Source organism: Aestuariibaculum suncheonense, assembly GCF_014596935.1.
GTDB lineage: Bacteria > Bacteroidota > Bacteroidia > Flavobacteriales > Flavobacteriaceae > Aestuariibaculum > Aestuariibaculum suncheonense.
Genome location: NZ_JACVXC010000003.1, coordinates 288,357 through 403,699, shown reverse-complemented (window position 1 = coordinate 403,699; position 115,343 = coordinate 288,357). Strand labels below are relative to the sequence as shown.

Genomic DNA, 115,343 nt, shown 5'->3' with positions numbered 1-115,343 from the left:
ATAGGAGCAGAGTACAGGGTACTGGTAATTACCGGATTGATGCGTACGCCGTATTTAAAGAAAAAATCAGTTAGATTTAAATCTCTGGTTACGGCAAAGTTTCGTCCGGTATCGTTGTACAAACTGTCTTTTTCCATTATTACAGCATCAACCATCCAAAGACTTTTTCCACCATTCATGGTGTATTGGTCTAAAACCAGTTTTTCCTGTTCAGAGAAGGCTTCGGTTGGTTTTGCGGCTATAACTAGATCAAAATCCTTTAATTTTTCAAGTGATTTTTGCGGATTGTTAGAAACGCTATCTAAAGTAAAGGGCGCAATAAAATAATATTCACCAAGCTTTTTAATGAAATCGGCAATGTATTTATCATCTAATTCGTTGTTGCCTTTTAAAACGGCAATTTTTTGTTGTTTTGGTGTTACCAGTTTTTTAAATCCATCAGCAAAAGCGTATTCTAAATGCTGAACGGAGTTGGTAACCAACTCTTGTTGTGAAGCTCCAATTTTGTTTTTTATTAACGGAATAATTACCGTTTGCTCGTTGTAACTCGCTAATGCCCATGGAAAAATAATAGCTTGAGAGGTTTTGCCGCTTTCCTGGACACTTAACTGCATGGGGGTTAATCCCCTTGCTGTTAACTGCTGAATGTTTCGTTCACGTGTCGATTCGTCTTCCAATGGATTGATAAAATTGAAAACGATATTACTGTTTTCAGCTGCGAATTCTTCTAATAATTGTTTGGTTTCATTTTGAAGTCTTCTAAATTCCGAAGGGAAATCATCACCTTTTAAAAAGACATCGACAATAATAGGAGATTCGACATCTTTTAAAATATCAATAGCCGCGTCGCTTAGGGTATAACGGCTGTCTTCGGTTAAATCGAAACGTTCAAAAACCTTGCTGCTTATAACATTTACCAGCACTAAGGCCAGGGCAAAAATGGCTGTATGTTTAATGTTTTTATTCAAACTTTTTCTCTAATTGATATTGTTTTGCGCTTATAACTTTATTGTCTTTAAAAATAAGTTCTAAACATTCTTGATTCATATTAAAAGCACCTGGTTTAAAGCCTAAGTTATAATTCCATATTTCAGGTGAATTGGCCTTGATGCTGTCATCCCAACCAAACCATTCGCTTTTTCCTAAAAGTAATTCTACGTCTTCTTTAGTCTTGCCTATAAATAAGTTGTTCTTAACAATTTCGTTACTCATTTCATAGCGTAAAGCAGGGGAACTTTCCCATGCTTTGGCATTAAAATGTTTTTCGTGATGATAACTTGTAAAAATATTTATAAGTGGATAAAATACATAAAAATAGACTATAGGCGTTAAACCTAAAGCAATTAAAAAACTTAGCCATTTACGTCTGTCTATAGTGTTGGTAAATAACCAAAGCAAAGCAAAGACAATAATTAAAAAGATAACGAACAGGGGCGTTAAAATCATTTTTGTTCCTGATTAATAGTTAATTTGGTTAGCATTAAAAATAATGCAGTTATGCTCAAAAAATAAATAATATCTCGGGTATCTAAAACACCCCGACTCATGCTTTTGTAATGCGAACTCATCCCTAGTTGATCGATAATGTCACTCGCCATAAAATCGGCTACACCTTCAAAACCAATGTAGAATAGGAAACATAAAAACACAGCCAAAATAAAAGCAACAATTTGATTGCTGGATAGGGTAGACGTAAAGATACCTATAGCTGTGTAGGCAGCAACTAAAAACAGCAGACCAAAGTACGAACCTAAAGTACTCCCTATATCTAAATTACCAACAGGATTTCCTAACTCATAAACGGTGTAAACATATAAAAATGTAGGAATTAGAGCAATTATAATTAAAACGAAGGCGCCGAAATACTTACCTAAAACAATATTGAGATGCGAAATAGGTTTCGTTAATAAAAGCTCGAGTGTACCTTGTTTTTTCTCGTCTGAAAAGCTTCGCATCGTTACTGCTGGAATTAAGAAAATTAAAATCCATGGCGCTAGTAGGAAGAATGATGACAGGTCGGCAAAACCGTAATCCAGAATATTGAATTCACCTTTAAAAAGCCACAAAAACAAACTATTTAATAATAAGAATATAGCGATAACCAAATAGCCGATTGGCGAAGCAAAAAATGAGTTTATTTCTTTTTTTAAAATGGCGAGCATTTATATGTATTATAAGTTAAACAAGTGTTTTTTTACAAAGTTAAAATTACTAAGAAAAGCTTCAGAACATAGTTAAGTAACCTCCATTTTTACAATTCTTATTAACATTTATAACTGGATATTTGGGAGTATTGATTCTGAGATAAAATTGATACTTACGGTATCCATTAGTGAGAGCCCCATTAAAGTAGAGGCACTACCCACCGTAGCACTATTACTCTTATAAACGGCAATTTCTAAAAAGTTTCCGGAATTAAAAACGACCATACCGCGACCTTCATCATGACGTTTTTCTTCAGGCACATCAAAATTAACAATATCGCTGTATTTCAAATATATTTTTTTGAACTTATGATTACGTGCCGAAATCTCAAAGGCACGACCTTTCTGTATAGTTTCAAAAAAGCTGCGTTTAATATTGGTTACCACGTTTCCGTAATTATCAATGTAAATCACGCTACCAATAATCTGGGTTTTATCGTCGTTGACATAGGGAATCACATTTCTAATCGGTTTGATTTTTGAAATGGTTTTTCCAATTACTTCTAAAGTGCCGCCACGGGCAATATGGCAGGCTACTTTTACAAAAACGTCTAATACAGGGAAGCTCGATTGTATTTTGTCGTGAATATTGATTTCAACAATTTTTTCCGGCGTAATTTCAGAGCAAATCATACTCATAATGCCATTGTTGGCACAAATAAAATAGTGATCGTCCAGCTTTAAAGCGATGTGTTTGTTTTCCTTGTTTATTTCAGAATCGATACCAATAATATGAATCGATCCTTTCGGAAAACTGCTGTAGGCATTTTGTATAATATACGCTGCTTCTAAAATATTAAAAGGCGATACACTGTGTGAGATATCAACAATTCTAACATCGGGTAATTCGGTATAGATAGCTCCTTTTGTCGCGCCAGCAAAGTAATCTTTCTCTCCAAAATCGGTTGTTAATGTAATAATCGCCATCGGCAAAATTGTTGATATGTTTTTAGTGTTATCTGACCCAAATTTATGTATTTTTGAGTTGAAACAGAGTTCCACAAAACTAATAAATCATTTGGTCTGATTAAATATTATTTTAACTTTATCTCTGTAGTAACCTAAAAATAAACCGACGCTTTTGAACGAAATTATTATCGAACTTGAAGAGATTTCTCCAAAAGAATTTTTTGGAGCACAAAACACCAATATCGAACTTCTAAAAAAGTATTTTCCAAAGCTTAAAATAGTAGCGCGAGGAAATAAAGTAAAAGCCTTTGGCGATGAAGAATTACTGGAAGAATTCGATCACCGAATCAATATGCTACTAAAGCATTTTGCTAAATACAATAAAATAGACGAAAACACGATTGAACGCGTATTAACCAGCCAAAGTAGTGATGATTACAATACATCAGAACAAAGCGGTGAGGTTATTGTGCACGGGGTGGGAGGTAAACTCATTCGAGCGCAAACAGCTAACCAACGCAAATTAGTAGAAAGTATGCGTGAAAACGATATGGTGTTTGCTATCGGGCCAGCAGGAACCGGTAAAACGTATACTGGCGTGGCACTTGCAGTTCAGGCGTTAAAAAACAAAGAGGTTAAACGAATCATATTAACCCGTCCGGCAGTAGAAGCGGGAGAAAATCTAGGGTTTTTACCGGGGGATTTAAAAGAAAAATTAGATCCCTATATGCAACCGTTGTACGACGCCTTACGCGATATGATTCCAGCCGAAAAACTGGCGCTTTACATAGAAAACGGCACGATTCAAATTGCGCCATTGGCTTTTATGCGTGGTCGTACATTGGATAATGCCTTTGTAATTCTTGATGAGGGGCAAAATACTACACACGCGCAAATGAAAATGTTCTTAACGCGTATGGGGAAAAATGCCAAGTTCTTATTAACCGGCGATCCGGGACAAATCGATTTACCACGACGCACCATTTCAGGATTAAAAGAAGCCTTGTTAATCTTAAAGAATGTAGAAGGTGTAGGCATGATTTTTCTGGACGATAAAGACGTTATTCGTCACCGTTTGGTTAAGAAAGTTATTGAAGCTTATAAAAGTATCGAAAACAGAGAATAATTTTTTAGAAGCTGTAACCTGCTCTCGGCAGTCGCTCATAGCCTTGTTTCACTCAGGTTTAGCAAGGTTAAAAGAGCTTCAACAAATGCCTCAATCAAAGCTAAACTTAATTTAGGAATGATTTAATCATTTTTAAGCAGTGATAATCGATTAAATGCCGAACAATTTGGTAAATTTGCAGCATCAAAAATCAGATATTAAATAAAAACGAATTCGTGGCAAATACAGATAACACCATAATTGACACAAACTTTAATTTTCCTGGACAAAAAAATGTATACAAAGGTAAAGTTAGAGAAGTATATAACATAAACGATGAGCAATTAGTGATGATTGCTACCGATAGACTTTCGGCATTCGACGTGGTTATGCCAAAAGGTATTCCGTACAAAGGGCAAATTCTAAATCAAATTGCCACCAAAATGATGGCTGCAACTGAAGATTTAGTGCCTAACTGGTTGACAGCAACCCCTGATCCTAACGTAGCTGTTGGTCATTTATGTGAGCCGTTTAAAGTAGAAATGGTCATTAGAGGCTATATGTCAGGTCACGCAGCTCGTGAGTACAAAGCAGGTAAACGTTTACTTTGTGGTGTACCAATGCCAGAAGGCATGAAGGAAAATGATAGGTTTCCTGAGCCAATTATTACTCCTGCGACAAAAGCAGAAATGGGAGATCATGATGAAGATATCTCTCGTGAGGATATTTTAAAGCGTGGGATTGTTAGTGAAGCAGATTATTTGGTTTTAGAAGATTACACTCGTAAACTATTTAAACGTGGGACTGAAATTGCTGCAGCACGTGGTTTGATTTTAGTAGATACCAAATACGAATTTGGTAAAACTAAAGATGGTAAAATTGTTTTAATTGATGAAATCCACACACCGGATTCTTCGCGTTACTTTTATGCTGAAGGATATCAGGAGCGTCAGGATAACGGAGAGGCACAAAAGCAGTTGAGCAAAGAGTTTGTTCGTCAATGGTTAATTAGCAATAATTTTCAAGGTTTGGAAGGGCAAACTGTTCCGGAAATGAGTGATGAGTATATTGCCTCTGTAAGTGAACGTTATATTGAGTTATATGAAAACATTACAGGAGAAACCTTTGTTAAGGCTGATGTTAGTAATATTCAGGAGCGTATTGAAAATAATGTATTAAACTATTTGAAATAGTATTTCAATAGCATATAAATAAAAAACGCCCTTTAAATTTAAAGGGCGATTTTTATTTATCATTTCTGTTAGCATTTTTTCTAATTCTACTTAACGATTGTGTGGCAATGCCTAAATAGCTGGCCAAATACTTTTGGGGGATTCGGTTTATTAAACTTGGCGCTTCCTTTTGTATTTTATAGTATCGAGCCTCAGCAGTTTCTGTCATACTCTCAATAAGGCGTTGTTCCATGTAATCCTGAACTTCGTTAAGCATTTTTCTGGTAAATATGCGCCAGGAGTCCATTCTCATTAGTTCGAGATACTGTTCTAGTGTCACGCGCCAAAGAACCGTTTTTTCTAGGGTTTGTAAATTTTCTTTTGACGGAATTTGCTTGATAAAACTCACTCTGGAAGTCATACAGTAGGGTGCAGGAATAAAAAATTTAGTAATTTCCTGATTGTTTCGAGTTTCGAAACAGCGGATTAACCCTTCTTCAACAAAATAAAAATATTCACAAACACCTCCTTCAGAAAGGAGAACTTCATTTTTTTTACACACCACTTTCTTAAATACTGATGCGACAAGTTGCCAATCGTCGTGAGGCATATCTACATAGTGTTCAATAAAAGATTTGAAATTATTCATAGGTTGAATGAGAGGGTGCTACTTCTTTTGGAAAAAAGAATACGTTAGGGTTATTAAGTAAATTTACTTTAATTAAATAATCTATGAAAATAAAAAGTTATTTATTAGATAAATACTGTAAAGGTTATTTTTTAAAAACGCCGCTAATTTTACTAGCCAGGCTATACACGAAATGATTGGTTTTCGCATAGTGAAACGAGATAAGGCACACCACGATAATAAATGTTAAAGCGCCTAAAACGGCTTCGGTTGGTTCTAAGGATTTGTTAAACCAGTGTTTTAAACCATAGCCAGTAAAACTTCCGTAAAGGATAATAAAATGAATGACGTACATCGACAAGGTTTTCTCCCCAATTTTGGCAATGATGGACTGCTTTAAAAAGCGCTCCAAAGTATAAAAAATGCCAAATAAAATAAATACGTTTCCTAATCGGATAAATAAATAATTGTAGTCGGCACTACGTTTAAGCAATTCAATGTTGGTTAAGGCGTGAAGTTTTAATAGGGTCCATGTTGAGTAATACATCAATAAATAGCCGAGAATGAAAAATGAAGCAATAGTAACTATTTTAAAACGGTTTCTGTGAGCGTGTCTGAAAAAAACAGTTGAGATAAACGCCCCAAATGCCGAATAGCCAAACCAGGGTAGTATAGTGAAAACAGAGCCGTTAACTTTAGTCATGTAGTTTGCTATAACCAGTGGAAGATTATCTATCACTAGATTTCTATATAAGGGTTCTGAAATAAAACAAAGACATCCAATAATAGCCAAAATGATTGAAAAGAGATAACTGTACTGTTTAAATAAAACATGTAAGCACACCAAAATAATTAAAGACAAGCCAATACATTGCAGGACATCAATAACAAGGAAATAGGTGTTGAAGTAGCCACTAAACCAACTAATTAAATTAATTCTAAGGCTGTAACCAATTCCTAATAGCAGTAAGCCTCGAAACAATCCTTTTTTAATTCGGGGTTTATCATCGCCTTTTTCATTGGCACGTAACAATAAATAAGTAAAAACCAATCCGGAAATCGTGAAAAACGTAGGTGCCGTAATACCTCTAAAATACGACCAGATGCTATAAGCAGTATTCGTGCTGTCTCTGTAAACAGGATCGAGAAGCGTATCAATAAAATGGCCTTGAAGCATCATTAAAATAGCAAATGCTCTAACAGCATCAATAAAATATAGACGACTAGCTTGCACAGGTATTTTGGATTTGGTTTCGATAAAGATACTTTTTAATAATTAAATAGAAATGGCTGGCAAATGTATTGCAAAATATAATTATTTGTATGTTTTGAGTGGTTTTAATTAGAATAATGAATTTGATTTTATTTATAAATTTAAAATGGACAAATATCAATTGTAGTTTTCAGTGTAAGTATTATATTAGCGAAGTATGATGTTTTGAAAATTATGTAACAGTCATAATTAAATGTTGCGGAATAACCAGCCGAAATCATAAAATATCATTCAAAATAGTTATGAATTATTCATTTTAATTAAAATATAATACCAATTAAACTAAATATAATATCATGTCAAAAAGTAACGCAAAAGCGTATTGGAGAGAGAATTTAAAATACCTCTTCATCCTGTTAGCCATATGGTTTGTAGTCTCCTATGGTGCAGGAATTTTATTTAAAGATGCCTTGAATGAAATACGACTAGGAGGCTTTAAGTTAGGGTTCTGGTTTGCACAGCAAGGATCCATTTATGTCTTTGTTATTCTAATTTTCGTATACGTTCGTCTCATGAATAAACTGGATAAAAAGTATGGTTATGATGGCGAATAGGATTTTATTACTTGCATCTTTAGATGTACAAACATGGACATACATTATTGTCGGATTTACATTTACAATTTATATCGGAATAGCCATTTGGACTCGCGCGGCTTCAACCAAAGATTTTTATGTTGCAGGAGGTGGCGTTTCGCCTTTAGCTAACGGTATGGCTACTGCAGCCGACTGGATGAGTGCGGCATCGTTCATTTCTATGGCCGGAATCATCTCCTTTGCGGGGTACGATGGTGCGGTTTATCTTATGGGATGGACAGGCGGTTATGTGCTTCTCGCATTACTTTTAGCGCCGTATTTACGCAAGTTCGGAAAGTTTACCGTTCCTGATTTTATTGGCGATCGTTATTATTCAAATACGGCGCGTTTTGTTGGTGTTATTTGCGCCCTTTTAGTGTCCTTTACTTATGTTGCCGGGCAAATGCGTGGTGTTGGTCTGGTGTTTTCCAGATTCTTAGAAGTCGATATTAATACAGGGGTAATGATCGGGATGTTTATCGTATTATTCTATGCGGTACTTGGAGGCATGAAAGGCATTACCTATACGCAGGTAGCTCAGTATTGTGTGCTTATTTTTGCGTTTATGGTTCCAGCCATTTTTATTTCTATTCAAATGACTGGTAATCCGATTCCTCAGTTAGGTTTTGGTGATACCTTAGCCGATGGTTCCGGAACCTACTTATTAGATAAATTAGACGGGTTAAGTACCGATCTTGGTTTTGCCGAATATACTGAAGGCTCTAAATCAATGACCGACGTTTTTGCAATTACCTTAGCCTTAATGGTTGGTACGGCTGGTTTACCACATGTCATCGTGCGTTTCTTTACAGTGAAGCGTGTAAGAGATGCTCGTAAATCTGCCGGATTAGCATTATTATTAATCGCAATTTTATATACCACTGCACCAGCAGTATCGGTATTTGCCAGGACGAATTTAATTGAAACGGTTTCAAATAAGCCTTACGATAATATGCCGGAATGGTTTAAAAAATGGGAATTAACAGGGTTAATCACCTTTACTGATAAAAATGAAGATGGAAATATTCAGTATTTAGCAGATAAGGAAAAGAATGAACTGGTTGTCGACAACGACATTATGGTATTAGCAAATCCTGAAATTGCCAGATTACCAAATTGGGTGATTGCTTTAGTAGCCGCCGGTTCATTAGCCGCGGCACTTTCTACAGCTGCTGGATTATTATTGGTTATTTCGGCGTCTGTATCGCACGATTTAATTAAAAAGATGATCAATCCTAATATTTCAGAACAAGGAGAATTAATCGCAGCACGTTTATCGGCTATAGTAGCAGTAGGTATTGCAGCGTATTTCGGAATTCACCCGCCTGGGTTTGTGGCAGCAACGGTAGCTTTGGCTTTTGGTTTGGCGGCAGCGTCATTTTTCCCGGCGATTATTTTAGGAATTTTTTACAAGCGTATGAATAAAGAAGGTGCCATTGCAGGGATGATTGTCGGGATATCTTCTATGATTTTTTATATGCTGAAATTTAAGTTCGGATGGTTTGACGGCGGAACAAAAGACGACTGGTGGTTTGGTATTTCACCAGAAGGTTTTGGTACGGTAGCCATGATTTTAAATTTTGTTGTGTCTATAGTCATTATGAAGTTTACACCGGCTCCACCTGAAGATGTTCAGCAAATTGTAGAGAATATTAGAATTCCAAGCGGAGCAGGAGAAGCCACGCATCATTAATAGAAAATCAGGTAATGTCTGTCTACGGAGAAATGTATTCCGTAGAAAAAACTTAGTTAGGAAAAAGAAAATTTATAATTTAGGAAGCGCTTAAAAAGTTTAGGCGTTGTTCAAAAATTGCAAAATAAAAACATGAGTAATTATCACATAAAACATTTAGAAGAATACTATCAAGTTTATAGAAAATCAATTAGAGAGCCAGAAAATTTCTGGGAAGAAGTCGCCGAAGAACATTTTATGTGGCGCAAAAAATGGGATAAAGTGTTAAGTTGGGATTTTTCAAAGCCGGAAGTTAAATGGTTTGAAGGCGCGCAACTTAATATCACCGAAAACTGTATTGATCGTCATTTAACAACACGTGGGGATAAAACTGCAATTCTTTTTGAACCTAACAGTGCTGATGAGCCGGCCCAACATATCACTTATAAAGATTTATATAAGCGCGTTAACAAGTTTGCCAACGTTTTAAAAGCGCAAGGTATTACCAAAGGCGATCGTGTTTGTATTTATTTACCAATGATTCCTGAATTGGCGGTTTCTGTTCTGGCTTGTGCTAGAATTGGAGCGATTCATTCGGTGGTTTTTGCCGGGTTTTCGTCTTCCGCTTTAGCGACACGTATTAATGATAGTGATTGTAAAATGGTAATTACCAGTGATGGCTCGTATCGTGGCGCGAAATCTATCGATTTAAAGGGGATTGTTGATGATGCTTTAGAAGATTGTCCTGGCGTAGAATCGGTTTTAGTGGCCAAACGCATTCATTCGGAAGTTGTGATGAAAGAAGGACGCGATTTATGGCTGCAACCTCTTTTAGACGAGGCTTCAGAAGACTGTCGAGCAGAAGTTATGAATGCTGAAGATCCATTATTTATTTTGTACACCTCAGGTTCCACTGGAAAACCTAAGGGAATGGTACATACTACAGCGGGTTATATGGTTTATACAGCTTACACGTTTAAAAATGTATTCCAATATCGTGAAGAAGATATTTATTGGTGCACAGCCGATGTGGGTTGGATTACAGGACACAGTTACATTGTTTATGGTCCGCTAGCTAACGGAGCAACATCCGTGATGTTTGAAGGAGTGCCAAGTTTTCCGGATTTCGGACGTTTCTGGGAGATTGTTGAAAAACATAAAGTTACTCAATTCTATACCGCGCCAACAGCCATTCGTGCTTTAGCGAAAGAAGGTGTGGGATATCTGGAAAAATATGATTTATCGTCTGTAAAAGTATTGGGAACCGTTGGGGAACCAATTAATGAAGAAGCGTGGCACTGGTACGATGATAACGTAGGAAAGAAGAAAGCTCCTATAGTAGATACCTGGTGGCAAACGGAAACCGGAGGAATTATGATTACGCCAATACCCTTTGTAACTCCTACCAAGCCCACTTATGCAACATTGCCATTTATTGGAATTCAACCAGCATTAATGGATGAAAATGGACAGGAAATTAAAGGAAATCAGGTGGATGGTCGTTTATGTATAAAATTCCCTTGGCCTAGTATGGCGCGAACCATTTGGGGTGATCATCAACGCTATAAGGATACTTATTTTTCAGCTTATGAAAATAAATATTTTACCGGAGACGGGGCCTTACGTGACGAAGTAGGATATTACAGAATTACAGGTCGTGTGGATGATGTGATTATTGTATCTGGTCATAATTTAGGAACAGCCCCAATTGAGGATGCTATTAATGAGCATCCAGCGGTTTCAGAAAGTGCGATTGTAGGATTCCCGCATGATATTAAGGGAAATGCACTTTATGGTTATGTTACTTTGAAAGAATTTGGGGAGACCAGGGATCATAATAACTTACGTAAAGAGATTAATCAGGTAATTACCGAGCAAATAGGACCGATAGCGAAGCTAGATAAAATTCAGTTTACAGCAGGATTACCGAAAACACGTTCCGGAAAAATTATGCGTCGTATTTTACGTAAAATAGCGAGTAAGGACACGTCTAATTTAGGAGATACGAGTACCTTGCTGAATCCTGAAGTGGTTCAGGATATTATCGATAATGCTTTGTAATTATTGAAGTTATAAAATTAAAAAAAAACATAAGCATTGAATAAATGGGGAAATTTGGAGTTATACTAATTGCAATAATACTTTTTTTAGTAATGAACATTCTTTTTTATAAAGTACTTGCTGGTTATTATAAAAACGAATTTGGTAAAAGAAGATGGAGCTTAGGAGGCTCGAAAACATTTTTCTGGAATGGGTCTATTTTCTTCAGTGCTGGCGTAACATGTTTAATTATGTATATTCTAAAATGGATAAATATTTTGACGTTTTAGTTAATACAGAATAGAGATAAAATAAAAAGCGGATTCAATTAAGTTTGAATCCGCTTTTTTATTCGTTTTGAATTTTTATCGATTTAATAAATAGCCCCAGTTGAGATGTTTTTTCTTATCGAGACGCCCTAAAATCTTTAGAAATACTAAGGCTGTAATAAGTGCATCGCCAGTAGCGGTGTGTCGGTCTACAGTAGGTACATTCAGTTCTTTACACAAATAATCCAAACTGTAGGGTTTGGTTTTGTCTTGATAAATAATGTGAAGCGATCGTTTGTACAACACGCCAGTGTCAATAAATCGGTTTTTTAGCTTTCCGAGGCCATGTCGTTGCAACATTTCGTTAATCATGCCTTTATCAAAACCGGCATGGTGAGCAATTAAAATATCACCTTTTACATAGTTTAGAAATGCTTGAATGGCTTCGATTTCGGAAATCTTATCAATAGAATCTGATTTCATCAACTCATGAATCTCCACTGTTTCGGGATTAAAAATATCTTGTTTTAAATAGAGTTCTAAAGTGTTGTTGACATCGATTCTTTTGCCAACAAATGAAACAGCACCAATTGAAAGGACACGGTCTTCCTTAATATCAAAACCTGTCGTTTCGGTATCGAAAGCAATGAATCTGGTATCGGTAACAGAAGTGTCCTTTTTGTTTTTAAAATGACTAAGATACTCTTCCCAGAAATCCGGGTGATTTTTCTTTGTTTTAAAAAAATTCAGAAATCCCATTACACAAAGTTTTTTAAATCGAATCTAAGAGTTAAGGTTTCCTGAATTTCATTAATTGGTTTAAAACAGCGTCTTAATTTCAATTGTTCTTCTTTGGTTAAAGTCCCTATTTCTATGAATTTTCCCGAATTGTTATGTAGTAAACCTTGTTTGGTTTTAAATTTCGATAAGGCTTTAAACGCATACGAGCAGGATTCGTAAAGTTCTTTATTATTGGGTTCTATTTCAGCTAATTTTTCAAAACGCTCATAGGTACTGTTTACACCTTTAATGCGATTGCTAAGCGTTAGTAATCGGGCAGCGTCAATTAAAGGCATTAAAGCACGACTTTTAATATTGAACAGATCTTTTTGGTCTCCGTTTTTTTCTACTAAAAATTGTTTAAAAAAACCAAGAGGAGAAGGGTTTTTCAAAGCATCTCGACCTAAAAATCTAAAGAATAATTGCGTTTTATCTAAGGTTTCGTAAATAGAATCAGATAGGCGGCTGGTTAAAGATTCGTCTCCATAAACGGGACTAAAATCGAAGAAGATTGACGATAGCAGAATGGCTTTTTCATCAGGGTTTAAAATCCAGTTATTGAATTGTTCTTTCCAATCTGTCAGGGATTTACACCATTCCGGGTTACGGGCCATCATATCGGCTTCGCAGTATTCGAAACCAATTTTGTTTAAGGATTTATTGACGTATTTCGCCAAGTCTAAAAAGTAAGCTTTGGTTTCTTCGTATTTTTCCTTAGGAACATCTTCAAAAATAATTGCGTTATCCTGATCGGTAAATAGTAGTTGTTCTTTTCGTCCCTGACTGCCTAAAGCCATCCAGGCGAATTTCACCGGTGGTTTAGAAGGCATTTTTTTAAGAGCTATTTGAACGGCTCGGAGGGAAACGGCATCGTTAATTTGAGCTATTAACTTTATAATGTGCGATAATGGAATGTTCTGTTCTAAATAACTTTTAATTAAAGTTTCGGCTTTTAGTCGAGCAGCTCGTAAGGCACGAGTGCGCTTAGCACGTTTAATTTCTTTTAAGATTACCGAAGGATTATTTCCTAAAGTTACCAGAACGTCATGATGTGTTAATACACCAATTAATTTAGAGTTTATCGTACCATCTTTAGTAATACATAAGTGACCGATGTTGTGCTTAATCATTTGCAACTGACCGTCGGCAACGGTAATATTCTTTTTACTCGTGATTACCGGCGAACTCATGATGTTGGTGACCTGAGTATCAATAGGAAAACGGCCGGTAGCGATTTTGTTTTTAATATCACTATTGGTAATAATGCCCACGGGGTGGTTGTCTTCATTAACGACAATAATACAACCAATTCGGTGTTTACTCATTGTAATGGCAGCTTCTTTTAAACAAGAGTTTACATTACAGGTTATAGGGTTTTTGGAGTAATTAGCTGTTTGGAAATTGACCATATCCTGCGTCGTGTTCGGTAAGTAATCAACGAAAATTTTACCGGTTTCTTCCGCTGTGTACGGGTCGTAAGTGTTGGTCGCAAAGGCCGTGATTAAAAACTTTTGTACCTGAGCATTGTCATGCGTTACCGATTGAAAAACATCAATCGGTATGGCATAAACAATAGATTCTTCATTAGCAGTTGCTGTAAGCTTATAATTTTCTTTCGCGATAAGAGGTCGTAAGCCAAACACATCACCACCGTCACTAATATTAATGATTTCCTGCGTATTGTTATTTGTGGTGTGAAAAAGTGTAATCGCCCCATTTCGTGTCATATAAAAATGGTCATTAAACGAATCACCTTTTTTAAAAATGGTATCTCCTTTATCTAAATAAACGATAGAAACTTGTCCGGAAATGAGTAATAAATCATCTGCTTTGATGAAATTAAACGGTGGATATTTTTTTATAAAATCGTTAACGCGTTCTGCAATGGAATTTTTCAATGGTTACAAGAAATTTTTCTAGTTAAGTTAGTGTTTTTTAAATGAATGTTTAAATCATTTTGAAGTCTAAAAGTAATTCACCTTCAATAGATGCCTGTAAATGGTCACCTTTTTGAATTTCACCAGTTCCAGCAGCCGGAGTTCCGGTAAAGATTAAATCGCCAGGCTCTAGGGTCATAAATTTTGAAGTAAATGCAATGATATCGTTAAAGTTGTAAATCATTAAACAGGTATTTCCAACTTGCTTTTGTTCACCGTTAATTTTTAAATCAAAATTAATATCGTCAAGTTTTGGGAAGTTAGCGACTGGTTTAAAGTCTGAAATCGGAGCGGCACCGTCAAAGCCTTTACCTAAATCCCAAGGGCCTTTAGTTTCTCGGCAAGCATTAAAAATATCTTTTGCGGTGTAGTCGATACCCACACCAATTTCGGAGATGTAAGACGCCGCATCTTCTAAAGCAATATCTTTTCCTTTTTTACCAATTTTTATAACAAGTTCAACTTCATAGTTAAGTTGATTTGTAAAACTAGGATAAACTACATCGGCGTTGTTTTTTACAAGACTTGATTCTGGTTTTGAGAAAATAATCTGATTTCCTGTTTTAACATCTGCAATTTCTTCAACACGATTCACGTAGTTTTTACCAATGGCTAATATTTTCATATTGATTATTTGTAATATAGGTTTAAGGTGTAAATTTAGTAAAATAAGTGTTGAAAAGCCCTTAATAATATAGCAATAATTCACAAGGCTGAAGCCATTTTAAGCAGTAAAGAAGTAATTTATTATTATGTTTTTGAATGCTTAAAAGATTCGTTAACTTTATGAGACAATAAAAGTTTAGAAAAGATGAAAGTAACAGACCTGCACGACACAGAATATCATACGTATTACAAAACTTATATTGGGTTGATTCCTGATAACAGAACCTTACTGGAAGGTTTTGAAAAAGGATTGGAGGAGGTTGTATCCTTTTTTAAAGGAATTCCTGAAGATAAATTGAATTATGCTTACGCCGAAGACAAGTGGAGTGTTAAAGATGTTTTTCAGCATATAATTGATACGGAGCGCATATTTCAATACCGTTGTTTTTGTATTGCCAGACACGACAAAACCGCATTACCGGGCTATGATGAAAATTATTATGCTTTTCCTGCTCAGGCCAACGCTAAAAGTTTAGACGCTCTAATAGAAGAGTTTACTTCTGTACGATATAGTTTTATTGTGCTGTTAAAATCACTAAGTGCAGCCGATTTACAACAAGAAGGCAATGCGAATAATTCTCCAATTACAGCGCGTGCAGCGGCATTTATTGTTTTAGGGCATGCATTATGGCATATGGAGGTGATTAAAAACCGATATCTTCAATAAATTTTAAGCTCTGGATAACGAATTTCTGCGTCTTATAGAAATAAACACTAATACCGATAAGATACCAAATACCGAAAAGCCAATAAATAAAGGTAACACCGAAGTATTCACGAAGTTTCCAATATAATTAGCGATAGGCACGGCTAAAACCGTTGATATAAAACCATTAATGGCTGCACCAATTCCGGCGATATGTCCTAGAGGTTGCATAGCTAGTGCTCTTAAGTTTCCGAAGAGAAAACCAACAGCAAAAAACTGCATAGCAAAAAATCCAACCAAAATATACACACTTGGATTTTTACCCGACCAAAACAGAATGACATAGAGCAAGGAAATAACAGTGTAAGCTATGGCTGAAGTAAAACCTAAACGAAACATACCAAATTTAACCACCAAACGACTGTTGAAGAATGTAGCTAAACCGATTGAAATGGCTAAACTGGCAAAGATGTAGGGAAATAGTTCGGCAAGATTATATTGGTTTTCAAAAATTTGTTGTGAGGTACTTAAATATACCATAAACGATCCGGTGATGAATCCGGATACAAAAGTGAATGCTACGGCATCTTTTTGTTTAAAAAATTCGATGGCTCCGTTGATAAATAAGTTCAATCGGAATTTAATTCGCTTTTCAGGAGCTAAGGTTTCAGGTTGTCGTTTCCAAAACCAAAACATAATACAGACACCAAAAATCAGGTTGAAGTAAAATATGGATTCCCAATTAAAAAAATAGGTTAAAGCCGTTCCTAAAGTAGGAGCAATAACCGGCACTAAAATAAAGAACATCACAACTATCGACATGATTTTCGCCATATAGTTGCCACTGAAAGAATCACGAATCATTGATAAGGAAATACTTCGAGGAGCGGATAAACCGATTCCCTGTAGCACGCGACCAAAAATCATCATTTCAAAATCTTTGGTAGTTACACATATAATACTGGCTATGATGAATAATGTAAATCCTGCGAATATTATAGGTTTGCGTCCGAAACTATCCGATAAGGGTCCAAAGACAAGTTGTCCGCAACCAATACCCAGAAAAATCATGGTAATAAGTAGTTGGTTTTTGTGTGGGTCTGTGACATTTAACGATGCGCCAATTTCGGGTAAAGCGGGTAGTAAGGCATCAATGGTTAAGGCAACAATAGACATTAGTGAAGCCATTAAAGCGACAAACTCAAATTTAAAAGACTCGTTTTTTTGCATTAAACAAAGGTAATCCTATTAAATAAGTTAAAAATTAATTTAGGTTAAGAAACCTCATTTATATTATTAAATTTGTAATTAAACCTACATTAAAGCATTAATGAATATAGCACCACTACTGAATAGTATTAGTAAATATATAAGTTTAACCGATAAGGAAATTGAGTATTTAGAATCTAAAGTATTTGTTCGAAAGTATTTAAAAGGACAATATATCGTACAGCAAGGCGATGTTTGTAAGTATGAGTGTTATGTGTTGTCTGGATGTACAAAAACATTTTATATTGATAAGGAAGGGCAGGAGCATATTATAATGTTTTCTATTGAAGATTGGTGGACTTCAGATATGGGAAGTTTTATTAGTCAGACGCCGGCCGATTTTAATGTACAGTGTTTAGAAAATTCAGAACTTATTATGATTTCTTATGATGTTGTTGAAGACTTATACCGTGAGATACCTCAGCTGGAGCGTTTTTTTAGAAAAATTGTAGAGCGCGCCTTTGTTGCCTCACAAAAACGAATTGTTAGGAATTTTAGCCTGACAGCAAAAGAACAATACTTATATTTTAGAGAACAATATCCTTTAATTGAGCAGCGTATTCCGCAATATATGATTGCATCTTACCTTGGTATTACCAAAGAATTTCTAAGTAAAATTAAAAGTCAGCTTATTTTAGAACAGTAGTTTTTTATTCAAAACACAAGTGTTTCCAGTGGTTTTAAGAGATGTTAAACTAGTTTAACATCATTTGATAATCTACTTCATTTTTCTTCACGTAGATGTTTCTGAACTTTGTCATGTTCAAAATAAGTAACATATGGAAAGTTGCACGTTAATACAAAAAATAAGTGCTGTGAACGATTTAATTCTACAAGGTAAAGCTATGGAAGCCTTTGAAGAGTTTTATCATGACGATGTTATCATGCAGGAAAATGATAACCCAGAGTACGTAGGGAAAGAATTGAATAGAAAAAGAGAAGAAGAATTTTTTAACGCCATAACAGAATTTAGGTCAGCAAAACCTTTAAAAGTAGCTGTTGGCGAAAATACCACAATGGTTGAATGGCATTTTGATTATACACATAAAGATTGGGGGATTAAAAACTATAATCAAATTGCTGTTCAAGAGTGGAAAGACGGTAAAATAATTAAAGAACGATTCTATTACGGATCATAAATAAATCAAACTTAAATAAAATAAAAAATGAAAAAGACCATTAAAAATTTAGCAGTAGTAGCTTTAGTAGCATTTACATCATTTGCGTTTGCAAACAATGATGTTGAGAAAAAAGCAGTAAAAGTAGAGTCAAGCACAGTAGTGTGGAAAGGGTATAAAGTAACCGGATCTCACGAGGGTACTGTTGCTATTGAATCAGGTTCATTAAGTTTCGATGGCGATAAATTAGTAGGCGGAGAATTCGTAATTGATATGACAACTATTGGTGCTACAGATTTAGAAGGAGAATACAAAGGGAAATTAGACGGACACTTAAAATCTGATGATTTCTTTGGTGTTGAAAAATTCCCAACAGCAAAATTAGTATTCACTAAAGTAAAAGCTAAAGGAAAAAACTCTTACGAAGTAACAGCCGATTTAACGATAAAAGGAAAAACAAATCCTGTGAACTTTGAAATTTCAGTATATGGAAATAAAGCTACAGCAGCTTTAAAAGTAGACAGAACAAAATATGATGTACGCTATGGTTCAACTAGCTTTTTCGACGATTTAAAAGATAAAGCTATTTACGACGAATTTGACTTAGTAACAGATTTACAGTTTTAATTAGACATACAGAGTGACTAATAGCAGAGAAAGGGGCGTTCAGAGATGAACGCCTTTTCTTTTTTATAATTTTTGGAGTAATTAATGTGCTTGCTGTTTGGATATTTCGGTGCCATTCCAACCTTGAGTTTTATTGAAAAGGCTATCTTTGCAGCACAAAACGAAAACAACATGTCTTTTAAAAAATTACTAGAACCTCTTAAAGAAAATTTGGAAACTCAAGGTATTTTAGAACCCAATGACCTTCAGTCTAAAATTTTATCTAAAATAAAGGGAGGTTTGAGTATGATTGTAGTGGCTCCTGTAAATTCAGGAAAAACAACAAGTTTGGTAATTAGTGTGGTTAATAAATTAAAGGCAGCTTTTGAGGATGCACCTCGTGCTTTAATTTTTGTAAAAGACAAGCAATCGGCTTTAGAATTAGAAGCAACATTCAATACTTATTCTAAAGGCACCGATTTGCGAGTGTATTGTGCTTACGAAGAGTACGATCTTGAAAAACAGCGAGAAGATATTTATGTTGGAGTTGATGTGATTATTGGTACACCAAAACGTATTAATAAACTGTTTTATCTGAACAGTATCAACCTGAATAAACTACAAATGTTTATCGTTGAAGATGCCGATTTTGTTTTTAAAACGAATATGGTTTCAGAGATTAACAGAACCCCAGAAAGTATTGGTAAATGTCAGTATTTAGTATTTACAGACCGTTATGATGCCCGTTACGAACGTTGGGAAGAGACGTTTATGTATAACGCTGAAACGGTGGTTGTGAAGAAGTAAGTTTTAAATCTTAAAATGTGAATTATTCTGGTGTGTAATTATGGCGTTTCGGGATAATACAATGCCAATAAATAGGGATATAAATGCTCCTGTCCAAATACCAGGAACAAAGTCAATAAACAGGAAAAAGTCGTAAGCCCCGTGAAATAGAATGGCGAGGCCTAATCCGGCAATGTTTAGTAATATACGGTGTTTAGAAAATTTCGCTTTACCTATATAATATCCCATGAGGATGCCAAATGTTGCATGTGCTGGTACTGCCGTAAAAGCTCGTAACAAAGCTGTTTGTATACCACTATCGAGTACATAAACAATATTCTCGGTAGCCGCAAAACCCATCGAAACCATAACAGCATATACAATACCATCAAAAGGTTCGTTAAAGGCAGCTTTAGTCTGAGCGTAGTATTTTACAATAATGTACTTGCTGTATTCTTCGGTGAAACCCACTACAAAAAAGGCTTTTATAAATTGCTCAAGTATACTCGTTTTGTTTGGTAATGGTAATACAATATCAAAACCGTAATACATTACTGTGGTAATGCATATGCTCAAAATAGCACCCAATAAAAACGAAACAATAAGTAGTTTTGGTGGTTCCTTTTCGTATTTATCTTTGTAATAAATGTAAAGAATAATGATGCAAATGGGAGCTAAAGCCAGTAGGATTAAATTCATGTATTGAAAGTAGTAAGAAGAATTTAATTTACAACTTCTACGATTGTTTCCAATACCACCTCATAATACTTTTTATTTGAAGGTACAAAGTGATTGTCGATGCCAATATAATCTATAAAATATTGAAAATCATTTAACGAAACTAATTTTAGAGCTTCAACCTCTTCCTCCTGTGGAATCAAGGTACTTAAAGACTGTTTTAATTCACAGATGTAGGTGTGGTGAAATTCGTTGTCATTAATATCAGAATCGTAACTTTGAAAGCATTGAAACATGCCGATTTTTTGCAAGTCAGATTCGGTAATTATTAAGCCAATTTCTTCTTTGGTTTCACGTAAAGCCGCTTGTTCAATAGATTCTCCGGCGTCGATATGTCCGGCAACTGAAACATCCCACATTAACGGACAAATACTTTTTTTTGCAGAGCGTTGTGAAAGCAGTATGTCGCCGTTTTTGGTGTAAAACCAGATGTGTACCGTATTGTGAAAATAGCCCTTTTGATGAATCACCGATTTTAATTCAGTCTTACCGGTTGGAATGCCGTTGGCATCAACAATGTCTATATATTCGTCCATAACAAAAAAAAGAAAAAGCCTCGATGAAGAGGCTTTTTAAATTATTTAAAATAGCTGAATGTCTCGCCGTCTTTAATGTTAAGTAAACTTTCGTAAATTAATTTAATCACGTTTTCAACATCATCTCTATGTACCATTTCAACAGTTGTGTGCATGTAACGTAATGGTAATGAAATTAAAGCTGAAGCGACACCACCATTGCTGTAAGCAAAAGCATCGGTATCGGTTCCAGTAGCACGAGATAAAGCACTACGTTGGAATGGAATTTTGTTTGCTTCAGCGGTATCGGTAATTAAATCGCGTAGTTTTTGTTGTACTGCAGGAGCATAAGCGATGACCGGACCGTTACCATATTCTATTTCACCTTGAACTTTCTTTTCAATCATAGGTGTTGTGGTATCGTGAGTTACGTCGGTTACAATAGCTGCATTTGGTTTAATGGTGTGCGCAATCATTTCAGCACCACGTAATCCAATTTCTTCTTGTACAGCATTTACAATATATAATCCGAAAGGTAAGGTTTTATTGTTTTCTTTTAATAAACGAGCTACTTCAGCAATCATAAATCCACCCATACGATTATCTAAAGCACGACAAACAAACTTATCACCATTTAAAATATGGAATTCATCAGGGTAAGTAATCACGCAACCTACATGAACACCTAAAGCTTCAACTTCTTCTTTGGTTTTACAACCACAGTCTATAAAAATATTATCTGGTTTAGGGGCTTCTTCATTTCCTGATTTTCTGGTGTGAATCGCCGGCCATCCAAAAACACCTTTAACAATGCCATTTTTAGTGTGAATATTTACCACTTTACTCGGCGCGATTTGATGATCACTACCACCATTACGGATTACGTAAATTAATCCGTTTTCAGAAATATAGTTTACATACCATGAAATTTCATCGGCATGACCTTCAATAACAACTTTATATTCGGCTTTCGGATTGATAACTCCAACAGCAGTTCCGTAAGTGTCCGTAATGAACTCATCAACATATGGTTTAAGGTAGTCCATCCATAATTTTTGCCCCGTCCATTCGTACCCTGTAGGAGCTGCATTATTTAAATATTTTTCTAAAAAGTCGATTGACTTTTCGTTTAGAATACTCTTCTTCGTCATGTTTAAAAAGTTTTGCACTAAAATAATAATATTATGAGAATTCAAGCGCTATAGAAGGGGAATATATTGATCGTTTTAGAATTATTTTAGCGTTTAAAGCAGATGAAGTCTTCAGGGAAAGAAACCTTCTAAAAAAAATGTTTTCAAAATGTAAATTAGTAATTTTGAAAAGCTAATTGCTCCAATATTGTTTATGAAGAATGTTTTTATATACTTAATTTGCTTGCTGCCTGTCCTTTCATTGGCTCAAATCAATGAATTCGAACAGGATTCTACCAGTATTACCTATCTAATTATTGATGGTGATTCAATCCCTAAGGCATCGGTAGATTTAGAAGAAGTTTATATTTTAAATAAACTGAAATTTGATAATCGCGACGACCGTATCCGGTATTTAATTCTACGTCGGAAAACCCTAAAGGTTTATCCGTATGCAAAAATGGCAGCCGATCGTTTAGATTCCATGAATACCCGATTGGCATCTTTAAAACGCAATCGAGATAAAAACAGATACACCAAACAGGTGCAAAAATATATAGAAGGAGAGTTTTCGGAAAAACTAAAGAAGTTTTCGCGAACTGAAGGACAAATTTTAGTAAAACTCATTCATCGTCAAACCGGAACTACAGCTTTTGATTTGGTAAAGGAATTGCGCAGCGGCTGGCGTGCCTTCTGGTATAATACCACGGCAAGTATGTTCGATATTTCATTAAAACGTGAGTTCAATCCGTTGCTTGTGAAGGAAGATTATTTAATTGAAGACATACTGTTACGAAGCTTCCAAAGCGGCTTATTGGAGCGCCAGGAATCGGCAGTGAAATACAATTTTTACGATTTAACAGATAAATGGATGAATAATAAAACAGCAGAATAAGATGCGTGTTCAAACCCCATTAGAAGAAAAACTAAATGCAACATCTCATGCTATTGGAGCTGTTTTTGGAGCCGTGGGTTTGGTGATGCTCCTCTTGTTTAATACCCATAAAACGCCATACAGTTTGTTTAGTGTGGTGGTTTACGGACTGTCGATTATTGTATTGTTTTCAGCATCCACATTGTATCATGCAGTCAAGCATGAAAAAAACAAACACTATTTTAGAATTGTAGACCATATTGGTATTTACATTCTAATAGCCGGCTCCTACACACCTGTATTATTAATTTCTCTGACTAAAAGTTTGAGCTGGCCTTTATTTTGGGTGGTCTGGGGTATTGCAGCGTTTGGTGTGGTTTTAAAATTGTTTTTTACAGGGCGATTTAGTGTGTTTTCAACTTTACTGTATTTGGTTATGGGCTGGTTGATTGTTTTCGATTTTTCACACCTTAGTAGTGTCATGCAAAGTAATGGTATTTTACTCCTATTTGCTGGCGGATTAGCTTATACTGTTGGAATCATATTCTACGCCATTGAAAAAATTCCTTATAACCATGTCATCTGGCATTTGTTTGTTTTGGCAGGTGCTATTTGCCATTTTTTTATGATTTTCTTTTACGTGATTTAAAATGATAGAAATTATTGAAGCGATTGCAGAGCAGGATTTTCTAATGACAGAAACTTTAGCCGATACTATTTGGCGAGAACATTATATTCCTTTGGTTGGGAAACCGCAAATTGATTATATGCTGGAAAAGTTTCAGTCGGCAAAAGCCATGCAACAACAGGTTGCCGAAGGCATGACGTATTTCAACTTGTTTTATAATCAGAATCCAGTTGGGTATATTGCAATTAAACCGGAAACTGAATGCTTGTTTTTAAGTAAAATTTATGTGCTTAAAGATTGTCGCGGTAAAGGCATTGCTAAAATAGCTATGCAATTTGTAGAAGAGCAGGCCAAAACTTATGGTTTGAAATGCATACGATTAACGGTTAATATCAATAATCATATTGCTATTACAGCCTACGAAAAATTAGGTTTTATAAATTCAGGACCGATTGTAGCCGATATTGGTAATGGTTTTATTATGGACGATTATGAAATGAGAAAGGTTGTGGATTAACCTTCAATTACATCTTTATATTCTTCAAAAAAGGCTTCAAATAAGGTCATTTTTTCATTGAAGAATTCCATGACTTCACGCCAGGTGTTTTTGTTATGAATAGACACTTTTTGTTCCAACGGCACGTAAATTCTTGAAATTTCCTTTTCATTGTCTAAAAAGTATTCCTCATCATAAATAGCATCGGGTAAATAGTCGTCAAGCAAAATCGCTTTTAAGGCTTCTAGTTTTTCCCAGTATTTAATACGGTGTTCTAAATCGTCTTCTAAATCAAGGGCTACTAAAGCTTTTTTATTGTCGAAGTAAAATTTAAAGCTAAAACCTTTTAATTTGGTATGGTATAGAATCCATTTCCTAGGAAACGATTTTCCGAAACTGGTCCAAAATTCTTGTTTTAGTTGTCGCGATTCTTCTTTACTAAACACGTTAAATTTCTGTTTTTTTTAGATTAAATAGGCCACACCAACCCCTAGTATAATGGAGATGAATTTTGATAAATTGAATTTATGTCCGTCTGAACTTTCAAATAAAATTGTGGTTGAAATATGGAAAAATACTCCAATAACTATAGCATTAAATACTTGAGAATAATGCGCTGCAGTTTCCGATGTTGTTGAAATTAAAGTACCCAGCGGGGTCATTAAAGCAAATACTAATAAAAACCCTGCAATCTGCGTTTTTTTGTACTCCGATTGTAATAAAAACATGGTGATGATTGCTGCTACGGGAATTTTATGAATCAAAATACCGTAAACCATATCGTTATGATCGTGAATGGCAAAACCTTCTAAAAAGCTATGTAAACACAAACTGATGAACAACGACCACGGAAATGAGGTGTCCTCTTTATGAATATGCACATGGCCATGTTCGGCCCCTTTTGAGAATAACTCTAAAACTAATTGCAGTAAAATACCTGACACAATATACACGCCAGCCAGCTTAGAATCTAAATGATGGTACACTTCAGGTAGTAATTCAAATAGGGTAAGGGCTAGTAAAAAGGCACCGCTAAAAGAAAGTAGTAACTTTGTGTTAAACGATTTTTGCTTGCTGGTTATTTGAGCTAAAACAAAACCAATGATAACCGCTAAAAAAGGAAATAAAAATTTATTCATTTATGTATTAACGCAGTAGCGTTTATTATTTAAAGATCATGATTAAACGTTCAGACATTTTGGGACTAAATTTACGCAATTTATAATCGCCAAAAACATCCAGTAAAAACACATCGGCTTCTTCGAAAAGAGCTTCAAAGTCGGCAAGTTTAAAAGCTTTTACACGTTCCTGAAAATCGTAATCTTGCCCATCAACAGAAAAACTAATGTCTTTTACAATATGGCCATCTTCAACATAACGTTTTAGGTTAAATGTAATCCCTTCAATAGTTTTTGTTTCTTCAGGAACTAAATTGTCAATAATGAATTCACTATTCATAAAGTCAATCACCCCAAAGCCAAAGTCGTTTAAGTCGGCTTTAATCGCTTTAATGGTGTTTAGATTGTCTTCATCTTTATCGAAATACCCAAAACTGGTAAACAGGTTAAATACGGCATCGAATTTTTTATCGAAAGGCTTACACATGTCATGTACGGCAAAATGAAGACTTTCATTTTCAAACTGCTTGGCAAAGGCAATGCTATTTTCGCTTAAATCGGCTCCGGTAACATCGTACCCTAAGGAGTTTAAATACACCGCGTGACGTCCACGTCCGCAGGCTAAGTCTAAAATTGTGCCGTTTTCCGGAAGGTTTAAATATTCGGTAAGCGTGTCCATAAAATGCTGGGCTTCGCTATCGTTACGGTCTTTATATAAAATATGGTAAAATGGTGTGTCAAACCAAGAAGAAAACCATTTTGTTGCGTCTTTATTCATAGATGTGTTGTAGGTTCCCCGAATAATTTCGGGTCAGGCTTTCCGTTATATCTTTTTAATTCGTTCACTTGCGGTCACTTATTAAAAAGGATGTCACTTCAATCCTTAACCTAAATATATATTATCATTAAATTCACGCAAAATTACGCTATTTTTGCATTCTATTAAAGAAGAATACACAGTAAGTCTGATAAAAAAATGGGAGAAAATTTTGAAATGGTAGCCAAAACCTTGTTTGGTTTTGAGGATTTGTTAGAAAAGGAATTAACGCAGCTAGGTGCACAACATGTAAAAAAGGGTGTGCGAAGTGTCTCGTTTTTAGGCGATAAAGGCTTTATGTATAAGGCAAATCTAGGGTTACGTACAGCTATTAAAATTTTAAAACCCATTAAAAGTTTTACGGTAAACAGCGAGCAGGAGTTATACAATAAAATGTATGCTATGAACTGGAGCGATTACCTAAAACCGACAGGAACACTGGCCATTGATGCCACTATACATTCCGATTTGTTTACACACTCGTTATTCATTGCTCAAAAATCAAAGGATGCTATTGTAGATAAATTCAGAGATACTACGGGACAACGTCCGAATGTGGATTTAAAATTCCCCGATTTAAAAGTGAATGTTCGAATTGATAGAAATCAGTGTACCATTTCGTTAGATTCTTCAGGCGATTCTTTACATAAACGCGGTTATAAATTAGCGACTAATATCGCTCCAATTAATGAGGTTCTAGCAGCAGGACTGATTATGATGTCTGGTTGGGATGGTCAATCGGATTTTATGGATCCGATGTGTGGTAGTGGTACTATGCTTATTGAAGCGGCGATGATTGCCTGTAATATTCCGCCAAACTTAATGCGTAAAGAATTTGCTTTTGAACGTTGGGAAGACTGGGATGTTGATTTATTTGAAAAAATTGAAGCGTCTTTATTAAACAAAACTCGAGATTTTCATTACAATATCATTGGTTATGACAAGGCGCCGAGTGCAGTTAAAAAAGCTCAGGAAAATGTAAAAAATGCGCAGCTTGAAGATTTTATTACGGTAAAACATGAAGATTTCTTTAAAACGCAAAAAGGAGGAGAGAACAAATTGCATATGGTTTTTAACCCACCATACGGAGAGCGTTTAAATATTGATTTACAGGAATTTTATAAAAGTATAGGAGACACCCTTAAACAGAACTACCCAAACACCGACTCGTGGTTTATTACCAGTAATATGGAAGCTTTAAAGCACGTTGGTTTACGTCCGTCTCGTAAAATTCAATTATTTAATGCGAAACTGGATTCGCGCTTAGTGAAATATGAAATTTATGCCGGTAGTAAAAAAGGAAAGTATATGAAGTAAAAAATTGTTACCTACTTAATTCTATAAAAAAAAGCCAGTTATTTATTAAACTGGCTTTTTGCTTTTTTCTATTGAAATTATTCAGGAATTTGCTGACTTAAGCAGTGGAGTGTACCAAAGCCCCAGATAAAATCGGTTGCCGAGATTCCAATAATTTCTCTATCCGGGAAACAATCGGCGATAATATTTAAGGCTATGCGGTCTTTAGAATCATTAAACGTTGGCACTAAAACCGCTTTGTTAATTATTAAGAAGTTGGCATAACTTGCTGGTAAACGAATATCATCGAAATCTAAACGTTTAGGCATTGGTAAGGTAAGAATATTTGGTGTTTTACCATTTTCTAATTTCGATTTCTGAAGACGTTTTAAATTGTCCTGAAGCGGCTTATAATTAGCATCTTCCGGATTATCTTCGACTACGGTTATAATAGTGTTCGCATTTACAAAACGTGCTAAATCATCAACATGACCGTGAGTGTCATCACCTTCAACACCATCACCTAACCAAATCACGTTGTTAACTCCTAAATATTCTTTGAAAATACATTCGTAATCTTGCTTCGTGAAACCTTCATTTCTAACCTGAATACTTGGGTGTAGCAAGCATTCTTCAGTGGTTAAAAGTGTTCCTTTTCCATTTACATCTATAGCACCTCCTTCAACAATAACAGGTTTACCTTTAAAGGTAACTTGTTTAAGGGGTATATTTAAAAACTCAGCTACTTTTTTAGGAACGTGCTTATCTAACTTAAAATTAGAATACTTTGCCCAGCCGTTAAAGTTGAAATTTAAAGCTAGACGTTCAGCACCTTTTTTTACAATAATTGGTCCTGAATCACGCATCCAGCTGCGATTGGTTTTATGCACGATAAACGATACATGAGCCATATTTACATGTGCAAATTCAAGCATAGTAGTAACTTTTTCCTTTAGTTTATCGGAAGCTACAACTACGATAACACCTTCAACAGAAGCTACTTTTTTTATAAACTCAACAAACGCCCATTGAATGGCTTCGTATTTCCCCGGCCAATCGTTTCCGTTATGAGGAAAACATAATAAAACAGCTTGTTGTTGTTCCCATTCAGCAGGGAAAATCCATTGTTCTGTATGCATTAATCGATGACTCTTTTAGTAATATCTCCGTATTTGTCAATACGACGGTCTCTAAGGAAAGGCCAGTTTTGACGTACGTTTTCCTGTAGGCTTAAATCTACTTCAGCCATTAAAATTTCTTCTTGATCTACTGAAGCCTGTGCTAAAATCTCTCCTTGAGGTCCGGCAATAAATGATGATCCCCAGAATTCAATTCCGTTAGTGTCTGGTAAATATTGCTCTAAACCTATACGATTTGCAGCAGCAACATAAACCCCGTTTGCTACGGCATGCCCACGCATAACATTCATCCAGGCCCCTTGTTGGTTTTCTCCAAACTCGGCTTTTTCCTGTGGATGCCAGCCAATTGCTGTTGGGTAGAATAGCACTTCAGCACCTTGCAATGCGGTTAAACGCGCTGCTTCAGGATACCATTGATCCCAACAAATTAATGTACCAATGTTTCCTTTTTTAGTAGGGAAGGACTTGAATCCAATATCACCAGGTGTGAAATAGAATTTTTCATAAAAATGCGGATCGTCTGGGATGTGCATTTTACGGTATAAACCTGCTTCAGAACCATCGGTATCAATAATATAAGCACTATTGTGATAAACACCTGCCATTCTTTTTTCGAAAAATGGCACAATAATAACTACGCCAAGTTCTTTCGCTAAAGCGCTGAATGCATTAAAAGATGTACTGTATAAGGGTTCAGCTAATTCAAAATTAGATACGTCTTCACTCTGGCAAAAGTAGTGGCTACTATAAAGTTCAGGTAAAGAGATAACTTCAGCACCTTGTTTTGCTGCATCTTTTACCCACTGAATACATTTTTTTAAATTGTTTTCAGGTGTGTTATTCAGGTTTAACTGAACAACCGCAATCTTGTAAGTGTTTTTAGGCATTTTAAACTAATAATTTTAAACAAAGATATATAATTTTTAAAAGAGGGGTTTAAATTATTTGTGATGATGATTTTATTGGGGTTTCGGTTTTTTAAGGGGTTGTATTCTAAGGCCGGAAGGTGAACGAAATATTTGTTTTAACCCCAGTTTTTGATTTATTAATGGCGGCATATATAGTTTATCCATGCTATACCCATACTATATCTATGCCTTTAACACGGGTGAACCATACCTTTGACTCATTCCAAAACAAATATGTAGGTTAATTATTTTACTGACATTTGAGGTGGTTATGTTCTTAGTAGAGGGCTTTTTGTTAGCTATTGTTTCATGCCGAGATGGCTTTTGGGATAAAGTTTTAAAATTAGTGTATTAAGCACCCCCTTAAGTTTTTATAAATCGTAAGGGGGTTATACTACGCCTTGTAAAACAAGTGTTATTTCTCTTTTTTATACAGCGGAATACGATAAGAGAGGGTGTAGCTGTACCCAACGCCAATGCCGCTACTGTCATACGTTTTATGGAATCCGGGAATGTAAATATTTTCGAAATTTCCGGGATTGGATTCTGTAACTAAGAATTTAAGTTGTGCATTTAGACCTAAGTACAGGTTTGCTAGTACTTCTACTTTTATTCCTAAAATAATTTCGCTCCAAAAAGCAGTTAAGCCATCGTACGTTCTTAAATCTTGAGATGCGTACTGATTCCAATACTGAGAGGTATTGTAAATGGTGTAGTTGTTTAAATCGTGACTAAAAGAGCTTCCTCCAACACGAAATCCGAAGTAAATCATATTATCCATGTCCAGCCAGTTCTGGTACATGTTATAGTCAATACCTCCTTTAATATATCCTCCTCTTGTACTGACATCTAAATAATCGTTGACGGTATTTTTTTCTTCATAACCCAGTTCTCCTGCAATGTATAACTTACGTTTAATACGGTAATCGGCAATAACTTCAAATCCTTTATAATCGTCGTCGATTGAAGAGCGAATCAATTTTCCTAATTCTCCCCCCAGACGCAAACCATATTTTAATTTAATTTTTACCGAATCGTTAGCAACACTTACTATACTATCGTTTTGTGCATTCGCAGTCGAACAAAACAACAGTATACACGCGAGACTACTAATGATATAAATTGAAATGCGTTGTTGTTTCATCTTCTACAGATTGGTTATCGGTTAGGGGTTGTCTGGCTTTAATCCAGTTATCGCTATCGTCTTCAATAGTTAGTGTTACGTTTTTGAAAATGGTTTTGTATCCACAGGCACGCGACACGTATACTTCTTCACGACTATAGTTTATAGTTATCAAATCGGGATTTCCTTCAACGAAATCATCTGAGGTATCGTCAGGAGTTCCATTATTATTGATAGAAAAATCTTTGTAAACAACAAATTGCGTTGTGTTTTCGTAAGTTTTCAGCGGAAGCGATAGGGTATTGGTTGTTCCTACTGAAATAGCCGGAAGGACCGGGTTACCTTCGTCGTCTATGCCATAATATACCAGCCCGAAAACATTCTTCTTACTTTCCTGATTGTTTACATCGTAAAAATCGATAATTAAATTTGGTGTTGTAGGTGTGCCGTCCGGACAAATATCATCGCGTTCGCAGCTGATATTTACTCCAATTACAAGCGCAATAACGACTAAAGAAATAAATTTTAAGTATTTCATTCTTAATTTTAAATAGGTTTCTGAAATTTGGTTTCAGACTGACAATTTAGGGATTTAAAACTAATTAACGCTTTTCCAATAACACAACATTTTCCACGTGAAATGTTTGCGGAAACATGTCGATAGCCTGTGTTTTAACCACTTTATACATGTCGTTCATTAAGGCTAAATCTCTGGCCTGTGTTGCGCTGTTACAACTTACATAAACCACACGCTTAGGTGCAATATTCAATATTTGCTGAACCACATCTTTATGCATGCCGTCACGAGGCGGATCGGTAATGATGATATCCGGAACACCATGCGTATTGATGAATTGTTGATTGAATACGTTTTTCATATCTCCTACAAAAAACTCACAATTGGTAATATTATTGCGTTCTGCATTTTCTTTGGCGGCTAAAATAGCGTCCGGAACAGCTTCAACACCAATCACTTTTTTAGCTTTTCTAGAAACGAATTGCGCAATGGTTCCGGTTCCAGTGTATAAATCGTAAACCAGTTCGTCGCCGGTTAATCCTGCAAAATCACGGGTGATTTTATAAAGTTCGAAAGCCTGCTCAGAATTGGTCTGGTAGAATGACTTGGCATTAATTTTAAACTTTAGGCCTTCCATTTCTTCAAAAATATGATCTTCACCTTTGTAGCAAATAATCTCCTGATCGTAAATGGTATCGTTGGCTTTTCCGTTAATGACATATTGTAGTGAGGTTACTGTCGGGAATTTTTCAGCAATAAAATCTAATAATAACTCACGTTTTTCTTTATCTTCCTTAAAAAACTGAATCAATACCATAATGTCACCAGTACTTGAAGTACGAATCATCATGGTACGTAAGAATCCGGTTTGGTTACGGGTATTGAAAAACTCCAAGCCGTTTTCAATAGCATAGGTTTTTACTGAATTTCTAATATCGTTGGAAGGATCCTGCTGTAAATGACATTTTTTTACGTCAAGAATTTTATCCCACATTCCCGGAATGTGAAACCCTAAAGCATTTCTGTCGCCCAAGTCCTTATCAGACTGTACTTCTTCAAGTGTTAACCAACGACTATCACTAAAAGAGAATTCCATTTTATTGCGGTAGAAATACTGGTTTACCGAACCTAAAATAGGCGTGACTTCCGGAAGTTCAATGTGTCCTAAACGGGTTAGGTTATTGGTGACTTCTTTTTGTTTGTAATATAACTGGTGCTCGTAGGCCATATCCTGCCACTTACACCCCCCGCAAACACCAAAATGTTCGCAGGCCGGCGTGGTACGTTTATCTGATAATTTGTGAAATACGGTAGCTTTACCCTCGTAATAAGCCTTACGTGCTTTAAAGGTTTGTACATCTACAACATCGCCAGGTACGGCATTAGGTAAAAAAATAACCTTTCCATCTGGTGCTTTAGCAATGGTTTTGCCTTTAGCACCGGCATCTACAACTTCTACGTTTGTAAATATTTGTTTTCTGTTTTTTCTCGACATGCTGCAAAAATAATAATAGCGGGAAATAAAAATTGGTTTATTTTCATTTAGTTTAACAGAAATTTTGGTTTAAAGAGGAATTGAAAGGATTCTTGTTGACAAATTTTTTGAAGCAAGTAATATTTAGTAATTTGCGAGCCCTAGGGATGATTTCTCTCCCACGCTGAATTTTCGATCTCTTCGAAAGGATAAAGGTACAGTAGGAATGGTTATTTTATCAATTTAAACTTTATTAAAATGGCTGTTTTAAAAACATTAACATCACAGCAGGCAATCGATTTAGAAAACAAATATGGCGCTCATAATTATCACCCGTTACCCGTGGTATTAAGCAAAGGGGAAGGGGTTTATGTATGGGATGTAGAAGGTAAACAGTACTACGATTTTTTGTCGGCCTACTCGGCCGTAAACCAGGGGCATTGTCACCCGAAAATCATCAATGCTATGGTTGAGCAAGCCAAAGTCCTGACTTTAACATCCAGAGCGTTTTACAACGATATGTTAGGTAAATACGAAAAGTTTGCATGCGAGTATTTTGGTTTCGACAAGTTGTTACCGATGAATACAGGAGCTGAAGCCGTAGAAACCGCCTTGAAAATCTGCAGAAAATGGGCTTATGAGATTAAAGGCATCGATGAAAATGAAGCAGAAATTATAGTTTGTGAAAATAATTTCCACGGAAGAACCACCACCATTATTTCGTTCTCAAATGACCCTGTGGCTCGTGAAAATTTCGGACCATACACGAAAGGGTTTATTAAAATCGAATACGACAATTTAGATGCTCTGGAAGAAGCATTAAAAAGCAATAAAAATGTAGCCGGATTTTTAGTAGAACCTATTCAAGGGGAAGCAGGTGTTTATGTACCAAGTGAAGGGTATTTAGCAAAGGCAAAGGCATTATGTGAGCAGTATAACGTGTTATTTATTGCCGATGAAGTACAGACGGGAATAGCCCGTACCGGAAAGTTATTGGCTGTCAACCATGAACATGTAAAACCAGATCTTTTAATTTTAGGAAAAGCGTTGAGTGGCGGAGCTTATCCGGTTAGTGCTGTGTTGGCTAATGATCATGTCATGAATGTCATTAAGCCGGGAAATCACGGCAGTACATTTGGTGGAAATCCTGTTGCGGCAGCAGTGGCTATTGCGGCTTTAGAAGTGGTTCAAGAAGAAGGTTTGGCAGAACGGGCAGAGGCACTTGGTCAATTATTCAGAAGTGAATTGAACAAGTATATTGAAACCAGCTCTATTGCTAAGTTAGTAAGGGGAAAAGGTTTGTTAAATGCTATTGTGATTAATGATAGTGAAGATAGCGATACGGCCTGGAATATTTGTTTAGCCTTGCGCGATAATGGTTTGTTAGCCAAACCAACACACGGAAATATTATTCGTTTTGCACCACCTTTGGTAATGACTAAAGAACAACTTTTAGATTGTGTAAACATAATAATTAAAACATTAGAGCAATTTGAAAAGTAGATTACGATAAAAAAAAGCGACCCCTTGGTCGCTTTTTTTATGGAGCTAATTCCGTAAAAGGAAAGATATTGATATTTCTTAATATCCAAAATAAAACCACAATGACAAGAATGATCTTAGTGGTAATGGATTTGTGTAAAATATTTTTATTTACCGCTCTTTGATTCATTTTTAATACCAATATATACAGTTGATATCCCAAAACGATACATAACAAAAATATCAGGTAGTTATGTCTTATGCCTGTTGTGACATTTCCATGTAAAATTTGATGAATACTTCTCTGGCTGCCACAGCCTGGACAAAATAAACTTGTTATTGAATAAAATGGACACTTAGGAAAAAAATTAAATTCCAAAGGGTTGTAAAAAAAATATAGTGATAATAGTCCTGCGACTATTATCACTACAATCATTATGCTTAATATTTTTAATTTGTAGAACATTATCTGTTAGTCATAGCTGCAAACATAGCAACGCCGAAAATCAGAATATAAATAATGACCCCCACAGCGGCAGCAACAATGGATACAATACCCCAGGTTTTAGCGTTTTTAGAAGCTTTTTCAGCTTCATCATATTTCCCGTCTTCATATAGATTATTTACTTTGGTGGAGTACACAATACTTACAATTCCAGTTGGTAAGCAACATAAAATTGTACTAATGATTGCTAATGCCAAATAATTATTTGGTCTTTGAGGTTTATTTTCCATAAATTTAAATTGAGTTATTTTTTTATATCTGTTTGTTATTGCCCCATAAATTCCTGCATGCGTTCCTGTAATAGTTCCTGATTTTGCATGGCTTCCCATCCAAAAGTAGCAATAGCCCATACGATCATTAGTAGATAAAGCACACTTAATACAATGCCTACGATAGCTAATATTTTACCGGTTTTTACATTGGAGTAGCCGGTATATAGCTCAGTGTTTTCTAAGTAAATTTTAGTGGCTTTACTCGCTAAAACGAGTGCAATAACACCAACAATTAAGCCTACAAAACCATAGCAGCAGCATGTAAGTATTGATACAATTCCTAAAACTAAAATGAGGGTTGAATTGGGTAATTTTTGTTGTTCCATTTGATGTTGAATTAGATTGAAAAGGTTTTTATAAAAAAGCTTGTAATAATTATGATTGCATTAATGATCGCCAGAACAAGAATGATTCTATTGGCTGATTTAAAGCTTTTAAACAGATTAAATGCAATCACTAAAAACATAATGAGTAAGGTGTAAATAGCAGGATACATTTTAAATGCGGCAATAAACTCGCCATGAACCAAGAGTGAAAGCGAACGTTGCATGCCGCAACCCATACATTCCATCCCGAATAATTTTTTATTCAGACAGGGTAACATATATTCTTCCAAACCTTGCATTTTGTAAGTATTTCATTCAAATTTATAAAAATAAAGGGTTTGTGAAAGTTATTTCAGTTGGTTTATGAGATTTTTTTTGTTAATCCTTTGATAGTCTTTAAAAAAGGAATTTCTACAGCCATGTATCTTATGGTTAGTTTCATTAAAATGAATTGTGCTCTAAAATTTTAATGTAATTTTGCAGCATATTTGTAATCTTTTTGGGTTATCATTATTGGACAAAACATAAAATTCATATGAAATACATAAATTATATACTGATTGTTTTAGGGGCTATTGTCGCTATTTATTCAAAAGCCGGGGCAGAACAAAATCAGTATGTGTTAATTGCAGGCATTATAATTTTAATGACCGGAGTGTATCGAATTTCTAAAACGATTCCTAGTAAACATAGTGACGAAAATCAGTTCGAAGATAACGACAATTAGAAGTATATGGGATTTCAGGCAGGCGATCAGGTTTTGGTTTTAGATGAGGATATGGCAGGTGTGGTTAAGCAGGTGCAGGGCGATACCATTTCTATTGAGACCGAAGATGGTTTTTTATTAAGTTTTCAGGCTTACGAACTGGTTAAGGCAAAATCGAACAAAGCCATTAAAGAAACCTTATCTGCAATAACCGGTATTGGTCAGGCTATTCAGGAAAAGGAAGCCTCTAAAAAGCGAACCCAACAGCCAAAGAAACGGGCTAAAGATCGTTACGAACCCACTATGGAAGTCGATTTACATATTCATCAACTGGTAAAATCGTCAAAAGGGATGACTAATTACGCTATGTTAACCTTACAGTTAGATACGGCCAGACGTCAGTTGGAATTCGCTATTAATAAACGCATCCAGAAAATCGTATTCATTCACGGTGTTGGTGAAGGGATTTTAAAAACAGAACTGGAATACCTTTTTGGGCGTTACAGTAATGTGAAATTTTACGATGCCAATTATCAGAAATACGGTTTAGGTGCAACCGAAGTTTACATTTACCAAAACACGACTGATTAATTAAATACAGGCGATAAGGTTTCTGTTTTTAAACTGCTGCTAATTTCAGAATCATCCAAAGTTCCAAATTCTAAAACATCATAAGAAATCACGCCTAAATCAATATCGAAAACAGTTAAGGTTACGGTATAGGTTTTGGTGATATTGTGTGCTCTGTACGAGGTTGCCGCAACGGTAGTGCTAACCTCTGGGTTTAGATAATCGGCACCTACATCAGGGTTTGTAATATCGTTTGCCGGATTGTTGTCCTGAGATTCGTTTTCTTCGTCGCGTGTGTTTACACCATCTCCATCATCATCGGCATCTAAATAATCCGGAATACCATCACCATCAGTATCTTGTGCATCATCAAAATTTCCATCACCATTCGGATCCGGATTTTCATCAATAGTTCTGATGTTGTCTCCATCATCATCTAAATCCAAGTAATTAGGAATACCATCGCCATCGGTATCGTCATCTGTTAAATCACCGTTCGCATTAATATCCTCGAGCTCAGCAGGAATACCATCATTATCATCTTCCGTTAAAACGGTTCTAATGGTTACCGAACCACTGGTAGCTTCGTAATCATTAGTGATTTTTACTTCAGAATTCGGGATATCGTTACAGAATAAATCATTTGGTAAGGATGCGTTGCTATACGTTCGGTAGTTAAAAGCATTGGTGGACGATAAGCTAAAGGTTTCTTCGTAAACATTATCATCGCCAATAGCTAAAATTTCACTTAGGCTGCTTAATTCTGAGATTCTTACCGATAAAGATTCAGAAGGATCATTTTTTGTTTTATAAAACACTAAACTACCGGTACCCTCGCATACAGCATATTCGTCATCAAAATCGAATTCTACTGTAATTACATCTCCATCATCACATGCCGAATAGGTTAATAAACTTAGTGTAGTTAAAATAAAAAATATCTTACGCATTCTATTTGGGTTTTAAGGCAAAAATAAACGAATTGTATTTTATAACGTAGCATATTGTCAATAATTTTATTCTGAGTAATTTTGTGATGAAAAATACAATTATGCAACAGGTTTATTTTGATAATGCCGCAACTACGCCAATACGGAGTGAGGTTATAGAGGTGATTTCTCAAGTGATGAAAACGAATTATGGTAACGCGTCATCATCTCATAGTTTTGGTCGTTCCTCAAAAGTACTGATCGAGAAGGCCCGAAAGACTATAGCGGGTTATTTAAATTGTACTGCCGGAGAGATTGTGTTTACTTCAGGTGGTACCGAAGCTGATAATCTGGTGTTAAGATCTGCTGTTCGAGATTTAAATGTGAAGCATATTGTAACCTCTAAAGTTGAACATCATGCGGTTTTGCATACCGTTCAGGCTTTAGATAAAGAATACGGTATTCAGATTAGTTATGTTAATCTTGATGCCAATGGAGATGTGGATTATTTGCATCTGGAGACTTTATTAGATACCGAGGAAAAGACCCTCGTTAGTTTGATGCATGTTAATAATGAAATAGGTAATATTTTAGATATTAAGCAGGTTGCAGATTTATGTAATAAATATGATGCATTATTTCACAGTGATGCTGTGCAGTCTTTAGGGCATTACAAATTAGATTTACAGGAGGTTAAAGTTGATTTTTTAGCAGCGTCTGCGCATAAATTTCAAGGCCCTAAAGGAGTTGGTTTTGTATATGTAAGAAAGGACTCCGGATTGAAACCGTTAATTTTCGGAGGAGAACAGGAGCGCGGTTTGCGAGCCGGAACCGAAAGTGTGCATCATATTGCAGGAATGGAAATGGCTATTAAATTAGCTTATGATAATTTAGAACAAGAGCAAACCTACGTACAACATTTAAAAACGTATTTCATAGAAGCGATAAAAAAGGTCATTCCCGATGTTCAGTTTAACGGGCAATCTGCTAATTCAGAACAAAGTATTTACACCATACTGAATTTACGATTACCGAGTTCTAAAGTAGATGCCTCCATGATGTTGTTTCAGTTAGATTTAAAAGGTATAGCCTGTTCCAGAGGAAGTGCCTGCCAAAGCGGAAGCAGTCAGAAATCGCATGTGCTTTCCGAAATTTTAGACGCTGAAGCCCTTGAGAAACCGTCTCTTCGTTTTTCATTTAGTATTTTTAATACCAAGGCGGAAGTTGATTACGTTGTTGATGTTTTAAAGACCTTTACTGCAAATTAGAACTTCATCGTTGTTCTTACATTGAAAACACGCGGCGTTAAATAATTAGGAATACCGTACTGTCTTTTGGTGTATACGTCACGTACCCAGGTGTTGGTAATTGAGTTTTGCGCATCGAACATGTTGTAAATTTCAAAACCAAAAGACAAGGCCTTGAACGGTTTTTTCCATCCGTGATTGAACCGTTTGTTTGCATCAACTAAAACAAATTGCAAGCCTAAATCGGCACGCTTGTAATCTGGTAAACGGTTTTGATATTTGTAAACATCGGCATAGCTAGGAGAACCTCCGGGTAATCCGGTGTTGTAGACTAAATTTAAATACACCTTTAAATTAGGGACATTGGGCACATAATCCTGAAATAAAGCAGCGAATTTTAAACGCTGATCGGTTGGTCGGGCAATATACCCGCGGTTATCAATGTTTTCCTCGGTTTTTAAATATCCAAAACTAAACCATGATTCGGTTCCCGGAACAAACTCTCCATTCAAACGCATGTCCAATCCGTAGGCATATGCTTTAGCATTGTTTGTTGCCCTATAGCGTATGCGAACGTTTTCAATTGTGTATGGGTTAACATCATTCAGATTTTTATAATAGGCTTCCGAAGTCAGTTTAAAAGGCCGATTCCACATTTTAAAACTATAATCATTCCCAAAAACAATATGATAGGATTGTTGTGCCTTAACGCTAGGTTGAACCACACCGTTTGCATCTCGCAGTTCTCGGTAAAACGGCGGTTGATAATACAATCCGGCAGCCACTCTAAACAACATATCTTTATTCCAGTCAGGCTTTATAGCGAATTGGGCCCTTGGACTGAAAACCGTTTGATTTGATTTTTTGATTCCCAAACCATTCACCGACCAATTATGTACTCGAACGCCTGCATTGTACCAAACATCACTATTTCCTAGCAAGGTACGTTTACTCCATTGAAAATATGCCTGTATGCGATTGATTTGCGTTTTGTTCAGGCTTCTTACATTTTGAAAGGCTTCCAAAGGCCCGGAATATGCTATATAAGGCTGTTCGTTTGGAGCAGCTTTTGGTGGACGGATAGAAAAGCCTGCAGAATCGATAACTTCCCATTCAATTAATCGGTCACGAATATCTTCATGGGTGTATTTTAGAGACCATTCCAAGCGGTTTTCATCGATTTTAAAATCACCTTTATGCTCTATGGTGCTTATTAAAGCGTCTAAATCGTTTCGACCATGGTTTAACTGACTTCCAATACCGCGACTATATTCCACATTTCCAAGATTTTCGCCACCGATATCGGTATTGACTTCACCTAATCGGTACTGTGCTAAAATATCGAAGTACTCTTCTTCGGTAGTGTGATATGTTGAAGTAAGGAGTTTTAAATTCAGGTTATCATTTATAAAATACGACCCGTTTAAGGCGCCGAAAAATGTACGGTACTGATCTTTTTCCTGACCTTCATAAAACACCAAAAGTGCAATAGGGTCGCTAAACGTACCAAAATTGGTTTGACGCGTTTCAGGTTGGTAATTGTATTTGTTAATGGAAGCGTTTCCTAAAAAACTTAAATGAAATTTATTGGAAAATTTATAGGTTAAGTAGGTTTGAATATCGGCAAAGGAGGGTTGATAATTAGTTTCCGTTTCTTTGGCCTGAACAAGTAAACTATTATCTCGGTAGCGCACACCGGCAATAGCTGTAAATTTTGAATCTTTACTTATGTTTTCAACTGATAAGCTTCCGCCTAATAAGCTTAAATCGGCATTGACTTCAAACTGATATGGCGTTTTATAGGTAATATCTAATACTGATGATAATTTGTCACCATATTTAGCCTGAAAACCGCCGGCTGAGAAATCGACATTCTGTACTAAATCGGTATTTACAAAGCTTAAGCCTTCCTGTTGTCCGGAACGAATTAAAAACGGTCTGTACACTTCAATGTCATTAACATAAACCAGATTTTCGTCGTAATTACCGCCTCGTACGGAATATTGGGTGCTTAATTCGTTGTTATTACTAACTCCGGGAAGGGTTAACAGCAGGTTTTCAACACCGGCATTGGCTCCCGGAATTTTTCTAATGGTTTCCGGTTTTAAGGTAATAATGCCTTCAACATCTCGCTGACTCACATTATTAATCACCACTGTCGCAATTTGTTCGGTAGCTGTATTCATTACCGGGTTGAATTCCAGTGTTTCACCATTTTTAAGGTGAAATGTACTGGCTATTTTCTTGTAAGACAGATGCGTGAATTCAATAGAAATATCCTGATTAGCCGGAATGTTTAAAAGGTAGAACCCGTTTACATTGGTTGTGGTTCCGCTGGTATTCGATTTTATATTTACGTTAGCAACTGGTGCATTGGTATCGTCCAGAATAATTCCTTTAATAGTTGCTGTTTGTGATGCTCCAGAGAATGGCAGGATTAAAAACAGAAAGGCTAAAACGTAAAATTGGCTTTTCAAAAGATATTTAGTTTTTTCTATAGAATACAGACTCAAATGTAGAACTATTTCCCACATTATCGGTAACTATAAGTTTGAAATTATTTTTGGTTTCGGTTGAAATATGGTCATTAAAGTCGAAAGTAAGTGTGTTGTTTTTGTATTCGTACTCCATTAAAATCCACTTACCATTTATGGTGGCTCTGTAATTTGAAATGCCTGAACCAGAATCGTCAATTTTCAATTTTAGAAAGCGATAATTGCTAAGCCATTGTTCGTTTTTAAAGTTTACAGGTGTAATGGTTGGCTTCATTGTATCGGCAGTAAGCGTATAAGAACCTAAATACTTCGTACTAGCTATTAAGGTGTCTCCAACTCTTTTTGTTTCGGTGTATACCGGATAGTTGCTTTTTCGTCCAACTAATCTGGAAACATACAATTTATCTTTATCTGCACCTTTATAATGACTCACGTTGAAATTGATATTGAAATTATTCCTTGTAGGTATAATGTCTTTATGAAGCGTTAGCGTGTCATTCTTAACCTTAAAATCGATATAGAAATTTTTGTAAAACGTTTCAGGGTAAAAATGAACAGACACATTACCAGACTTTAAATTGGTGCTTTGGTTCGCGTATATATAATAAGGTGTTTTTTGTTCAGTAGCAGACTGTGATATGTCGGTTTTATTTCCTTTGATATTAATGGTTACCCAGGCATCATTATCCTCATAATCCACCACCCGAATTTTATAAATAGCATTAGTACTGTCTTTAATAGTCAAATGGCCGTTATTAAATTCAGGGCTGTATAAGCTTAAGGTATTGTTTTGATTAAACAATCGTTGTATGCGATGTTTGGTTTCGGTATAGTGTTCGTAATCGATAAGCTGATTGATGTTTCGGGTTTCATCAAATGAAAAGGACTTAAAATTTATTTCGAAATTCTGATTACCGTTTAAAAATGATTGAATCTGGTACACGCCATTTGAGTTTGCTGCCAAATTTTGCCTGTCGTTCGTTTCGATACCAATACCAATAGTTCCGTAAGCCTCTATATTTTCGGTAGTGTAGTCGCCTGAAGCCATTGGAATTAATCTAAGCTTTTGTTTTTTGCCTGAATTGTTGACTGTAGACGAATCGTTTAAAGGATAAGCATAAATGGATTTGATGGTTGGTTTGGTTGTATCGGCTATGCTGATACCAAAAAGCATCGGGTTTAGGGTGTGTTCATCCTTGTTTCTGATTTCGAAATGCAGGTGAGGTCCACCAGAACCTCCCGTATTCCCACTAAAAGCCACATGTTCACCTTTGTTTACCCGTATCTCGTTGGCCGAAGGAAATAATTCAATTTCATACGATTCGGCTTCGTATTGGCGTTCTTTTACGTATGCTTCAATTTCTGGAGCAAATTTCTGTAAATGAGCATAAACAGTTGTGTATCCGTTAGGGTGGGTGATATACAGTGCTTTACCATATCCGTAATGAGAAATTTTTATGCGACTTACAAAACCATCGGCAGCTGCTATAACCCTAAGGCCTTCACGTTGCTGTGTTTTTATATCCATTCCTGAATGAAAATGATTGGAGCGTAATTCAGCAAAGGTTCCGGAGAGAATTAGAGGCACTTCCAAAGGGTGGCCAAAATAATCCTGAGGGTAAGGGTTTTGAGCCTGAGTAATTAAAGAAAAGGTTGTAAGTAGAAATAGGACTAATCTCATAAAAAAGTAGTTGTTGCTAAGTTATAAATTTGGTATGATACTGCAAAAATAAAAGAAATATCAAGCCATTTTGTTGATTTAGAGTAATAACGACAAATTTGAAATTTTATTAAAAAACAATTGTTATTTATACCAATGTATGTTAACTTTGTGTAATAAGTATTGAAATTTGCAAATGGGTAATATTGAAGATATTGTAGATTCTTTAGAAAGCAAAATTAGCAAAGTATTACATAGATTAGAGCTTTTGAAGCTTGAAAACTCGAAGCTAAAGGACGATTTAGTAGCTTCAAGACAAGAAATTTCGGCCCAAAAAGAACGTATTGCAAATTGGGAAGAGAAATATGAAGCTCTTATAATGGCAAATACAATACTTGGCAGTGACGAAAATAAAAGAGAAACTAAGCTTAAAATAAATGCTTTAATTAGAGATATAGATCATTGTATTGCTCAACTCTCCGATTAAAGCTAAATCGAATCAATGTCAGACAAGCTTAAAATAAAGCTATCTATAGCAAATAGGGTATATCCTTTAAATATTGACCCGAGTCAAGAAGAAGGATTACGTAAAGCGGCTAAAAATATCGAGGCAATGATTAAGCAGTTTGAGCAAAGTTATTCTGTTCGCGATAAGCAAGATGTGTTAGCTATGTGTGCCTTACAGTTTGCCGCGCAAGTAGAACAGAAATCAATAGATAAGGAACATGTTAATGAACATGTAGAAGATAAATTAAGTGCATTAAACGATTTGCTTCAGTCTTATTTGGTCTCTTAAGCGTTCTTTAAAATAAGTTTAAAATACTGCCTGCATTAGTGATTTTTTTTGATAAACTCAACGTTAATTCTTTAAAAAGGGTGAGTTTAAGTTGTTAAAGCATGCTGCCTTGAGCAGACCCTTGATCAGCTTGTTAACCCTAAACTTGTTTTTAAGGAGTTTATACAAAACTTTATACTGGTGCGGGCTTTTTTATATGTTTAAATCAACTAAAATCAACAATGGATAACTCAATTATATTAATTGCAGGAGGGGGAATATTAGGGATAGCAATAGGTTTTGTTATTGCTAAAGTATTAGAAAAAAATAATGCGTCTAAGCTGGTAAAGGAAGCTAAAAAAAGTGCCAGTTTAATTATCAAGGAAGCCAACAGTGAGGGCGAGTCGATAAAAAAAGATAAAATTCTTCAGGCTAAAGAAAAATTCATCGAACTTAAATCGGAGCACGAAAAGGTCATTTTATCTCGTGACAAAAAAATGGCAGAAGCCGAAAAGCGCACACGCGATAAGGAGTCTCAGGTTTCCAGTGAATTAGCCAAAAACAAAAAACTTAACGAAAGTTTAGAGGCGAAATTAAAAGACTATGATCACAGACTGGATGTTTTAGATAAGAAGCAGGAGGAAATCGATCGTTTACACAAAAGTCAGGTAGAACAACTGGAAGTTATCTCGAGTTTATCAGCTGAAGAAGCTAAAGCGCAACTTATAGAGTCTTTAAAAGGCGAAGCAAGAAATGACGCTATGGCTTATATTCAAAGTTCTTTAGAAGAAGCTAAATTAACTGCAGAACAAGAGGCGAAGAAAGTTATAATCAACACCATTCAGCGCATAGGTACAGAAGAAGCTGTAGATAACTGTGTGTCTGTATTCAACATCGAATCTGATGATGTTAAAGGTAGAATTATTGGTCGTGAAGGACGTAATATCCGTGCGATTGAAGCCGCTACAGGTGTGGAAATTATTGTAGATGATACACCGGAAGCGATTATTCTGTCTTGTTTTGATGCTGTGCGTCGTGAAGTGGCGCGTTTATCGTTACACAAGTTAGTAACCGATGGTCGTATTCATCCAGCTCGTATTGAAGAGGTGGTTCAAAAAACACAAAAGCAAATCGAGCAGGAGATTATTGAAGTTGGTAAACGTACGGTAATTGATTTAGGGATTCACAACTTACACCCTGAGTTAATTAAGATGGTAGGTCGAATGAAATACCGTTCTTCTTACGGACAAAACTTATTACAACACTCGCGTGAAGTGGCTAAGCTTTGTGGCGTGATGGCAGCAGAATTAGGGTTAAATCCAAAATTAGCGAAGCGTGCCGGATTATTACATGATATAGGAAAAGTGCCGGATGCAGAAGCCGATATGGAAACGCCTCACGCTATTTTAGGTATGCAGTGGGCTGAGAAGTTTGGAGAGAAGGAAGATGTATGTAACGCGATTGGGGCTCACCACGACGAGATTGAAATGAAATCGTTACTAGCGCCGATTATTCAAGTATGTGATGCGATTTCAGGCGCAAGACCAGGCGCAAGACGTCAGGTATTAGATAGCTATATTCAACGTTTAAAAGATCTTGAAGATATTGCTTTCGGATTTAACGGTGTTAAGAAAGCATACGCTATTCAGGCAGGACGTGAATTACGTGTAATTGTTGAAAGTGAAAAAGTAGACGATCAAAAAGCGGCAGATTTATCATTTAACATCTCACAGAAAGTTCAAACAGATATGACTTATCCTGGACAAGTAAAAGTAACGGTAATCAGAGAAACCAGAGCGGTAAATATTGCGAAATAATTATCGTTATAGCATAAATAAAAAAGCCTCAACACAAGTTGAGGCTTTTTTATTTTTCAGAATATCTTGACTACGTTGGTTAAATTTTGATGCGATTATTTCGAAACGAAAATTTCTCGTAATAACATTTCTTTACAATATCTAGTTTCAATTGTCATCCTGAATTTATTTGAGACTACTGAAAAAGAGGAGTAATCTAAATAGGAGCACCTGAAATAAGTTCAGGTTTACAAAAGTTTTCTTTTTAAGCGTTTTTTATTTTCTCGGGTGGTATTTTTCTACCACTTTGGTTAAATGGCTTTTATCGAGATGTACGTAAATTTCGGTTGTGGTGATACTTTCATGCCCCAACATCAATTGAATAGAGCGTAAATCGGCATCGTTTTGCAGTAAATGCGTGGCAAACGAATGTCGGAAGGTATGCGGCGAAATACTCTTTTTTAATCCTATTTTTTCAGCTAGTTGTTTGATAATGGTAAAAATCATGGCACGTGTTAGTTGTTTACCACGACGATTTAAAAATAGTGTATCCTCATGCCCAGGTTGAACAGGCAGATGATTTCGAATTTCCTTTCTGTAAATATTGATGTATTTCTGAGTTACTTCCACAATGGGTACAAAACGTTGTTTGTCACCTTTTCCTGTTACTTTAATAAAGCCTTCATCAAAAAATAAATCGGAAAGTTTTAAGCTGATGAGTTCGCTTACACGCAAGCCACAACCATAAAGCGTTTCCAAAATGGCTCTGTTGCGTTCGCCTTCCGGTTTGCTTAAATCAATTGCCGCAATAAGTTTATCGATTTCTTCTTCAGATAAGGTGTCGGGAAGTTTTCGCCCTATTTTAGGAGATTCTATAAGGTCCAGCGGGTTGGTTTCCCGGTAGTCTTCAAAAACGAGATAGCTAAAAAAGCTGCGCAAGCCAGATATTAATCTGGACTGCGATCTGGCATTTACATTTTTAGCTGTCTCATAAATAAATTGCTGAATGCTTTCGGTTTTTATATCAACAGGTGAAATAGTATCATTATGAGCTTCTAAGTATTTTATAAGCTTTCTGATGTCTAAAGTATAGTTATCGATGGAGTTTTGAGATAAACCACGTTCAATCTTTAAGTATAACTGATAGTCTTTTAAAGCGTTTTCCCATTTCATAGGGATAAAAGTAAATTATTTTCAGCTTTGAGCAGTTCTAAGACATTTAAAAAAGTGGAGATAAGTAAAAAAAAGCCGAAAGAATACTTTCGGCCTTTTTTTTATCAAGTAAGATTAGCATTAATACTAAATGGTTATGATTTAATTTTGGTTGATTGTTGGTAATAATTATGTCATTAAATTTTAAAATCTACCAGTAATCATATTAATTAAATCGATAATCCACCAAACACCTAATCCACCAGCTGTTAAAATGAACACAATGTTCCAAAGGATTGGTTTTCCGTAGTACCATCTGTGTCCTGCAGCCCATCCTAGGAAGAACCATAACAGAATACCCACTACTAAGTTGTCGCCCACTGCAGAAGCAATTGGCGTTAACACTTCTGTGGTTGTAGAATCACCGGTTGTGATTTCTGTAGCGGTGCTAACAGTTCTTTTTACAGGAAAAGATGCGTAGCTTGCAGAGAACGAAAATAAAGCTACCAATAATGTAAGTAAAATTTTAAATTTCATAATTAATCGTTTTATGTTTGTTGATACAATTTAATAAAAAATCCTGTATCTATCTAAAAAACATTTAGTTATTTTCTTTCGTCTTTAAATCAGTTTTTCTTACCTAGTTAAAATATGTGGAAAATAATGTTCACTTATCTGGTCAGTTGTATTATTTAAAAAAGAATAAATCCGAAGTGAGATTACTTCGGATTTACAATATATTTCAGTAAAAATTTTTAAAAGTTGTCTGATAAAATATTAATTAGATCTACAATTCCCCAGATTCCCAAACCAGCAATAGTTATGATGAATAAAATATTAATTAGTACTGGTTTTTTATAATACCAACGATGAGCGGCAAACGGCCAACCTAAAAAGAACCATAAAGCGACTCCAACCCATTTGTTTTGAGAAACTACAGAAGAAGTGATGGGGGTTAAAATTTCATTTGTAGAGTTTGATGTTAGTTCTGTAACAGTGTTTACAGTCCTCTGAACAGGAAAAGAAGCGTAGCTTACCGAGTACGTAGTTAACACCGCTAATAATGTCAGTAAAAATTTAATTTTCATAATTAATTATTTTATGTTTGTTTATACAATTTATTAAAAATCCAAATATGTTTCGTAAGTGTCTTGTTGTTTTTCTGTTTTTCTTTACAGCCATATTTTCAAATGCTCAGCAATCTTATGAATATATTGGATTTGTAAGGATTAATGATACGGTTAATATATCATATAAAATAGCTCTAACTGAACATATGGGCAAAGTAAAAGGCTATTCTCTAACAGGAATGGGAGGTGAGCATGAAACGCGTTCAATCATTAGAGGTGAATATTATGAAGATAAAAAGGAATTAAATTTTAGAGAAACCGGAATTGTGTATACCAAATCTCCGATAACTCAGGATGATTTCTGTTTTATTAATACTACAATAAGAGACTTTACGTTTAAGAAGAGCGATAAAATTAAAGCTGATTTTATAGGTTTATTTTCAGATAACACGAAGTGTGTTAATGGTGAATTAATGTTGAGTCCATTAGAGAAAATGGAGGCTAAGTTTGATAAGGTAATTAAGAAGATCAATAATTCAAAAAAGGTCTCCGATAGTATTAAAGAAAAATTAAGTTCTATGAAGATGATGGATTCATTGAATATGAACATCCTTCGTAAGGACCAAACGCTAAGTGTATTTTCAAAATCAAAATCGGTGTCTTTAATTATTTATGATGGCGGCAAGGAAGACGGTGATAAAATAAACATAAAAGTTAACGATAAATCGTTGCTGACTCATTTTGAAGCCACCAATACGCAAAAGGTTATTAATCTAGATTTGATAGATGGAAAGACCTCTATTGTGATTAATGCTGTTAACGAAGGAAGCATTGCACCAAATACTGTTATTGTAGAGTTAAAAGATGGTGATAATAGTATAAAAGCCATGTCTAATTTAAAGAAAGGTGAGAAGACACAAATCGATTTTTTAAAAATTAAATAAGTACGATAAACACTTAAATGAAAAAGATACTCATTATTAATGGTCCCAATTTAAACTTATTAGGAAAGCGTGAACCAGCCATTTACGGCAGTTTAACTTTTACTGAGTTTTTTGATACCATCAAAGAAAAATACGAAGGTATAAGTTTAGAATATTACCAGTCGAATGTAGAAGGAGAAATTATCAATAAATTACACGAGGTCGGTTTTAGTTATAACGGTGTGATTTTAAATGCAGGTGCGTATACGCACACGTCAATAGGCATTGGCGATGCGATTAAAGGTATTGAAACACCAGTTGTGGAAGTTCATATTTCAAATACGTTTGGTCGAGAGGAATTCAGACATCAATCGTATATTTCTCCTAACGCGAAAGGCGTTATTTTGGGCTTTGGTTTGCAGAGTTACGAGTTGGCTATCCAGAGTTTTATTTAGTTTTTCTTAACGATATATTGTCGTTTTTTTATGATTGTATTGTGAGATTTTTAACATGATATATTCTTAGGTTTGTATTATTAATCTTAAAAACTGAATCAATCATGAAAAGAAACTTACTGCTATTATTCCTATTTCTAGGATTAATTAAATTACAAGCTCAAGAATTAAAAGTCGCTACAAGTGTAGGGTCGAATGGAGGAGTAAATAATTTTGCTCTCGCTTTTGACGCGACTTATTTAGTGAATATAAATAAGAATTTAGATTTTGGGTTTACCACAGGGTTGTCTTATTGGTTTAAAAGTGACGAATATGATTTATCCGGTTTAAAAATTTCCGCCAGGGGTGATATTAAAATGCTCCCAATAGCGTTAACCAGCCGTTTTAACTTAACTGAAAAGTTGTCTTTTGGAATAGATTTGGGGTATGCATTCGCTATAGATTCTCATCCTTATTCCAGCGGGTTTTATTTTGCACCAAAAATTCAATATGAACTTTTTAAATCTACAGATATTGTTTTGGGTTATAAATTATTTAATATGGATTCTTCTATTGATGTAGGGCCTAATATTGATGTGGTATCATTAGGTGTTGAATTTAAGTTGTGAGTAAAAAACTAACATTTCAAATATTGGCTTTTATTGGAGTTTTACATTTAAATGGGCAGAATTTACAATGTAAAAGCTCGATTGAAGATAGTGGCTCTACATTTGAAGTAACTAATGATTTTTATATTTTGAGAATTAATAGTAATCTAAATATTATTCAGAAGGCGCAAATAGTTGATTTTGGAATCTATTCAAAATTTGAAATGCCCGTTTTATTTGAGGTAAAATTAAACGAAAAATGGAAGTTGTTTAGTGGGGTCAATTTAATGTTGTTTAAGGATGGTTTAACAGGTAATGATTCCCCTTTGTTGAATGCAAACTTTGGTATTGAATACGAACCTACAAATAATTTAATGTTTAATGCTCAGTTTAATTATAGGTCTTCAAATGATAATCCTATAAAAACAGATTTTACTTCGGGCTTAAGAGAATCATTTACCGTTGGGTCTAAATTAAAATTTTAAAGAAATAAAAAAGGTTTCAGTATATGCTGAAACCTTTTTTATTCTAAGAAATCTAATAATCTAACTTGTTTAAAAAAGCCTGTTTTAGATGTGAATTACTTCGTCGTAAGCAGCAGCTACAGCTTCCATAACCGCTTCACTCATGGTTGGGTGAGGGTGCACTGCTTTTAATACTTCATGCCCTGTAGTTTCTAATTTTCTAGCCACAACAGCTTCAGCAATCATATCGGTCACACCAGCACCAATCATATGGCATCCTAACCATTCACCGTATTTAGCATCGAAAATTACTTTTACAAATCCGTCTTTGTTTCCTCCAGCACTAGCTTTACCTGAAGCTGAGAAAGGGAATTTACCGATTTTGATATCGTATCCTTTTTCTTTAGCTTGTTTTTCGGTTAAACCAACACTTGCAATTTCAGGCGTAGCGTAAGTACATCCAGGAATATTTCCGTAATCTAAAGCTTCCACGTGTTGTCCAGCAATTTTTTCAACACATAAAATACCTTCAGCAGAAGCGACGTGTGCTAAAGCCTGTCCCGGAGTCACATCACCAATAGCGTAGTAACCAGGAATGTTAGTTTGGTAGAAACTGTTTACTAATATTTTATCGCGGTCTACAACAATACCAACATCTTCCAATCCGATGTTTTCAATGTTTGTTTTAATACCTACAGCACTCAAAATGATATCAGCTTCTAAAACTTCTTCTCCTTTTGCAGTTTTTACAGTCGCTTTAACACCTTCTCCAGAAGTATCCACTTTTGTTACTTCAGCAGAAGTCATAATGTTGATGCCACTTTTCTTGAACGAACGCTCTAGTTGTTTAGAAACATCTTCGTCTTCAACAGGAACAATGTTTGGTAAGTACTCTACAATTGTTACTTCGGTTCCCATAGAGTTGTAGAAGTATGCAAACTCCACACCAATAGCTCCAGAACCAACTACAATCATTTTCTTTGGTTGTTCAGGTAAAGTCATCGCTTCTCTGTAACCAATTACTTTTTTACCATCCTGTGGTAAGCTTGGTAATTCGCGAGAACGTGCTCCAGTTGCAATAATAATATGGTCTGCGCTATATTCCGTTCCGTCTACATCAACTTTTTTACCAGGTTTTAGTGTTCCGTAACCGTTAATAACATCAATTTTATTCTTTTTCATTAAGAACTGAACACCTTTGCTCATACCTTCCGCAACACCACGGCTACGTTTTACAACAGCATCAAAATCGTGTTCTGCTTCCTTAACTTTTAGTCCGTAATCTTCAGCATGCTTAAGATACTCAAATACTTGGGCAGATTTTAGTAAGGCTTTTGTAGGGATACATCCCCAATTTAAACATACACCACCAAGGTTTTCTTTTTCAATAATGGCAGTTTTAAAACCTAACTGCGATGCTCTAATAGCCGTTACATAACCACCAGGACCACTTCCAAGAACAATAATATCGTATTTACTCATGAGATTTTTTTAATCGTTATTTTTCCGGCAACGAATTTACGAAACCTTATCCATATAAAGAATTTAGAACCCTATAAATTTGTATCTTTTGTTACCTTTGTTAGTAAGATTTACTATATGAACATTCCCAGAACAAGTTTTCCCCGAGTCGTAATTATAGGCGGTGGTTTTGCTGGAATATCTCTGGCAAAAAAGTTATCGAAGCAAGAAGTACAGGTCGTTTTGCTAGATAAGCACAATTACCATACCTTTCAACCACTACTTTATCAGGTGTCTACAGGTGGATTGGAACCTGATTCTATCGCGTATCCTATTCGTAAAATACTTAAAGACTTTCCTAATTTTCATTTCAGACTAGCTCATGTTGAAGAAATAGACACTGCAGGAAAAAAAGTAAAGACCGATATAGGGAATTTAAAATTTGATTATCTGGTGGTGGCATCGGGATCGCAAACGAATTATTTTGGGAATGCTGAAATCGAAAAGAACAGTATGGCTATGAAAACCATACCACAGTCTTTAAACTTACGAAGTTTGATTCTTGAAAATTTTGAAGAGGCTTTACTGACTTCAGATCTAAATGAACGCAATGCCTTAATGAATTTCGTTATTGTGGGAGGCGGGCCGACAGGTGTGGAATTGGCGGGTGCTTTGGCAGAAATAAAGAAAGGTATCTTACCAAAAGATTACCCGGATTTAGATACGCGCATGGCTCAAATTCACATCATTCAATCCGGCGATTGTGTCTTAAAGGGGATGAGTGATAAAGCATCGTCTAAAGCCGAAGATTTTCTGGAAAAACTAGGTGTTCACATCTGGAAAAATGTACGTGTAACGGGGTATGATGGAAAAATCGTTACAACCAATACCGATTTAACTTTCGAGACTGCAACTTTAATCTGGGCGGCAGGGGTAAAAGGGGCTACAATAAAAGGTTTGGATGCTTCAGAGTTCATTACCAGAGGCAATAGAATTATTGTAAACGCATTCAATCAGGTAAAAGGATTCGACCATATTTTTGCCGTTGGAGATGTGGCCAGTATGGAAACGGAAGATTATCCGAACGGATTTCCAATGATGGCACAACCTGCTATACAACAGGGAAAACAACTGGGAGACAATATGCTGCATTTAATAGAAGGTAGAGCCATGAAGCCGTTTCAATATAAGGATAAAGGAGCTATGGCTACCATTGGAAGAAATAAAGCGGTAGTGGATTTGCCAAGGTTTAAATTTCAAGGGGTCTTAGCCTGGTATGTCTGGATGTTTGTGCATTTATTTTTCTTAATAGGATTCAGAAATCGCATGGTGGTTTTTGTAAACTGGGTCTATAATTATGTGCGTTTCGATAGGGAAGCCCGATTAATTATTCAACCCTATAAAAGAACTTTGAAGTCCGATATTTAGGTTCTAAGCTAAATTTTCTTAATCATGCTGTAAGAAATAATCATGTGTAAATCATTCATTTTCAGTTATTTTGATTAAATTTAAAAAGATTAATTAACCAAAAATTTATTCAAAATGAAAAAACTCGCTATTATCTGCATGTTGATCCCCTCGTTCATCATGTACTCTCAGACAAAAAAAAACGGAACTATTTACATTGAGCATCCTGCAATAAAAGTTGTAGAAGATATGACTCAAGCCTTTGTGAAAGGCGACACCGTTAAAGTAGCCAGTTATCTGGCCGACGATTTTAAAGCCTATAACGGGATGAGTAATAATCCTGATGATAAAGGGGTTGATAAACATCAATATTTAAAGCAGGTGGCTTTCTGGAAGGATAATGTTTCCTATTTGAGTATAGAACGTGCTAAAGGCGCATATCCTGATGCTTTGGAATATAAAGAATCAGGCTTATGGGTGCAGACCTGGGATTATTTAAAAGGTGTGCACGACAAAACAGGGGTAAAGCTCAATATGCAGCTGCACAGGTTATTTGTTATCAATGATGACAACAAAATTAAAACGGTGATTACCTATGATGATGGTACTGTATTTGATGCCATTGGCCAAGCGCGAGATGTTCGAACAAATGGTACGATTTATAATGAACATGAATATATCAATAAAGTACGCCGTATGATAGGTGCTTTGGAGCACGGCGACATCGAAAAAGGTTTTAGTTATTTTGCTGAAAATGCTCGGTTTTCAAATCTAGATATGCCTGATGGTGAAACCAACGGATTAGAAGATGAAAAGTCGCATTTTAAAGCGTTTTTGACAGCCTGGACCATTGATGCCATTGATGTGGTTGGTTATCCGGATTATTTAGAATATGAAATATGGGGTGGTAAAGTTGTTCAGTCCTGGTGGAAATTACGATTGACTCGTAAATCAGACGATAAGAAATTTACAGTTCCTTTGATGTTTACTCATAATTTTAATGACGAGGGTATGATTACCAGGGAACGTGGATATTATACAACAAGTACGTTAAAAGATTAAAATATATTTCCAAAATAAAAACAGTCTTCAAAATTTTGATTTTGAAGACTGTTTCTGTTTTAAATATCATCGGTAAAATGCCTTTTCGTTTTTTCCAAACTAAATTTTTTAGCATTATATGTTGAAGATTCTCCTTTTGGAATAGACAGCGACTGCCAGTCATTTCCTTTCAATAACTTGCCGAGAAACACTATTTGACCAATATGGTAACTGTAATGTGCTAATTGTCTGTTAATCGCTTCTAAAACGGTATGACCTTCATTTCTAATATAAATGATAGATTCCAAATCGGATTCCTTCAACGCATTTATAGCTTTGAATAAGGTCAACCAGCCGCTTTCCCAAGATGCGATTAGGTCTTCTTTTGATGTGTATGAGCTTATAAACTCATCCTCCCGATTACGCCATGATTTTTAACCATCTTCCGTGAGGAAATTAGTCCATCGGCTTAGCATATTCCCAACCATATGTTTTGCAATAATCGATATACTATTGGTATCCTCGCTGCTTTGCCAAGAGATGTCGTCAAAAGAGAGTTGGTTAAAGGTTTTATCTCCTAGGCTTTTATAATATTGAAATTGCTTAGTAATGCTGGTTAAATAACTTTCCATGAGCGTAAAGTTACTATTTTATTTGGTGTCGGGAATAAATTTTAAAGCCACGCCATTTATGCAGTGGCGTTTTCCTGTGGTATTTTTTGGCCCATCATTAAACACGTGCCCTAAATGTCCGCCACAGGTTGCACAATGCTCTTCTGTGCCATAAAAAGCATGCGAATCTTTAGAGTAAGCCACGTTGCCCTTTATTTCCTGATCAAAACTTGGCCACCCGGTTCCCGAGTCAAATTTATGAATGCTTTTAAAAAGCGGCGTGTTGCAGGCTTTACAAACATAAGTGCCTTTTTCGTAATTTTTATTTAAAGGACTTGAAAACGCAGGTTCGGTTCCCGATTTCCGCAGGACCTGGTATTCCTGAGGGGTTAGTTGTTGTTTCCACTCGGCATCCGTTTTAGAAACTTTATAAGCAGATTTCTGATTTTTTTGCGCATTTCCATTGCAGCTGAAAATTAATAATGTAAGGGTAAAGAGCAAGATGTTTTTCATGAGTTGATGTGTTTTTTAGGAAGTCAGTCGTAAGTCTCGATTAAACATAACAGAAGGCTTGTATATCATCTTTATTTGTTTAAGTGACTTTTAAAAAATGAAAGCGTCTAAAATAGTAAGATACAATTTTTGTATTTTTATACCCTATTTTAATCCAAATTACGATGAAACTGAAGAAAACACTTATAGTATCAGGAACTCTTGCATTCGTTCTTTCGTGTGCTACAAATCCGTTTTCAGGTAAGAAAACCATGGCTTTTGTATCGAACGATCAATTATTTCCAACATCCTTTGCACAGTACAATCAATTTTTGTCAGAAAATAAAGTGATTACCGGGACTGCAGATGCAAATATGGTCACCCGCGTGGGGCAAAGAATAGCTAAGGCGGCTGAACGTTACCTAGATGCCAACGGTTATCAAGGTTATTTAAAAGATTATAAGTGGGAATATAACCTGGTTGACGATAAAACGGTGAATGCCTGGTGCATGCCAGGAGGAAAAATTGTGGTTTACACAGGAATTTTACCAGTAACTAAAAACGAAACAGCCTTAGCGGCAGTGGTGGGCCATGAGGTTGCACATGCTTTGGCAAATCATGGTCAGCAACGTATGAGTGCGGCTTACGTTCAGCAAGGAGTTGCCTTGGCGGGAAATGTAGCCTTGTCGGGGGACAAACAATCGTTGGACATATTTAATCAGGCTTATGGAGTTGGTTCTCAGGTAGGTGTTATGTTGCCATTCAGCAGAGCGCATGAAACCGAAGCCGATGAGATTGGCTTATATTTAATGGCTATTGCTGGTTATAATCCGGACGAAGCTGCGGAATTATGGAAAAGAATGGATGCCGTAGGAGGTGAGGCACCACCAGAAATGTTAAGTACACATCCTTCAAATGCTTCACGAATAGCAAACTTAACGTCTTTGGCGCCTAAAGCAAAAGCAGAGGCGGCTAAGTTTGGCGTCACGTCATTTAAGTAAGATTTAATTTATAAGAGTTAAAAATATTTGTTTACTTTGAGGCTGCCTGATTTCGGGCAGTCTTTTTTATTTAAAACCGATTATAATTATTTTATGAAGCCATTAGAAAAAGGAAGTAAGAAACTGTTAAATGCCTGGGCTTTTTACGACTGGGCAAACTCGGTGTATAGTTTAGTTATCGCATCGGCTATATTTCCTATTTTTTACGGGGCACTTTTTAGAATTTCGGATATTGAAAAAGTGTCGGTTTTTGGCGGCGAAATTTCCAGAGCTCCATTAATTAGTTACACCACTTCTTTGGCTTTTGTATTCATTGCTATTGTGACGCCGTTAATCTCTGGTGTTGCCGATTATTTGGGGAATAAGAAAGTTTTTATGAAGTTTTTCTGCTATTTAGGAGGTGTGTCCTGTATTGGTTTGTATTGGTTTTCCTTAGAGCATATTTATTTTAGTCTGGCGTGTTACTTTTTTGGTTTAGTCGGTTTTTGGGTAAGTTTTGCCATTAACAATTCGTATTTACCTGATATTGCATTTGCCAGTCAGCAGGATAGAATTAGTGCCAAAGGCTTTTCTTTGGGGTATGTTGGTAGTGTGATTCTTTTATTGCTGAATCTGGCAATGGTTATGAAACCGGATGTTTTCGGAATTACTACCGATGAAAGTGGAGCAGCCGAGATTAAAGCCATGAAATATTCTTTTATTTCCGTTGGTATCTGGTGGATTCTGTTCAGTCAGTATTCCTTTTATTACTTGCCTAAAGGAAATAAAAAAGACAGTCCGAAGAAAAATGTCATCTTAAATGGTTTCAAAGAATTAAAACTGGTTTGGAGTCAGTTATCGCATAACATAAAACTGAAACGTTATTTAGGTGCTTTCTTTGTGTATAGTATGGCGGTACAAACGGTAATGCTTATTGCTACTTATTTTGGAGAAGAAGAAATCGCCTGGGGAACCGATGCTGAGCGAACTATGGGACTTATTGTGAGTATTCTGGTGATTCAGGTAGTTGCCATTTTAGGCGCCATGGTAACAGCAAGAGTTTCGAGAATCTTTGGAAATATTAAAACTTTAATTGGTATCAACGTCATTTGGGCGGTTATTTGTGTGTATGCGTATTATGTAATTACCCCAATGGATTTTTATATCGCTGCTGGTTTTGTGGGAATTGTTATGGGAGGCATACAGGCCTTATCGCGATCGACTTATTCTAAATTTTTACCAGAAACCACCGATACGACATCATTCTTTAGTTTTTATGATGTTGCTGAAAAAATAGGTATTATTATCGGAACGTTTTTATACGGTTTTGTGGCTCAGTTTACAGGAAGTATGCGTAATGCGGTTTTGTTTCTGTTTGTTTTCTTTTTTATTGGAATTGTTCTGTTATTTAGAGTACCAAAAGATAAAAAAGAAGCCTGATTTTTAATCAGGCTTCTTTAGGAGGTTTAAACTAATTCTAATTCTTGTTGTCTTAATTTTTTTGCTGCTTTTACAATGTTTTCTAAAGCTTGTTTCGTTTCCGGCCAGTCTCTGGTTTTTAAACCACAATCCGGATTTACCCAAATATGTTCTTTAGGGAGTACCTGTTTTGCTTTTAGGAGTAAATTCTCAATTTCCTGTAATGAAGGCACACGTGGCGAATGAATATCGTAAACACCAGGACCTATTTCATTGGGATAATTAAAATTCACAAAAGCTTCCAGTAGTTCCATTTCAGAACGTGATGTTTCGATGGTAATCACATCGGCATCCATATCGGCAATACTGGCAATAATATCATTAAATTCAGAATAGCACATGTGGGTATGAATTTGAGTTTCATCCTTAACACCGCTAGCTGAAATTCTAAAGGCTTTTACAGCCCAGTTTAAATACTCGGCCCATGCTTCTTTTCGCAATGGTAAGCCTTCACGAATGGCGGGTTCATCGATCTGAATGATTTTTAAACCATGTTTCTCCAGGTCTACCACTTCATCTCTTATTGCCAACGCAATTTGATTACAGGTTGCTTGTCTTGGCTGGTCGTTTCTTACGAAAGACCATTGTAAGATGGTTACCGGGCCGGTTAGCATCCCTTTCAAGGGTTTTTCTGTTAAAGATTGTGCATATTCTGACCATTTTACCGTCATCCGATTTTCGCGAGAAACATCACCGAACAAGATAGGAGGTTTAACGCAGCGGCTTCCATAGCTTTGTACCCAACCAAAGTCACTAAACGCAAAACCATTAAGTCTTTCACCAAAATATTCAACCATGTCGTTGCGTTCAAATTCACCATGGACCAAAACATCTAAACCAATGTCTTCCTGAAAGCGAATGGAATCTTCAATTTCTTTAGCGATTAGATTATCGTAATCTTCCTGAGATAATTGTCCTTTTTTATGCTTTAAACGCCAGTTTCTAACCTCTTTGGTTTGCGGAAAGGAACCAATAGTTGTTGTAGGGTAGAGTGGCAGATTTAAAGCATTCTTTTGTTTAGCCTGTCTTATGCTGAAATTACTTTCTCGGTGACTATCTGCTTCCGTGAGTTTTAAAACCCGGTTTTTGACCTCGTTGTTATGAATTAATTTAGAAGTTTTTCTGTTAAGGTTAGCGAGTTTATTCTCTTCGTACAATGGTAAATATGCATCGTTTTCCGGAAGGCATAAGTTTTTAATCGTATTGATTTCTTCCAGTTTTTGCTTGGCAAATGCCAGCCATTGTTTGATATCAAATTTCAGATTCGTTTCTAAATCCAAATCATACGGCGTGTGTAAGAGGGAGCAGGACGATGAAATACATATGTTTTCAAAAGGCACTTTAGTTAAGGCTTTTTCGATGGTTTTTAATGATGCTTCAAAATCATTTTTCCAGATATTTCGACCGTCAACCACACCTAAAGAAAGTTTGGTGTTTTTATTAAAATGTTCAGAGTTTAATATATCATCCAATTGTAATTGGCAGCGAACCAGATCTAAATGCAGCGTATCGACTGGTAATTGAAGCGCTGTTTCCAAATTATCGCCATAGCAGTCAAAATAATTTGCCAGGAAGATTTTTAGTTTTGGAAACTGCCTGTGTATCGTTTGGTAGGTCGTTGTTATGGCCTGGCGCTCGTTGTTTCCCAGGTTTAATGCCAGGCAAGGTTCATCAAACTGAATGTATTCAACCCCAAGATCTGTTAATTCCTGAATAATTTCCAGATAAACAGGTAATAATTTATCCAGTAAATCCAATCGTTGGAATCCTTCTTCCTTTTCTTTACCTAATAGTAAAAAAGTTACCGGACCAATTAAAACAGGTTTGGTTTCGATCCCAATAGCCAAAGCTTCTTTATACTCTTTAATAACTTTTTTTGAAAAATAATTAAAGGTTTGTTTCTTTTCAAATTCAGGAACTATATAGTGGTAGTTGGTATCGAACCATTTGGTCATTTCCATAGCGGTGACATCAATTCCCTCTTTTTGTAATCCCCTTGCCATCGCAAAGTATAATTCTAAAGTATTCTCTTTTGGAATGTATTTATAGCGTTCAGGTATACAGCCCACCATTAAACAGGTGTCCAGCACCTGATCGTAAAGTGAAAAGTCGTTGGACGGGATTAAGTCAATACCCGATTCCTGTTGTTGTAACCAATTTCGGGTTTTTAAGTCCAGGGCTGTTTTAAGTAGATCTTCTTCGTTAATTTTTTTATCCCAAAAGGCTTCGCAGGCTTTTTTTAGTTCGCGATGGGATCCAATTCTTGGATATCCTAAAATGGTAGTTTTCATAATGTGTTATTGGTTTAAAATCCTGTTCAAAATTATAATTGAAGAATATAAATGAATAATAAGTGTTGTTTTTTGGTTGCATTTCCTATTTTTGATTCACATCAAAGATGAATAATCTTTTAATTGAAGTAGAATATGAGTTTACCAGAAAATAATTCTGCGATACCCCTGGATGAGATTGATTTTAGAATCTTAAAAATACTGCAACACCGATCGAATTTAACAACAAAGGAGTTGGCGGCTAAAGTTAATTTATCTACGACACCCGTTTTTGAACGCGTGAAGAAGCTTGAAAAAGCAGGGTATATCAAGAATTATGTTGCAGTTTTAGATGCTGAAAAGTTAAATAAAGGTTTGATGGTGTTTTGTAATGTAACTTTAAAAGAACATACGCGAGAAATAGGAAATCAATTTGTGCAAGATGTTTTGTCGTTGAAAGAAGTTGTTGAATGTTATAATATTTCTGGAGATTATGACTTCTTTTTAAAGATCCTGGTTAGCGATATGAAGGAGTATCAGAATTTTGTTTTAGATCGCCTGGGAAGTATAAAAAATATAGGCAGTGCGCATAGTACATTTGTTATGGGAGAGATTAAAAACTCTTATGCTGTGCCGATTTAGATGTAAAATTTGAACCATAAAAAAGCCCGAAAGTTAATTTCGGGCTTTTGGTTTTTGTAACAGAAATTCATTAGGATTCTGTTGGATTGTTTTCAGCTTTTTGAATGCTGATATCTAATTCCTGAGTGCTATCGTTTAAATCGATAGCAATCGTATCGCCTTCTTCTACGTGAGACGTGATGATTTCCTCAGCCAATGCATCTTCGATATACTTTTGAATTGCACGTTTTAATGGTCTTGCACCGTATTGCTTGTCAAAACCTTTTTCGGCAATATAATCTTTAGCTTTATCACTAAGTTTTAAGGTGTATCCTAAATCTTTAATGCGAAGCAGTAATTTGCTTAATTCGATATCGATAATCTTGTTGATGTCTTCTTTTTCAAGGGCGTTAAACATGACAACATCATCAATTCTGTTTAAGAACTCAGGAGCAAACGATTTTTTCAGGGCGTTTTCAATAACACTCTTGGCATTAGCATCTTCCTGAGCTTTTTGCGAAGCTGTTCCGAAACCGATGCCGGTTCCAAAATCTTTAAGCTTACGTGCTCCGATATTCGATGTCATGATGATGATGGTGTTTCTAAAGTCGATTTTACGACCTAAGCTATCCGTTAAATAGCCATCGTCCAGCACCTGTAATAACATGTTGAACACATCAGGATGTGCTTTTTCAATTTCATCTAATAAAATAACAGCGTAAGGCTTACGTCTTACTTTTTCGGTTAACTGTCCGCCTTCCTCGTAACCAACGTAACCCGGAGGCGCTCCGATTAATCTCGAAATCGCAAATTTCTCCATGTATTCACTCATGTCGATACGAATCAGAGAGTCTTCACTATCAAAAAGCTCTCTGGATAATACTTTGGCTAACTGTGTTTTACCAACCCCGGTTTGACCTAAAAATATAAATGAACCAATCGGTTTATTCGGGTCTTTAAGTCCGGCACGGTTACGTTGAATGGCTTTAACCACTTTAGCGACAGCCTCATCCTGACCAATAACCTTTCCTTTGATTAAGTTTGGTAATTCAGCCAGTTTGTTGATTTCTGTCTGTGCAATACGATTCACCGGAATACCTGTCATCATAGATACCACATCAGCAACATTGTCTTCAGTAACGACTTCACGGTGTTGCTTGGTGTCTTCTTCCCATTTTTCCTGAGCCACAGCTAATTCTTTTTCAATACGTTTTTCGTCATCTCTAAGTTTAGCGGCTTCTTCGTATTTCTGTTTGCGAACCACCGCATTTTTAGTTTCCTTTATAGCTTCCAACTGTTTTTCAAGCTCGATAATTTGCTTAGGAACTTCAATGTTTGTGATATGTACGCGAGACCCGGCCTCATCCAAAGCATCTATAGCCTTGTCCGGTAAAAAACGCTCCGTCATGTAACGGTTGGTTAATTTTACACAGGCTTCAATAGCTTCCGGCGTGTAATCTACGTTGTGGTGTTCTTCGTATTTCGCTTTAATATTATTTAAAATCTCAATAGTTTCAGAAACGCTGGTGGGCTCAACAATAACCTTTTGGAAACGACGCTCTAAAGCCCCGTCTTTTTCGATGTATTGTCTGTATTCATCAAGCGTTGTCGCACCAATACATTGGATTTCGCCTCTGGCTAATGCCGGTTTAAACATGTTGGAAGCATCCAAGCTTCCGGTAGCTCCACCCGCACCAACAATGGTGTGAATCTCGTCGATGAATAAGATAACATCATCATTCTTTTCAAGCTCGTTCATAACGGCTTTCATGCGCTCTTCAAACTGTCCGCGATACTTTGTTCCAGCCACTAAACTTGCTAAATCCAATGTTACCACGCGCTTATTGAACAGAATTCTAGATACTTTACGCTTTATGATTCTAAGCGCTAACCCTTCGGCAATGGCAGACTTACCAACACCTGGCTCACCAATCAAGAGCGGATTATTCTTTTTGCGACGGCTTAAAATTTGTGAGACACGTTCAATTTCTTTTTCTCTACCCACCACAGGGTCTAACTTGCCTTCTTCGGCTAAAGCGGTAAGGTCACGACCAAAGTTGTCTAAAACAGGGGTTTTAGATTTTTTATTGGTTTTACCTGTTGGTGTGTTAAAGATGTCTTTTGAAGCATCGTCATCAGAACCGGTATCATCTTGAAACGATTCTGCTTTTGGCTCTATATATTCATTGTCGTTTGTAATCATAAATTTAAATTGTTCTTTAACATTATCGTAGTCAATTTTAAGCTTGTTTAATAGCTTGGTAGTTGGGTCGTTCTCATTTCTTAGAATGCACAGCAGTAAGTGTGCTGTGTTAATCGAGGAACTTTGAAACAGTTTGGCTTCTAGGAAGGTTGTTTTTAGAGCGCGCTCAGCCTGCCTAGTAAGGTGCAGGTTCTTTTTCTGGTTTGAAGCTGCAACAATATTAGGGTTTGCAGGGCTTAGTATTTCAACTTTTCGCCTCAGGTGATTTAAATCTACATCTAAAGCATTTAGAATATTTATAGCCTTGCCATCTCCATCGCGTAATAAGCCCAGCATCAAATGTTCAGTGCCAATAAAATCATGACCCAAACGAAGTGCTTCCTCTTTGCTGTAGGCGATTACGTCTTTTACTCTTGGTGAAAAATTATCATCCATAATAGTTTCCTTTCTGCATTAAAAATACTAAAACATTTTACTAAAGGCAAAAACTATACCTTAAATTATGTGAAAGTTGCTAAGTGACAAAAAAAACTTCACAAAATCAAAATTAAAGGCGGCATATTTATCAACGAATAAAAGTGTTAAAATTGTTAATAAAAAAAATGAAAAAATATGCTTAAAATGCCGGCTGTGATTGACGAAATACTTATATTAGCATGTTTTGAAAAACACATAAAACTTAATTAAATATTTATGGCAGAAGGAGAAAAATTGATCCCTATTAATATTGAAGATGAGATGAAATCGGCTTACATTGATTATTCAATGTCAGTCATTGTGTCACGTGCGTTACCAGATGTTAGAGACGGATTAAAACCAGTACACAGACGTGTGTTGTTTGGTATGCATGAGCTAGGTGTTAAATCCAATACCGCATATAAAAAGTCCGCGAGAATCGTAGGAGAGGTTTTAGGTAAGTATCACCCACATGGTGATAGCTCTGTTTACGATACCATGGTGCGTATGGCTCAAGACTGGAGTTTACGTTATATGCTGGTAGACGGTCAAGGGAACTTTGGATCTATAGATGGTGATAGCCCGGCGGCAATGCGTTATACCGAGGCTCGTATGCGTAAGATCTCTGAAGATATGTTAGCAGATATCGATAAAGAAACGGTAGATCACAAATTAAATTTCGACGATACTTTACAGGAACCCACCGTATTACCAACCCGTATTCCGGGATTATTGGTTAACGGTGCATCAGGTATTGCTGTAGGTATGGCAACCAATATGCCGCCACATAACTTATCTGAAGTTGTAGACGGAACCATTGCCTATATTGAAAATAACGATATAGAAATCGATGAGTTAATTAAGCATATTAAAGCCCCTGATTTTCCAACCGGAGGTACTATTTACGGTTACGATGGTGTAAAAGAAGCGTTCCACACGGGACGCGGAAGAATTGTACTTCGTGGAAAAGCAAATATTGAAGAAGTACAAGGACGCGAGTGTATTATCGTTACAGAGATTCCTTATCAAGTTAACAAGGCAGAAATGATTAAGAAAACTGCTGATTTGGTTAACGAGAAAAAACTGGAAGGTATAGCAACCATTCGTGATGAGTCGGATAGAAATGGTATGCGTGTGGTATACGTGTTAAAGCGTGATGCTATTCCGAATATCGTTTTAAATAAATTATACAAATACACGGCGTTACAATCGTCGTTCAGTGTTAACAATATCGCTTTGGTAAAAGGGCGTCCGCAGTTATTAAATCTTAAAGATTTAATTTACCACTTCGTTGAACACAGACACGAAGTTGTCGTGAGACGTACTACTTACGAATTACGTAAAGCAGAAGAACGCGCTCACATTTTAGAAGGTTTAATTATAGCTTCAGATAATATTGATGAAGTCATTGCAATTATCAGGGCATCTTCAAATGCAGATGAAGCAAGAGCGAGCTTAATTAAACGTTTTGAACTTACTGAAATTCAGGCGAAGGCTATTGTAGAAATGCGTTTACGTCAGCTTACAGGACTGGAGCAGGATAAACTACGTTCAGAATATGAAGACTTAATGAAAACGATTGAAGACTTAAAAGATATCTTAGACAAGAAAGAACGTCGTATGGATATCATTAAAGAAGAACTTCATGTGGTTAAAGAAAAATACGGTGATGAGCGTCGTTCCATTATCGAGTATGCAGGAGGAGATTTAAGTATCGAAGATATGATTGCCGATGAGCAAGTGGTGATTACTATTTCTCATGCGGGATACATTAAGCGTACCTCACTTAACGAATACAAAACTCAAAACAGAGGAGGAGTAGGACAAAAGGCCTCAACTACGCGTAACGAAGATTTCTTAGAGCATTTATTTGTGGGAACTAACCACCAGTATATGTTATTCTTCACTCAAAAAGGAAAATGTTTCTGGATGCGTGTTTACGAAATACCGGAAGGCAGTAAAACCTCGAAAGGTCGTGCCATTCAAAACCTTATCAATATCGAGCAGGATGATAAAGTAATGGCTTTCATCTGTACCCAAGACTTGAAAGATGAGGACTATATCAATAGTCATTATGTCATCATGGCGACTAAAAACGGTCAGGTTAAGAAAACATCTTTAGAGCAATATTCTCGTCCGCGTACTAATGGTATCAACGCGATTACCATAAAAGAAGATGACGAATTACTAGAAGCACGGTTAACAACTGGAAACAGTCAGGTTATGTTAGCATTACGTTCTGGTAAAGCCATTCGTTTTGAGGAAGCTAAAACCCGTCCGATGGGGCGTAGTGCTTCAGGAGTTCGTGGTATTACACTAGCACATGAAGGCGATGAAGTTATTGGCATGGTAACGATTGAAAATCCGCAGGAAGAATCGGTACTTGTAGTGTCTGAAAACGGGTATGGTAAACGAACTTATATTGATGATCCGGAAGACGGAGAGCCAGTTTACAGAATTACCAACCGAGGCGGTAAAGGTGTTAAAACCATTTCAATTACCGAAAAAACAGGACAACTTGTTGCTATTAAGAGCGTAACAGATAACGATGATTTAATGATTATTAATAAATCTGGAATAGCTATTCGTTTAGAAGTTAGTAACTTACGTGTTATGGGTAGAGCAACGCAAGGTGTTAAATTAATTAGCCTGAAAGGAAAAGATTCTATTGCAGCAGTAGCGAAAGTAATGCACGAAGAAGAGCAGGAAACTGAAGAAGGTGTTTTAGATGTAGATGCTCCAATCGTGGACGGTGTAGAGGGTGGCACAACTCTTGATACCACAACAGAAGAGAATAACAATGATAATTAAATAAAACAACAATGAAAAAACAGATTATTGTAGCTTTAGCGTTTTCAGTTGGTGCATTTTCATTTGCACAAAAAAAGGAACTGAAAGCTGCAGAGAAAGCTATTAAAGGGACTAATTATGCTGAAGCTAAATCTGCTTTAAAGCAGGTAGAAGCTTTTATGCCATTAGAGGATAAATACAAAGCAGATTATTATTACTTATATGCTCAAAGCTTATACGCAGGAGGAGCAGGTTCTTTAAGTGATATTGATGAAGCAATTAAAAGTTTAGGCAAAATCGAAGGGTCTCTTTCAGAGGAAAGTACTGAGTTGAAACAACAAATGATAAACTCTTTATTAACCAAGGGAAATGAGGCTTATGAAGGTAATGATTATACCAATGCATCTCAATACTTTGAGAAAGCTTATCGATTGAGTCCTAAAGACACCACATTTTTATACTATGCAGCAGCTACTGCCATTAATGTTCCTGATTATGACAGGGCATTAAGTATTTATGAGGAATTGAGAGATTTAGGATACACAGGGGTTAAAACAGAATATTACGCTACGAATGCAGAAACCAAGAAAGAAGAAACATTCGAAAACAAAAACATGCGTGACATTTCTGTTAAGGCAAAATCTCATACAAATCCAGGAGAGCGTACAACAGAATCTAAAAAACCTGAAATCGTAAAAAACATTGCTATCATTTATGTAAATAAAGGGGACAATGAAAAAGCGATTGAAGCCATGGCAGCAGCCAAAGCAGAAAGTCCGAATGATGTTAATTTAATATTAACTGAGGCTAATGTGCACTATAAAATGGGTAACACTGAGAAGTTTAAGGCATTATTAGAGCAAGCGACTAAAATGGATCCTTCTAACCCAGAGTTACAGTATAACTTAGGAGTTATTGCTTCAGAATCAGGTGAGAATGAGCAAGCTAAAGGGTACTATGAAAAAACCATTGAATTAGATCCAAACTATGTAAATGCTTATATTAACCTTTCAGCTTTAGTATTATCAAAAGAAGAAGGTATTATTAAAGAAATGAATGGTTTAGGGAGTTCTAAAAAGGATGATTTACGTTATGATGAGTTAAGACAACAACGTCAAGACTTATATAGGGAAGCTGTACCTTATTTAGAAAAGGCCTTAACAATAGATGGAGAAAACGTTAATGCAGCCAAAACATTAATGAACATTTACAGTATACTTGGTGAAACTGCTAAGAAAGATGAAATGAAAGCTAAAGTTGACGCTATTGAAGCTGGAAACTAATTAGCAAAAACATAAGCACAAAAAAGCCGCAATGTACATTGCGGCTTTTTTTATATAATCTTTTTAATGACACGAAGTTTGTGTGTGTGCATGCGTTTGTCGACGTTATAAATGCCTGTGTGATCGAGGCGGTCTATTCTTACCTTTCCATGCGCATGAATAATATAATTATCACTCATAATCAGTCCAACGTGGGTAATAATCCCTTCCTGATTGTCGAAAAAGGCTAAATCTCCAGGCTCGCTTTCTTCAATAAAACTCAAAGGCTCTCCTTGTGTTGCTTGCTGTGAAGCGTCTCGTAATAATTTATAACCATTAAGTTTATATACCATTTGTGTAAGGCCGGAACAATCTATACCAAAAGGTGTTTTTCCACCCCATAAATAGGGTGAATTTAAATATAGAAAAGCCGTTTCAATCAGATTTTTTTTGGCCATTTTGCCTGAAACGGTATTGCCATCATGTGTATGGTTTAAAAGAGATAATCCGTTTAAAGAAGATCCTAATAAAATAGGGTGTAACTGATGTTGTGTGTCCTCAATAAACTCTACTAAATCAATCGATAATTTTGGTGTTTCACGTTGCAGGTGATTGTAAGCTTCAGCTGATATTTCAATATATTGCTTATTATCAATCCAACCTTCGTATTTGTCAAATGACAGTCTTATTTTACTCCAGTTTTTGCGTTGTTCCAAGACTTTAAAAAAATCGCCATAAAGTACCTGAGACACTAATTCACAGGCATCGGAAGGTTCTTTTCGTAAAGGAACAATGCTTAAATTACAAATTCCGTATTGCATTAAACTTAATTACGTTCTATAATAATTGCAGATGCACCACCACCACCATTACAAATGGCTGCTGCACCAATTTTAGCATCGTTTTGTTGTAAAACATTTAATAATGTAATGATGATTCTAACACCTGAACAGCCTAGTGGGTGTCCCAAAGACACGGCTCCCCCATTAACGTTCACCTTGGCATCGTTAAGACCAAGAAGTTTCATATTTGCTAAGCCAACCACAGAAAACGCTTCATTAAATTCAAAATAATCTACATCATCAATAGAAATCCCAGCTTTATTTAATGCTTTAGGTAAGGCTTTGGCTGGGGCCGTGGTAAACCATTCCGGTTCGTGCGCTGCATCGGCATAGCTTTTTATAGTGGCAAGAGGGGTTAATCCTAACTCGGATGCTTTTTCCTTACTCATTAACACTACCGCTCCGGCACCATCATTAATGGTTGATGCATTAGCTGCTGTTACCGTTCCGTCTTTGGTGAAAGCCGGACGTAACTGAGGTATTTTATCAAGATTTACATTAGTGTATTCTTCATCTTTAGAAACCACAATAGCATCACCTCGACGCTGAGGCACTTCAACAGGCACAACTTCATTGCCAAATTTCTTGGATTCCCAAGCAGCGGCAGAACGCTTGTAAGATTGAATAGCGAATGCATCCTGTTCTTCACGACTAAAATTATATTCAGCAGCACAAGCATCGGCACAAACCCCCATGGCATGTTCGTCGTAAGCATCGACTAAACCATCCTTTTGCATACCGTCAATCAGCGTTCCCGGGCCGAATTTAGTCCCTGTTCTTGCGTGTAAATAATGCGGAATTAAACTCATGTTTTCCATACCACCAGCCACAACAATTTCAGCGTCACCAAGGGCAATGGCTTGAGCACCTTGCATCACTGCTTTCATTCCGGAAGCACACACTTTATTAACAGTAGTACATGGTACGGTATTTGGTATTCCGGCATAAATAGCTGCTTGTCGGGCAGGCGCCTGACCTGTTCCTGCCTGAACCACATTACCCATTAAGACTTCGTCTACTAACTCGGGTTTTAAACCAATTTTATCTAAAGCGCCTTTAATAGCAACAGCCCCAAGGCGGGGTGCTGGTATTGTAGATAGGGCTCCTAAAAAGCTACCAATAGGAGTTCTGGCTGCAGAAACAATTACAACTTCTTTATTCATTATTTAATCTTTGTCTTATTTCCTGCGAAATTAATCATTTTTTAGTAAAAAGGAGAAGGATTCATTTATTATAAAAGCTATGGAAGTTTATAATTTTATTACATTTGATTTACTTATCACTTTAAATGAAAGACTTAATAAATAAACTATACAAAAACCACTCGTTGATTTACAAAGGGTTATTGTTTTTGTGTACATCGTTTTTAATCGTGTATTTGTTTCCGAAAAGCGGGAAATTTAGATACAATTTTGAAAAAGGAAAACCCTGGCAATCTGAAAATTTATATGCCCCATTTGATTTTGCCATAAAAAAGACGGACGATGAAATCGCTTCTGAAAAACAGAATATCATTGATAATTCGGTGTTGTATTTCGATATCGATAACACGGTTGAACCAAAAGTAAAAGTACGCTACAAAGAAGCCTTTAAAAAAACATTTACAGATTCGTTACCTAACAGATCTTTTCAGACGGTTTACAATACCGGATTAGATATTATTGAAGAACTGTATACTTTTGGTATTTTAAGTGAAAGCTATGAGTTTTCAGATACCCGAATTATAACTTTGCTGGAAGATCGCACAAAAAAGCAGGACGGATTTTTTGGAGATTTAATTAAACTCGACGCCATTACCCCCATTATAAACAAGGTATTATTGAGTCGCGAATTGCAAGCCTATAAAACTAATTTTACCTCGTTATTTTTTGATATTGTTGAACCGAATTTAATCTTCGACCAATCGTTTACCGATAAAGCTTTAGAAGAAGAATTAAGTAAGATAGCTTACACTCGCGGAAGCATTGAAAAGGAAACGTTAATCATTTCAAAAGGTGAGGTTATAGAAGGGGATAAGTACCAAATATTGAAATCCCTTGAATCTGAATATGAGTCGCAGGTCTGGACGAAATCTAATTACAACTGGATTATTTTTGCCTATACCTTGTTAGTCGCTTTGGCGCTATTGATGCTATTATTGTTTTTAAGAAAGTACCGTGTTGAAGTCTATGAAAATAACAATAAGGTTACTTTTATTTTCTTTAATGTATTCCTGATGGTATTTATGACCACCTTGGTTGTGAATTATAATTCAGAGTTTGTATATGTCGTACCCATCTGTATTTTACCCCTTATTTTAAAAGCGTTCTTTGATGCTCGTTTGGGGTTATTTTCTCATGTGATTACCGTACTGCTTTTAGGATTTATTGTTCCGAATAGTTACGAGTATACCTTTCTTCAAATTATAGCAGGCATTGTTACCATTTTAACGGTTTCAGAGCTATATAAGCGCGCCAATCTATTTATTTCGGTAGGACAGATTACATTGATTTATATCGTGGCTTATTTTGCTTTTTTCTTAATTCATGAAGGGAGTATGGAAACCATTAAGTGGGAAATGTTTAAATGGTTCCTATTGGGCGGATTGGCAACTTTGTTTGTGCAGCCATTAATTTATGCCTACGAACGTATTTTTGGTCTGGTGTCTGATGTGTCGCTTTTAGAGCTTTCAGACACTAATTCTAAATTACTGAAAGAATTGTCTAATAAAGCACCAGGAACATTTCATCATTCGCTGAATGTGGCAAATCTTGCAGAAGCTTCAGCTAACGAAATCCATGCGAATGCCATGTTGGTTAGGGTAGGCGCTTTGTATCATGATATTGGAAAAATGAAGAACCCAACTTATTTTACCGAGAATCAATCCACAGGAATCAATCCACATGACGAATTATTGCCTAAAGAGAGTGCACGTATTATTATCGATCATGTCATAAATGGCATTGAAATTGCCAAGAAGCACAATTTACCCGATCGCGTGATTGATTTTATTCGTTCGCATCACGGAACGAATCTGGTTTACTATTTTTATATGAAGGAGAAAAAGGAATTTGAAGAAAGTGACAGAGAACCAGATTTAGCTGATTTCAGTTATCCAGGACCAAAACCTTTTAGTAAGGAAACTGCTATTCTTATGATGTGTGATAGTATTGAGGCTGCTTCAAAAAGTTTAAAGGAACCAACTTCGACAAAAATCGATGCTTTTGTTGAAAATATCATCGATAAGCAAATTGAAGACGGCCAATTTTTAAATGCAGACATCACTTTCAAAGAAATTCAAAAAATAAAAAAAGTGCTAAAGCGCAAGCTTGCAAACATTTACCATTTAAGAATTGAATACCCCGAATAATTTTCAAAAAAAAGTGCAAAAAATGTTTGTGAGAATCTCAAGTATCGCTTACATTTGCAACCGCAAAAACGATTGCGCAAGTTCATAATTAAAAGTTTAAGGAGAGGTGCCAGAGTGGTAATGGAGCAGATTGCTAATCTGTCGACGGGTAACTGTCGCCAGGGTTCGAGTCCCTGTCTCTCCGCAATAAAATATTTCTTTTGCAAGTACCGGATAAAGAAATATACCATACACCTCGGGGTGTAGCGTAGCCCGGTTATCGCGCCTGCTTTGGGAGCAGGAGGTCGCAGGTTCGAATCCTGCCACCCCGACTAGATCAGAGATCAATAAGTAACAAAACCTTGGTAATTTTATGATTATCAAGGTTTTGACGTTTTTAGGGGTTCATATTATTTGAATTCATTTAAATAAAAATGTGACCTATTCGGTTACCTCTTTTAAAAACGTGCACTGCTATTCCCGAGCTCATTTTAAAATAAGTTGTCCCTTATAAGGGAAACGGTTAAATATAAGTTTGTTATTATTTTGTGTTAGAATAAAAGCTAATTGAAATGTTCTTTTCAGAAGGTAAAAGAGATTAAATTTCTTTAGGGTTATATTATTTCTGTTTTATAAGCAAATTTTACAAGAAGTATTTCTGTTTTGAACTATTCTGTACTGTATTTGAGCTTTAAATTTATTAGAGTAGGTGCTAAAATCAATAGAAGAGTCATTAAAATTTTCAAAAGGCGTGTTTCCGTTCAAGTTTAGCTGTGGTCGTTGTAGATTGTATGTATCGATGGCATGACTAAGTTCTGTTTCAAGCTTAGTTCGGGAGTTAATTTGTTTGGGGTATAGAAATTGGTATTTCAGCACTTTATTAAACGCTTCAATCATAGAATTAGAAAAGATAACATCATGCTGTGCTATTTTATGTTGAATCGCTCCATCGGAAGCTTCTATAATTGAAGTAACGTTGGCGTTAACATTTTCAGATCCACCATCGGTTAAAAATAACGTCTGTTTTGGATTGTATTTCAGGTAAGCACTTTGTAATAGATGGCGTATGGTTTTTCCTGAACTATGCTTTTCAATTTGATAACCCAGAACCATTTTAGAAAAGTGATCCATTAAAATATGGATGTAGTGCTTCACGCCGTCATTCGTTTTGAAAATAGTGACATCCGCACACCACACCTCATTGGGTTTTGTAGTTTTAAGCGGATTATAATTATTAGGCTTTGTTATAATGTTAGTACCAGTAAAACCTAAAATATTACAGTATTTGTAAAAGGTGGAGAGTCCGCAGGAAAGGCTATTATCTCTAATAGCCTTTAGGTAAATGGAAGATTTTGACCAGAATCGATATGCATCATGATTCATATAGTTTTTAATGGTGCGTACTTCGTTTGCTAAGAGTTGGTTCGGCATTTTTCTGGTGCACCATTTGTAATAGGAGGCTTCACATTTATGAATAAGGATGGTTTTGTAGTTTTCAAAAGAGCTTCTGGAGATATCGAAAAGTTTTAGAGCTTTATTTATAGGAACGCTGTGTTTTACAGATTCTACGGTATTAACCACCAATTCCATGTTGTTTTTAATAAGCGATTTAAAACCTTTAACGTTAGACATAATATGGTTTAAGGTATCCGAGAGTTTAAAATAACATTCGATTACGGTTTTAATTTTTGCCGATTGATTAAATCGTTTAATTAAATCGATTTCCTGATTAATAAATTCTGAAATTTCGCAACCTTTATATTTGCTTTCAGACTCTTGTTTCCATCTGGATATATTAGAGCTGGGGATGTTGCTCCTTAAATTTTCAGGAATATGCGCCTCTAAACCTAATCTGTAATAATGCTTTATACAGGTGTCCCAAGATTGTCGTTTTAAGCTGGATTGAATTTCGATAACTCTTTTTTACAGGCAAAATTCAGAATTAAAACCTAATAAATAATAAGGTTTTGCCTTATCAATTGCACGGTGAAACCCCACTAGTTTAATCTGTTATTCTTGTAATTTTAATGCTGTATAATATTAGATATCAATTATTAATATGTTAAAACAGTTTGCGCTAAAGAAGACCTGGCAATTAAATTTTTTGTTTTTAAATATGCTGGCTAGTCCTTGTTTGATTGCTCAAGGGCTACCCGAATTACCATCGATTATTCAACCTACACCAGCAGTTGCAGAGTTGGGTAAATATGGGACCTATCCTGTTTCTATGAATACAGGAATACCTAATATTAGTTTTCCATTGTTTGAGGTGAATGTTGCTGAAATTTCCTTACCATTTAGCTTGTCTTACCATGCAGGAGGGATAAAAGTGAATCAAGAAGCCACGGAAGTAGGTTTAGGTTGGAGTATTTCAGGGAACATGATTATACACCGAAATGTATTAGGGACACCAGATGAAATGCCAGAAGGGAATTTCAATATGGCAGTCATGGATTTTGATGAATTTTATGCTAAAGTATCTCAGGGAGGGTATTCTGAAATTGAAGAAAATTATTATGATTTGAAAGCTTCTGCAGATGGCGCAGGAAGAGACACGAGGCCTGATATGTTTAATTATAACTTACCAGGGAAATCAGGGCAATTTATGTATGCGTCAGATAGGACCTATATGACTTTTCCTTATGAGCCAATAAAAATACTACGTAACACTATGGGGAGTAATTATGCTTTTTCAATTATAGATGAGAAGGGAATCGAATATAGATTTAGAGATATTAATAAGATTTTAATTGATGACAGCCCTCAACCAAGGAATAATTATATAACCGATTGGTATGTTACAGAGATTGTTTCTAGAACAAAAAAAGATACGGTTTATTTTGAATATGAAACATGCGGTTATGTGAAGGAGCAAAAGTCATATTATCAAATGATGGAAAGTAATGCATCTGGATTAGAAGAGGAGAGTTATTCAATAGTTGGCCAAGAGGAGATGCGCTTGAAAAGGATAAGTTATCGTTTAGGAGAAGTAATATTTAATTATAATACGCAACGATTAGATAGGACTCAGAGTTCAGCTAAAAGTCTTGATAATATAAGAGTCTATGATTTGAATGATAAACTAGTTAAAGGATTTGATTTTAGTTATGATTATTTTACCGCAAATTTTGGGCTGTCTGGTTACCCTGATTCTGATACTAAGAGACTAAAGTTACTGAGTTTTTCGGAGACTTCAGCGGCAGGCTCTGACATGTATAAAAAATATGAATTTGATTATGAGTCAAATATAAGTATTCCAAGAAAAGGTGAATTTTCTCAAGATTTATGGGGGTATTTTAATGGTAAATTAAATTTTAGTTTAATACCTTCCAAGAGTGTTCAAGGAAATGATTTTTATTTATCGGACTTATATGGCACTACATATTGCTGTCAAAATCCAACAACAGCAGAACAGAATACGACTTACAACATAGGTTCAGCAAATAGAGCGGTTGATACAAGTAAAGTAAGAATGTGTATACTAAAAAAAATTACTTACCCAACCAAGGGGTATACGACTTTTAAATTTGAATCCAATTGTTATACGTCGGAGTTAGTAGGAACACCTACAGTAGTTTATGGAGCGGGACTTAGAATAGCAAATATTAAAAATTATGACTTTGATGGTGCTTTAGAGTCTTTTGAAGAATATAAATACGGAGTCAGTGAAAATGGACTTGGAGAAAAGCTATTCAATGAAGATTTGTTATTTAAAGATTATGATGATTACACTCAAGAATTTTGGGAAGGAGAGATGCCGTATACTGGAGGTTGTACGGGAAGGGCTTCTTCATGGCATCGAAAATACATGGGGTTGGAGGTGTATTCTGCATTAAATTATAATGGGGGAAATTTAATTTATCCTGAAGTAAATCATTATCAAGGAACAGACCTTTCAAATTTAAGCAAAACTAAATATGAATATAATTTGGTTTCCGAATCTATTTTAGATGCTCCAGCAGTTTACGAACCAAAGCGTTATCTTAATAGTGGGAATTATGCAAATTTATGTCATAATTGGACAGATTCACAGTTGGTAAAAAAGACATCTTATTCTAAAAGCGGTGGAGTGTATACTCCAATATACTTAGAGGAATTTATCTATAATGAGATTTATTCCAAAACTGATTATGGCTTGCTGTTTAAAGAATTACAAAAATATATTGAAGCGACCTGTATACGTACTCCTGGTTCAGGAGGTAGCCCTTATTATTTTATAGCAAATGAATTCCTTTATAAAAGTCGAGCCTATCGTATGACAGAGAAAAAAGAAACCTCATACTTACCCACAACATCCGAGGCATTAGTCCAAACAACGACGATGAGTTATGATAATACGGATCATATGCAAATGACAGTTTCAACGACGACATCGAGTGATGGAAAGACATTAGTAAATAAGATGTATTATCCAGATGATATTACCTCTGCCAGTTATCTTTTAGGAGGTACATTAACCACACTTCAAAATAATGCTATTAATCGTCTAAATTCAGATGGTGATATTCATAATGTAGTAGTTCCAATTCAAAGAGAAGTTTATCAAGATGATAATAGCAATGGAGCAGGAGACGCATCGGAACTTATTTCCCTACAAAGAACAAATTTTAAAGACTGGGGAGGAAGTGTGGTGCTTCCAGAAGAGATTAGCACTCTAAAAGGTGTTTATAACAGTAGTTCAAATCCTTTACAATCCAGGATTTATTATCACGATTATGATGATAAAGGCAACCCTATAGAGGTTAGTACGGCCTCTGGTATTCATATCTATTATATATGGGGTTATAATAATCAATATCCTGTTGCTAAAATCGAAAACTTCACATCAGCACAGGCTTCTAATGTTCAAAGCTTAATTAATGCAGTAGTCAGCGCATCAGACAGTGATGATTCACAAGCAGATGAGGATTTACTTCGAACCGCGCTTTCAAACCTTAGAGACAGTTCGTATTTGTCGGGGGCTATGCTAAGTACTTATACCTATGACCCATTAGTTGGAATGACTAGCATGACTGACCCTAAGGGGTATACTACCTATTATTTATATGATGCATTTAATAGACTTCAGTTTGTTAAAGATGATAGTGGTAAGGTACTAAGTGAGAATGAATACCATTACAAAGGACAATAACTAAAAATCCATAAAACAGATGAAATCTATATATACATTGACACTATTATTAGTGTTCATTTTAATGCCTATGTCTGAAGTTTCCGCTCAGACAAGTGAAACAGATTTAATAGGTACTTGGAAATTGAACTATGAGAATACTTTAAGTAAAGTCAGTCAAGCCATGCGCTCTAAGTTTGACTCGTTACCAGCGCAAGCTCGCACTAAAGCAGAATTAGCTTACCGAGACCGGTTAATCTATTTGAAATCAGATGAAAGCTTTTTAATGAGCTTAACAGATGGTAAAACCGTCAGCGGCTTTTGGAAATTTAATGAGGGAGCAAATCAATTGGAAGTTAGCACCTCCAGAGGTAAGGTTTTTAATTATAAGGCCCGTGTTTTAAACTCTAACACATTAATACTTGTAATTGATCCTCTCAATACAAGTGCATTATTTTCAGAAATGGAGTTCACTAAAATCAAAAATTAAAACGGTATGGATAAGATATATATTTATTTACGAAGCTTAATGGTTGTTTCCTGTTTTCTTTTGTCATTTAATCTTTGGTCTCAGGGGTATTATATAAGTGGACCAACCTCAGTGAGTTCTGGACCTACTTACACTTATACTGTAATGGACCCTTATTATAATGGCATATCAGGAATTAACTGGATTAATAATAATGGCGATATTCAATCGATATCCAGTACCAGTGCAGAGGCAACGTTCTATTCAGGTAGTTCAGCTACTATTGTGGCTGAAGTTTTTGATAATATGTATAATTACAACTTGGTTACCCTTAGTGTGACTATTGGGGCAGCAGCACCCTCTACACCTCCGGCGCCTACCATTCAAAGCACGAATTGTGGAAATACGGTTTTAGCCAGAAGTAATCCTCCTAGCGGTGTGGTTTATTATTGGCAGAGTAGTAGTAGTGGTACCAGTACTTCAAATTCTTCAGGTACGATAACAAAAACCAGTAGTGGAACACAATATTTGCGAGCCAGAAGTACCGGAGGGACGTGGAGTACAGCATCGAGTAGTAAATCGTATACGGTTACTCAACCTACCACATGGTATAATGATCAAGACGGTGATGGTTTGGGAGATCCATCGAGTACGCTATCTGCTTGTAGTCAACCTATAGGTTATGTGTCAAATAACAGTGATCAGTGCCCGACACAGTCCGGAAGTCGTGGAAATAATGGTTGTCCTCTGAGCGACCAAAATTATATTTATACCATAAATTATCAGGAAGCCTATACAGAATCACAGCTTGCGTCCGCACCTGATAGTGAAAAAATAGAGGGTATTACATATTTTGATGGTTTAGGAAGATCTATTCAAAATATAGGTGTTAGAAGAGGTGGAAGTAGTCAAGATATTATCACCCATGTTGGTTATGATAGTTATGGTCGCCAAGATAAAGAGTATCTACCATATTCAGCTATTAGTAATGGAGGTTTGTATAGAATTGGTGCCGAGAGCGCAACCAAATCTTATTATGACGCTACTAAATATGAATCTGACTTTCCTGGGATGACGACCTCGAACATTAATGCATATTCAGAAAAGCATTTTGAAATCTCACCATTAAATAGAATAAAGGAACAAGGAGCACCAGGTAAAGATTGGTTAGTCAATAAAACCAGTGACACAGATCATACCATAAAATTTGATTATCAAACAAATGGGACAAACGAAGTATTATACTATACGGTCTCTTTAAGTTTTGCAAATAAAACATACACACCAACACTGAGTGGCGGTAGCACTTATTATACTGCTAAGGAGTTGTATAAAGCGATTACAAAGGATGAAAACTGGACCAGTGGGAGCAATCATACGACAGAAGAATTTAAGGATAAGCAAGGGCGAGTGGTCTTAAAACGTACTTACAATAATGGTGCTCATGATACCTATTATGTATACGATAAATATGGAAACCTGACCTATGTATTACCACCCAAGGTGGTACATGATAGCAGTATTTCATCTACCGAGTTGAATGAACTTTGTTATCAGTATGTTTATGATGATAGAAATCGTTTGGTAGAGAAGAAGATTCCAGGAAAGGGATGGGAGTATATTGTCTATAATAAGCTTGATCAGCCTATCATGACCCAAGATGCAAAACAAAGGGAACCTTCAACAGATGAATGGCTATTTACTAAGTATGATACTTTTGGAAGGGTGGCTTATACAGGACTTGTAACAGGTAACTTTAGTAGAATAAGCTTGCAGAATTCAGCTAATAATACCTCTTTACAATATGTTTCAAAAAGTAGTTCGTCTATAAGTTTAGGAGGGGCTAATTTGTATTATAGTGATAATAGTAACGTATATCCAACCGGGAGTATAAGTAAAATATATACGATCAACTATTATGATAATTATACCTTTGACAAATCACCACTATCAAACCCACCATCGTCGATAAATGGTCAAACGGTCATTAATTATAATAATTCCAGTAGTACACAGAAACTAACCAAAGGCCTACCTACCGGTAGTAAGGTGCGTGTATTGGGGTCAAACAATTGGATAACATCTGTAATTTATTATGATGTTAAAGGACGTCCTATATATAATGCGAGTTATAATGCTTATTTAGAAACGACAGATATTGTAAAGAGTACTTTAGGTTTTACAGGTGAACCGACGAGTACTACAACAACACATAAAAGAGGTTCAGGTAGTACCATGACCATAGTGGATACCTTTACATATGACCATATGGGACGAATGCTTACCCAGAAACAAAAAATAAACAGTTTAGCCGAGGAATTGATAGTTCAAAACAGCTATGATGATTTAGGACAGCTAGAGAGTAAGGGTGTTGGGGGAAAAGTAACTCAAAGTAGACTACAAACCGTGGATTATACTTATAATGTAAGAGGCTGGTTAAAACAGATTAATAACCCTTCAAGTTTAGGTAATGATTTGTTTGGGTTTAAGATTAATTACAATACAGTTAGTCATTTAGGAACACCGCTATATAATGGTAATATAAGTGAGACAGAATGGCGAACAGCCAATACAGATGGAAATTTAAAATGGTATAGATATAGCTATGATGCATTAAACCGAATCACTAGTGGTATAGCTAATAGTAGTAATTATAACTTAAGCTCTGTAGTTTATGATAAGAATGGTAATATTACCTCTTTGTTAAGACGAGGTGTAAGAGCTATGAGTGGAAGCTCTGTAACCAGCTATGGGGTTATGGATGATTTAAGTTATACCTATCAGTCTAATAGTAATAAGCTTTTAAAAGTAGCAGATGCTTCAACTTTAGATCAATATGGGTTTAAAGATGATGCGTTAAATGGAGCTACGGATAGCACAAATGATTATACCTATGATTCGAATGGTAATATGTTAACCGATACGAATAAAGGAATAACATCTATAGGATATAATAATTTAAATTTACCAGATAATGTTACATTGTCAGGAGGGAATATTTCCTATATTTACGATGCAACTGGCACAAAGTTAAGTAAAACCGTAAGTGGTGCCACAACGTATTATGCTGGAAACTATGTGTATGAAGGCAGTTCATTGAAATTCTTTAATCATTCAGAGGGTTATGTTGATGCGGAGAATGGTTATAAGTATGTGTATCAATATAAAGACCATTTAGGTAATATTAGATTATCTTATATGGATAGTGATGGCAATGGTAGTATTAATTCTTCTACTGATATATTGGAAGAAAACAACTACTATCCCTTTGGTCTTAAACATAAAGGATACAATGATAACTATGTAACAGCGTTTAGTAATCCAGCTTTAGATTACCAGTATAATGGCAAGGAATTTGATACAAGCCTTAATCTAAATACATATGATTTAGGAGCAAGACAGTATGACCCAACAATAGGAAGATTTATGGTTGTAGACCCAATGGCAGATTTTGTAAATTATCAATCACCTTATGTTATGGCAGATAATAATCCAATACAGAATATAGATTTTTATGGGTTAGGAAAAACACCTTGGTTTTTAAGGTGGCTATTAGGAGGAAGTGGAAGAAATTGTAACTGCACTCAACGAGATGGAGTTGTTGGTTTTGTTAAAAAGCTTTTTGCTCCTAAAGCGGGAAAAACATCTGGCAATAAACCTAAGTCGCCAGTAGATGGGAATACTAGTAATAAAGGGGTTAGAAGGCCAAAAGGCCAAAAGTCATTATCTTTTGAAGAGAATGGTTTAGCAGATATAAGTATTGGGCAATTTAAATTACCAAAGATTCAAATTTCAAAAAGTAAAGAGATTCCTGAGTTTGGAGGAGAAGAAATTAGAACAAGGTTGCCAATTCCAACGCATGTTAATTTTATAGATGGGGGTTTAGGGATGAACGTTGATGAGGATAATGTTCATACAAATAAAACATTGAATGCGATAATCAAAACATTACAAGATTGGCCGCATTTAAAGTTGTTTATGTATATAAAACACCAAACTCATACTAAAGATAAAGCTCATTTTAATTTAGAACGTCAACAAAAAATGATTAGAGGTAGAGCAGCATCTATAATTAAATTTCTAGAAGGTAAGGGAATTGACCCTAACAGAATAAAATGGGATTATCACCCTGAAAAATTTAGCAAACCAGGTAAACAAGTTAATCAACACATATTTGAAATTAGAAACGATAAAAATTAATGAGATTAATAATTGTAATAATAATTTTAGTTAGTTTTAATATTAATGCTGTAGGACAGGTTAAAATTTTAGAGACTGATAGTTTATTGTTTTGGCAATCTAGTAGGAAATTAAAATGGGAAGATTTTAAGGGAGAAGTTGGTGATGAAAATTATAATAATGCTGGAGCTATTGTTAAAGCAGGTATAACTATTAAACATCAATATTGGAATGGAGATATTCCTGTGTTTGCAGTTAATTCTTACATGAAAAAGTTTGATTCTTGGAATAAAGTTTCTGACTCTTTATCTCTTGTACATGAACAGGGACATTTTGATATTTATGAGATTTATGCAAGAAAAATACGTAAAGCTTATGATAGTTTAAATAAGCAAAAAGTAACCAATATTAAAGTGTATGAATCAATGTACAGGAAATACATGAAAGAGTCTAGCGAAATTAATAGTTTATATGAAGAATCTAATTTTAGTAAAAGAGTTCAAGAAGAATGGTCAGAAAGAATTATTAAAGAACTTCAAGAGCTGGAGGATTATGAATATATTCTAGAAGAATAATCTTGGAGTTTTTAGAATTTTCCAATCGATTTAATAATCCTTATCATTTGCATCACAACCCAAGTTAAAATAGACCTGCTATTCCCGAGGTCATTTTAAAATAAGTTGTCCCATATAAGGGAAACGGTTAAATATGAGTTGTTTTTTGTTTTATGAAGTTTTAGGGTGATAAAATACTTATGTGATAGTTTTTGTGATTGCTTTCCTAACCCACCTAAAAACCTCAATAACTAGTAACACCACCCAAGTTAAAATAGACACGATAAGTGTAAATATTAAGCCAATAACCTTCAGGTCTTGCCATGCTATTCCCGAGCTCATTTTAAAATAAGTTGTCCCATATAAGGGAAACGATTAAATATGAGTAGGTTATTGTTTTGTGTAAGGATAAAGACTAATTGTAAATGTTCTTATATTAATAAGAGTGAGATCTAAACCTCTTTTTTAAATATTTAGTTAAATGGGACGAAGGCAGATTGGTATGATATAGGATTAAAATTTTGAAAGATAATTTATTCATCACCTAACTGAAAATAATTTTCATACTATTTTGATTAAATTTGAAAAGTGAATGTCAAAAACTCGTTTGCCTATGTCCTATAGAGTGTCCAATTTGGAAATATTGTTTTTAAACAACTGATATACAGTTGGTTGGGTTTTATTTCAGAATCCTGCCACCCCGACGAACTTAGTAATAAGTCAAACTAAAACACTGTTAATCTATTGATTTTCAGTGTTTTTTATTTTTTATGCATTTGTTTGAATTCATTTAAAACTAAATATTAGGTGTGCAATTCGGTGTGCAGAGGTTTAAACGAAATGTATTATCTTTAAGGAACTTTCGAGATTGATTTGACTTTTGATTTAACAGGTATTGTTTAATTAAAGTCATTTTATAATGAAATCAAAAAACACCTTTACGGTTATTTTCTTCACAAGAAAATCAAGAAGTAATCCACAGCAGCTTTCTATTTATGTGCGTATCACAGTGAGTGGTAAGCGATCGGAAATCAGTTTAAAACGATCTGTTCTTGTTAAAGACTGGGATAGCAATAAGAGTAGGGCTAAGGGAAGTTCTGTAAAAATAAAGGCCCTGAATGCTTATTTAGACGAAGTATTTGGCAAATTATTGAATTGTCACAAAGAATTACTCTTTGAAGATGTTATTGTTTCTTCAGATTCGATTAAGGCTCGGTATTTGGGAGAAGACGAAACTAGTAAGACTTTGAGAGATCTGGTTAGTTATCATCATGATAAAATGGGAACCGTACTTAAACCAGGAACCATGAAGAATTATTACACTACAGAAAAATATTTGTATGAGTTCTTACAAAACAAACGAAAATCAAAGGATATCTATCTAAAACAACTTAATTATGAGTTTGTAACCGATTTTGACCATTACCTTCGGCATGTTAAAAATTCCAAAAAGGAATTGATGTTATCCAACAACGGTGTTATGAAACATCTTGAGCGATTCAAGAAAATTCTCAATTTGGGAGTTAAACTGGAATGGATGCTAAAGAATCCGTTTAGTCAGTTTAAATTAAAATACAATAAGTATGATAGAGCCTATTTAACCGAAAGAGAACTTAGGATTTTAGAGTCAACTGAATTTAAAAGTGAACGTTTGGAGCGAGTTAAGGACTGCTTTGTTTTTTCTTGCTATACAGGTTTATCTTATGTTGATGTTAAAGAGCTAACAGTAGCTAACATTCTTAGAGGAATAGATAACAATCTATGGATATATACTAAAAGAGAAAAGACAGACGAAAACGTAAAGGTACCCGTACTTCCAAAGGCTTTGGATATAATTAAAAAGTACAGTCAAGACAAAATTCTAAATAAAACAGGAAATTTATTACCAATTAGTTCTAATCAAAAGACCAATAGTTATTTAAAGGAGATAGCAACTGACTGTGGCATACATAAGAATTTAACCTTTCATGTTGCCAGGCATACTTTTGCTACTACTGTAATGCTCTCCAATGGAGTACCTATAGAAACTGTTTCAAAATTATTAGGACATACTAAATTGACAACCACACAAATTTATGCCAGAGTTGTGGAGAGTAAGATAAGTAAGGATATTAATAGTTTATTGGAGCGTCTGGAGGATAAAGGAATTAAAAATTTTAGCTACGAATTATTGTATTAAGTATAAAGAATATCTTCTATTTTGATTTTCAATTGAGAATTATTGCCTAGTTTACAAAATTAGTTTAGGTCAATTTAGCCCCATAATAGAATAGCTTTACCCCTTTATAAAAGAGTTTATCTCGATAATTTGCATTAGTGTTCAAATTATATAGAAATATGACTCTAAACTATTTAAAGATTTTAATTTTCACTTTTGGCTTAATCACTTATGCGCAAAACCCAAGTGCATTGTTTCAAGACTGGAAAATATCAAAAGACAATTTAAAGGATAGCGATCCTAATAATGATTATACTCCAGTATTACCAGATTTTAGTTATGCAGGCTATCAACATGGGGAAATGGGATTACCATCGTCTTTTACGCAAACTTTTTACAATGTTTTAGATTATGGAGCTGTCGCCAATGATGGTGTTTCCGATAAAGCAGCAATTATGGCAACTATAGCAGCAGCTGAAGCAAACCTTAATGGAGGCATTGTATTTTTTCCTCCAGGACGATTTATAATTAATGATGATAATGTAGATGACCTTTCAGAAATAATAAAAATAACAAAGAGTAACATTGTTCTTAAAGGTAGTGGTTTAGGTAACGAAGGAACAGAACTGTATCAAAAAGATAATACGACTCATCCCGATATGGAAACTAAAGATTGGGTGTGTCCTTATTTAATTCAGTTTACAAATAATGAAGATTCAGCAAATAATTATATAACAGACGTTGTAGCCGATGCTGAGCGTGAAACTTATACCATTCAGGTCGCAAATACATCTAATATTTTGGTGGGGCAGTGGGTTGAATTGTATGTTAAAAATACGTCTTCTTCATTTATAGCAGAAGAATTGGCTCCTTATTCCACAGCAGATTTATTTGAACCACAAAATTTAAAGCTGGTTAATGATGGGGTAGAAGTACGCGAAATTCATAAGGTAGTTAGTAAAACGGCTAAGACAATAACATTTAAGGAACCTATTCATAAAACCGTTAACGCTACGTATAACTGGAAAATAAACAACTTTAAGGTTCTTGAAGAAGTAGGAATTCAGGATTTAAAATACACTGGAGGGTTTATTTGGCAACATATTCACCATAAAGCTCCTCAGGAGTTATATCCAGGTGAAGCAGCAAGTGGTCCACATGCGTATTTAAGTTCGTCGGGGTGGAGTGGCATACAGTTTAACCATGTGGTAAATAGTTGGATAACAAATGTAGAATTTTCAAATATGTCTCAGGTGGCGCAGTTTAAGTTTTCAGCGTATTGTTCAGCGTTAGATAATCAATACACAGGAAATCCCGGACATAATTACATAAGCACAAATTCAGCTACGGGATGTCTTGTTGGTAGAAATTCCGATAGTACAACAGGTATATGGCATGGTTGCGGATTAAATGCCGTATCTGTAGGAAATGTGCTTTGGCGGAATAAAAACCCTATCAATGGAAATTCCGGAATGGAAGTTCACGCCAGCCAGCCACGAGCTAATTTGTTCGATGTTTGTAAAGGCGGATTCTTTTTTAATATGGGAGGATCTACAGGAGCATTACCAAACCATTTAAGACACTTGGTGCTTTGGAATTTTGAAGGTGTATCTTATCAAAGTACTGATGTAAAGTCTTGGAGACCAAATTCTGAAACTAAATATGCTAAATTTTTAATGCCTATTATATCTGGTTTAGAAGGGTTTACCATGACTACTGAGTCTAATCAGTTTCAAGAAAATGAATCGCCGGGCATTCATGTAGATGAGGAGTCATTGTATGAAGCTCAATTGGCTTATCGTTTAAATGGTGTTTTGCCTAATTGGATAACAGGAAGCGTTTCAGTTAATGGTGTGAATATATCTTCGGGAGTACTGGATTTAATTATAGGACAAGAAGCAATTTTAATAGCTACAGTAACACCGGAAACGGCTGAAAATAAGTCTGTAAGTTGGATTTCTAATAATACGGCAGTTGCAACTGTAGATTCTGAAGGTAGGGTTACAGCATTATCACCTGGAGTAGCTATTATTACAGCAACAACAAACGATGGTAATTATACAGCAACATCTAATGTAAATGTGAATAATGTGGCACTAAATAAAAGTGTAATAGTATCAAGTGAACCTCAGTCAGAAAATCCCGGTGTAGCAGCTATAGATGGAAATATTAGTACGCGATGGTCTGCTGAAATATTTCCGCAATGGTTAGAAGTTGATTTAGGAGCCCTAAAAAGTATTTATAAAACAGAACTTGTTTGTTTACAGGATAGAGCATATCATTATATAATAGAGGCAAAATCTAATTCGGGAGACACGTATACAAAAATTGTTGATAGAAGCAGTAATACAGACGGTGGTTTTGAAGATAACCCGATAACAGATGAATTTACTCCTCTTGAAGCACGTTATGTAAGAATTACGGTTACTGGAGCAGAGGTTTATACAGGAGAGTGGACCAGTATATTGGAGTTTAGAGTTTTTGATCAGACATCTTTAGGTAGTAATGATGAGACATTTAGTAAAGCTAAAATTTATCCTAACCCTTTTTCTTCGGAGATTAAATTAAGACATCTAAATGGAAATTTTAACACCCTCAAGGTATTAGATATATTAGGAAGAGAGATTGTTGTAAAATCAATTACTGGGCTTAATGAAGTTGATTTAATTTTAAATGATAATGAAGCTCAAGTTGGGACTTATATTTTAAAACTGATAGGGCAGAGTGGCGTTGAAACATTTAAAGTTTTAAAGAAGTAGCTGCTGTTTCAGGTTTATTTATAAAAATAAAAAACCTCCATTCTTGCATGTATTGTTAGAATGGAGGTTTTTGTGTTTATTCAACTAAAGAAACCTTTAAGGGGTTATTTATACATTTAGAGAATGTGTTTAAATAATTTACCCATTGTTCTTCATTTTCAAACTGTTGGCTTTTTTTCCAACCAAATCCGGCATAATAAACAACTTGATTGTTTTCAACTTTTAAATGCGCATAAGCATTACTTAAATCTTTTGCTTCAGTATCGTATTTTTCAAATCCCAAAAAGGTGTTTTTTGGAGCAACAATAGCAGTTCCTAATTCAGAATCACCATGTGGTTCCCAATAACTAACCCAACCAAAGTCATTATTTCCTGTAACTTCACCATCTTTTTCATGGAGGGTTAATCCGGCATAAATGTCTTGAACACCATCTATTGAAAGTGTAAATTTAGATAAGTTGTTTCCTCGGTCAAGACTTATAATTTTAGATTCTATAATAGAATAACCTGCTGCATCCCAACTTTCATATTCTAAATAAAAACTGGTGCGAATTGGTCCGTTGGTAATGGTTTGCCACTTCGTGTAGTTTTTTGAAAAATAAAAGCTACTATCTGCTTTTATAGCAATTCCACCAACACCGCGACTTACACCAACGTGAAAATTATCAAGCCCTTCTCCTGTATCTACATGATAGGAGCCAGTTCCTTCGGTTGTTTCTTTATACCATTTGTTTATTATTGGGTAGCTAACGCGTTTTAACCAGGCATCTACGCCACTGGAAAGGGTGCCTGCCGGATCTCCTTTTTCAGCCATTTTTTGAGCGGTTGGCCCATAAACTCGAAATGCGACTTTATCATTTTCCCAAGTATAATCATCGGTACGTTCTGGGACAAACCTTGAGTAACAAACGTCTTCAGCTTGCAGACCAACACCATCATAATTAGTTACAATTTCATAAGTGATTTCAGAATTTGCAGCAATTTGAGGTTGAAATAAAATTTCGTCTGAAATTCCATCGTCATTAGTATCTACAGTTTGTGTGATAACATGATTTCCAGTATTAGTGTTGCGAATTCCAATATTATCTAAGCTTTCAGTTTTTAAGAATGTTTTAGATAATTCAACGGTTTCAAAATCTCGATTTATATTTAAAGTATTTTGGACTTTAATGGTTAGCGGTTTTTCTTTTTTTGAGCAAGCTGTTAGTAGGGCAGAGCATACTAACAAACATGTCATTAATGTTTTAGATGTATACATAAGTATTAAATTTCGTTAGAAGGTTTTCCTATGGTTGCTAATATACCACCATCTACATAAACTATTTGTCCGTTAACAAAATTACTTGCTTTCGAACTTAAGAAAACAGCTGCGCCCTGTAGATCTTCTGGATCACCCCAGCGACCAGCCGGTGTACGACCTATAATAAACTCGTTAAATGGATGGCCATCAACACGTATAGGAGCCGTTTGACTTGTTGCAAAATACCCTGGTCCAATACCGTTGGTTTGAATATTATATTTAGCCCATTCTGTAGCCATGCTTTGGGTAAGCATTTTTAAGCCTCCCTTGGCCGCTGCATAAGCGCTTACTGAGTCTCGTCCTAACTCACTCATCATAGAGCAAATATTAATAATTTTACCGCCCCCTCTTTCTATCATGCTTTTAGCAACATATTTTGAAACGATAAAAGGACCCACCAAGTCTACTTTAATAACTAATTCGAAATCTGGTGTCTCCATGTCGATAATAGGTGTACGTTTAATGATACCGGCATTATTAATTAGAATATCTATGGGGCCTACTTCTTGCTCAATTTGTTTAATTGCTTCAGCGGTTTGTTGATCGTTGGTAACATCAAACACATAACCATAAGCTTTTAAGCCTTCTGCTTTGTATTCTTCAATAGCATGATCTAAAGCTTCTTGAGTATTATTGTTGATAATTAATGTTGCTCCAGCATGTCCAAGCCCTTTTGCCATAGACATACCCAAGCCATGAACCCCACCTGTTATTAATGCAGTCTTTCCTGTTAAATCAAATAAATTAATTGACATAATAAATAATTTTTAATTGTTTAGTTTAAATAGTGTGTAAAGTGTTGCTATTCAGCAAGGTTTAGGGGAATGAAGTTACTTGCTTGACTAGATAATGTTGCGAATGTATATATTAATTTTTGTATAATAAAGGAATTTGTTGAAAAATGTGCTCGAACACATTTATTAAGTGTTGCCGAGCACAAAATAGTATTATAGTACTATATTTGGAGAGTTCAAATGAAAATGTATAATAATATTATTGACTATATTTATACTACCATTGTTTTTATGTTATTTAATGTGCCGACTAAATATGAAAATTAAATCAAGAGTTTTATTTATTGCATTTTGTGTGTTTCAAATAGTATGCCATGCTCAAAGTGAAGTGAATGCTTTTAAATCGTTGAAATTTAGGCAATATTCATTAAAGGACGGCTTGTCTCAAAATTCTGTGTTGGCTATTAAACAAGATAGAGATGGCTTTTTATGGTTTGGTACTCGTGATGGCTTAAATAAATATGACGGAAGGGAATTTCAAACATTTAGGCATAGTTCTCAAGATTCAACAAGTTTAAGTCATAGTTTAATTAAATCTATATATGAAGATAATAATAAAAACCTGTGGATTGGTACTATAGACGGATTAAACAAATACAATCCTAATAGCAATTCTTTTGATAGATTTTATTTTGAAACTACCGATACGTATGAAAATAATGAAATATGGTGTATTACTCAGGCAGATAGTTCTTCTTTATGGATAGGAACAAGTAGCGGGTTAAAAAAGTTAAATCTAAATAATGAAAAGTTTGTATCATTCGACTTTAATCCAAAAGACAACTCCTTTTTTAAAAGTCCTATAAGAGCATTGCTAAAAGTTAATGAAAGTGAATTATGGATTAAAACTGCAGAACAAATTGGTTTTTTTAATGTTTTGAATGGTGTAGTTAAATATTATAATTACCCAGAAAATTCCCCAAAAGAATTGAATAAAAATAATGTGTCAACATTATACCAAGATGAAAGTAAAAATATTTGGTTAGGATTTAAAAATGGATTGGCATTATTAAATAAAAAGACTGATGCTTTTGAGTTTTTTAAATCAAAATCGGAGTCTGCAGAATACCTAAGTGATGTAAGGAGTATTCAAGAAGATGATTCAGGGAATTTATGGGTAGGAACCTATAGAGGACTTTATTTAATTAACTCTAAGACATTTTCTATATCACATTATGTTCATGATGAAAACAATCCTAATAGTCTAAGTCAAAATTCCATTTATGATATATACGAGGACGAAAAAGGGGATATGTGGGTTGGAACCTATGCGGGAGGCATTAGTTATTTTGAAAGAAGTTTTGACGTGTTTAAGCATTTTGCTTCAGGAGCCAATAATACAAAGCTTAACTACAATGTGGTAAGCTCTATTGTACAGGATTCTCAAAATAATTTATGGGTTGGAACCGAAGGAGGAGGGATTAATTATTACGATGCTTCTATAGGTGAATTTAGTTATTATATGAACGAGCCTAATAATTCCAATGGTTTAAGTGCTAACAATGTAAAAGCTATTATTCAGGATAAAAAAGGGGGGTTTTGGATTGGAACCCACGAAGGCGGTTTAAATTATTTGAAGTCAACAACCAAGCCTTTAAAGTTTCAGATATATAAAACGAATTCTAATGATAAAAATAGTATTAGTGATAATCGAGTGATTTCACTTTTAGAAGATACTTACGGTGATATTTGGATTGGAACTTCGGGAGGTGGTATTAATGTTTTAGACAGACAAACAGATTCTATTTATAGATTACAAGATCCTAAGGATTGGGTAGGTAAAATTGTTTACACTATTTATGAAACTTCAAATGAGAATAAATTACTCATTGGTGGGAATATTGGATTGTGTGAAGTTGATATTAAGACTAGAAAACTTTCAAAAATTAATTACTTAGGTAGTAATCCTGAAACTCATACCATACGAGCTGTCTTGTGCGTTTATGAAGATGAAAAAGGAAATGTTTTTATAGGTACTGAGGGCGACGGATTATATTACTATGATCGTAAAACAAAAACTTCCACGAAATACGGTACACAACAGGGATTACCTAATGATATTATTTATGGTATTATTCCTGATGATGAACATAATATTTGGCTTAGCACGAATAACGGTTTAAGTCGAATTAATACACAAACCTTAGAAATTAAAAACTTTAATGCTCAGGATGGTTTACAGAGTAATGAGTTTAATTTTGGCGCCTATTTAAAAAATAAAAATGGAGAATTGTTTTTTGGTGGTGCTAATGGTTTTAATGTGTTCAATCCTAAAGATATTAAGCAAAATACTTATGAACCACCAGTTTCAATTACTTCAATGCAGGTAAATAATAAACCCTTTTTGAGTATTACTGATAATATAAAAGAAGTTTCCTTAAAGTATGACCAAAATATATTTAATCTGGATTTTATAGCTTTAAGTTATTCTCAACCATTAAAAAATCAATATGCATATAAGTTAGAGGGTTTTGATAAAGATTGGAATTACATTGGTAACAAAACATCAGCAACTTATACCAATATAGATGCAGGAACTTACACATTTAAGGTAAAAGCTTCAAATAATGATGGCTTGTGGAATGAAATTGGAGATTCTATAACTATTGATGTTTTACCAGCACCATGGTTTACATGGTGGGCTTATTTGTTATATTTTTTATTGGCTTTTGAGATCTTCTGGCAAATAAGGAAATACAGTTTAATACGAGTAAAAGAACGCAATGAATTAAAGCAAGAACGTTTGGAGAAGGAGAGAATAGAGGAAGTAAATAAGTTGAAACTTCAGTTATTCACTAATATTTCTCACGATTTTAGAACACCGCTTACGCTTATTATCGGTCCACTGGAACGGTTGCTAAAAATGGATGATGGAAATGATTTTATTAGGAAGCAACACGATATCATGTATAGGAATGCTAGTATTTTAATGGAATTAATTAATCAGTTGTTAGATTTCAGAAAAAACGAATCAGGAAAATTATCTTTAAAAGCCTCAGAAAATAATATAGTACCTTTTTTAAGGGATATTAAGCAGGCATTTAATGAACTAGCTGAGGTTAAGAACATCGATTACAGATTTATTAGTACAGATGAGATTATAAATGTTTGGTATGATAAAACCCAGCTTAAAAAAGTGGTTTTTAATCTACTATCTAACGCATTTAAGTTTACGCCAGAGGAGGGAAGTATTGAGTTACAGGTTTCAGAGGTTAGTAAATACCGAAATGAATCGGAGAAAAAGTATGTAAAGATCGAGGTGATTGATAACGGAGAGGGTATTCCTAAAAAGCATGTTAAGTTTATTTTTGATCGTTATTATCAATTAGGAGAACGTACTGGTACAGGAATAGGTTTGGCCTTATCGAAAAACTTAGTTGAGCTTCATAAAGGGGAAATTAAAGTTAAGAGTAAAAAAGAAAAAGGTACTACATTTAAAGTCCTCCTTCCTCTTGGAAAAGATCATTTAATTAAAGATCAGATTGAAAAGCCAACAGATGCAGTAAAGCTTGAAGAAGATTATAGTATTGAAAAATCGGTTTATGTAGATAAGGAACTGTTAACGATTAACGAAGAAACTCAGAAAGGGAATGTGTTAAATGCATCCTTAGCGACAATATTAATTGTAGAAGATAATTATGAAGTACGTGGTTTTGTAAAATCGATATTTGAAAAATCGTATAATATTTTTGAAGCTCCAAACGGAAAAAAAGCCATTGAAATAGCCAAAAAGCAGGATGTAGATTTGATAATAAGTGATATTATGATGCCTGAAATGGATGGTATGGAGCTTTGTGAAATTATTAAAACGAATATAAATACAAGTCATATTCCTGTAATACTGCTTACAGCGAAAACATCTCAAGAATTCCAAAAAGCTGGATTTTCCACAGGAGCCGATGCTTATGTTACCAAACCTTTTGATGCCGAAATTTTGGAATTACGGGTAGAAAATATTTTGGCTTCAAGAAAGAACTTGATTCATAAGTTTAAGAAAGATGTTATTCTACAACCAAAAGAAATAACAGTCACTTCGGCTGATGAGTTGTTTTTACAAAAGGCAATAGATTTGGTAGAGGAGAATATAACGAATTCTGAGTTTACCATTCAAGATTTTATTGAAGGCATGGGTATGAGTCGCTCTGTACTTTACAGAAAGTTAAAAGCGTTAACTGACCAGTCAACTTCAGAATTTATTAGAACCATAAAATTGAAGCGTGCAGCTCAATTAATAGAACAGACTCAAATGACTATTTCAGAGATTGCATTCGATTTAGGATTTAATGATTTGAAGAATTTTAGAACTTCTTTTCAAAAATTATTTGATAAGCTTCCTTCGGATTTCCGAAATCCTAAATAGTCGGAATTTTACCATAGCATATAGGTTTTACTGGAGGTTTCACTTGATTTGAACAGAAAACCTCGGTTAAATAGGCATATACCCCCCTTTATTAACCGCAATTGATTTATAAGTTTGGGTATGAATAAATCAAACACAAACAAAACTTAATTTAATGACTAAAATGAAAAATCAGTTAAAGCTGTTTTCAGCACAATTTGGCAGCAGGAATACATTGCTTTTTGTATTTCTGTTATTAATGGTAATGAGTAGTCTTTCTGCTAATGCCCAAGTAAAGACAGTTACTGGTACCGTTGTAGATGAGATAGGCATGCCTCTTCCAGGAGTGAATTTGGTTGAAAAGGGCACAAAAAACGGAGCAAGCACAGATTTTGATGGGAATTTTTCTATTCAAGTAACACCAGAATCTGTTTTAGTCTTGTCTTTTATGGGGTACAAATCCGTTGAAATTACTGTAGGGCAGCAGTCTAAAATAAATGTAAACATGGCGCCAGATTTACAGCAACTGGATGCCGCAGTCGTTGTAGGATACGGATCGGTTAAAAGGAAAGATTTAACAGGTTCGGTAGCATCAGTAAAAATGGATAAACTAACAGAAGCTCCGGTAGCAAACTTCGATCAGGCTTTGGCTGGTCGTGTCACAGGGGTGCAAGTAGGAGCAGATACTGGTGAGCCAGGGGCAGGATTAGAAATTACTATTCGAGGAAAAAATACGGTTAATGGTGATAATTCACCACTTTATGTTCTTGATGGTTTTATTGTAGAAGATTTTAATCCAGGTATCTTAAATCCAACCGATATTCAGAGTATTGATATTTTAAAAGATGCTTCAGCTACGGCAATTTATGGAGCGAGAGGAGCTAATGGTGTTGTTTTAATAACTACGAAACAATCTAAAATAGGAAAGACCAAAGTGTCATATGAGACAAGGTTGGATGTTAAAAATGTTGCTAATAAATTAGACGTCTTATCAGCTTACGAATCAATAAAACTTGCAGAGGAAATAAACCCGAATGGAGCGGCGTCTCGTTTTTATGTAGACGATGAAGATAATGTTGTAGGAAGTCTTGAAGACTATATAAATTCACCTTCGGCCAATTGGCAGGATGAAGCGTTTAGAACAGGTTTTTCAAAATCACATACGCTTAAAATAGGAAGTGGAAGCGACTTAACTAAGTTTGATGCATCTTTAAATATGTTGAATGACGAAGGTACCTTATTAAAATCTGAATACAAGAAAATAAATGGAAGGTTAAACTTAAGACATAAAATAAATAAAAAATTAGATGTTACTCTAAATATAATTTACGCAAACACCGAACTACAAGGATTAGATACAAAGGGAAATACAGCTTATTCGTTTATGAGAAACGTAATTACGTATCCTAATGTAGTAAACAAGTTTAAAGATTATGGAGATAATAACCCGTTATATGGAATCAACACAGACGAGTTTGACATTAATAATATATTTAGTTGGCATCCTATAGTATCGTTAAATAACGAATACAGAAAAAAGGAAACCAATCAGTTTATTTCCAACTTAGCATTGCGTTATAAAATAATTCCTAGTCTTACCTTCGAAACAAAAGGAAGTTATAATGGTGATTTTAGAAGAACAGGAATTTTTAATAATAGTAACACGGTTTATGGTAGATTAATTAATCCTATTAATGGAATTAACGGAACCATGGATTACCAGAATTATAAAACACTGTCTGCCATTAATACGTTAACATTCAATAAATCCTTTGGGAAACATGATGTAAATGTTTTAGTAGGGCACTCGCTTAACGTTCGAAACATTACAAGAAGTTTTACCAGAGCGATTCAAATTCCACAATACGCAGAAAGTCAAGGAATCAATTCCTTAGATGAAGGAACGCTTTCAACTACAGATGATATTAATGGTAGCGAGAAGTCTCGAATCGAATCTCTAATGGCAAGAGCAAACTATTCGTTTAACGATAAATATTTACTAACAGCGTCTATTAGACGTGATGGTTCTTCAAAATTTGCTCCTGGTCATAATATAGGGTATTTCCCGTCATTGGCATTAGCATGGAAAGCAGAAGAGGAATCTTTTATTAAGAATTTAGGATTTGTATCTCAGATGAAATTTAAGGCTGGATATGGTAAAACAGGTAACGATAGAATTCCTGGGGAAGCGAGATTCGATTTGTTTACCTCAGAATTGGCTTCATATTATATTAATGGCTCGGAAGTTTTAGGACAGCGACCAACATCTTCTGGAGCTAATCCTAATGTAGAATGGGAAATTACAGAAATGTATAATGCAGGTGTTGACTTAGGTTTTTTTAACGGACGAATTTCAACAACAATTGAAGTTTATGAAAAGAATACAAAAGACTTATTAATTAACGCAGATACACCACCAACATTAGGAATTAGTACCATTTGGAAAAATAGCGGAACTGTTAGAAATAGAGGTTTAGAGATAGCCTTAAATACTATAAACATAGATAAAGAGAATTTTAAATGGACAACAGATTTCAATATTTCATTTAACCAAAACAGAGTGATGTCTCTTCCAGAAGGCAAACCAATTTTTGGGAATCCAAGATATTACCAACGATATAATTCAAACCAGTTTATAGTTCAAGAAGGTCAGCCTTTAGGAAATATGTACGGTTATATTTCAGATGGCGTATATCAACCTGATGACTTCGAAAACTATAACCCTGATGATGCTACCCATATTTTGAAAGCAGATCAACCAGATTACGATGGAGGTTCAGCCATTAGACAGCCAGGAGATGAAAAGTATAAAGATTTAAATGGAGATGGAAGAATAACAGCTGATGACAAAACCATAATAGGTAATGGATTACCTGAACATTTTGGAGGTTTAGGGAACACATTTTCATATAAAGGTTTCGACTTAAGCGTATTTTTTCAATGGTCTTACGGCAATGATATTTTAAATGCCAACCGACTCATTTTTGAAGAAATGGCCTATTATGCGCAAAATCAATATGCAACTGTAACGAACAGGTGGACACCAACTAATCAAGATACTAATATGTTTAGAGCCGGGGGAAGAGGCTTTGAAGATGTGTCTTCAAGAATAGTTGAAGACGGCTCATATATTCGATTAAAAACTATTAATCTATCCTATAACTTTTCAAAAGATCTGGTTAAAAAATTGAGTTTAAACGAAGCATCTATTTATTTATCTGCACAAAATTTAATTACCTGGACTAATTACAGCGGATTCGATCCAGATGTTTCAGTTAATAGTTCTCCTATTATGCCAGGAGTAGATTACTCGTCTTATCCTGTAACCAGAACTGTTAGTCTTGGTCTTAATTTAACTTTCTAAACGCTTAATCTTAATCATGAAAATAAAAAATTTAATATTCACCATATGTAGTTTCATCATCATCTTAAGTTGTGATGATAAACTCGATATTTTACCGCAGGATGGTTTAGGATCTGCAACATTGTATCAAAACGAAGCAGGAGCTACAGCAGGACTTATGGGGGTGTATTCTCGTGTGGTAAGAGCTTATAGAGAATCGATAATTAATGCTATGTATCCATCGGCTGGAACCGATGAAGGTTTTGAAAACAGAAGTGTAAACCGCTTTTACTTAGAAAATAGTTTTGCCAGTAACAGTTCAGATGTGTTAGATGCTTGGACATTACTTTACGAAGGAGTTAATGCTGCTAATGTTATGCTTGTTGAGGTTAGTAATTCTCAAGGGTTAACAGAAGCGCAAAAAATATATTTTACAGCAGAAGCCCGTTTTATTAGAGCCTATTTGTTTTTCGATTTACAAAGAAATTTTGGAGGTTTAGATGGTATTCCAATGCCTACAGAAACCACTATAAAACAATTATTACCGAGAACAAAAGGTGTAGATGTATACAATCAAATAATTTCAGATTTAGAGTATGCTGAAGCTAATTTGAAAGATATTCAAGAGGTTGAACCTGGTCGGGCAAGTAAATCTGCGGTACAAGGGTTATTAGCCAGAGTTTGTTTATATCGTGCAGGAGAGCCATTTACAAATGATGGCGATTATTATACAAAAGCAAGAGACTGGGCAAAAAAGGTAATTGATAATGGATATCATGAGCTAAACTCAAGCTACGAAGATGTGTTTAATAAACTTGCTCAAGAAGAGTATGATACTAAAGAGGTGTTATTTCAAATTGGATTTTTCTTTGGCAATCAAGATCAACAGCAATCCGGAAAACTAGGGTCTAGCATTGGATTTAGAGTGGATGACGGTTCATGTAATAACAGAGGATTTGGTTTAATTTCAGCAACTATTACATTAACAAATGCTTATCGCAATGATGCAAATGATGAACGTGGTTTGTGGAATGTTTCACCTTATTATATTCCAACAAATAATAATTGTGAATTTGCAACATCATTTAATCAATTAGTATATGCCGCTTCAAAGTACCGACGTTTATTGGAGGCTGGTGGTACAGGTAGTTATGGACCACATCACTGGCCTGTGTTAAGATATTCTGATGTGTTATTAATGTATGCTGAAGCCGAAAATCAATTAAACCCTGGTTCAGTAGCAGCTCTAAATGCTGTAAATGAAGTTAGAGACAGAGCACACGCAACGCCTTTAACAGGATCTATAACAAATGAATTGATTCAGGAAGAGCGTCGTTTAGAGTTATGTTTTGAAGGAGTGCGTAAGTACGATTTGATTAGATGGGGTATAATGCAGGAAAAAGTTGATGAGACTATGGCTGCTTTACAAGCCGCCGATGGTACCGAAAATACCGATTGGTCAATATATGGAACAGGTTCTCCTGCAACTAGAACGAATACCTTACAAGGATATTATTTAGACAGTTATATAAATTACGACGATAGTAAACACAAACTTTTGCCTATTCCAGAACAAGAAATAGGAGCGAACGATTTGGTGAAACAAAATCCAAATTGGTAGTAAAAGGAGGTAATTTTAAACAAAGAAACAATGAAGAATTTCAATAAAATAGTAGCATGTTTATTTGTAGTAGCATGTTTAGTTCAAAGTTGCGATAATGCGGAAGAAGTGTCTTCCCCAAATTTTACAGTAACACCAAATTCACTTGAAGTTAAGGCTGGTGATCCTGTAATCTTTACTGTAGATAATGCACCAGATTTTTTAAGATTTTATTCAGGAGAGTTTGGTCATCAATACAAATACAGAGATAGAACAAATGCAGAGGGTACGGTAACCATGTCTTTCGAAAATTCCCAAAAGTGGGGATTAGGTTCTAATGCTACAGGAACATTAACGGTTTGGTATTCTAAAGATTACGATGGTTCAGGAGATCCTGAATCTGTAAAAAGTGCAACCTGGCTAGATATTACTGATCGCTTTGATATTTCTACCCGCTACGATTTCACCTTTCAAAGTTCAGGTATTGTTGATGTTACAGATTTAGCCGATGGTAATACTATTTATTTTGGGTTCAGGTATTTTTCTGATAATATTATAGATCGTGGGGCAGAATGGTATTTTAACGATTTAAGTATTCAAATGGATGTGGAAGATGCACCTGCTCTGCTAACAGTTGCTGATGAAACAAATCCAGGATTTACTCCAGTTGATATTCAGGGAGTAGTTGAAGCCTGGAATGCTGCAAAGTGGTATTGGGATTCTGGAAATGGTTATTGGAGAATGCGTGGTAATAGCGACAGAATAGTGAATGAAGATTGGTTAATAACCAACGCCATCAACTTAACCGCAGTAGCACCAGATACAGCAGTTAATTTAAAGGCATATTCGACATTATTGAATGATTTTGAATACACTTATACTACACCAGGAGTTTATACGGTAACTCTGGTAGGGAACAATACAACCATATATGGAGATAAAGAAAAGGTAGAACAGTTTTCAATAACAGTAACAGAGTAAATTCTTGTTTATTGATTGGTATTTTGGTAAGACCGGTATTGTTTTAAATAATGCCGGTTTTTTTATGCTTGTAAAGTATTGTATCGCTAGTAAATAATGTAATTGAACAGTTAACCCCTTCCTTTAGAATAGTTAACCACGGCATCTTTACTTATTAGTAAGGTAATTTTATCTCATAAGTATAACTAAAAACTAATATCATGAAAAAAATTACCAAACAACTATTTATTTTAATGCTGCTATCAGTAAGTGCTAAAGAATACGCACAGACAGCTAACGCAACTGGTTTACCTGGAGATGATTTAATATTTTATGAGGATATGAGATACGCAACTGGAGCATCTGGATTTACAGTAACAACAACCGAAGCAACTTTAACTCCAAGTGGAAACTCATCTATACCTGTCGATGGTCTCAGTGCCGGAGAAATAGGTTATATAAGACCAGATAATAACTATCCAGCCGGAGATGCTAGAGATAACAGATCTTTAAGAATTCAGGCAAATGATGGAAGTACTAATTATGCTACAGACGTTTGGATTGTTGTTAATTCTATTGACTTGAGTGCTTACGATTCGGGATCTAAATTTTTTACATTTTCAACAAGAACGACCTTTCGTGAGGATGGAGGATCGAATTTAGATACAGATACATCAGTTTTATATGCTACGGATTTTGTAACAGGTACAGATCCAACAACGGTGACCTGGACTCCAATAACAACCTCTCCAGTTGCCGATTCTGCAGAAATGGGAGCCGATGGTGTTTGGACAACACAATCGGTAGACTTGTCAGAGATTACGTGTGGAACACAATTTGCTATTGCTATAAGAAGGCAATCAAGCCTTAATGGACCTACAGGAGGTGTTTTTGATTCAGCTACTAATAGAAATGGAACCTTTAATATTTCAGATTTAACCTATACAGGATCTACAACACCGCTTTTGTCTATTAACAACTCTTTCTTAGTTGAAGGTATTAGTGTGTATCCTAACCCTGTGAAAAGTCAATTAAATATTAAGAGTTTAAACCCTAATATCACAATTAAAAATGTTCAGTTAATAGATATTACAGGAAAAACTGTGTACAATAAAGATTTTAGTGAGCTTATTAACGTAAGTCAATTTTCAAAAGGACTTTATATCTTAAAACTAAAGGATAAAAATGGGGACTTACTAATTAAAAAAATTGTTCTGAATTAGATTTTTACCCTTAAAGGTTCAATAAGACATAAATATGAAATAGTTGAACCTTTTTTATTTCTGAAAAATAATGTATGTGTTTGTAATTATGTGTTTTTATGAACAGAAAACCACGGTTGAATAAGCATATACCCCCCCTTTATTTGCCACAATTGATATATAAGTTTGGGTATAAATCAAAACACAAACAAAACTTAATGAATAAAATGAAAATCAGTTAAAGCCGTTTTTAGCAAAATTTAGTGGCAGAAATACAATGCTTTTTAGTTTTTATTATTAATGGTAACGAGTAGCCATTCTGTTAGCGACTTGGTAAAGACAGTTGCTGGTACCGTTGTAGATGAGATAGGTATACCACTTCAAGGAGTGAATTAGGTTGAGAAAGGTACAAAAAAGAGTGAGTACAGATTTTGATGGAAACCCACATATTTTCAGAAATCAACAAATAATTTTTTAACTAATAACTAAAATCAAAAAGAAATGATGAAAAAAAACAGAATCTTCTTAAGTAAGTTGAAAGGCTATATTAGCTTTTTGACATTATTTATGCTTCTCAATGGAGTGCATCTTCACGCGCAAACGGTAATAACCGTAAAAGGAACTGTTACGGACAGCCAAGGTATGGTGTTGCCAGGAGCTAGTATTTTGGAAAAAGGTACTACCAATGGTGCCACCTCAGATTTTGATGGTAACTATATGATTGATGTACCGAGCAATTCGGTTTTAGTATTCTCTTATGTGGGGTATAAAACACAAGAGGCTTCTGTGAGCAATAAAACATTCATTAATATTGAGTTGGAAGAAGATGCGGCCACTTTAGATGAAGTGGTCGTTGTAGGTTACGGTACTGCAAAAAAGAGTGATTTAACAGGAGCAGTTTCTAGTGTTTCTTCCAAAGATTTTGAAAAACAACCTGTGTTTAGGGTTGAAGATGCTTTACAGGGGCGTGCTTCTGGAGTAATTGTAAACAAAAATTCTGGAGCGCCAGGTTCAGAAATTAAAATTCGGATTCGAGGCTCAAATTCAATTAATGGAAATAACCAACCACTAGTTGTTATTGATGGTGTAATTGGAGCAGACCTCAGATCAATAAATACAAACGATGTAGCATCTATGGAGGTTTTAAAAGATGCTTCTGCAACCGCTATTTATGGTTCTAGAGGAGCTAATGGTGTAATTTTAGTTACCACTAAACGAGGATCTGGAGTAGCAAGTATTCATGTAGACGCCTTTACAGCCATTTCCTCAATCTCAAAACACTTGGATATTTTATCTGCAGAAGAATTTGGGGCAATAAATAATCTTCCTGTAATAGATGGCGGAACAGATTACCAAGACAGATATTTTAGAACAGGATATACTCAAAATGTGCAGGTCTCTTTAAGTGGTAAAAGTGACAATATAGGGTATTTTGTATCTGGTAATTTAGTGGACCAATCAGGAACCAGTATTAATAGCAATTATAAAAGGTATTCTCTTCGTGCAAATTTAGATGCAAAAATGAGCGATAAATTGTCTGTCGGTTTAAACCTATACGGAAGTAGTGAAGAAACATTAAACTTAATTTCTGGGGGTAGTGCTTCATCTCCTGATGATAGGGCTGGTATTATTGCAGTGTTGGGATGGGATCCTACTTTGCCAGTTAAAGGTGCCGACGGAAACTATAACTTATCAAGCCCTAACGGTTCGGGTTTAATTAACCCAATCGCTGAGCGTTTAGAATCAGAAGCTAATGGTACCATAAACAGCTTAAATGCAAACCTTAATCTATCTTACGATATTACAGAAAATCTTAATTTAACAATAGTTGGAGGATTATTGTACAATAATTCTTTGTCAGAAATATATAGAGGTGTGCCTTCCGGAACAGTTTTGAGTAATCCAACTGGTAGCGCTAGTACAAGTTATAATACGACATTGCAAAACAGTAACATTTTAACATGGTCTAACACATACGATAAACATAATATAAAAGTAACGGGGCTTTTTGAAATTCAAAACTTTGTTCGCAAAGGCTTTAATGCAAATGCAGGTGAATATACCATTCCTGCCAATTTTTATTCTTTGGAATTAGGAACTGCGCCACTTGTAAGTGCTAATCTAAGTAAAAGCACTATCCACTCTTATATGGGGCGTGCAGAGTATAATTTTGATCAAAAATTATACCTTACGGGAACATTACGTGCAGATACGTCTTCTCGTTTCAGGCCAGGCAATCAAACAGGTTATTTCCCTTCAGGATCTTTGGCATACCAATTTCGTGATATTTTTGATGGAGCTGTCCAGCGTTTAAAATTAAGAGCAGGTTACGGAGAAGTGGGTAACCAGGCAATTGCGCCTTATTCTACTTACAACACCTTACTTACAGGTCAAAACTATCCTTTAGACGGAAGTTCAGAGACTAGAGGAGTTTCGCTTGGAACTATTGCAAATCCAGATTTAACATGGGAAACAACCAAACAGTCAAATATTGGTTTTGATGTTTCTTTTTTTGATAGAAAGGTGAATTTTTCGGCTAACAAGTATTGGAAAAATACAACTGACCTCTTATTAGAAGTACCATTGCCTGATTTTACAGGAGGCGGGGCTGTTTTAAGTAACGTAGGTGAAATTTTTAATGGTGGTTGGGAGTTTGATCTTGAAACAGTTTTGGCAGGTACAGAAAAATTCAACTGGTCAGCAAATTTAAATTATTCGTACAATAAAAGTGAAGTAAAAAGTCTTACGGCCGGCCAACAAGAAATTTTATTAAGTCCAATAGGCGGAACTTCAGCAGGAGGTATCGCTAATACAACAGGGGCTTATGTTCGATTAAAAGTAGGAGAACCTCTAGGGCAGTTTTATGGAGCTACATTCTTAGGGACTTATAAAACAGGAGAAACGGGTGGTAATCCAGGAGAGGCTAAATATTTAAAAGATGATGAGGGAAATTTGATTTTAGGTGTTATTGGTAACGGTATTCCTAAGCATACTTGGGCATTAAATAATACAGTAGAATTTGGGGATTTTGATTTAAACATTCTAATTCGAGGAGTACACGGTTATGATGTGTTTAACTTTACAAGGGGGAAAATTTCAATGCCAGGAGGGGTACAATCGTTGGCTACATATGGAGAATACAGAAACAGATGGACACCACAAAATGAAACCGATATCCCATCTAGCGGAGACCTATTTGTGAACTCTACTAGGTTTTTAGAGAAAGGAGATTTTGTAAGACTAAGTAATTTGGCAGTGGGCTATAATTTAAAAGTTAATAAATACCTGAAATCGATTAGGTTTTATGCAAGTGCCCAAAATTTATTTACCCTTACAGATTATAAAGGATATGATCCAGAAGCAAGTTCAATTGGTGCCACCGAAGGTGCTTCGGCATCTTTAGATTATGGTGCTAACCCAAACTCGCGCACCTATACCTTAGGATTAAAAATCGGATTTTAATAAAAAGACAAAAATGAAAACAAATAAAATTTTTAAAGCAATAAGTGCCGTTACACTTTTGCTTGCTACCATAGCAATTTTTAATAGTTGTACTTTGGAAGAAAACCCTTCAGAGGCACGTTTAGATCCAGGAACTTTAAATTCAGAAGAAGCATTGAAATCTGCTACAGCTGGAATGTATCGTCAATTTACGTTGTCAATGCAGTGGGCTCATTTTTGGATGCGTTCTTACGGAGGGGATGATATTACAACTCATAGCGGAAAAAATAAGCAAGGTTTTAGAGATGCAGACCAAATGAAAATGACTTCTTTAACAAGTGGCGTTGGTTTAGGATACACTGGGCCTTACAATACTATAAAAGAAGCCAATAATATTATAGCTGTAAAGGAAAACATTATAGGGGGAAATAAAGATAATATTGATGCTATGGTGGGAGAGGCCTATTTCTTAAGAGCATTTAGTTATTTTCATTTAGCTAGAACGTTTGGAAATGTACCTTTAATTACTTCTACAGACATTGCGGGAAATATTGATTTACAGAGGGCAGAACTAATTGATTTATATCAACAAATTGAAAGCGATTTTTTAATGGCTGAAAGCTTATTGCCTGTAAAATACCCCAATACTCCTGCTGCAATTAGGCCCAATAGTGGTTCTGCTAGAGCGTTTTTGGCTAAATTATATATGCATTGGGCGGGATGGCCTATAAAGGATAATTCTAAATATGCTTTAGCGGCTAGTAGTGCAAAATCTGTTATTGATAATGCTAGTTTGCATGGTTTTGCCCTTGTTCCCGATATGGGCACGTTGTGGTCAATTACAGATGAAAACAGATTTAACAAAGAAATGGTTTTTGGTTTAGCACATAATCAAGTGTTAGGTAATGTTTATTCTAATAGACATGCTGGTAGAGTGGGGTATCCAGGAGATGTTCAAGGTTGGGCTGAGGTATTTGCTGAAATAGCTTTTTTTAATGATTTTCCAGACGGCCCAAGAAAAGATAAGACTTATAGAACAGAAGTAGTTTTCAAGAATGAAACAATTCATTGGGAAGATTTTAAAGATGAAAGACATCCTATGTTTTTAAAGGTTACAGGTTATCAAGATGAAATAGCTACCAATAATTCGGTTACCTCAATGAATACATATTGTATGCGTTATGCAGATTTGCTTTTGTATTATGCTGAAGCAGTTGGTAGATCAGGAGCTAGTACAGCAGATGCTTGGGAAGCATTAAATATGGTTCGCAGACGCGCTAATGATTTACCTGTAAATACTCCTAATGCAACTGTAGATATAACAAGTGGTGATTTGGCTGAATTAGCATATACAGAAAGAAAATGGGAATTAGCAGGAGAATTTAAGCGATGGGACGATTTAACTCGTTTGGAGCGTGTTGCTCAGGCTTTGGCTAATAGATTCACAGAAGAATTGGTTGGACCAATTATAGGTGATGCAACTCCAGAAAACTATTTTGCTGAAATACCAGAGTCCGAGTTAACTAAAGCACCACAGTTAAGAAATTAAACTATAACAGCAATTAGCTAAGTTGATTTGTAAAAGAGCTTGGAGGGTAATGAAATTATTTTCCAAGCTTAACTGAAAATTGAAAGAGTAGAGTTTCATTTTTTATGTTAATAGGATGGTTTTGGTCAGTTTTGGGTACACTATTGAACAACAAACCCTGTTAAGTTTTTTAAAACAAACCCCACCTTTGCTATACAATAGTTTTAAAAGTTAGTGAGCATAAGCACGCCATTTTAAATTAAACAAAATGAATATAAAGATGATACCATTAAATACAGGTAAGATAGGTTTAAAAAACACATTTTTTTTGGGAAGTAAAATTTTTCTTCTAGTTTTTTTTCTTTGCCTGTTTAACTGTAAGAAAGAAAAAAACGAAACAGCTGAAATTAAGCAAACTCCTAATAGCGAAGAGGTAAAACTTGATTTAAAATCACTAATTGATGATTGTGAATCTCAGTTAGAAATTTCAGTTCCTAAACTTACCGATTTAACCAAACATCCTCGTTTAATAGAAACCGATTCTACAGAATGGGAGGAAGTGCCAAATAACAGACTGGTATGGACCTCTGGATTTTATCCTGGAATACTTTGGTATATGTATGATATTAGTAAAGATGAAAAGTGGAAGCAGGAGGCTATAAAACGAACAGAAGTATTTGAAGATTTTAAAACCATTACAGAACATCACGATATTGGGTTTATGATGTTTCCAGCTTATGGTAAGGGATATGAATTGGGTGAAAAAAAAGAATATAAAAATATTTTATTAACCTCTGCAGCTTCTTTGGCGAGCCGATTTAATCCAAATGTTGGCACCATCAGATCTTGGTCAAATAAAATGCACCCACGTTGGAAGCAACATATAACTATTATAGATAATATGTTGAATCTGGAATTGTTGTTTTGGGCAGCAAAACATGGTGGAGATAAAAAATTCTACGATATAGCTGTAAAGCATGCCGAAACGACAATGAAAAATCATTTTAGAGACGATTATACTTCATGGCATGTTTTAGAATACGATTCTATAACCGGAGCGGTTTTAAACAGAAATACCAAACAAGGGTATGCTGATGACAGTCGTTGGTCTCGTGGACAAGCTTGGGGTGTTTACGGCTATACAATGGTTTACAAAGAAACTGGTGATAAAAAGTTTTTAGACTTTGCTCAAAAATTGACTGATAAATATTTATCGTTATTACCAGATGATTATGTGCCTTGCTGGGATTTTGATGTTGCTAGCGACCCAAATGAAGAAAAAGACGCATCTGCTGCTGCAGTGGTAGCTTCAGCTTTATTAGATTTAAGTGAATTGGTTGAAGATAAAAAGGATCAAGAACGCTATTATAATGCGGCTTTAAAAATGTTGGAATCATTAGGCTCTTATAAATACTCTGGAGTAGGAAAAGCAGATGCGTTTTTGTTACACTCAACAGGAGCAAAATCTTTAGGACATGAAATAGATGTAGCCTTGATATACGCTGATTATTATTATATTGAGGCATTAGATAGATTGAAGAAAATCAAAGAAAACGGTAAAATATAAATTATGAAAAGCTTAGTCTTTTTTAAACTGTCCTTGACTTTATGTTTGGTAATTGGAGTAACGTCTTGTAATTCGAATGTCAAACAAGTAAATCAGAAAAAACCAAACTTACTGTTTATTTTTCCAGATCAGTTAAGAAATGCAGCTCTTGGAATTAATAGACAAGATCCTGTTTACACACCTCATATTGATCAACTAGCTAAAGAGGGATTAGTTATTACTAATGCGATAAGTAATTATCCGTTATGCAGCCCGTATCGCGGTATGTTAATGACAGGGAAATTACCTTATAATAATACTGTTTTAAGCAATAGTAATTCTAATCGTTTTAAGTATAATAATTCTTGGCAGAAAGAAGATGTAAGCTTTTCAGATGTGTTGGTGCAAAACGGTTATGATGCAGGATATGTAGGTAAATTACATTTAACATCACCGCCACCAATTGCCGGTAAAGATAGCGTTATTTGGGATGCTTATACACCGAAAGCTTATCGCCACGGGTTTAATTTTTGGTATTCCTACGGTACTTTTGATGTTCATAACACCCCACATTATTGGGTGAATGATGCTAAGGAAGAGGAGTTGACTTATGTTAACGAATGGTCTCCAAAACACGAAGCAGATGTGATTATAGATTATTTAAAAAATCCTTCAGAGAAAACACGAAGTAAAGGTAAGCCTTTTGCATTATTTTGGTCTGTAAATCCACCACATCCGCCGTATCAGTATGTTCCTGAGCAATATGCCGAAATGTATGAAGACAAATCACTGGATGAGTTGTTGGTTAGAAAAAACGTGAATTTAGAAACTCAGGCAAATTCGTTGGCGTTTCATAAAGGAGCAACAAGAAATAGAACCAACTTAGCTAAGGATCATGTGCGAGATTATTTTGCGATGATTACAGGGGTTGATGAGCAAATTGGGCGTGTATTGCAAACGTTGAAAGATCAAGGTTTAGATAAGAATACCATTGTTGTAATCACATCAGATCATGGAGAAATGATGGGAAGCCACGGACTCATGTCTAAGAATATATGGTACGAAGAATCAATAAATATACCTTTTATAATACGTTGGCCAGAAAAGATAAAAGCACATCAAACTAGTAATTTAATTGTTAGTGCAACCGATGTGATGCCTACGTTACTTAATTTGTTACAGGCAACCGACGGTCTTCCGAAGGATCTAGACGGAGAAGATTTATCAGCTTTATTTTTGGGGAAGAATGAAGAAGAGCCAACTTCTGCGTTGTATTATTATATAGAAGAAGGAAGACCAGAGTCGGGACATCGTGGGATTAGAACAAAGCGATATACGTATGTTATAACTCTTGATAATGGGGATACAGAGCGTAGAGTACTTTTTGATAATGTTGAAGATCCTTTCCAGGAACACAATATTGCTGGGGAAAATTTAGAAGTTGAAAATGAATTACATCAACAGTTATTAAATCAACTAAAGATTAAAAACGATCCGTGGCTTTCACGTTATTTGAAGTTAACAGAAATCAACGAATAAAAAGATAGATAAGCATATTTACTAAAATGAGATTAATAGCATTTAAAATTTTTGTTTTATTATCAACACTGGGCTTCTCTCAAGAAGAGAAACCAGCAGTTGAATCGTTTGAATCTGATAAAACTTTGGAGCTTTACAAGGTTTCAAATGGAAATCTTTCTATAAGTAAAGCGCATAGAAGATTTGGTGAAACATCTTTACAGTGGAATTGGAATAATGAAGGCTCTTTTAGTACTTCCAATTTTAAAATTCTATCCCATGATGAAAGTCCTTTGGAATATGGAGATCATTTTCCTGCCAGCCCTACATTGGCGTTATCTATCTATAACGAAACGCCAAAGTATAATAAAATCACAATAGCTTTCGAAAAAGATGGGGTGAAGCAAGTTTGGTTCGATTTAGAGTTGTCCTTTAAAGGCTGGCGCCGTATTTGGGTGCCCTTTTATGAAATGCAGGGCAATGCACCTCAAAAAGGAGCATCTGTTGATTATGATTTGTTTAAAGTGAGCACTGAGGCAAATACTGGGACATTATTTTTCGATGATATTATTTTTTCTCAATATCAGGATGACAGGCATCAATATCCAGATATGTTAGTGCCTTTTATTAAATCTGATCAAGATTTATCGAAAGATCATTGGATGCCTTTAATAAGTAATTATAAGCGTATAGAAGCAGTTGAGGCAGCTCCTGTTTCTATGGCTATTCGATTGGATTTAAAACGATTTGAAACCGCTATTGATCAAGATCTAACTATCGATAAAAAGTACAAGGTTTATATTAATACACTTCGAGACATGTTTAATAACCTTAAACTTGAAGATAATGGCACAACCGTTTTAGGTCCTCCTTTAACGTTTAAAGAACAACAGGAGTATTTTAATAAAAAACAGCAGGGCGCTAAAATATTTAATGATATAAAAGATTTAGGAACAGTCTTAAAAAAGTTGGCCAATTTTCATGATCGCGCAACGCCTGCCGAACGCGAGGAAATTGAATCTATGTTTTTAGCTGGAACCAAATATTTTCTTGATCAAGGGTGGCAAGTTGGGGCCAATGGAGGAACAAGACATCATATAGGTTATAATGTTATCGAGTTAACAGAAGCTTTTTATGTTATGCGGCATTTTTTGTATGATAATGATCTATTAAACGATGTTGGAGCAAGTTTACACTGGCTGTTTAATTTGGGAATGATTCTAGGAGACGAAAAAGATTTTCATGTTAACATAGATTATTTAAATACACAGTCCTATTACCATTTAATGCTTATTTTCTTGTTCGATAGTCAGGAAAAACAAGCAGCATTATTAAGAGCATATTCAAAATACATATCAATTATATTGGCTCAACAAAAAGAGGAGTGGGGTTTTAAGGTGGATGGTACTGCATGGCATCATAATGGGCATTATCCAGCTTATGGCATTGGGGCTTTTAAATCGGTTCCAAAAGTTATTAATACTTTGGCAGGAACCCGATTTCGTATTGCTACTGAAGGCCATGCAAATTTTAGAAACGCCTTTTTAGCAAGCCGAATTTATAGTCAGTTATATAATTGGGGATTTGGTAATGCTGGACGTCATCCTTTAGAGAACAATGGTATAGAATCGCTTCAAGAGCAGTTTTTACTTATGGCTAATGCAGGAAATCCGGAAGGCACAAGTAAAATTGATGAAGAAGTCGCTGCTGCTTATTTAAGACTTTGGGGGAAGGATGATATTATGAATAAAACCATTTTTACAGACGTAAATGGTATTCATTCTGAACGACTGGATGGATATTTTATATTTCCATATGCTGCAACATCGGTACAAAGGCGTAAAGATTGGGCAGCAATTATGAAAGGGTATAGCAAGTATGTTTGGGCATCAGAGATTTATGTTAGTGAAAATCGATACGGAAGATATCCCGCAAACGGAACGGTAGAGTTATTAAATAACAAAGGTGAAACAGGAAGTGGTTTTCGTCAAGAAGGTTGGGATTGGAATAGATATCCCGGCGCTACAATAATTTATTTGCCTTTAGAGGAGTTAGAGGCTAAAATGCCTTTGATTATGTTCCGTTCTAACGAAACATTTGCTGGAGCAGCTCATTTAAATGGTAATGGTATTTTTGGAATGGTTCTTAATGAAGGAAAAGGCTCTAATGCCGATGGGCCAGAGACTAAAGTGGGATACCCAGGTAAATTGAAAGCTAAGAAATCGGTGTTTTCATTTGGCGATAAATTAATTTGTATAGGGACTGACATATCAAGTATCGATGAAAAAAATCCAACGCAAACCAATTTATTTCAAACGTTTTTAGAAGATACGAAAAGTCCTTTAATAACATCTTTAGAGCGTATTAAAAAATTTCCTTATCAAGGAGAGTTAAATAGTCAAGATTCAAATAAAAATTGGTTGATTGATCCTTATGGAAATGGGTATTATATACTTTCAAAAACACCTGTACAAATCAAAAAAGATAAACAGCAGTCTTATCATAATAAATATTCCGTTAACACCGGAAATATGAATCCAAAAGGAAAAGGAGCAAAGGAAACAGAAGGCGATTATGCCAGCGCATGGATTGATCATGGTTTGGCACCTAAAGATGCTGCTTATCAATATGTAATCTATCCATTTTTAAGGGAAGATGAGCAATCAAAGTTTAACGAGATTGTTAAAAATGATACTTCTTTTGAAATAAAACGAGCAGATAGTATTGCGCATATTGTTTTAGATAAAGAAAGCAATACAATGGGTTATGTTGTTTTTGAAGGAAATAAGCAATTGGAAAATGGTTTGCTAAAAGAAGTTTCAACTCCTTCCTTAATTATGTTGCAGGAAAAAGGAGATAAGGAAATTACTTTAAGCGTTGTGCAGCCTGATTTAAATTTTCCAGTTAAAGAGAATGGTAAGTTTGAGAATTATAGTCAACCAGTTAATTTAATCTTAACAATAAAAGGTAAATGGGACGTGATTAATGAAAGTACAGTACGATCTATAGATAATTCAAACGAAAATACCCGAATTACTTTAGAATGTGTAAATGGGTTTTCTAAAGGACTAGAATTAATCAAAAGGTAAAATGAGATGCATGTATTCCTATTGGAATTAAGTTTAATACGGTTAATAAAATCAAATTAACAACATGATTTCTATACTCAGAAGCACAATAATAGCAACGTGTATTTTATTGAATAGTTGTTCTTCGAAAAAGATTATTCATGACAATGTTTTAAAGGATAAATCGAATTGGGTTATAGAGCAACAACCAGGAGGAGAGGTGCTGTTTGGAAATAAAAGTATTGAAGTTATTGATGCTAAAGGATGCACAATTTGGTTTAAAAACAAACTGAAAGGGGCAATTAAAATTCAGTACGATATTACTATTATAGATAAAGGAGGGATATATGATAGAGTATCCGATATGAATTGCTTTTGGATGGCTACAGACCCTCATAATCCTCAGAATTTTTTTAAAGAATCCAGGCAAAGAGCTGGGTACTTTCCAAACTATCATCATTTAAAGTTGTATTACGTAGGTTATGGCGGGCACCATAATACCAAAACAAGGTTTAGACGATATAACGGAGATATAAATAGGCCATTATTGCCCGAACATGATTTGTCTGATGAAAAGTTTATGATTATTCCAAACAAAACTGTGCAAATAGAAATAATTGTAAAAGATAATTACACAAGCTATTCTAGAGAAGGAGAAAAAATATTTGAAATTGTTGATTCAGAGCCTTATAAGAGTGGTTATTTTGGATTTAGAACAGTAAATAACCATATGAAAATAGAAAACTTTAAAGTCACCCAGTTAAATTAGAAAAAATCGATTAAGTGTAATTATAATTGGAACTATCAATTTTAAAAAGAGCTATGAAAATAAAGAGACATTTTACACAACTACTCGCCTTTTTAATGCTTGTGTTTTTAGGATGTAAAAATAAACTCTCTAAAAAAGAGGAGCGTTTCGAAGTGAAAAAGCAGCCTAATATTGTAATGATTTATACCGATGACCTAGGTTATGGAGATATTAGTGCTTATGGGGCGACAGCTATACAAACTCCAGCAATCGATAGCCTTGCCAAAGATGGTATTGCCTTTCATAATGCTTATGCCACAGCAGCAACTTGTACGCCTTCTCGTTATTCTTTGTTAACAGGAATGTATGCTTGGAGAAAGAAAGGAAACAGCATTGCATCTGGAGATCAACCCCTTTTATTTGACACCTCTAAACCTACATTGGCCACAGTATTGCAATCTGCAGGTTATAAAACAGGCGTTGTGGGTAAATGGCATTTGGGTTTAGGTGGTAAGGGAGGCCCTGACTGGAATGGTATCATTAAACCAGGTCCCCTTGAAATAGGGTTTGACTACTCATTCCTTATTCCTGCAACAGGCGACAGGGTGCCTTGTGTTTTTGTCGAAAATCATAACATCGTAAATCTTGATCCTTCCGATCCTATCAAAGTAAACTACAAAGAAAAGATAGGGAACTGGCCAACTGGATCTGAAAATCCTGAGCTACTGAAAGTAAAGCCATCTCAAGGACATGCCAATACTATTGTGAATGGTATTAGCCGTATTGGGTTTATGGAAGGCGGTAAAGCGGCGCTTTGGGATGACGAGACTATTGCCCTAGAACTGGTTAAAAGATCGATTGGTTTTATAAATGCTAATAAAGAGAAACCTTTTTTTCTTTTCCTTTCAACACATGATATTCATGTACCAAGAGTTCCAAACAAGATGTTCCAAGGGAAAAGTAGTATGGGGCCTAGAGGCGATGTAATTTTACAGTTAGATTGGACAGTAAAACAAATTGTTTCAGAATTAAAATCGCAAAATCTTTTAGATAATACTCTTATTATTTTCTCTAGTGATAATGGTCCAGTACTAGATGACGGATACCATGATCAAGCTAGGGAATTAGTAGGTGACCACAAACCAGCAGGAAATTTAAGAGGCGGAAAGTATAGTGCCCTTGACGGAGGTTCAAAAATTCCGTTTATTGTACGATGGCCAGATGGAAAAAATAAAGGAATGACTTCTAATGCCTTATTTAGTCAAGTGGATTTATTTAAATCATTAGGTAAATTGGCAGGGGCTGATACGTCTAAATACAAAGATATGGATAGTCAAGATCAGTTGGATATCTTAACAGGAGAGGATACAACAGGTAGAGAGTCTTTAATCCAGGAAAGCTTTGCAGGACCACTATCGTATGTTAGAGGCAATTGGAAATACATTGAACCTCTTGAGGGTCCTAAATTAGTGCCTTGGGGACCAATTATTGAAACAGGTTTCGAAATCACTCCACAATTATATAATTTAGGAGAAGACCCAGGAGAGCAAAACAATGTAGCGCTAGATTATCCTGAAAAAGTTGAAGAACTTCGGGCGGCATTAATGGATGCTAGAAAAGGTTTAAGTTATACTATGTTTAAACCAAAAGTAGAATAAGGTGTATTGTTGATAAGTAATCAAGATTAACTTACTATGAGTTTAGATAAATATATCATAATTGCATTTTATCTAGCAGGAACTCTTTTCTGCTATGCACAAAATGATGCTATTTTTGATAAAATCGATTTCAATTTACCTCAATTAAGTACCGTTAATAAAGCGTTTTCTAAAGGAAATCATCAAAACGCCTTAATGGAGTTGTTGAATGTATATAAAAAGAAAGCAAATCTTTACTTAAGTGTTTCAGAATCGGATATTGATTATATAAAAGCAAATCACCCTGAAGGCGTCGAAAAAAGTATAAAAACAGCCAACAATGTTCTTAATCATTATTTTTTGTTCAGGGATGATTGGGATATGGAAAAAACCAATGTACCCTATCAATTTAAAGGTCAGATAGATTGGAAAGCTATTCCTAATGGTGATGTAGAATGGTGTTATATGCTTAATCGACATAAATTTTGGATTGATTTAGGAAAAGCCTATTTGCTTACAGGTGATGAAAAATATTCCAAAGAATTTGTTGAACAAATCATACATTGGATAGACCATAACCCTCTAAAGGACGATTTAAAACATTATACATGGCGAAGGATAGAAGCGGGGATTAGATGCGAGAATTGGATTAAGGCTTTCGAATATGTTAAGAATTCGAAGTATATAACTCCAGAATTTTTAGAGAAGTTTTTAGAATCTTTGTATGAACATGGCGTTTATTTAAATAGTGCTTTTAGCGGGTTTTCACAAACTAGTAATTGGGGTGTTTTAGAGTTTCAAGGGGTATATAATTTATCACTTTTTTTAGATGATTTTAAAATAGCTACCCAATGGCAAAAAGATGCGATTGAAAAACTGACTACCTGCATAACATTACAAATTATGGAAGATGGTACACAGTGGGAACAATCGCCTATGTATCATAACGAAGTATTTCACTGTTATTTAAATGTCAATTTATTGGCACAACGTAAAGGTCTTAAACTTCCTGAGATTATTGTGAAAAAAACAAAGGCTATGGCCTTTGCAAATATAAAATCGCAAAAGCCAAATTATCATCAACCACTTTTAGGCGATAGTGATGATACCGATTTAAGAGGCTTGTTGACATTAGCTGCTACCTTGTTTAACGATTCTATTTTAAAATCAAAGGCTTACAGTGAATTGGACTATGAAACCTTATTTTTAACAGGGAAGGATAATAATTTGGTTTATAAACGGGTAGAATCAAAATTTCCTGAGTTTTTATCGGTTTACCAACAAAGTTCAGGCGACTTTTATATGCGAAGCTCTTGGAAAGAAAACGCTACTTACTCCAGTTTTCATTTAAAGAAGCTAGGCTGTGGTCATGGGCACGATAACCTATTGCATTTTACGATCTTTGCTAATGGAAAGGATTACTTAATTGATGGCGGACGTTATACTTATGTAGACAACGAGTGGCGCGAATTTTTTAAAAATAACAAAAGCCATAATACTATAGGAGTAGACAACCTTACCAATAGTGTTTACAATGACTCCTGGACTAATAGTTTTGAGGCTCGATCACAAGGGATTTATACTAAATCAGCAATTGGTTTTGATTATGCCGAAGCAGAAAATAATGCTTACAGTAGGTTAGAAGATCCTGTTACAGTGAAACGGAGGTTGCTATATTTAAAACCAAACATTTGGTTGCTTTTTGATAGTTTTAATGCCAAAGGGCATCATAAATATTCTCAATATTTTAATTTCCCAAACAACAGTGTTCAAATTACCAGTGGAGCTTTAACAACAACTTACAAAAATGATAATTTAAGGATACAACCCCTTAAGACTGTCAAAATGAAATTAACCGATTCGTGGTGGTCGCCCGAATATAATTTAAAGGAACCTAACAAAAGGGCTGAAATTTATAAAGACACCGAAGGCTTTACATCATTTATAACCTTATTATATTTCCCAAATAAAAACAATATCAGTTTTTCAAAAGCATCTGTTTACA

General features: G+C 35.3%; 92 protein-coding genes, 2 tRNA genes, 1 other RNA gene and 1 pseudogene (2 of these 96 cut by a window edge). 55 read left to right on the top strand and 41 right to left on the bottom strand.

Features of this window, described 5'->3' with window-relative positions; genetic code table 11:
• The 4 genes from gldG to ICJ84_RS09970 all read right to left on the bottom strand — a co-directional run.
• Positions 1-968, bottom strand: partial view of a gliding motility-associated ABC transporter substrate-binding protein GldG gene (gene gldG / locus ICJ84_RS09985; protein WP_188216250.1) — the 5' portion only. 700 nt of this gene lie to the left of the window's left edge; 968 of the gene's 1,668 nt are visible here — the first part of the coding sequence; the start codon lies at positions 966-968; the stop codon falls past the left edge of the window.
• Positions 961-1,446: a hypothetical protein gene (locus ICJ84_RS09980; protein WP_188216249.1), complete on the bottom strand. Its 486-nt coding sequence runs from the start codon at positions 1,444-1,446 to the stop codon at positions 961-963. The genes gldG and ICJ84_RS09980 overlap by 8 nt, the downstream gene beginning before the upstream one ends.
• Positions 1,443-2,162, bottom strand: a complete 720-nt coding sequence (gene gldF / locus ICJ84_RS09975) for a gliding motility-associated ABC transporter permease subunit GldF (protein WP_188216248.1) — start codon at positions 2,160-2,162, stop codon at positions 1,443-1,445. The genes ICJ84_RS09980 and gldF overlap by 4 nt, the downstream gene beginning before the upstream one ends.
• Positions 2,163-2,270: 108 nt before the next feature.
• Positions 2,271-3,131 (bottom strand): SAM hydrolase/SAM-dependent halogenase family protein, encoded by an 861-nt coding sequence (locus tag ICJ84_RS09970; protein WP_188216247.1) that lies wholly within the window; start codon positions 3,129-3,131, stop codon positions 2,271-2,273.
• Positions 3,132-3,285: 154 nt separating this feature from the next.
• Between ICJ84_RS09970 and ICJ84_RS09965 the strand changes: the two genes are divergently transcribed.
• Together ICJ84_RS09965 and ICJ84_RS09960 are read left to right on the top strand one after the other, a co-directional pair.
• The gene (locus ICJ84_RS09965) at positions 3,286-4,239 is read left to right on the top strand and encodes a PhoH family protein (protein ID WP_188216246.1); all 954 of its coding nucleotides are present in this window, start codon (positions 3,286-3,288) and stop codon (positions 4,237-4,239) included.
• A gap of 215 nt (positions 4,240-4,454) precedes the next feature.
• Positions 4,455-5,411 carry a phosphoribosylaminoimidazolesuccinocarboxamide synthase gene (locus ICJ84_RS09960; RefSeq protein WP_188216245.1) on the top strand — a complete coding sequence of 319 codons (957 nt, stop codon included), beginning with the start codon at positions 4,455-4,457 and terminating at the stop codon, positions 5,409-5,411.
• A gap of 52 nt (positions 5,412-5,463) precedes the next feature.
• Here the strand turns inward: ICJ84_RS09960 and ICJ84_RS09955 are convergent, their stop codons facing one another.
• The gene (locus ICJ84_RS09955) at positions 5,464-6,039 is read right to left on the bottom strand and encodes a Crp/Fnr family transcriptional regulator (RefSeq protein ID WP_188216244.1); all 576 of its coding nucleotides are present in this window, start codon (positions 6,037-6,039) and stop codon (positions 5,464-5,466) included.
• 124 nt (positions 6,040-6,163) lie between these two features.
• A complete protein-coding gene (locus ICJ84_RS09950; RefSeq protein ID WP_188216243.1) occupies positions 6,164-7,252 on the bottom strand; it encodes a heparan-alpha-glucosaminide N-acetyltransferase domain-containing protein in 1,089 nt (362 codons plus the stop codon).
• A gap of 335 nt (positions 7,253-7,587) precedes the next feature.
• Between ICJ84_RS09950 and ICJ84_RS09945 the strand changes: the two genes are divergently transcribed.
• The 3 genes from ICJ84_RS09945 to acs all read left to right on the top strand — a co-directional run bounded on the left by ICJ84_RS09945 (position 7,588) and on the right by acs (position 11,599).
• The gene (locus ICJ84_RS09945) at positions 7,588-7,845 is read left to right on the top strand and encodes a DUF4212 domain-containing protein (protein ID WP_188216242.1); all 258 of its coding nucleotides are present in this window, start codon (positions 7,588-7,590) and stop codon (positions 7,843-7,845) included.
• The gene (locus tag ICJ84_RS09940) at positions 7,832-9,559 is read left to right on the top strand and encodes a sodium:solute symporter family protein (protein WP_188216241.1); all 1,728 of its coding nucleotides are present in this window, start codon (positions 7,832-7,834) and stop codon (positions 9,557-9,559) included. Before ICJ84_RS09945 ends, ICJ84_RS09940 begins: the two co-directional genes overlap by 14 nt.
• A 132-nt stretch (positions 9,560-9,691) precedes the next feature.
• Positions 9,692-11,599 carry an acetate--CoA ligase gene (acs, locus tag ICJ84_RS09935; protein ID WP_188216240.1) on the top strand — a complete coding sequence of 636 codons (1,908 nt, stop codon included), beginning with the start codon at positions 9,692-9,694 and terminating at the stop codon, positions 11,597-11,599.
• 344 nt (positions 11,600-11,943) lie between these two features.
• Here acs and ICJ84_RS09930 read toward each other — a convergent pair whose 3' ends face one another.
• Genes ICJ84_RS09930 through ICJ84_RS09920 form a run of 3 tightly spaced genes read right to left on the bottom strand, consistent with a single transcriptional unit; the run spans position 11,944 to position 15,189 of the window.
• Positions 11,944-12,606: a 3'-5' exonuclease gene (locus tag ICJ84_RS09930; RefSeq protein ID WP_188216239.1), complete on the bottom strand. Its 663-nt coding sequence runs from the start codon at positions 12,604-12,606 to the stop codon at positions 11,944-11,946.
• Entirely contained in the window at positions 12,606-14,525 is a 1,920-nt protein-coding gene (locus tag ICJ84_RS09925) for a DUF294 nucleotidyltransferase-like domain-containing protein (RefSeq protein ID WP_188216238.1), read from the bottom strand. The genes ICJ84_RS09930 and ICJ84_RS09925 overlap by 1 nt, the downstream gene beginning before the upstream one ends.
• A 49-nt stretch (positions 14,526-14,574) precedes the next feature.
• Entirely contained in the window at positions 14,575-15,189 is a 615-nt protein-coding gene (locus tag ICJ84_RS09920; protein ID WP_188216237.1) for a fumarylacetoacetate hydrolase family protein, read from the bottom strand.
• A 186-nt stretch (positions 15,190-15,375) separates the two neighbouring features.
• On the opposite strand from ICJ84_RS09920, the gene ICJ84_RS09915 reads away from it, so the two are divergent.
• Positions 15,376-15,897, top strand: a complete 522-nt coding sequence (locus ICJ84_RS09915) for a DinB family protein (protein ID WP_188216236.1) — start codon at positions 15,376-15,378, stop codon at positions 15,895-15,897.
• 3 nt (positions 15,898-15,900) lie between these two features.
• Here the strand turns inward: ICJ84_RS09915 and ICJ84_RS09910 are convergent, their stop codons facing one another.
• A complete protein-coding gene (locus tag ICJ84_RS09910) occupies positions 15,901-17,106 on the bottom strand; it encodes a multidrug effflux MFS transporter (protein ID WP_188216235.1) in 1,206 nt (401 codons plus the stop codon).
• Between the two features lie 100 nt (positions 17,107-17,206).
• On the opposite strand from ICJ84_RS09910, the gene ICJ84_RS09905 reads away from it, so the two are divergent.
• From ICJ84_RS09905 to ICJ84_RS09890, 4 genes are all read left to right on the top strand, one after another.
• Complete coding sequence (locus ICJ84_RS09905; protein WP_188216234.1) at positions 17,207-17,791, top strand: Crp/Fnr family transcriptional regulator; 585 nt, start codon at positions 17,207-17,209, stop codon at positions 17,789-17,791.
• Positions 17,792-17,960: 169 nt separating this feature from the next.
• Complete coding sequence (locus ICJ84_RS09900) at positions 17,961-18,284, top strand: SnoaL-like domain-containing protein (RefSeq protein WP_206688699.1); 324 nt, start codon at positions 17,961-17,963, stop codon at positions 18,282-18,284.
• A gap of 27 nt (positions 18,285-18,311) precedes the next feature.
• Positions 18,312-18,890: a YceI family protein gene (locus ICJ84_RS09895; RefSeq protein ID WP_188216232.1), complete on the top strand. Its 579-nt coding sequence runs from the start codon at positions 18,312-18,314 to the stop codon at positions 18,888-18,890.
• A 171-nt stretch (positions 18,891-19,061) separates the two neighbouring features.
• Positions 19,062-19,676 carry a DEAD/DEAH box helicase gene (locus tag ICJ84_RS09890; RefSeq protein ID WP_188216231.1) on the top strand — a complete coding sequence of 205 codons (615 nt, stop codon included), beginning with the start codon at positions 19,062-19,064 and terminating at the stop codon, positions 19,674-19,676.
• 3 nt (positions 19,677-19,679) lie between these two features.
• Here ICJ84_RS09890 and ICJ84_RS09885 read toward each other — a convergent pair whose 3' ends face one another.
• The 3 genes from ICJ84_RS09885 to ICJ84_RS09875 are packed head-to-tail and all read right to left on the bottom strand — an operon-like array spanning position 19,680 to position 22,059.
• Complete coding sequence (locus ICJ84_RS09885) at positions 19,680-20,354, bottom strand: PrsW family intramembrane metalloprotease (RefSeq protein ID WP_188216230.1); 675 nt, start codon at positions 20,352-20,354, stop codon at positions 19,680-19,682.
• Positions 20,355-20,377: 23 nt separating this feature from the next.
• Positions 20,378-20,929 (bottom strand): NUDIX hydrolase, encoded by a 552-nt coding sequence (locus tag ICJ84_RS09880; protein WP_188216229.1) that lies wholly within the window; start codon positions 20,927-20,929, stop codon positions 20,378-20,380.
• A 41-nt stretch (positions 20,930-20,970) separates the two neighbouring features.
• Positions 20,971-22,059, bottom strand: a complete 1,089-nt coding sequence (locus tag ICJ84_RS09875; RefSeq protein WP_188216228.1) for a M42 family metallopeptidase — start codon at positions 22,057-22,059, stop codon at positions 20,971-20,973.
• 193 nt (positions 22,060-22,252) lie between these two features.
• Here ICJ84_RS09875 and ICJ84_RS09870 point away from each other — a divergent pair, with 193 nt between their 5' ends.
• Genes ICJ84_RS09870 through ICJ84_RS09860 form a run of 3 tightly spaced genes read left to right on the top strand, consistent with a single transcriptional unit; the run spans position 22,253 to position 24,057 of the window.
• Complete coding sequence (locus tag ICJ84_RS09870; protein ID WP_188216227.1) at positions 22,253-22,933, top strand: DUF4294 domain-containing protein; 681 nt, start codon at positions 22,253-22,255, stop codon at positions 22,931-22,933.
• 1 nt (position 22,934) lies between these two features.
• Positions 22,935-23,561: a PAQR family membrane homeostasis protein TrhA gene (gene trhA / locus ICJ84_RS09865; protein WP_188216226.1), complete on the top strand. Its 627-nt coding sequence runs from the start codon at positions 22,935-22,937 to the stop codon at positions 23,559-23,561.
• Position 23,562: 1 nt separating this feature from the next.
• Positions 23,563-24,057, top strand: coding sequence for a GNAT family N-acetyltransferase (locus tag ICJ84_RS09860; protein ID WP_188216225.1), 495 nt, complete (start codon positions 23,563-23,565; stop codon positions 24,055-24,057).
• Here the strand turns inward: ICJ84_RS09860 and ICJ84_RS09855 are convergent.
• Genes ICJ84_RS09855 through ICJ84_RS09845 form a run of 3 tightly spaced genes read right to left on the bottom strand, consistent with a single transcriptional unit; the run spans position 24,054 to position 25,932 of the window.
• Entirely contained in the window at positions 24,054-24,482 is a 429-nt protein-coding gene (locus tag ICJ84_RS09855; RefSeq protein WP_188216224.1) for a DUF4268 domain-containing protein, read from the bottom strand. The genes ICJ84_RS09860 and ICJ84_RS09855 overlap by 4 nt on opposite strands.
• A gap of 18 nt (positions 24,483-24,500) precedes the next feature.
• Complete coding sequence (locus tag ICJ84_RS09850; RefSeq protein WP_188216223.1) at positions 24,501-25,175, bottom strand: ZIP family metal transporter; 675 nt, start codon at positions 25,173-25,175, stop codon at positions 24,501-24,503.
• Positions 25,176-25,200: 25 nt separating this feature from the next.
• Positions 25,201-25,932: a class I SAM-dependent methyltransferase gene (locus ICJ84_RS09845; protein WP_188216222.1), complete on the bottom strand. Its 732-nt coding sequence runs from the start codon at positions 25,930-25,932 to the stop codon at positions 25,201-25,203.
• A gap of 198 nt (positions 25,933-26,130) precedes the next feature.
• On the opposite strand from ICJ84_RS09845, the gene ICJ84_RS09840 reads away from it, so the two are divergent.
• Positions 26,131-27,288, top strand: coding sequence for a THUMP domain-containing class I SAM-dependent RNA methyltransferase (locus ICJ84_RS09840; protein ID WP_188216221.1), 1,158 nt, complete (start codon positions 26,131-26,133; stop codon positions 27,286-27,288).
• Positions 27,289-27,365: 77 nt separating this feature from the next.
• On the opposite strand, the gene ICJ84_RS09835 is transcribed toward ICJ84_RS09840, so the two are convergent.
• The 5 genes from ICJ84_RS09835 to rlmD form a co-directional block, all read right to left on the bottom strand.
• The gene (locus ICJ84_RS09835; RefSeq protein ID WP_188216220.1) at positions 27,366-28,406 is read right to left on the bottom strand and encodes an agmatine deiminase family protein; all 1,041 of its coding nucleotides are present in this window, start codon (positions 28,404-28,406) and stop codon (positions 27,366-27,368) included.
• Positions 28,406-29,293 (bottom strand): carbon-nitrogen hydrolase, encoded by an 888-nt coding sequence (locus tag ICJ84_RS09830; RefSeq protein ID WP_188216219.1) that lies wholly within the window; start codon positions 29,291-29,293, stop codon positions 28,406-28,408. Before ICJ84_RS09830 ends, ICJ84_RS09835 begins: the two co-directional genes overlap by 1 nt.
• Before the next feature lie 436 nt (positions 29,294-29,729).
• The gene (locus ICJ84_RS09825) at positions 29,730-30,458 is read right to left on the bottom strand and encodes a DUF6048 family protein (RefSeq protein ID WP_188216218.1); all 729 of its coding nucleotides are present in this window, start codon (positions 30,456-30,458) and stop codon (positions 29,730-29,732) included.
• Positions 30,424-30,975, bottom strand: coding sequence for a DUF6452 family protein (locus tag ICJ84_RS09820; protein WP_188216217.1), 552 nt, complete (start codon positions 30,973-30,975; stop codon positions 30,424-30,426). Before ICJ84_RS09820 ends, ICJ84_RS09825 begins: the two co-directional genes overlap by 35 nt.
• Before the next feature lie 64 nt (positions 30,976-31,039).
• The gene (gene rlmD / locus ICJ84_RS09815; protein WP_188216216.1) at positions 31,040-32,449 is read right to left on the bottom strand and encodes a 23S rRNA (uracil(1939)-C(5))-methyltransferase RlmD; all 1,410 of its coding nucleotides are present in this window, start codon (positions 32,447-32,449) and stop codon (positions 31,040-31,042) included.
• Between the two features lie 237 nt (positions 32,450-32,686).
• On the opposite strand from rlmD, the gene rocD reads away from it, so the two are divergent.
• On the top strand, positions 32,687-33,931 hold the full coding sequence (rocD, locus tag ICJ84_RS09810; RefSeq protein WP_188216215.1) for an ornithine--oxo-acid transaminase: 1,245 nt from the start codon (positions 32,687-32,689) through the stop codon (positions 33,929-33,931).
• Between the two features lie 37 nt (positions 33,932-33,968).
• Here rocD and ICJ84_RS17120 read toward each other — a convergent pair whose 3' ends face one another.
• Genes ICJ84_RS17120 through ICJ84_RS09790 form a run of 4 tightly spaced genes read right to left on the bottom strand, consistent with a single transcriptional unit; the run spans position 33,969 to position 35,312 of the window.
• Positions 33,969-34,346: a DUF2752 domain-containing protein gene (locus ICJ84_RS17120; RefSeq protein ID WP_188216214.1), complete on the bottom strand. Its 378-nt coding sequence runs from the start codon at positions 34,344-34,346 to the stop codon at positions 33,969-33,971.
• A 29-nt stretch (positions 34,347-34,375) separates the two neighbouring features.
• Positions 34,376-34,645, bottom strand: coding sequence for a CD225/dispanin family protein (locus ICJ84_RS09800; protein ID WP_188216213.1), 270 nt, complete (start codon positions 34,643-34,645; stop codon positions 34,376-34,378).
• Between the two features lie 35 nt (positions 34,646-34,680).
• Positions 34,681-35,013, bottom strand: coding sequence for a CCC motif membrane protein (locus ICJ84_RS09795; RefSeq protein WP_188216212.1), 333 nt, complete (start codon positions 35,011-35,013; stop codon positions 34,681-34,683).
• Positions 35,014-35,024: 11 nt separating this feature from the next.
• A complete protein-coding gene (locus ICJ84_RS09790) occupies positions 35,025-35,312 on the bottom strand; it encodes a DUF2752 domain-containing protein (protein WP_188216211.1) in 288 nt (95 codons plus the stop codon).
• A gap of 236 nt (positions 35,313-35,548) precedes the next feature.
• Here ICJ84_RS09790 and ICJ84_RS09785 point away from each other — a divergent pair, with 236 nt between their 5' ends.
• Together ICJ84_RS09785 and ICJ84_RS09780 are read left to right on the top strand one after the other, a co-directional pair.
• Positions 35,549-35,740, top strand: coding sequence for a hypothetical protein (locus tag ICJ84_RS09785; RefSeq protein ID WP_188216210.1), 192 nt, complete (start codon positions 35,549-35,551; stop codon positions 35,738-35,740).
• Between the two features lie 6 nt (positions 35,741-35,746).
• On the top strand, positions 35,747-36,310 hold the full coding sequence (locus tag ICJ84_RS09780) for a Smr/MutS family protein (protein WP_188216209.1): 564 nt from the start codon (positions 35,747-35,749) through the stop codon (positions 36,308-36,310).
• On the opposite strand, the gene ICJ84_RS09775 is transcribed toward ICJ84_RS09780, so the two are convergent.
• Positions 36,307-37,239, bottom strand: coding sequence for a hypothetical protein (locus tag ICJ84_RS09775; protein ID WP_188216208.1), 933 nt, complete (start codon positions 37,237-37,239; stop codon positions 36,307-36,309). The two genes, ICJ84_RS09780 and ICJ84_RS09775, sit on opposite strands and share 4 nt — an antisense overlap.
• A gap of 101 nt (positions 37,240-37,340) precedes the next feature.
• Between ICJ84_RS09775 and ICJ84_RS09770 the strand changes: the two genes are divergently transcribed.
• The gene (locus ICJ84_RS09770) at positions 37,341-38,486 is read left to right on the top strand and encodes a cysteine desulfurase family protein (RefSeq protein ID WP_188216207.1); all 1,146 of its coding nucleotides are present in this window, start codon (positions 37,341-37,343) and stop codon (positions 38,484-38,486) included.
• Here the strand turns inward: ICJ84_RS09770 and ICJ84_RS09765 are convergent.
• Both ICJ84_RS09765 and ICJ84_RS09760 read right to left on the bottom strand, forming a co-directional pair.
• Positions 38,483-40,942 carry a TonB-dependent receptor gene (locus ICJ84_RS09765; protein WP_394367623.1) on the bottom strand — a complete coding sequence of 820 codons (2,460 nt, stop codon included), beginning with the start codon at positions 40,940-40,942 and terminating at the stop codon, positions 38,483-38,485. The genes ICJ84_RS09770 and ICJ84_RS09765 overlap by 4 nt on opposite strands.
• Positions 40,943-40,949: 7 nt before the next feature.
• Positions 40,950-42,641, bottom strand: coding sequence for a M23 family metallopeptidase (locus tag ICJ84_RS09760; RefSeq protein WP_188216205.1), 1,692 nt, complete (start codon positions 42,639-42,641; stop codon positions 40,950-40,952).
• A gap of 175 nt (positions 42,642-42,816) precedes the next feature.
• Between ICJ84_RS09760 and ICJ84_RS09755 the strand changes: the two genes are divergently transcribed.
• The 4 genes from ICJ84_RS09755 (at position 42,817) to rny (ending at position 45,212) form a co-directional block, all read left to right on the top strand.
• Entirely contained in the window at positions 42,817-43,107 is a 291-nt protein-coding gene (locus tag ICJ84_RS09755; RefSeq protein WP_188216204.1) for a hypothetical protein, read from the top strand.
• Positions 43,108-43,122: 15 nt separating this feature from the next.
• Entirely contained in the window at positions 43,123-43,416 is a 294-nt protein-coding gene (locus ICJ84_RS09750) for a cell division protein ZapA (protein WP_188216203.1), read from the top strand.
• 55 nt (positions 43,417-43,471) lie between these two features.
• A non-coding RNA gene (gene ssrS / locus ICJ84_RS09745) (6S RNA) lies at positions 43,472-43,578 on the top strand.
• A 59-nt stretch (positions 43,579-43,637) separates the two neighbouring features.
• Positions 43,638-45,212 (top strand): ribonuclease Y, encoded by a 1,575-nt coding sequence (gene rny, locus ICJ84_RS09740; protein WP_188216202.1) that lies wholly within the window; start codon positions 43,638-43,640, stop codon positions 45,210-45,212.
• A gap of 255 nt (positions 45,213-45,467) precedes the next feature.
• Here rny and xerD read toward each other — a convergent pair whose 3' ends face one another.
• The 3 genes from xerD to ICJ84_RS09725 all read right to left on the bottom strand — a co-directional run bounded on the left by xerD (position 45,468) and on the right by ICJ84_RS09725 (position 47,431).
• On the bottom strand, positions 45,468-46,364 hold the full coding sequence (gene xerD / locus ICJ84_RS09735) for a site-specific tyrosine recombinase XerD (protein WP_188216201.1): 897 nt from the start codon (positions 46,362-46,364) through the stop codon (positions 45,468-45,470).
• A gap of 183 nt (positions 46,365-46,547) precedes the next feature.
• Positions 46,548-46,880, bottom strand: coding sequence for a TM2 domain-containing protein (locus ICJ84_RS09730; protein WP_188216200.1), 333 nt, complete (start codon positions 46,878-46,880; stop codon positions 46,548-46,550).
• Positions 46,881-47,098: 218 nt separating this feature from the next.
• Positions 47,099-47,431: a TM2 domain-containing protein gene (locus tag ICJ84_RS09725; protein ID WP_188216199.1), complete on the bottom strand. Its 333-nt coding sequence runs from the start codon at positions 47,429-47,431 to the stop codon at positions 47,099-47,101.
• 47 nt (positions 47,432-47,478) lie between these two features.
• Between ICJ84_RS09725 and ICJ84_RS09720 the strand changes: the two genes are divergently transcribed.
• The 4 genes from ICJ84_RS09720 (at position 47,479) to ICJ84_RS09705 (ending at position 49,863) form a co-directional block, all read left to right on the top strand.
• The gene (locus ICJ84_RS09720) at positions 47,479-48,357 is read left to right on the top strand and encodes a hypothetical protein (RefSeq protein ID WP_188216198.1); all 879 of its coding nucleotides are present in this window, start codon (positions 47,479-47,481) and stop codon (positions 48,355-48,357) included.
• A gap of 17 nt (positions 48,358-48,374) precedes the next feature.
• The gene (gene aroQ, locus ICJ84_RS09715) at positions 48,375-48,791 is read left to right on the top strand and encodes a type II 3-dehydroquinate dehydratase (protein ID WP_188216197.1); all 417 of its coding nucleotides are present in this window, start codon (positions 48,375-48,377) and stop codon (positions 48,789-48,791) included.
• A gap of 104 nt (positions 48,792-48,895) precedes the next feature.
• The gene (locus ICJ84_RS09710) at positions 48,896-49,399 is read left to right on the top strand and encodes a hypothetical protein (protein ID WP_188216196.1); all 504 of its coding nucleotides are present in this window, start codon (positions 48,896-48,898) and stop codon (positions 49,397-49,399) included.
• Positions 49,396-49,863, top strand: coding sequence for a hypothetical protein (locus ICJ84_RS09705; protein WP_188216195.1), 468 nt, complete (start codon positions 49,396-49,398; stop codon positions 49,861-49,863). The genes ICJ84_RS09710 and ICJ84_RS09705 overlap by 4 nt, the downstream gene beginning before the upstream one ends.
• Positions 49,864-49,947: 84 nt before the next feature.
• Here the strand turns inward: ICJ84_RS09705 and lpdA are convergent, their stop codons facing one another.
• Positions 49,948-51,324 carry a dihydrolipoyl dehydrogenase gene (gene lpdA / locus ICJ84_RS09700; protein ID WP_188216194.1) on the bottom strand — a complete coding sequence of 459 codons (1,377 nt, stop codon included), beginning with the start codon at positions 51,322-51,324 and terminating at the stop codon, positions 49,948-49,950.
• A 117-nt stretch (positions 51,325-51,441) separates the two neighbouring features.
• Here lpdA and ICJ84_RS09695 point away from each other — a divergent pair, with 117 nt between their 5' ends.
• Together ICJ84_RS09695 and ICJ84_RS09690 are read left to right on the top strand one after the other, a co-directional pair.
• Positions 51,442-52,731 (top strand): NAD(P)/FAD-dependent oxidoreductase, encoded by a 1,290-nt coding sequence (locus ICJ84_RS09695; protein ID WP_188216193.1) that lies wholly within the window; start codon positions 51,442-51,444, stop codon positions 52,729-52,731.
• A gap of 114 nt (positions 52,732-52,845) precedes the next feature.
• Positions 52,846-53,772, top strand: a complete 927-nt coding sequence (locus tag ICJ84_RS09690; protein ID WP_188216192.1) for a nuclear transport factor 2 family protein — start codon at positions 52,846-52,848, stop codon at positions 53,770-53,772.
• Positions 53,773-53,831: 59 nt separating this feature from the next.
• On the opposite strand, the pseudogene ICJ84_RS09685 reads toward ICJ84_RS09690, so the two are convergent.
• Both ICJ84_RS09685 and msrB read right to left on the bottom strand, forming a co-directional pair.
• Positions 53,832-54,383, bottom strand: a pseudogene (locus ICJ84_RS09685) (DUF1572 family protein).
• An 18-nt stretch (positions 54,384-54,401) separates the two neighbouring features.
• Positions 54,402-54,875, bottom strand: coding sequence for a peptide-methionine (R)-S-oxide reductase MsrB (gene msrB, locus ICJ84_RS09680; RefSeq protein ID WP_188216191.1), 474 nt, complete (start codon positions 54,873-54,875; stop codon positions 54,402-54,404).
• Positions 54,876-55,039: 164 nt separating this feature from the next.
• Between msrB and ICJ84_RS09675 the strand changes: the two genes are divergently transcribed.
• Positions 55,040-55,855, top strand: a complete 816-nt coding sequence (locus ICJ84_RS09675) for a M48 family metallopeptidase (RefSeq protein WP_188216190.1) — start codon at positions 55,040-55,042, stop codon at positions 55,853-55,855.
• A 93-nt stretch (positions 55,856-55,948) separates the two neighbouring features.
• The gene (locus ICJ84_RS09670) at positions 55,949-57,274 is read left to right on the top strand and encodes an MFS transporter (RefSeq protein ID WP_188216189.1); all 1,326 of its coding nucleotides are present in this window, start codon (positions 55,949-55,951) and stop codon (positions 57,272-57,274) included.
• Positions 57,275-57,300: 26 nt separating this feature from the next.
• Here the strand turns inward: ICJ84_RS09670 and metE are convergent, their stop codons facing one another.
• The gene (gene metE / locus ICJ84_RS09665) at positions 57,301-59,604 is read right to left on the bottom strand and encodes a 5-methyltetrahydropteroyltriglutamate--homocysteine S-methyltransferase (RefSeq protein ID WP_188216188.1); all 2,304 of its coding nucleotides are present in this window, start codon (positions 59,602-59,604) and stop codon (positions 57,301-57,303) included.
• A gap of 135 nt (positions 59,605-59,739) precedes the next feature.
• Here metE and ICJ84_RS09660 point away from each other — a divergent pair, with 135 nt between their 5' ends.
• Positions 59,740-60,225: an Lrp/AsnC family transcriptional regulator gene (locus ICJ84_RS09660; protein WP_188216187.1), complete on the top strand. Its 486-nt coding sequence runs from the start codon at positions 59,740-59,742 to the stop codon at positions 60,223-60,225.
• A 70-nt stretch (positions 60,226-60,295) separates the two neighbouring features.
• On the opposite strand, the gene ICJ84_RS09655 is transcribed toward ICJ84_RS09660, so the two are convergent.
• Positions 60,296-62,842, bottom strand: a complete 2,547-nt coding sequence (locus ICJ84_RS09655; protein WP_188216186.1) for an ATP-dependent Clp protease ATP-binding subunit — start codon at positions 62,840-62,842, stop codon at positions 60,296-60,298.
• Positions 62,843-63,100: 258 nt separating this feature from the next.
• Here ICJ84_RS09655 and gyrA point away from each other — a divergent pair, with 258 nt between their 5' ends.
• Both gyrA and ICJ84_RS09645 read left to right on the top strand, forming a co-directional pair.
• Positions 63,101-65,674 carry a DNA gyrase subunit A gene (gyrA, locus tag ICJ84_RS09650; RefSeq protein ID WP_188216185.1) on the top strand — a complete coding sequence of 858 codons (2,574 nt, stop codon included), beginning with the start codon at positions 63,101-63,103 and terminating at the stop codon, positions 65,672-65,674.
• A gap of 11 nt (positions 65,675-65,685) precedes the next feature.
• Positions 65,686-66,936, top strand: coding sequence for a tetratricopeptide repeat protein (locus ICJ84_RS09645; RefSeq protein ID WP_188216184.1), 1,251 nt, complete (start codon positions 65,686-65,688; stop codon positions 66,934-66,936).
• Between the two features lie 50 nt (positions 66,937-66,986).
• Here ICJ84_RS09645 and ICJ84_RS09640 read toward each other — a convergent pair whose 3' ends face one another.
• Both ICJ84_RS09640 and ICJ84_RS09635 read right to left on the bottom strand, forming a co-directional pair.
• Positions 66,987-67,736, bottom strand: a complete 750-nt coding sequence (locus ICJ84_RS09640; RefSeq protein ID WP_188216183.1) for a C40 family peptidase — start codon at positions 67,734-67,736, stop codon at positions 66,987-66,989.
• 5 nt (positions 67,737-67,741) lie between these two features.
• Positions 67,742-68,920 (bottom strand): acetyl-CoA C-acyltransferase, encoded by a 1,179-nt coding sequence (locus ICJ84_RS09635; RefSeq protein ID WP_188216182.1) that lies wholly within the window; start codon positions 68,918-68,920, stop codon positions 67,742-67,744.
• A 125-nt stretch (positions 68,921-69,045) separates the two neighbouring features.
• On the opposite strand from ICJ84_RS09635, the gene ICJ84_RS09630 reads away from it, so the two are divergent.
• From ICJ84_RS09630 to ICJ84_RS09620, 3 genes are all read left to right on the top strand, one after another.
• Entirely contained in the window at positions 69,046-71,106 is a 2,061-nt protein-coding gene (locus ICJ84_RS09630; protein WP_188216181.1) for an HD family phosphohydrolase, read from the top strand.
• Positions 71,107-71,206: 100 nt separating this feature from the next.
• Positions 71,207-71,290: transfer RNA gene (locus tag ICJ84_RS09625), tRNA-Ser, on the top strand.
• Between the two features lie 52 nt (positions 71,291-71,342).
• Positions 71,343-71,417 (top strand) — tRNA-Pro (locus tag ICJ84_RS09620).
• Between the two features lie 298 nt (positions 71,418-71,715).
• Here the strand turns inward: ICJ84_RS09620 and ICJ84_RS09615 are convergent.
• Positions 71,716-72,717 (bottom strand): DDE-type integrase/transposase/recombinase, encoded by a 1,002-nt coding sequence (locus ICJ84_RS09615; RefSeq protein WP_188216180.1) that lies wholly within the window; start codon positions 72,715-72,717, stop codon positions 71,716-71,718.
• Between the two features lie 427 nt (positions 72,718-73,144).
• On the opposite strand from ICJ84_RS09615, the gene ICJ84_RS09610 reads away from it, so the two are divergent.
• From ICJ84_RS09610 to ICJ84_RS09585, 6 genes are all read left to right on the top strand, one after another.
• Entirely contained in the window at positions 73,145-76,216 is a 3,072-nt protein-coding gene (locus ICJ84_RS09610) for an RHS repeat domain-containing protein (RefSeq protein WP_188216179.1), read from the top strand.
• A gap of 19 nt (positions 76,217-76,235) precedes the next feature.
• Entirely contained in the window at positions 76,236-76,685 is a 450-nt protein-coding gene (locus tag ICJ84_RS09605) for a hypothetical protein (protein WP_188216178.1), read from the top strand.
• Positions 76,686-76,691: 6 nt separating this feature from the next.
• On the top strand, positions 76,692-80,864 hold the full coding sequence (locus tag ICJ84_RS09600; protein ID WP_188216177.1) for a DUF6443 domain-containing protein: 4,173 nt from the start codon (positions 76,692-76,694) through the stop codon (positions 80,862-80,864).
• Positions 80,864-81,418 (top strand): hypothetical protein, encoded by a 555-nt coding sequence (locus ICJ84_RS09595; RefSeq protein WP_188216176.1) that lies wholly within the window; start codon positions 80,864-80,866, stop codon positions 81,416-81,418. The genes ICJ84_RS09600 and ICJ84_RS09595 overlap by 1 nt, the downstream gene beginning before the upstream one ends.
• Before the next feature lie 898 nt (positions 81,419-82,316).
• The gene (locus ICJ84_RS09590) at positions 82,317-83,576 is read left to right on the top strand and encodes a site-specific integrase (protein WP_188216175.1); all 1,260 of its coding nucleotides are present in this window, start codon (positions 82,317-82,319) and stop codon (positions 83,574-83,576) included.
• A gap of 158 nt (positions 83,577-83,734) precedes the next feature.
• Positions 83,735-86,314: a DUF4955 domain-containing protein gene (locus ICJ84_RS09585; protein WP_188216174.1), complete on the top strand. Its 2,580-nt coding sequence runs from the start codon at positions 83,735-83,737 to the stop codon at positions 86,312-86,314.
• Between the two features lie 76 nt (positions 86,315-86,390).
• On the opposite strand, the gene ICJ84_RS09580 is transcribed toward ICJ84_RS09585, so the two are convergent.
• Positions 86,391-87,572, bottom strand: coding sequence for a DUF4861 family protein (locus ICJ84_RS09580; RefSeq protein ID WP_241748734.1), 1,182 nt, complete (start codon positions 87,570-87,572; stop codon positions 86,391-86,393).
• Between the two features lie 5 nt (positions 87,573-87,577).
• Complete coding sequence (locus tag ICJ84_RS09575; RefSeq protein ID WP_188216173.1) at positions 87,578-88,369, bottom strand: gluconate 5-dehydrogenase; 792 nt, start codon at positions 88,367-88,369, stop codon at positions 87,578-87,580.
• Between the two features lie 295 nt (positions 88,370-88,664).
• Here ICJ84_RS09575 and ICJ84_RS09570 point away from each other — a divergent pair, with 295 nt between their 5' ends.
• The 13 genes from ICJ84_RS09570 to ICJ84_RS09510 all read left to right on the top strand — a co-directional run.
• Positions 88,665-92,768 carry a hybrid sensor histidine kinase/response regulator transcription factor gene (locus tag ICJ84_RS09570; protein ID WP_188216172.1) on the top strand — a complete coding sequence of 1,368 codons (4,104 nt, stop codon included), beginning with the start codon at positions 88,665-88,667 and terminating at the stop codon, positions 92,766-92,768.
• Between the two features lie 154 nt (positions 92,769-92,922).
• On the top strand, positions 92,923-96,111 hold the full coding sequence (locus tag ICJ84_RS09565; RefSeq protein ID WP_188216171.1) for a SusC/RagA family TonB-linked outer membrane protein: 3,189 nt from the start codon (positions 92,923-92,925) through the stop codon (positions 96,109-96,111).
• 16 nt (positions 96,112-96,127) lie between these two features.
• Positions 96,128-97,711, top strand: a complete 1,584-nt coding sequence (locus ICJ84_RS09560; RefSeq protein ID WP_188216170.1) for a RagB/SusD family nutrient uptake outer membrane protein — start codon at positions 96,128-96,130, stop codon at positions 97,709-97,711.
• A 30-nt stretch (positions 97,712-97,741) separates the two neighbouring features.
• Positions 97,742-98,671, top strand: coding sequence for a DUF5017 domain-containing protein (locus ICJ84_RS09555; RefSeq protein WP_188216169.1), 930 nt, complete (start codon positions 97,742-97,744; stop codon positions 98,669-98,671).
• Positions 98,672-98,871: 200 nt separating this feature from the next.
• Positions 98,872-99,873 (top strand): T9SS type A sorting domain-containing protein, encoded by a 1,002-nt coding sequence (locus ICJ84_RS09550; protein ID WP_188216168.1) that lies wholly within the window; start codon positions 98,872-98,874, stop codon positions 99,871-99,873.
• Positions 99,874-100,353: 480 nt separating this feature from the next.
• A complete protein-coding gene (locus tag ICJ84_RS09545) occupies positions 100,354-103,314 on the top strand; it encodes a SusC/RagA family TonB-linked outer membrane protein (RefSeq protein ID WP_188216167.1) in 2,961 nt (986 codons plus the stop codon).
• A 13-nt stretch (positions 103,315-103,327) separates the two neighbouring features.
• Positions 103,328-104,842, top strand: coding sequence for a RagB/SusD family nutrient uptake outer membrane protein (locus ICJ84_RS09540; RefSeq protein ID WP_188216166.1), 1,515 nt, complete (start codon positions 103,328-103,330; stop codon positions 104,840-104,842).
• A gap of 247 nt (positions 104,843-105,089) precedes the next feature.
• Positions 105,090-106,388 carry a glycoside hydrolase family protein gene (locus ICJ84_RS09535; protein ID WP_206688698.1) on the top strand — a complete coding sequence of 433 codons (1,299 nt, stop codon included), beginning with the start codon at positions 105,090-105,092 and terminating at the stop codon, positions 106,386-106,388.
• A 3-nt stretch (positions 106,389-106,391) separates the two neighbouring features.
• A complete protein-coding gene (locus ICJ84_RS09530; protein ID WP_188216165.1) occupies positions 106,392-107,906 on the top strand; it encodes a sulfatase family protein in 1,515 nt (504 codons plus the stop codon).
• 26 nt (positions 107,907-107,932) lie between these two features.
• Positions 107,933-110,974 (top strand): chondroitinase family polysaccharide lyase, encoded by a 3,042-nt coding sequence (locus tag ICJ84_RS09525; RefSeq protein ID WP_188216164.1) that lies wholly within the window; start codon positions 107,933-107,935, stop codon positions 110,972-110,974.
• 64 nt (positions 110,975-111,038) lie between these two features.
• Positions 111,039-111,722 (top strand): DUF6250 domain-containing protein, encoded by a 684-nt coding sequence (locus ICJ84_RS09520; protein ID WP_188216163.1) that lies wholly within the window; start codon positions 111,039-111,041, stop codon positions 111,720-111,722.
• Positions 111,723-111,775: 53 nt separating this feature from the next.
• Positions 111,776-113,359, top strand: coding sequence for a sulfatase family protein (locus ICJ84_RS09515; protein WP_206688697.1), 1,584 nt, complete (start codon positions 111,776-111,778; stop codon positions 113,357-113,359).
• 36 nt (positions 113,360-113,395) lie between these two features.
• Positions 113,396-115,343, top strand: the 5' portion of a protein-coding gene (locus tag ICJ84_RS09510) for an alginate lyase family protein (RefSeq protein ID WP_188216162.1). Its footprint extends 206 nt past the window's final position; 1,948 of the gene's 2,154 nt are visible here — the first part of the coding sequence; its start codon is at positions 113,396-113,398; its stop codon lies off the right edge, out of view.

Coding starts and splice junctions, on each gene's coding strand:
- ICJ84_RS09980 (WP_188216249.1), bottom strand. CDS start 1,446: ATGATTTTAACGCCCCTGTTCGTTATCTTTTTAATTATTGTCTTTGCT.
- gldF (WP_188216248.1), bottom strand. CDS start 2,162: ATGCTCGCCATTTTAAAAAAAGAAATAAACTCATTTTTTGCTTCGCCA.
- ICJ84_RS09970 (WP_188216247.1), bottom strand. CDS start 3,131: ATGGCGATTATTACATTAACAACCGATTTTGGAGAGAAAGATTACTTT.
- ICJ84_RS09955 (WP_188216244.1), bottom strand. CDS start 6,039: ATGAATAATTTCAAATCTTTTATTGAACACTATGTAGATATGCCTCAC.
- ICJ84_RS09945 (WP_188216242.1), top strand. CDS start 7,588: ATGTCAAAAAGTAACGCAAAAGCGTATTGGAGAGAGAATTTAAAATAC.
- ICJ84_RS09940 (WP_188216241.1), top strand. CDS start 7,832: ATGATGGCGAATAGGATTTTATTACTTGCATCTTTAGATGTACAAACA.
- acs (WP_188216240.1), top strand. CDS start 9,692: ATGAGTAATTATCACATAAAACATTTAGAAGAATACTATCAAGTTTAT.
- ICJ84_RS09930 (WP_188216239.1), bottom strand. CDS start 12,606: ATGGGATTTCTGAATTTTTTTAAAACAAAGAAAAATCACCCGGATTTC.
- ICJ84_RS09920 (WP_188216237.1), bottom strand. CDS start 15,189: ATGAAAATATTAGCCATTGGTAAAAACTACGTGAATCGTGTTGAAGAA.
- ICJ84_RS09915 (WP_188216236.1), top strand. CDS start 15,376: ATGAAAGTAACAGACCTGCACGACACAGAATATCATACGTATTACAAA.
- ICJ84_RS09910 (WP_188216235.1), bottom strand. CDS start 17,106: ATGCAAAAAAACGAGTCTTTTAAATTTGAGTTTGTCGCTTTAATGGCT.
- ICJ84_RS09905 (WP_188216234.1), top strand. CDS start 17,207: ATGAATATAGCACCACTACTGAATAGTATTAGTAAATATATAAGTTTA.
- ICJ84_RS09895 (WP_188216232.1), top strand. CDS start 18,312: ATGAAAAAGACCATTAAAAATTTAGCAGTAGTAGCTTTAGTAGCATTT.
- ICJ84_RS09890 (WP_188216231.1), top strand. CDS start 19,062: ATGTCTTTTAAAAAATTACTAGAACCTCTTAAAGAAAATTTGGAAACT.
- ICJ84_RS09885 (WP_188216230.1), bottom strand. CDS start 20,354: ATGAATTTAATCCTACTGGCTTTAGCTCCCATTTGCATCATTATTCTT.
- ICJ84_RS09880 (WP_188216229.1), bottom strand. CDS start 20,929: ATGGACGAATATATAGACATTGTTGATGCCAACGGCATTCCAACCGGT.
- ICJ84_RS09875 (WP_188216228.1), bottom strand. CDS start 22,059: ATGACGAAGAAGAGTATTCTAAACGAAAAGTCAATCGACTTTTTAGAA.
- ICJ84_RS09870 (WP_188216227.1), top strand. CDS start 22,253: ATGAAGAATGTTTTTATATACTTAATTTGCTTGCTGCCTGTCCTTTCA.
- trhA (WP_188216226.1), top strand. CDS start 22,935: ATGCGTGTTCAAACCCCATTAGAAGAAAAACTAAATGCAACATCTCAT.
- ICJ84_RS09860 (WP_188216225.1), top strand. CDS start 23,563: ATGATAGAAATTATTGAAGCGATTGCAGAGCAGGATTTTCTAATGACA.
- ICJ84_RS09850 (WP_188216223.1), bottom strand. CDS start 25,175: ATGAATAAATTTTTATTTCCTTTTTTAGCGGTTATCATTGGTTTTGTT.
- ICJ84_RS09845 (WP_188216222.1), bottom strand. CDS start 25,932: ATGAATAAAGACGCAACAAAATGGTTTTCTTCTTGGTTTGACACACCA.
- ICJ84_RS09840 (WP_188216221.1), top strand. CDS start 26,131: ATGGGAGAAAATTTTGAAATGGTAGCCAAAACCTTGTTTGGTTTTGAG.
- ICJ84_RS09835 (WP_188216220.1), bottom strand. CDS start 28,406: ATGCATACAGAACAATGGATTTTCCCTGCTGAATGGGAACAACAACAA.
- ICJ84_RS09830 (WP_188216219.1), bottom strand. CDS start 29,293: ATGCCTAAAAACACTTACAAGATTGCGGTTGTTCAGTTAAACCTGAAT.
- ICJ84_RS09825 (WP_188216218.1), bottom strand. CDS start 30,458: ATGAAACAACAACGCATTTCAATTTATATCATTAGTAGTCTCGCGTGT.
- ICJ84_RS09820 (WP_188216217.1), bottom strand. CDS start 30,975: ATGAAATACTTAAAATTTATTTCTTTAGTCGTTATTGCGCTTGTAATT.
- rlmD (WP_188216216.1), bottom strand. CDS start 32,449: ATGTCGAGAAAAAACAGAAAACAAATATTTACAAACGTAGAAGTTGTA.
- rocD (WP_188216215.1), top strand. CDS start 32,687: ATGGCTGTTTTAAAAACATTAACATCACAGCAGGCAATCGATTTAGAA.
- ICJ84_RS17120 (WP_188216214.1), bottom strand. CDS start 34,346: ATGATTGTAGTGATAATAGTCGCAGGACTATTATCACTATATTTTTTT.
- ICJ84_RS09800 (WP_188216213.1), bottom strand. CDS start 34,645: ATGGAAAATAAACCTCAAAGACCAAATAATTATTTGGCATTAGCAATC.
- ICJ84_RS09795 (WP_188216212.1), bottom strand. CDS start 35,013: ATGGAACAACAAAAATTACCCAATTCAACCCTCATTTTAGTTTTAGGA.
- ICJ84_RS09790 (WP_188216211.1), bottom strand. CDS start 35,312: ATGCAAGGTTTGGAAGAATATATGTTACCCTGTCTGAATAAAAAATTA.
- ICJ84_RS09785 (WP_188216210.1), top strand. CDS start 35,549: ATGAAATACATAAATTATATACTGATTGTTTTAGGGGCTATTGTCGCT.
- ICJ84_RS09780 (WP_188216209.1), top strand. CDS start 35,747: ATGGGATTTCAGGCAGGCGATCAGGTTTTGGTTTTAGATGAGGATATG.
- ICJ84_RS09775 (WP_188216208.1), bottom strand. CDS start 37,239: ATGCGTAAGATATTTTTTATTTTAACTACACTAAGTTTATTAACCTAT.
- ICJ84_RS09770 (WP_188216207.1), top strand. CDS start 37,341: ATGCAACAGGTTTATTTTGATAATGCCGCAACTACGCCAATACGGAGT.
- ICJ84_RS09760 (WP_188216205.1), bottom strand. CDS start 42,641: ATGAGATTAGTCCTATTTCTACTTACAACCTTTTCTTTAATTACTCAG.
- ICJ84_RS09755 (WP_188216204.1), top strand. CDS start 42,817: ATGGGTAATATTGAAGATATTGTAGATTCTTTAGAAAGCAAAATTAGC.
- ICJ84_RS09750 (WP_188216203.1), top strand. CDS start 43,123: ATGTCAGACAAGCTTAAAATAAAGCTATCTATAGCAAATAGGGTATAT.
- rny (WP_188216202.1), top strand. CDS start 43,638: ATGGATAACTCAATTATATTAATTGCAGGAGGGGGAATATTAGGGATA.
- xerD (WP_188216201.1), bottom strand. CDS start 46,364: ATGAAATGGGAAAACGCTTTAAAAGACTATCAGTTATACTTAAAGATT.
- ICJ84_RS09730 (WP_188216200.1), bottom strand. CDS start 46,880: ATGAAATTTAAAATTTTACTTACATTATTGGTAGCTTTATTTTCGTTC.
- ICJ84_RS09725 (WP_188216199.1), bottom strand. CDS start 47,431: ATGAAAATTAAATTTTTACTGACATTATTAGCGGTGTTAACTACGTAC.
- ICJ84_RS09720 (WP_188216198.1), top strand. CDS start 47,479: ATGTTTCGTAAGTGTCTTGTTGTTTTTCTGTTTTTCTTTACAGCCATA.
- aroQ (WP_188216197.1), top strand. CDS start 48,375: ATGAAAAAGATACTCATTATTAATGGTCCCAATTTAAACTTATTAGGA.
- ICJ84_RS09710 (WP_188216196.1), top strand. CDS start 48,896: ATGAAAAGAAACTTACTGCTATTATTCCTATTTCTAGGATTAATTAAA.
- lpdA (WP_188216194.1), bottom strand. CDS start 51,324: ATGAGTAAATACGATATTATTGTTCTTGGAAGTGGTCCTGGTGGTTAT.
- ICJ84_RS09695 (WP_188216193.1), top strand. CDS start 51,442: ATGAACATTCCCAGAACAAGTTTTCCCCGAGTCGTAATTATAGGCGGT.
- ICJ84_RS09690 (WP_188216192.1), top strand. CDS start 52,846: ATGAAAAAACTCGCTATTATCTGCATGTTGATCCCCTCGTTCATCATG.
- msrB (WP_188216191.1), bottom strand. CDS start 54,875: ATGAAAAACATCTTGCTCTTTACCCTTACATTATTAATTTTCAGCTGC.
- ICJ84_RS09675 (WP_188216190.1), top strand. CDS start 55,040: ATGAAACTGAAGAAAACACTTATAGTATCAGGAACTCTTGCATTCGTT.
- ICJ84_RS09670 (WP_188216189.1), top strand. CDS start 55,949: ATGAAGCCATTAGAAAAAGGAAGTAAGAAACTGTTAAATGCCTGGGCT.
- metE (WP_188216188.1), bottom strand. CDS start 59,604: ATGAAAACTACCATTTTAGGATATCCAAGAATTGGATCCCATCGCGAA.
- ICJ84_RS09660 (WP_188216187.1), top strand. CDS start 59,740: ATGAGTTTACCAGAAAATAATTCTGCGATACCCCTGGATGAGATTGAT.
- ICJ84_RS09655 (WP_188216186.1), bottom strand. CDS start 62,842: ATGGATGATAATTTTTCACCAAGAGTAAAAGACGTAATCGCCTACAGC.
- gyrA (WP_188216185.1), top strand. CDS start 63,101: ATGGCAGAAGGAGAAAAATTGATCCCTATTAATATTGAAGATGAGATG.
- ICJ84_RS09645 (WP_188216184.1), top strand. CDS start 65,686: ATGAAAAAACAGATTATTGTAGCTTTAGCGTTTTCAGTTGGTGCATTT.
- ICJ84_RS09640 (WP_188216183.1), bottom strand. CDS start 67,736: ATGCAATACGGAATTTGTAATTTAAGCATTGTTCCTTTACGAAAAGAA.
- ICJ84_RS09635 (WP_188216182.1), bottom strand. CDS start 68,920: ATGAATAAAGAAGTTGTAATTGTTTCTGCAGCCAGAACTCCTATTGGT.
- ICJ84_RS09630 (WP_188216181.1), top strand. CDS start 69,046: ATGAAAGACTTAATAAATAAACTATACAAAAACCACTCGTTGATTTAC.
- ICJ84_RS09615 (WP_188216180.1), bottom strand. CDS start 72,717: ATGTCTAACGTTAAAGGTTTTAAATCGCTTATTAAAAACAACATGGAA.
- ICJ84_RS09610 (WP_188216179.1), top strand. CDS start 73,145: ATGTTAAAACAGTTTGCGCTAAAGAAGACCTGGCAATTAAATTTTTTG.
- ICJ84_RS09605 (WP_188216178.1), top strand. CDS start 76,236: ATGAAATCTATATATACATTGACACTATTATTAGTGTTCATTTTAATG.
- ICJ84_RS09600 (WP_188216177.1), top strand. CDS start 76,692: ATGGATAAGATATATATTTATTTACGAAGCTTAATGGTTGTTTCCTGT.
- ICJ84_RS09595 (WP_188216176.1), top strand. CDS start 80,864: ATGAGATTAATAATTGTAATAATAATTTTAGTTAGTTTTAATATTAAT.
- ICJ84_RS09590 (WP_188216175.1), top strand. CDS start 82,317: ATGAAATCAAAAAACACCTTTACGGTTATTTTCTTCACAAGAAAATCA.
- ICJ84_RS09585 (WP_188216174.1), top strand. CDS start 83,735: ATGACTCTAAACTATTTAAAGATTTTAATTTTCACTTTTGGCTTAATC.
- ICJ84_RS09580 (WP_241748734.1), bottom strand. CDS start 87,572: ATGTATACATCTAAAACATTAATGACATGTTTGTTAGTATGCTCTGCC.
- ICJ84_RS09575 (WP_188216173.1), bottom strand. CDS start 88,369: ATGTCAATTAATTTATTTGATTTAACAGGAAAGACTGCATTAATAACA.
- ICJ84_RS09570 (WP_188216172.1), top strand. CDS start 88,665: ATGAAAATTAAATCAAGAGTTTTATTTATTGCATTTTGTGTGTTTCAA.
- ICJ84_RS09565 (WP_188216171.1), top strand. CDS start 92,923: ATGACTAAAATGAAAAATCAGTTAAAGCTGTTTTCAGCACAATTTGGC.
- ICJ84_RS09560 (WP_188216170.1), top strand. CDS start 96,128: ATGAAAATAAAAAATTTAATATTCACCATATGTAGTTTCATCATCATC.
- ICJ84_RS09555 (WP_188216169.1), top strand. CDS start 97,742: ATGAAGAATTTCAATAAAATAGTAGCATGTTTATTTGTAGTAGCATGT.
- ICJ84_RS09550 (WP_188216168.1), top strand. CDS start 98,872: ATGAAAAAAATTACCAAACAACTATTTATTTTAATGCTGCTATCAGTA.
- ICJ84_RS09545 (WP_188216167.1), top strand. CDS start 100,354: ATGATGAAAAAAAACAGAATCTTCTTAAGTAAGTTGAAAGGCTATATT.
- ICJ84_RS09540 (WP_188216166.1), top strand. CDS start 103,328: ATGAAAACAAATAAAATTTTTAAAGCAATAAGTGCCGTTACACTTTTG.
- ICJ84_RS09535 (WP_206688698.1), top strand. CDS start 105,090: ATGAATATAAAGATGATACCATTAAATACAGGTAAGATAGGTTTAAAA.
- ICJ84_RS09530 (WP_188216165.1), top strand. CDS start 106,392: ATGAAAAGCTTAGTCTTTTTTAAACTGTCCTTGACTTTATGTTTGGTA.
- ICJ84_RS09525 (WP_188216164.1), top strand. CDS start 107,933: ATGAGATTAATAGCATTTAAAATTTTTGTTTTATTATCAACACTGGGC.
- ICJ84_RS09520 (WP_188216163.1), top strand. CDS start 111,039: ATGATTTCTATACTCAGAAGCACAATAATAGCAACGTGTATTTTATTG.
- ICJ84_RS09515 (WP_206688697.1), top strand. CDS start 111,776: ATGAAAATAAAGAGACATTTTACACAACTACTCGCCTTTTTAATGCTT.